101 protein-coding genes, 4 tRNA genes and 1 pseudogene (1 of these 106 only partly in view) are annotated in these 110,222 nt (G+C 73.0%); 58 read left to right on the top strand and 48 right to left on the bottom strand.

The features are described 5' to 3' along the window. Positions 1 to 121: 121 nt before the first annotated feature. Positions 122 to 1,453, bottom strand: a complete 1,332-nt coding sequence (locus tag ACIPAE_RS06365) for a nicotinate phosphoribosyltransferase (RefSeq protein ID WP_402443220.1) — start codon at positions 1,451 to 1,453, stop codon at positions 122 to 124. Positions 1,454 to 1,631: 178 nt separating this feature from the next. Between ACIPAE_RS06365 and clpS the strand changes: the two genes are divergently transcribed. The 8 genes from clpS (at position 1,632) to ACIPAE_RS06325 (ending at position 7,165) form a co-directional block, all read left to right on the top strand. Further along, positions 1,632 to 1,937, top strand: a complete 306-nt coding sequence (gene clpS, locus ACIPAE_RS06360; RefSeq protein ID WP_328464539.1) for an ATP-dependent Clp protease adapter ClpS — start codon at positions 1,632 to 1,634, stop codon at positions 1,935 to 1,937. Next, complete coding sequence (locus tag ACIPAE_RS06355) at positions 1,937 to 2,500, top strand: DUF2017 domain-containing protein (protein ID WP_329369101.1); 564 nt, start codon at positions 1,937 to 1,939, stop codon at positions 2,498 to 2,500. The genes clpS and ACIPAE_RS06355 overlap by 1 nt, the downstream gene beginning before the upstream one ends. A gap of 82 nt (positions 2,501 to 2,582) precedes the next feature. Then, complete coding sequence (locus tag ACIPAE_RS06350; protein WP_402443219.1) at positions 2,583 to 4,124, top strand: amino acid permease; 1,542 nt, start codon at positions 2,583 to 2,585, stop codon at positions 4,122 to 4,124. Positions 4,125 to 4,155: 31 nt separating this feature from the next. After that, on the top strand, positions 4,156 to 4,566 hold the full coding sequence (locus ACIPAE_RS06345) for a M67 family metallopeptidase (protein ID WP_328464535.1): 411 nt from the start codon (positions 4,156 to 4,158) through the stop codon (positions 4,564 to 4,566). An 85-nt stretch (positions 4,567 to 4,651) separates the two neighbouring features. Continuing rightward, the gene (locus tag ACIPAE_RS06340; protein ID WP_328464533.1) at positions 4,652 to 4,741 is read left to right on the top strand and encodes a putative leader peptide; all 90 of its coding nucleotides are present in this window, start codon (positions 4,652 to 4,654) and stop codon (positions 4,739 to 4,741) included. A 132-nt stretch (positions 4,742 to 4,873) separates the two neighbouring features. After that, positions 4,874 to 5,200 (top strand): MoaD/ThiS family protein, encoded by a 327-nt coding sequence (locus tag ACIPAE_RS06335; RefSeq protein ID WP_329369103.1) that lies wholly within the window; start codon positions 4,874 to 4,876, stop codon positions 5,198 to 5,200. After that, positions 5,200 to 6,150, top strand: a complete 951-nt coding sequence (locus ACIPAE_RS06330; RefSeq protein ID WP_328464529.1) for a cysteine synthase — start codon at positions 5,200 to 5,202, stop codon at positions 6,148 to 6,150. Before ACIPAE_RS06335 ends, ACIPAE_RS06330 begins: the two co-directional genes overlap by 1 nt. A 262-nt stretch (positions 6,151 to 6,412) precedes the next feature. Then, positions 6,413 to 7,165, top strand: a complete 753-nt coding sequence (locus ACIPAE_RS06325; protein WP_328464527.1) for an MBL fold metallo-hydrolase — start codon at positions 6,413 to 6,415, stop codon at positions 7,163 to 7,165. A gap of 8 nt (positions 7,166 to 7,173) precedes the next feature. On the opposite strand, the gene ACIPAE_RS06320 is transcribed toward ACIPAE_RS06325, so the two are convergent. Next, a complete protein-coding gene (locus tag ACIPAE_RS06320) occupies positions 7,174 to 8,448 on the bottom strand; it encodes a PTS transporter subunit EIIC (protein ID WP_329369106.1) in 1,275 nt (424 codons plus the stop codon). A 605-nt stretch (positions 8,449 to 9,053) separates the two neighbouring features. Between ACIPAE_RS06320 and ACIPAE_RS06315 the strand changes: the two genes are divergently transcribed. The 4 genes from ACIPAE_RS06315 to rdgB all read left to right on the top strand — a co-directional run bounded on the left by ACIPAE_RS06315 (position 9,054) and on the right by rdgB (position 11,437). Next, a complete protein-coding gene (locus ACIPAE_RS06315; protein WP_328464523.1) occupies positions 9,054 to 9,287 on the top strand; it encodes a PTS glucose/sucrose transporter subunit IIB in 234 nt (77 codons plus the stop codon). 44 nt (positions 9,288 to 9,331) lie between these two features. Continuing rightward, a complete protein-coding gene (gene rph, locus ACIPAE_RS06310; protein WP_328464521.1) occupies positions 9,332 to 10,066 on the top strand; it encodes a ribonuclease PH in 735 nt (244 codons plus the stop codon). Positions 10,067 to 10,254: 188 nt separating this feature from the next. Further along, positions 10,255 to 10,824 carry a hypothetical protein gene (locus ACIPAE_RS06305; RefSeq protein WP_402443214.1) on the top strand — a complete coding sequence of 190 codons (570 nt, stop codon included), beginning with the start codon at positions 10,255 to 10,257 and terminating at the stop codon, positions 10,822 to 10,824. A gap of 7 nt (positions 10,825 to 10,831) precedes the next feature. Then, positions 10,832 to 11,437, top strand: coding sequence for an RdgB/HAM1 family non-canonical purine NTP pyrophosphatase (rdgB, locus tag ACIPAE_RS06300; protein ID WP_329369110.1), 606 nt, complete (start codon positions 10,832 to 10,834; stop codon positions 11,435 to 11,437). Positions 11,438 to 11,485: 48 nt separating this feature from the next. Here rdgB and ACIPAE_RS06295 read toward each other — a convergent pair. From ACIPAE_RS06295 to bcp, 4 genes are all read right to left on the bottom strand, one after another. Next, positions 11,486 to 11,560, bottom strand: a tRNA-Leu gene (locus ACIPAE_RS06295). A 6-nt stretch (positions 11,561 to 11,566) separates the two neighbouring features. Continuing rightward, entirely contained in the window at positions 11,567 to 12,241 is a 675-nt protein-coding gene (locus ACIPAE_RS06290) for an HNH endonuclease (protein ID WP_402443211.1), read from the bottom strand. Further along, a complete protein-coding gene (locus tag ACIPAE_RS06285; protein WP_402443209.1) occupies positions 12,238 to 12,858 on the bottom strand; it encodes an HNH endonuclease in 621 nt (206 codons plus the stop codon). Before ACIPAE_RS06285 ends, ACIPAE_RS06290 begins: the two co-directional genes overlap by 4 nt. Before the next feature lie 66 nt (positions 12,859 to 12,924). Further along, the gene (gene bcp, locus ACIPAE_RS06280; RefSeq protein ID WP_402443207.1) at positions 12,925 to 13,416 is read right to left on the bottom strand and encodes a thioredoxin-dependent thiol peroxidase; all 492 of its coding nucleotides are present in this window, start codon (positions 13,414 to 13,416) and stop codon (positions 12,925 to 12,927) included. Between the two features lie 99 nt (positions 13,417 to 13,515). On the opposite strand from bcp, the gene ACIPAE_RS06275 reads away from it, so the two are divergent. Continuing rightward, entirely contained in the window at positions 13,516 to 13,842 is a 327-nt protein-coding gene (locus tag ACIPAE_RS06275) for a DUF3618 domain-containing protein (RefSeq protein ID WP_329369115.1), read from the top strand. Positions 13,843 to 13,891: 49 nt separating this feature from the next. Further along, positions 13,892 to 14,191, top strand: a complete 300-nt coding sequence (locus ACIPAE_RS06270; RefSeq protein WP_328474117.1) for a co-chaperone GroES — start codon at positions 13,892 to 13,894, stop codon at positions 14,189 to 14,191. Between the two features lie 102 nt (positions 14,192 to 14,293). On the opposite strand, the gene ACIPAE_RS06265 is transcribed toward ACIPAE_RS06270, so the two are convergent. After that, positions 14,294 to 16,684 (bottom strand): transglycosylase domain-containing protein, encoded by a 2,391-nt coding sequence (locus tag ACIPAE_RS06265; protein ID WP_366414284.1) that lies wholly within the window; start codon positions 16,682 to 16,684, stop codon positions 14,294 to 14,296. Positions 16,685 to 16,968: 284 nt separating this feature from the next. Between ACIPAE_RS06265 and ACIPAE_RS06260 the strand changes: the two genes are divergently transcribed. The 3 genes from ACIPAE_RS06260 to ACIPAE_RS06250 all read left to right on the top strand — a co-directional run bounded on the left by ACIPAE_RS06260 (position 16,969) and on the right by ACIPAE_RS06250 (position 19,826). Next, positions 16,969 to 17,772 carry an ABC-2 family transporter protein gene (locus ACIPAE_RS06260; protein ID WP_366414285.1) on the top strand — a complete coding sequence of 268 codons (804 nt, stop codon included), beginning with the start codon at positions 16,969 to 16,971 and terminating at the stop codon, positions 17,770 to 17,772. A gap of 184 nt (positions 17,773 to 17,956) precedes the next feature. Continuing rightward, positions 17,957 to 18,721, top strand: coding sequence for an ABC transporter permease (locus tag ACIPAE_RS06255; protein ID WP_329374271.1), 765 nt, complete (start codon positions 17,957 to 17,959; stop codon positions 18,719 to 18,721). Between the two features lie 10 nt (positions 18,722 to 18,731). Then, on the top strand, positions 18,732 to 19,826 hold the full coding sequence (locus ACIPAE_RS06250) for an ATP-binding cassette domain-containing protein (RefSeq protein ID WP_402443205.1): 1,095 nt from the start codon (positions 18,732 to 18,734) through the stop codon (positions 19,824 to 19,826). Positions 19,827 to 19,938: 112 nt separating this feature from the next. On the opposite strand, the gene ACIPAE_RS06245 is transcribed toward ACIPAE_RS06250, so the two are convergent. Further along, the gene (locus tag ACIPAE_RS06245) at positions 19,939 to 21,069 is read right to left on the bottom strand and encodes an aminotransferase class V-fold PLP-dependent enzyme (protein WP_402443203.1); all 1,131 of its coding nucleotides are present in this window, start codon (positions 21,067 to 21,069) and stop codon (positions 19,939 to 19,941) included. Between the two features lie 133 nt (positions 21,070 to 21,202). Here ACIPAE_RS06245 and ACIPAE_RS06240 point away from each other — a divergent pair, with 133 nt between their 5' ends. Then, on the top strand, positions 21,203 to 22,624 hold the full coding sequence (locus tag ACIPAE_RS06240) for a DUF445 domain-containing protein (RefSeq protein ID WP_402443201.1): 1,422 nt from the start codon (positions 21,203 to 21,205) through the stop codon (positions 22,622 to 22,624). 307 nt (positions 22,625 to 22,931) lie between these two features. Continuing rightward, complete coding sequence (locus tag ACIPAE_RS06235; protein ID WP_329369124.1) at positions 22,932 to 23,786, top strand: fumarylacetoacetate hydrolase family protein; 855 nt, start codon at positions 22,932 to 22,934, stop codon at positions 23,784 to 23,786. Positions 23,787 to 23,824: 38 nt separating this feature from the next. Here the strand turns inward: ACIPAE_RS06235 and ACIPAE_RS06230 are convergent, their stop codons facing one another. Further along, a complete protein-coding gene (locus tag ACIPAE_RS06230) occupies positions 23,825 to 24,904 on the bottom strand; it encodes a Gfo/Idh/MocA family oxidoreductase (protein WP_402443199.1) in 1,080 nt (359 codons plus the stop codon). Positions 24,905 to 25,073: 169 nt separating this feature from the next. Here ACIPAE_RS06230 and ACIPAE_RS06225 point away from each other — a divergent pair, with 169 nt between their 5' ends. From ACIPAE_RS06225 to ACIPAE_RS06175, 11 genes are all read left to right on the top strand, one after another. Next, complete coding sequence (locus ACIPAE_RS06225; RefSeq protein WP_329369128.1) at positions 25,074 to 25,823, top strand: GntR family transcriptional regulator; 750 nt, start codon at positions 25,074 to 25,076, stop codon at positions 25,821 to 25,823. A gap of 150 nt (positions 25,824 to 25,973) precedes the next feature. Next, positions 25,974 to 27,092, top strand: coding sequence for a TIGR03364 family FAD-dependent oxidoreductase (locus tag ACIPAE_RS06220; protein ID WP_329369130.1), 1,119 nt, complete (start codon positions 25,974 to 25,976; stop codon positions 27,090 to 27,092). Positions 27,093 to 27,160: 68 nt separating this feature from the next. After that, positions 27,161 to 27,808 carry a phosphonatase-like hydrolase gene (locus ACIPAE_RS06215; protein ID WP_402443331.1) on the top strand — a complete coding sequence of 216 codons (648 nt, stop codon included), beginning with the start codon at positions 27,161 to 27,163 and terminating at the stop codon, positions 27,806 to 27,808. A gap of 1 nt (position 27,809) precedes the next feature. Continuing rightward, positions 27,810 to 29,126 carry an ABC transporter ATP-binding protein gene (locus ACIPAE_RS06210; protein ID WP_402443196.1) on the top strand — a complete coding sequence of 439 codons (1,317 nt, stop codon included), beginning with the start codon at positions 27,810 to 27,812 and terminating at the stop codon, positions 29,124 to 29,126. Further along, a complete protein-coding gene (locus ACIPAE_RS06205; protein WP_329369137.1) occupies positions 29,113 to 30,027 on the top strand; it encodes a 2-aminoethylphosphonate ABC transporter permease subunit in 915 nt (304 codons plus the stop codon). Before ACIPAE_RS06210 ends, ACIPAE_RS06205 begins: the two co-directional genes overlap by 14 nt. Further along, positions 30,014 to 30,811 carry an ABC transporter permease subunit gene (locus tag ACIPAE_RS06200; protein WP_328464481.1) on the top strand — a complete coding sequence of 266 codons (798 nt, stop codon included), beginning with the start codon at positions 30,014 to 30,016 and terminating at the stop codon, positions 30,809 to 30,811. Before ACIPAE_RS06205 ends, ACIPAE_RS06200 begins: the two co-directional genes overlap by 14 nt. Before the next feature lie 73 nt (positions 30,812 to 30,884). After that, positions 30,885 to 31,976: a 2-aminoethylphosphonate ABC transporter substrate-binding protein gene (locus ACIPAE_RS06195; protein WP_329369139.1), complete on the top strand. Its 1,092-nt coding sequence runs from the start codon at positions 30,885 to 30,887 to the stop codon at positions 31,974 to 31,976. A gap of 89 nt (positions 31,977 to 32,065) precedes the next feature. Next, positions 32,066 to 32,845 carry an HAD-IIA family hydrolase gene (locus tag ACIPAE_RS06190; protein WP_329369140.1) on the top strand — a complete coding sequence of 260 codons (780 nt, stop codon included), beginning with the start codon at positions 32,066 to 32,068 and terminating at the stop codon, positions 32,843 to 32,845. Between the two features lie 222 nt (positions 32,846 to 33,067). Then, positions 33,068 to 33,745: a hypothetical protein gene (locus tag ACIPAE_RS06185; RefSeq protein WP_329369141.1), complete on the top strand. Its 678-nt coding sequence runs from the start codon at positions 33,068 to 33,070 to the stop codon at positions 33,743 to 33,745. 6 nt (positions 33,746 to 33,751) lie between these two features. Next, entirely contained in the window at positions 33,752 to 34,453 is a 702-nt protein-coding gene (locus ACIPAE_RS06180) for a class F sortase (protein ID WP_329369143.1), read from the top strand. A 168-nt stretch (positions 34,454 to 34,621) separates the two neighbouring features. Continuing rightward, the gene (locus ACIPAE_RS06175; protein ID WP_402443192.1) at positions 34,622 to 37,588 is read left to right on the top strand and encodes an FAD-binding and (Fe-S)-binding domain-containing protein; all 2,967 of its coding nucleotides are present in this window, start codon (positions 34,622 to 34,624) and stop codon (positions 37,586 to 37,588) included. A gap of 67 nt (positions 37,589 to 37,655) precedes the next feature. Here the strand turns inward: ACIPAE_RS06175 and ACIPAE_RS06170 are convergent, their stop codons facing one another. Further along, entirely contained in the window at positions 37,656 to 38,864 is a 1,209-nt protein-coding gene (locus tag ACIPAE_RS06170) for a PP2C family protein-serine/threonine phosphatase (protein WP_402443190.1), read from the bottom strand. Between the two features lie 341 nt (positions 38,865 to 39,205). Between ACIPAE_RS06170 and ACIPAE_RS06165 the strand changes: the two genes are divergently transcribed. Next, complete coding sequence (locus ACIPAE_RS06165) at positions 39,206 to 40,642, top strand: M1 family metallopeptidase (protein WP_402443188.1); 1,437 nt, start codon at positions 39,206 to 39,208, stop codon at positions 40,640 to 40,642. Positions 40,643 to 40,661: 19 nt separating this feature from the next. Next, positions 40,662 to 41,549, top strand: a complete 888-nt coding sequence (locus ACIPAE_RS06160; protein WP_402443187.1) for a pentapeptide repeat-containing protein — start codon at positions 40,662 to 40,664, stop codon at positions 41,547 to 41,549. A gap of 67 nt (positions 41,550 to 41,616) precedes the next feature. Here the strand turns inward: ACIPAE_RS06160 and ACIPAE_RS06155 are convergent. Together ACIPAE_RS06155 and ACIPAE_RS06150 are read right to left on the bottom strand one after the other, a co-directional pair. After that, positions 41,617 to 41,690, bottom strand: a tRNA-Lys gene (locus ACIPAE_RS06155). 45 nt (positions 41,691 to 41,735) lie between these two features. Next, the gene (locus tag ACIPAE_RS06150) at positions 41,736 to 42,494 is read right to left on the bottom strand and encodes an IclR family transcriptional regulator C-terminal domain-containing protein (RefSeq protein WP_328474113.1); all 759 of its coding nucleotides are present in this window, start codon (positions 42,492 to 42,494) and stop codon (positions 41,736 to 41,738) included. Positions 42,495 to 42,892: 398 nt separating this feature from the next. On the opposite strand from ACIPAE_RS06150, the gene ACIPAE_RS06145 reads away from it, so the two are divergent. Beyond that, positions 42,893 to 44,017 carry an LLM class flavin-dependent oxidoreductase gene (locus ACIPAE_RS06145; RefSeq protein WP_402443185.1) on the top strand — a complete coding sequence of 375 codons (1,125 nt, stop codon included), beginning with the start codon at positions 42,893 to 42,895 and terminating at the stop codon, positions 44,015 to 44,017. Between the two features lie 460 nt (positions 44,018 to 44,477). Further along, on the top strand, positions 44,478 to 46,331 hold the full coding sequence (locus ACIPAE_RS06140) for a glycosyl hydrolase family 18 protein (RefSeq protein ID WP_366410483.1): 1,854 nt from the start codon (positions 44,478 to 44,480) through the stop codon (positions 46,329 to 46,331). 114 nt (positions 46,332 to 46,445) lie between these two features. Here the strand turns inward: ACIPAE_RS06140 and ACIPAE_RS06135 are convergent, their stop codons facing one another. Continuing rightward, complete coding sequence (locus ACIPAE_RS06135; protein WP_329369157.1) at positions 46,446 to 47,339, bottom strand: hypothetical protein; 894 nt, start codon at positions 47,337 to 47,339, stop codon at positions 46,446 to 46,448. 157 nt (positions 47,340 to 47,496) lie between these two features. Between ACIPAE_RS06135 and ACIPAE_RS06130 the strand changes: the two genes are divergently transcribed. Continuing rightward, a complete protein-coding gene (locus tag ACIPAE_RS06130) occupies positions 47,497 to 47,697 on the top strand; it encodes a hypothetical protein (protein ID WP_366410484.1) in 201 nt (66 codons plus the stop codon). 143 nt (positions 47,698 to 47,840) lie between these two features. Here the strand turns inward: ACIPAE_RS06130 and ACIPAE_RS06125 are convergent. After that, positions 47,841 to 48,234, bottom strand: a pseudogene (locus ACIPAE_RS06125) (redoxin domain-containing protein); the annotation flags it as partial. 127 nt (positions 48,235 to 48,361) lie between these two features. Next, the gene (locus tag ACIPAE_RS06120) at positions 48,362 to 49,327 is read right to left on the bottom strand and encodes a helix-turn-helix transcriptional regulator (protein WP_402443182.1); all 966 of its coding nucleotides are present in this window, start codon (positions 49,325 to 49,327) and stop codon (positions 48,362 to 48,364) included. Between the two features lie 92 nt (positions 49,328 to 49,419). Here ACIPAE_RS06120 and ACIPAE_RS06115 point away from each other — a divergent pair, with 92 nt between their 5' ends. Continuing rightward, positions 49,420 to 49,785, top strand: a complete 366-nt coding sequence (locus ACIPAE_RS06115) for a VOC family protein (protein WP_402443181.1) — start codon at positions 49,420 to 49,422, stop codon at positions 49,783 to 49,785. A gap of 126 nt (positions 49,786 to 49,911) precedes the next feature. Here ACIPAE_RS06115 and ACIPAE_RS06110 read toward each other — a convergent pair whose 3' ends face one another. Next, positions 49,912 to 50,808, bottom strand: coding sequence for an oxidoreductase (locus ACIPAE_RS06110; protein ID WP_402443180.1), 897 nt, complete (start codon positions 50,806 to 50,808; stop codon positions 49,912 to 49,914). 161 nt (positions 50,809 to 50,969) lie between these two features. On the opposite strand from ACIPAE_RS06110, the gene ACIPAE_RS06105 reads away from it, so the two are divergent. Further along, entirely contained in the window at positions 50,970 to 51,395 is a 426-nt protein-coding gene (locus ACIPAE_RS06105) for a hypothetical protein (protein ID WP_329369165.1), read from the top strand. A 128-nt stretch (positions 51,396 to 51,523) separates the two neighbouring features. On the opposite strand, the gene ACIPAE_RS06100 is transcribed toward ACIPAE_RS06105, so the two are convergent. Then, complete coding sequence (locus ACIPAE_RS06100; protein WP_402443178.1) at positions 51,524 to 52,366, bottom strand: sulfite exporter TauE/SafE family protein; 843 nt, start codon at positions 52,364 to 52,366, stop codon at positions 51,524 to 51,526. Positions 52,367 to 52,468: 102 nt separating this feature from the next. Here ACIPAE_RS06100 and ACIPAE_RS06095 point away from each other — a divergent pair, with 102 nt between their 5' ends. Continuing rightward, on the top strand, positions 52,469 to 53,263 hold the full coding sequence (locus ACIPAE_RS06095; protein ID WP_402443176.1) for an AraC family transcriptional regulator: 795 nt from the start codon (positions 52,469 to 52,471) through the stop codon (positions 53,261 to 53,263). 140 nt (positions 53,264 to 53,403) lie between these two features. Here the strand turns inward: ACIPAE_RS06095 and ACIPAE_RS06090 are convergent, their stop codons facing one another. Continuing rightward, entirely contained in the window at positions 53,404 to 55,164 is a 1,761-nt protein-coding gene (locus ACIPAE_RS06090; protein WP_402443175.1) for a putative bifunctional diguanylate cyclase/phosphodiesterase, read from the bottom strand. Between the two features lie 605 nt (positions 55,165 to 55,769). Here ACIPAE_RS06090 and ACIPAE_RS06085 point away from each other — a divergent pair. Together ACIPAE_RS06085 and ACIPAE_RS06080 are read left to right on the top strand one after the other, a co-directional pair. Continuing rightward, the gene (locus ACIPAE_RS06085; RefSeq protein ID WP_402443173.1) at positions 55,770 to 57,026 is read left to right on the top strand and encodes a M6 family metalloprotease domain-containing protein; all 1,257 of its coding nucleotides are present in this window, start codon (positions 55,770 to 55,772) and stop codon (positions 57,024 to 57,026) included. 3 nt (positions 57,027 to 57,029) lie between these two features. After that, the gene (locus ACIPAE_RS06080) at positions 57,030 to 58,346 is read left to right on the top strand and encodes a M6 family metalloprotease domain-containing protein (protein ID WP_329369172.1); all 1,317 of its coding nucleotides are present in this window, start codon (positions 57,030 to 57,032) and stop codon (positions 58,344 to 58,346) included. A 68-nt stretch (positions 58,347 to 58,414) separates the two neighbouring features. On the opposite strand, the gene ACIPAE_RS06075 is transcribed toward ACIPAE_RS06080, so the two are convergent. The 5 genes from ACIPAE_RS06075 to ACIPAE_RS06055 all read right to left on the bottom strand — a co-directional run bounded on the left by ACIPAE_RS06075 (position 58,415) and on the right by ACIPAE_RS06055 (position 61,288). Continuing rightward, a complete protein-coding gene (locus ACIPAE_RS06075; protein ID WP_329369174.1) occupies positions 58,415 to 58,843 on the bottom strand; it encodes an OsmC family peroxiredoxin in 429 nt (142 codons plus the stop codon). A 209-nt stretch (positions 58,844 to 59,052) separates the two neighbouring features. Next, positions 59,053 to 59,126, bottom strand: a tRNA-Lys gene (locus ACIPAE_RS06070). Positions 59,127 to 59,182: 56 nt separating this feature from the next. Next, positions 59,183 to 59,764, bottom strand: a complete 582-nt coding sequence (locus ACIPAE_RS06065; protein ID WP_402443171.1) for a bifunctional DNA primase/polymerase — start codon at positions 59,762 to 59,764, stop codon at positions 59,183 to 59,185. Positions 59,765 to 59,956: 192 nt separating this feature from the next. Beyond that, the gene (locus tag ACIPAE_RS06060) at positions 59,957 to 60,319 is read right to left on the bottom strand and encodes a hypothetical protein (protein WP_329369177.1); all 363 of its coding nucleotides are present in this window, start codon (positions 60,317 to 60,319) and stop codon (positions 59,957 to 59,959) included. A gap of 81 nt (positions 60,320 to 60,400) precedes the next feature. Next, positions 60,401 to 61,288 (bottom strand): LysR family transcriptional regulator, encoded by an 888-nt coding sequence (locus ACIPAE_RS06055; protein ID WP_402443168.1) that lies wholly within the window; start codon positions 61,286 to 61,288, stop codon positions 60,401 to 60,403. A 158-nt stretch (positions 61,289 to 61,446) separates the two neighbouring features. Between ACIPAE_RS06055 and ACIPAE_RS06050 the strand changes: the two genes are divergently transcribed. Then, positions 61,447 to 62,532 (top strand): FAD-dependent monooxygenase, encoded by a 1,086-nt coding sequence (locus tag ACIPAE_RS06050; RefSeq protein WP_402443166.1) that lies wholly within the window; start codon positions 61,447 to 61,449, stop codon positions 62,530 to 62,532. 241 nt (positions 62,533 to 62,773) lie between these two features. Here the strand turns inward: ACIPAE_RS06050 and ACIPAE_RS06045 are convergent, their stop codons facing one another. The 4 genes from ACIPAE_RS06045 to ACIPAE_RS06030 form a co-directional block, all read right to left on the bottom strand. Further along, a complete protein-coding gene (locus ACIPAE_RS06045; RefSeq protein ID WP_402443329.1) occupies positions 62,774 to 64,156 on the bottom strand; it encodes an AAA domain-containing protein in 1,383 nt (460 codons plus the stop codon). 8 nt (positions 64,157 to 64,164) lie between these two features. Continuing rightward, positions 64,165 to 65,802: a hypothetical protein gene (locus ACIPAE_RS06040; RefSeq protein ID WP_402443164.1), complete on the bottom strand. Its 1,638-nt coding sequence runs from the start codon at positions 65,800 to 65,802 to the stop codon at positions 64,165 to 64,167. Continuing rightward, positions 65,799 to 67,046 carry a hypothetical protein gene (locus ACIPAE_RS06035; RefSeq protein WP_402443162.1) on the bottom strand — a complete coding sequence of 416 codons (1,248 nt, stop codon included), beginning with the start codon at positions 67,044 to 67,046 and terminating at the stop codon, positions 65,799 to 65,801. Before ACIPAE_RS06035 ends, ACIPAE_RS06040 begins: the two co-directional genes overlap by 4 nt. 68 nt (positions 67,047 to 67,114) lie before the next feature. Further along, positions 67,115 to 68,191, bottom strand: coding sequence for a phosphatase PAP2 family protein (locus ACIPAE_RS06030; RefSeq protein ID WP_402443160.1), 1,077 nt, complete (start codon positions 68,189 to 68,191; stop codon positions 67,115 to 67,117). A gap of 237 nt (positions 68,192 to 68,428) precedes the next feature. On the opposite strand from ACIPAE_RS06030, the gene ACIPAE_RS06025 reads away from it, so the two are divergent. The 7 genes from ACIPAE_RS06025 (at position 68,429) to ACIPAE_RS05995 (ending at position 74,226) form a co-directional block, all read left to right on the top strand. Beyond that, positions 68,429 to 69,118 carry a TetR/AcrR family transcriptional regulator gene (locus tag ACIPAE_RS06025; protein ID WP_402443158.1) on the top strand — a complete coding sequence of 230 codons (690 nt, stop codon included), beginning with the start codon at positions 68,429 to 68,431 and terminating at the stop codon, positions 69,116 to 69,118. A gap of 64 nt (positions 69,119 to 69,182) precedes the next feature. Then, the gene (locus ACIPAE_RS06020; RefSeq protein WP_329374281.1) at positions 69,183 to 69,773 is read left to right on the top strand and encodes a histidine phosphatase family protein; all 591 of its coding nucleotides are present in this window, start codon (positions 69,183 to 69,185) and stop codon (positions 69,771 to 69,773) included. Positions 69,774 to 70,009: 236 nt separating this feature from the next. Next, complete coding sequence (locus ACIPAE_RS06015; protein ID WP_402443156.1) at positions 70,010 to 70,462, top strand: hypothetical protein; 453 nt, start codon at positions 70,010 to 70,012, stop codon at positions 70,460 to 70,462. A 94-nt stretch (positions 70,463 to 70,556) separates the two neighbouring features. Then, the gene (locus ACIPAE_RS06010; protein ID WP_366410498.1) at positions 70,557 to 71,411 is read left to right on the top strand and encodes a fused MFS/spermidine synthase; all 855 of its coding nucleotides are present in this window, start codon (positions 70,557 to 70,559) and stop codon (positions 71,409 to 71,411) included. 32 nt (positions 71,412 to 71,443) lie between these two features. Beyond that, entirely contained in the window at positions 71,444 to 71,923 is a 480-nt protein-coding gene (locus tag ACIPAE_RS06005) for a hypothetical protein (protein WP_329369190.1), read from the top strand. 241 nt (positions 71,924 to 72,164) lie between these two features. Then, on the top strand, positions 72,165 to 72,857 hold the full coding sequence (locus ACIPAE_RS06000; protein ID WP_329369192.1) for a response regulator transcription factor: 693 nt from the start codon (positions 72,165 to 72,167) through the stop codon (positions 72,855 to 72,857). A gap of 25 nt (positions 72,858 to 72,882) precedes the next feature. Beyond that, a complete protein-coding gene (locus ACIPAE_RS05995; RefSeq protein ID WP_329369194.1) occupies positions 72,883 to 74,226 on the top strand; it encodes a HAMP domain-containing sensor histidine kinase in 1,344 nt (447 codons plus the stop codon). A gap of 511 nt (positions 74,227 to 74,737) precedes the next feature. On the opposite strand, the gene ACIPAE_RS05990 is transcribed toward ACIPAE_RS05995, so the two are convergent. Further along, entirely contained in the window at positions 74,738 to 75,463 is a 726-nt protein-coding gene (locus ACIPAE_RS05990) for a flavin reductase family protein (RefSeq protein WP_402443152.1), read from the bottom strand. Between the two features lie 65 nt (positions 75,464 to 75,528). On the opposite strand from ACIPAE_RS05990, the gene ACIPAE_RS05985 reads away from it, so the two are divergent. From ACIPAE_RS05985 to ACIPAE_RS05975, 3 genes are all read left to right on the top strand, one after another. Next, complete coding sequence (locus tag ACIPAE_RS05985; RefSeq protein WP_402443150.1) at positions 75,529 to 76,287, top strand: ArsR/SmtB family transcription factor; 759 nt, start codon at positions 75,529 to 75,531, stop codon at positions 76,285 to 76,287. Between the two features lie 184 nt (positions 76,288 to 76,471). After that, a complete protein-coding gene (locus tag ACIPAE_RS05980; protein ID WP_402443148.1) occupies positions 76,472 to 77,620 on the top strand; it encodes a nitrous oxide reductase family maturation protein NosD in 1,149 nt (382 codons plus the stop codon). A gap of 47 nt (positions 77,621 to 77,667) precedes the next feature. Further along, positions 77,668 to 78,774 carry a methyltransferase gene (locus ACIPAE_RS05975; RefSeq protein WP_402443146.1) on the top strand — a complete coding sequence of 369 codons (1,107 nt, stop codon included), beginning with the start codon at positions 77,668 to 77,670 and terminating at the stop codon, positions 78,772 to 78,774. 138 nt (positions 78,775 to 78,912) lie between these two features. Here the strand turns inward: ACIPAE_RS05975 and ACIPAE_RS05970 are convergent, their stop codons facing one another. From ACIPAE_RS05970 to ACIPAE_RS05940, 7 genes are all read right to left on the bottom strand, one after another. Next, the gene (locus ACIPAE_RS05970; protein ID WP_329369200.1) at positions 78,913 to 79,239 is read right to left on the bottom strand and encodes a TcmI family type II polyketide cyclase; all 327 of its coding nucleotides are present in this window, start codon (positions 79,237 to 79,239) and stop codon (positions 78,913 to 78,915) included. 6 nt (positions 79,240 to 79,245) lie between these two features. After that, entirely contained in the window at positions 79,246 to 79,752 is a 507-nt protein-coding gene (locus tag ACIPAE_RS05965) for an SRPBCC family protein (protein WP_328464411.1), read from the bottom strand. A gap of 29 nt (positions 79,753 to 79,781) precedes the next feature. After that, a complete protein-coding gene (locus tag ACIPAE_RS05960; RefSeq protein WP_328464409.1) occupies positions 79,782 to 80,066 on the bottom strand; it encodes an acyl carrier protein in 285 nt (94 codons plus the stop codon). 53 nt (positions 80,067 to 80,119) lie between these two features. Beyond that, positions 80,120 to 81,379, bottom strand: a complete 1,260-nt coding sequence (locus tag ACIPAE_RS05955) for a beta-ketoacyl synthase N-terminal-like domain-containing protein (RefSeq protein ID WP_402443143.1) — start codon at positions 81,377 to 81,379, stop codon at positions 80,120 to 80,122. Further along, complete coding sequence (locus ACIPAE_RS05950; RefSeq protein ID WP_329369205.1) at positions 81,376 to 82,659, bottom strand: beta-ketoacyl-[acyl-carrier-protein] synthase family protein; 1,284 nt, start codon at positions 82,657 to 82,659, stop codon at positions 81,376 to 81,378. Before ACIPAE_RS05950 ends, ACIPAE_RS05955 begins: the two co-directional genes overlap by 4 nt. After that, entirely contained in the window at positions 82,656 to 83,105 is a 450-nt protein-coding gene (locus ACIPAE_RS05945) for a cupin domain-containing protein (protein WP_328464403.1), read from the bottom strand. The genes ACIPAE_RS05950 and ACIPAE_RS05945 overlap by 4 nt, the downstream gene beginning before the upstream one ends. A 79-nt stretch (positions 83,106 to 83,184) precedes the next feature. Then, positions 83,185 to 84,345 carry a SchA/CurD-like domain-containing protein gene (locus ACIPAE_RS05940; RefSeq protein WP_402443140.1) on the bottom strand — a complete coding sequence of 387 codons (1,161 nt, stop codon included), beginning with the start codon at positions 84,343 to 84,345 and terminating at the stop codon, positions 83,185 to 83,187. 365 nt (positions 84,346 to 84,710) lie between these two features. Here ACIPAE_RS05940 and ACIPAE_RS05935 point away from each other — a divergent pair, with 365 nt between their 5' ends. Next, complete coding sequence (locus ACIPAE_RS05935) at positions 84,711 to 86,573, top strand: FAD-dependent oxidoreductase (protein ID WP_402443138.1); 1,863 nt, start codon at positions 84,711 to 84,713, stop codon at positions 86,571 to 86,573. Between the two features lie 143 nt (positions 86,574 to 86,716). Here ACIPAE_RS05935 and ACIPAE_RS05930 read toward each other — a convergent pair whose 3' ends face one another. Continuing rightward, positions 86,717 to 87,904: a multicopper oxidase domain-containing protein gene (locus tag ACIPAE_RS05930; RefSeq protein WP_366410506.1), complete on the bottom strand. Its 1,188-nt coding sequence runs from the start codon at positions 87,902 to 87,904 to the stop codon at positions 86,717 to 86,719. Between the two features lie 330 nt (positions 87,905 to 88,234). Between ACIPAE_RS05930 and ACIPAE_RS05925 the strand changes: the two genes are divergently transcribed. The 3 genes from ACIPAE_RS05925 to ACIPAE_RS05915 all read left to right on the top strand — a co-directional run bounded on the left by ACIPAE_RS05925 (position 88,235) and on the right by ACIPAE_RS05915 (position 91,196). Next, the gene (locus ACIPAE_RS05925; protein ID WP_329369211.1) at positions 88,235 to 88,633 is read left to right on the top strand and encodes a hypothetical protein; all 399 of its coding nucleotides are present in this window, start codon (positions 88,235 to 88,237) and stop codon (positions 88,631 to 88,633) included. Between the two features lie 227 nt (positions 88,634 to 88,860). Further along, positions 88,861 to 89,577, top strand: a complete 717-nt coding sequence (locus ACIPAE_RS05920) for a class F sortase (RefSeq protein ID WP_329369212.1) — start codon at positions 88,861 to 88,863, stop codon at positions 89,575 to 89,577. A 158-nt stretch (positions 89,578 to 89,735) separates the two neighbouring features. After that, positions 89,736 to 91,196, top strand: a complete 1,461-nt coding sequence (locus ACIPAE_RS05915) for a cellulose binding domain-containing protein (protein ID WP_402443135.1) — start codon at positions 89,736 to 89,738, stop codon at positions 91,194 to 91,196. Between the two features lie 118 nt (positions 91,197 to 91,314). Here the strand turns inward: ACIPAE_RS05915 and ACIPAE_RS05910 are convergent, their stop codons facing one another. From ACIPAE_RS05910 to ACIPAE_RS05895, 4 genes are all read right to left on the bottom strand, one after another. Further along, positions 91,315 to 92,787 (bottom strand): GH1 family beta-glucosidase, encoded by a 1,473-nt coding sequence (locus ACIPAE_RS05910; RefSeq protein WP_402443133.1) that lies wholly within the window; start codon positions 92,785 to 92,787, stop codon positions 91,315 to 91,317. A gap of 106 nt (positions 92,788 to 92,893) precedes the next feature. Beyond that, positions 92,894 to 93,814, bottom strand: a complete 921-nt coding sequence (locus ACIPAE_RS05905) for a carbohydrate ABC transporter permease (RefSeq protein WP_402443131.1) — start codon at positions 93,812 to 93,814, stop codon at positions 92,894 to 92,896. 2 nt (positions 93,815 to 93,816) lie between these two features. Next, positions 93,817 to 94,824: a sugar ABC transporter permease gene (locus ACIPAE_RS05900; RefSeq protein ID WP_329369219.1), complete on the bottom strand. Its 1,008-nt coding sequence runs from the start codon at positions 94,822 to 94,824 to the stop codon at positions 93,817 to 93,819. Positions 94,825 to 94,973: 149 nt separating this feature from the next. Beyond that, positions 94,974 to 96,308 (bottom strand): extracellular solute-binding protein, encoded by a 1,335-nt coding sequence (locus ACIPAE_RS05895; RefSeq protein WP_329369221.1) that lies wholly within the window; start codon positions 96,306 to 96,308, stop codon positions 94,974 to 94,976. Between the two features lie 364 nt (positions 96,309 to 96,672). On the opposite strand from ACIPAE_RS05895, the gene ACIPAE_RS05890 reads away from it, so the two are divergent. Together ACIPAE_RS05890 and ACIPAE_RS05885 are read left to right on the top strand one after the other, a co-directional pair. Beyond that, a complete protein-coding gene (locus tag ACIPAE_RS05890; protein ID WP_402443326.1) occupies positions 96,673 to 97,770 on the top strand; it encodes a LacI family DNA-binding transcriptional regulator in 1,098 nt (365 codons plus the stop codon). Positions 97,771 to 98,125: 355 nt separating this feature from the next. Then, positions 98,126 to 98,662, top strand: coding sequence for an alpha/beta hydrolase (locus ACIPAE_RS05885; protein ID WP_329369223.1), 537 nt, complete (start codon positions 98,126 to 98,128; stop codon positions 98,660 to 98,662). Positions 98,663 to 98,899: 237 nt separating this feature from the next. Here the strand turns inward: ACIPAE_RS05885 and ACIPAE_RS05880 are convergent, their stop codons facing one another. From ACIPAE_RS05880 to ACIPAE_RS05865, 4 genes are all read right to left on the bottom strand, one after another. Then, entirely contained in the window at positions 98,900 to 99,562 is a 663-nt protein-coding gene (locus tag ACIPAE_RS05880) for a tetratricopeptide repeat protein (protein ID WP_402443128.1), read from the bottom strand. A 363-nt stretch (positions 99,563 to 99,925) separates the two neighbouring features. Next, positions 99,926 to 100,291: a nuclear transport factor 2 family protein gene (locus ACIPAE_RS05875; protein WP_329369227.1), complete on the bottom strand. Its 366-nt coding sequence runs from the start codon at positions 100,289 to 100,291 to the stop codon at positions 99,926 to 99,928. A gap of 285 nt (positions 100,292 to 100,576) precedes the next feature. Further along, entirely contained in the window at positions 100,577 to 102,382 is a 1,806-nt protein-coding gene (locus ACIPAE_RS05870) for a discoidin domain-containing protein (RefSeq protein ID WP_402443126.1), read from the bottom strand. Positions 102,383 to 102,667: 285 nt separating this feature from the next. Beyond that, positions 102,668 to 104,182, bottom strand: coding sequence for a cellulose binding domain-containing protein (locus tag ACIPAE_RS05865; protein ID WP_402443125.1), 1,515 nt, complete (start codon positions 104,180 to 104,182; stop codon positions 102,668 to 102,670). Positions 104,183 to 104,653: 471 nt separating this feature from the next. Here ACIPAE_RS05865 and ACIPAE_RS05860 point away from each other — a divergent pair, with 471 nt between their 5' ends. Next, a complete protein-coding gene (locus tag ACIPAE_RS05860; RefSeq protein ID WP_402443123.1) occupies positions 104,654 to 107,578 on the top strand; it encodes a glycoside hydrolase family 48 protein in 2,925 nt (974 codons plus the stop codon). A 252-nt stretch (positions 107,579 to 107,830) separates the two neighbouring features. On the opposite strand, the gene ACIPAE_RS05855 is transcribed toward ACIPAE_RS05860, so the two are convergent. The 4 genes from ACIPAE_RS05855 to ACIPAE_RS05840 form a co-directional block, all read right to left on the bottom strand. Next, the gene (locus tag ACIPAE_RS05855) at positions 107,831 to 108,235 is read right to left on the bottom strand and encodes a RidA family protein (protein WP_366410514.1); all 405 of its coding nucleotides are present in this window, start codon (positions 108,233 to 108,235) and stop codon (positions 107,831 to 107,833) included. Positions 108,236 to 108,427: 192 nt separating this feature from the next. After that, a tRNA-His gene (locus tag ACIPAE_RS05850) sits at positions 108,428 to 108,500 on the bottom strand. Between the two features lie 77 nt (positions 108,501 to 108,577). Beyond that, a complete protein-coding gene (gene orn / locus ACIPAE_RS05845) occupies positions 108,578 to 109,195 on the bottom strand; it encodes an oligoribonuclease (protein ID WP_329369238.1) in 618 nt (205 codons plus the stop codon). A gap of 10 nt (positions 109,196 to 109,205) precedes the next feature. Further along, a protein-coding gene (locus ACIPAE_RS05840; protein WP_402443324.1) for a helix-turn-helix domain-containing protein crosses the window boundary here: on the bottom strand, positions 109,206 to 110,222 show its 3' portion. It continues 447 nt past the right edge of the window; the window shows 1,017 of its 1,464 coding nt (coding positions 448-1,464); its start codon lies off the right edge, out of view; the stop codon is at positions 109,206 to 109,208.

Below are 110,222 nucleotides of genomic sequence, written 5' to 3'. Positions count from 1 at the left end.
CAGGCCCGGGGCGCCTGTCCGGGAGTCGTTCACCCCCGCCGCGCCCCTGATCGGTGAACGTCTTCCGCGACGGCGCCCCTGCCCCGGCTCCGGGAGGGCCGGGGCGGGGACGGGCGGGGTCCTACCGGGTCTCCGTGGGGAGCACCGGCTCGCCACGCGAAAGCTGGGTCGCGGAGAGCGGCAGCCCGGCCCGCGCGGCGATGTGCCGGGTGCGGGCCGCGTCGAGCGGCTCGCGCCCCACCACCTTGCCGTTGCGCACCAGCGGGACCAGCAACTGCCGGTCCGCCAGCTCCGCGGGAACCGGCCCGCTGCCGATCACCTCGGCCTCGGCGACCCCGTCGGCGTCCAGCCGCCGGGCGGCCCACTTCCGGCCGCCGACGCTGGTCTTCCCGCCGAGCGCCTTCTTGGCGACCGGCGTGAGCGGCGCGTCGGCCCGGTCCGGCACCGACGCCCGGGCGACCAGCTTGTAGACCATGGCGCAGGTGGGCTGCCCGCTGCCGGTCACCAGCGACGTGCCGACCCCGTACGCGTCCACGGGGGCCGCGGCCAGCGATGCGATGGCGTACTCGTCGAGGTCGGAGGTGACCACGATCCGGGTGTCCTTCGCGCCGAGGTCGTCCAGTTGCTGCCGCACCCGGTGGGCGAGCAGCAGCAGGTCCCCGGAGTCGATCCGCACCGCGCCCAGCTCGGGCCCGGCCACCTCCACGGCGGTGCGCACCGCCTCGGTCAGGTCGTAGGTGTCGACCAGCAGCGTGGTGGAGCGGCCGAGGGATTCGACCTGGGCGGTGAAGGCGTCCCGCTCGGTGTCGTGCAGCAGCGTGAAGGCGTGCGCGCTGGTGCCGATGGTGGGCAGGCCGTAGCGGAAGCCCGCGGCGAGGTTGGAGGAGGAGCGGAAACCGCCGACGTAGGCGGCCCGCGAGGCGGCCACCGCGGCCAGCTCGTGGGTGCGCCGGGCGCCCATCTCCATCAGCGGCCGCCCGCCGGCCGCCACCGCCATCCGGGAGGCGGCCGCGGCGATCGCCGAGTCGTGGTTGAGGATCGACAGGATCACCGTCTCCAGCAGCACCGCCTCGGCGAAGCTGCCCTCCACCCGCAGGATCGGCGAGCCGGGGAAGTACACCTCGCCCTCGGGGTAGCCCCAGATGTCGCCGGTGAAGCGGTAGTCGGCCAGCCACTTCAGGGTCGCCGCGTCCACCACCTTCTCCCGTTCGAGGAACTCCAGCACGGGTGCGTCGAAGCGGAAGTTCTCCACCGCGTCCAGCACCCGGCCGGTGCCGGCCACGACGCCGTACCGCCGCCCCTCCGGCAGTCGCCGGGTGAACGCCTCGAAGACCGACCGGCGGTGCGCGGCGCCGCTGCTGAGGGCCGCCTGGAGCATGGTGAACTCGTACCGGTCGGTGAACAGCGCGGTGGACGGCACGTCCACCGGCAGTGCCAGGTCTGCTGTGCTCATGGCGACGATGCTACCCCGCATTTCGTCAAACTGACGAGATGTCGCGGGGTGTGTGCCCCCTCACACGCCCATTTGTGCGACGGCCCCACGGAGCGGCAGCATGGAACCTGTGAGTGCCCACCCGTCTCTGACCGTCCCTGCGAGGACGCTCCCCCAGCCTCCGGCCGGGGGGACCCCGATGTGCAGCGTCGCACCTGCCGAGATCGAGCGCACCGAGTCCAGCGAGGCCCCTTCGGTGGTCCCCGAGCCGGACGTGCCCTGGGTGACCCTCGTGCACAACGACCCCGTCAACCTCATGAGCTACGTGACGTATGTCTTCCAGACGTACTTCGGGTACTCGAAGGGCAAGGCCACCAAGCTGATGAAGGACGTCCACTACAAGGGCCGGGCCGTGGTCTCCAGCGGCACGCGCGAGGAGATGGAGCGGGACGTGCAGGCGATGCACGGCTACGGCCTGTGGGCGACGCTGTCGCAGGACCGCTGATGGCGCGCCGACGGGGCCGTGCCGGCTCCTTCGAGCCGGTCCGCGGCGGCGGCGCCACCATCACGCTGGACGAGGTGGAGATCTCGATCCTGCGCAGCCTCGCCGTCCAGCTGCTGGAACTGGTCGGGCCGGGCGACCAGCCGGCCGACGCCGACGACGACCCGCTCGCGCAGCTCTTCGCCGAGGGCCCCACCAAGCCGCCGGACGACCCGGCGCTGGCCCGGCTCTTCCCCGACGCCTACGAGGAGACCGAGGACGCCTCGGAGTTCCGCCGCTTCACCGAGAACGACCTGCGGGCCCGCAAGCGCGAGGACGCGCTGGCGATGATCCGCGTGCTCGACGCCGGCGGCCCGGTGCTCAAGCTCACCGAGGACCAGGCCCGGCAGTGGCTCGGCGCCCTCAACGACCTGCGGCTGACCATAGGGACCCGGCTCGGCGTCACCGAGGACGAGGCCGACGAGCTGTACCACCTGCCGGAGGGCGACCCCCGCAAGCCGCTGGTCATGGCGTACCTGTGGCTCGGCGGCCTGCAGGAGAGCCTGGTCGAGACGCTGCTGCGCTGACCCTTCGCCCTTTCCGGTGACGTGCGGACTAGCGGCGGTCCCACCCGCCGCGCGGACGCCGCCGCGGGGTACGTATCCGCCCATGGTGGACGAAACGCGCGTGCGGCCCGTGTCGGACGGCCCGGAGGGCGGGCCGGCGACCGGCGAGGAGGGCTACACCCGCGGGCTGGGCAGCCGGCAGATCCAGATGATCGCGATCGGCGGCGCCATCGGCACCGGCCTGTTCCTGGGCGCCGGCAGCGCGATCCACCGGGCCGGCCCCAGCCTGCTGCTGATGTACGCCGTCGCCGGCGCGGTCATCTTCTGCATCATGCGCGCGCTCGGCGAACTGCTCACCTACCGCCCGGTCTCCGGCTCCTTCGCCGACTACGCCCGGGAGTTCCTCGGCCCGTTCACCGGCTACGTCACCGGCTGGACGTACTGGCTGATGTGGGTGGTCACCGGCATGGCCGAGGTCACCGCCGCGGCCACCTACGTCAACTACTGGTGGCCGGGGGTGCCGCAGTGGACCGCCGCGCTGGTGTTCCTGCTGCTGCTGGCCACCGCCAACCTGGTGTCGGTGCGGCTCTTCGGCGAGATCGAGTTCTGGCTGTCGACGGTCAAGGTCACCGCGATCCTCGGGATGATCCTGATCGGCGTCGGCGTGCTCACCCTCGGGGTCTCCGCCGCCGGGCACACCGCGTCGGTCGGCCACCTGTGGCGGGACGGCGGCTTCTTCCCCAACGGGGTCGGCCACTCGCTGCTGACCTTGCAGATGGTGATGTTCGCCTACCTCGCGGTCGAGCTCGTCGGGGTCACCGCGGGCGAGGCCCGCGACCCGCGCAGGACCCTGCCCAAGGCGATCAACACGCTGCCGTGGCGGATCGTGCTGTTCTACGTCGGCGCGCTCACGGTGATCCTGTGCGTGGTGCCGTGGACGGAGTTCCAGCCGGGGGTCAGCCCGTTCGTGGCCGCCTTCGCGAAGATCGGCATCCCGTTCGGCGCCGGCGTGGTCAACTTCGTGGTGCTCACCGCCGCGCTGTCGTCCTGCAACTCCGGCATGTACTCCACCGGCCGCATGCTGCGCGACCTGGCCGCCAACGGGCAGGGCCCGCGCGCCTTCGACCGGCTCACCGCCCGCCGCACCCCGGCGCTCGGCACGCTCGCCTCGGTGGCCGTGATGGGCATCGGGGTGTGGATCAACTACGTTGACCCCGAAGGGGCGTTCACCTACATCACCGCGTTCGCCACGGTGGCCGCGGTGTGGACCTGGGCGGTGATCCTGGCCGCGCACATCCGCTACCGCGCCGCCGTACGCGCCGGGCAGGCCGCGCCCGCGTGGTTCACCGCCCCCGGGGGAGCGGCCGCCAGCTGGTGCGCGCTGGCCTTCCTCGCGCTGGTCATGGTGCTGATCGGCCTCGACTCCGACGCCCGGGTGTCGCTGTACGGGGTGCCGCTGTGGGCGGCGCTGCTCGGCGCCGGCTACCGGGTGCTCAAGCGGCGCGACCCGGCGGCGTTCGCCCGCCGCCCGCACCTGCCGCCGCCGGACCCGGCGGTGGACCCGGGAGCGGGCAGCGCGGAGGAGCCGGCGGCGGACCCGGCGGCGGGGGAGTCCGGCGGACTTCCGGGCACCCCGGCGGTGTAGCGGCCGGGCCGGCCCCTGTTACTTTTCCCGCATGCTCACCATCACCCAGGACCTGTACGACGCGATCGTGGCCCACGCCCGCGCCGACCACCCCGACGAGGCGTGCGGGATCGTGGCGGGGCCGGAGGGCAGCGGCCGCCCCGAGCGGTTCGTGCCGATGCTGAACGCGGCCCGCTCGCCGACGTTCTACGAGTTCGACTCCACCGACCTGCTCAGGCTCTACCGCGACATGGACGACCGCGACGAGGAGCCGGTGATCGTCTACCACTCGCACACCGCCACCGAGGCGTACCCCTCCCGTACCGACATCTCCTACGCCAACGAGCCCGGCGCGCACTACGTACTGGTCTCCACCGCGGAGGAGTTCCAGTTCCGCTCGTTCCGCATCGTGGACGGCCAGGTCACCGAAGAACCGGTCGAAGTAGTGCCTTCCACGTCGTGAGCTTCCGGATACTGGGACGGACCAGCCGGACGGGGCAAGGGAATCGATACGATGACCCCATGGTTCTCCTCGGTGTGAGCGACTCATGAGCGACACGGCGCCCGGCGCGCTGCTCGTGGCGCGGCTGCACGTCGACCTGTGCCGCCGTACCAGCGCGGCGTGTCCGCGCGCCTGAGCGCGCCCGCCGCCCGGGCGGCACACCGCTCGTCGCCGTCCGGCACCGCACCCGCACGGCCCGCACGGAACCACCCCGGCTCCAGACCGGCGCCACCCACCCAGCTTCGTCCGTACTCACAGGAGCGCAGTCATGGCCATCGAGGTCCGCATCCCGACCATCCTCCGCACGTACACCGACGGCCAGAAGGCCGTGCCGGGTGCCGGGACCACGCTCGACGAGCTGTTCACCGACCTCGACTCCCGCCACGCGGGTCTGCGCGACCGCGTCGTGGACGGCGGCGAGCTGCGCCGCTTCGTGAACGTGTACCTCAACGACGAGGACGTCCGCTTCCTCGACGGCATCGCCACCAAGGTCGCCGACGGCGACAGCGTGACGATCCTGCCCGCCGTCGCCGGCGGCTCGGGCGCCCCCGACCCGGCCGCGCGCACCGCGGCCGCGCCGGCCGGCCGACGCTGATGCGGTACGACAGCCCGCTGGCCGCGGTCGGCAACACTCCGCTGGTGCGCCTGCCCCGGCTGTCGCCGTCGGAGCAGGTGAGCGTCTGGGCGAAGCTGGAGGACCGCAACCCCACCGGCTCGGTCAAGGACCGCCCGGCGCTGCACATGATCGAGCGGGCCGAGGCGGAGGGCGTGCTCACCCCCGGCTGCACCATCCTGGAGCCGACCTCCGGCAACACCGGCATCTCGCTGGCGATGGCGGCCCGCCTCAAGGGCTACCGGATCGTCTGCGTGATGCCCGAGAACACCTCCTCCGAGCGGCGCGAGCTGCTGGCCATGTGGGGCGCGGAGATCATCTCCTCGCCCGCGGCCGGCGGCTCCAACACCGCGGTGCGGGTCGCGAAGGAGCTGGCCGCCGAGCACCCCGACTGGGTGATGCTCTACCAGTACGGAAACGCGGCGAACCCCGGCGCGCACTACGCCACCACCGGCCCGGAGATCCTCGCCGACCTGCCGACCATCACCCACTTCGTGGCGGGCTTGGGCACCACCGGCACCCTGATGGGCGTCGGCCGCTACCTGCGGGAGAAGGTGCCCGGCGTCGCCATCGTGGCCGCCGAGCCGCGCTACGACGACGTCGTCTACGGCCTGCGCAACCTCGACGAGGGCTTCGTGCCCGAGCTGTACGACGAGTCGGTGCTGACCACCCGCTTCTCGGTCGGCTCGCAGGACGCGGTCCGCCGCACCCGTGAACTCCTGTCCGAGGAGGGCATCTTCGCCGGGGTCTCCACCGGCGCGGCGCTGCACGCGGCACTCGGCGTGGCACGCAAGGCCGAGCAGGCCGGCGAGCGGGCGGACATCGTCTTCGTGGTCGCCGACGGCGGCTGGAAGTACCTGTCCACCGGCATCTACACCGCCGCCTCCACGGAAGAGGCCGTCGCCGCGCTGCACGGCCAGCTCTGGGCGTAGGCTCACAGGTGAGCGGGCCCGCGGCCGCCCGTCTTCCACCCGGGCCCTAGCACGGTGACCCGCTCCCCGCGGGGTACGCGGGGGCGGGTCGCGTTCGCAGCCGGGTTCGGGGTGACCCGGACTGGTGATTCCGCCCACAACCGGTGCCCGTAAGAGCGCGCTGCGCAGCCGCCCGCTTTACCCTTCCTAGAACGTGGCGGGAGTCCGCCACCTAGGAGCCGGATCGGGGCGATGCGCCGCGCCCTCGGAGGTGTACCCCGCGATGAACCTCACCGTCGTCGGCTGCTCGGGCTCGTTCCCGTCCGCGGACTCGGCCTGCTCGAGCTATCTGCTCGAAGCCGACGGCTTCCGGCTGCTGATCGACATGGGCAACGGCGCGCTGGGCGAACTCCAGCGCCACTGCGGCCTGTACGACCTGGACGCGGTGCTGCTGAGCCATCTGCACGCGGACCACTGCATCGACATGTGCGGCTACTTCGTGGCCCGTTACTACCGCCACGAGGGCGGCCCGGTCTCGGCGATCCCGGTCTACGGCCCGGCGGGCACCGAGCGCCGGCTGAGCATCGCCTACGGCGACGTGCCGGACGAGAAGTGCATGAGCGAGGTCTTCGACTTCCGCACGCTGCGGCCCGGCGCGTTCCGGCTCGGCCCGTTCGAGGTCACCACGGCCGCGGTCAGCCACCCGGTGGAGGCGTACGGCTTCCGGATCGAGGCCGACGGCCGGACGCTGGCGTACTCCGGTGACACCGGACCGTGCGAGGCGCTGCGCGGCCTGGCCGAGGGCGCGGACCTGTTCCTGTGCGAGGCGTCCTTCACCCACGGCAAGGAGGACATCCCCGACCTGCACCTCAACGGGCGCGAGGCGGGGCAGATCGCCGAGGGCGCGGGTGTGGACCGGCTGGTGCTCACCCACATCCCGCCGTGGACCAACCCGTCGGTGAACCTCCGGGACGCGCAGGCCGCCTTCGCCGGTCCGGTGGAACTGGCGAAGGCGGGCGCGGTCTACGAGATCTGACGGAGCGACTACTTCGTCAGATCCTCGACTTCCTCCACGGGTTCACGCCCCGGTGTCTTGAGGTCGAACTTCACGATCGCGAACCGGAAGACGGTGTAGTAGACCGCGGCGAAGACCAGGCCGATCGGGATGATGAGCCATGGCCGGGTGGCGTGGTTCCAGTTGAGCACGTAGTCGATGAAGCCGGCCGAGAAGTTGAAGCCGGCGTGCACGCCCAGGCCCCAGGTGACGGCCATCGACGCGGCGGTCAGCACGACGTGCACCGCGTACAGGATCGGCGCGATGAACATGAAGGAGAACTCGATCGGCTCGGTGACGCCGGTGACGAACGAGGTCAGGGCGAGCGAGACCATCATGCCGAGCACGGCCTTGCGGCGCTCGGGCCGCGCGGTGTGCGCCATGGCCAGCGCGGCGGCGGGCAGGCCGAACATCATGATCGGGAAGAAGCCGGACTGGAACATGCCCGCGGTGTGGTCGCCGGCCAGGAACCGGGTGATGTCGCCGTGCACGACGGTGCCGTCGGGCTTGGTGAAGTCGCCGAGCTGGAACCAGGCGACGGTGTTCACGAACTGGTGCATGCCGACCGGGATCAGCGCGCGGTTGACGCCGCCGAAGAGCGCCGCGCCGCCCGCGCCGAGACCGGTCATCCAGTCGCCGAAGTGCGTGATGCCGTTGCCGATCGGCTCCCAGACCAGGCCGAAGAAGACGCCGACGAGCAGGCCGACGAAGGCCATCAGGATCGGCACCAGCCGGCGGCCGTTGAAGAAGCCGAGCCAGTCCACCAGCTTGGTGCGGTGGTACCGCTGCCAGATCACCGCGGAGAGCAGCCCCATGATGATGCCGCCGAGCACGCCGGGGTCGTTGTAGACCGCGGCCACGTCCACGCCCTTGTTGGCGGTGGTGTTGATCACCGCGTCGTGCACCGGGAACGCCTGGAGCACCTTGCTGTAGACGAGGAAGCCGACGACCGCGGCGAGCGCCGTGGAGCCGTCCGACTTCTTGGCGAAGCCGATCGCCACGCCTATGCAGAACAGCAGCGGCAGCGCCCCGGTCAGCGCGCCGCCGGCGTTGCTGAAGACGGTGGCGACCTTGCCCCAGCCCAGGCCGTCCTTGCCGAAGACGTCGTCGGCGCCGAGCCGGACCATGATGCCCGCGGCGGGCAGCACCGCGATCGGGAGCTGGAGGCTGCGGCCGACCTTCTGCAGGCCCTGGAAAAGGCCGGAACCCCGCTTCTTCGCGGGGGCCGCGGGAGCCGCGGGGGCCGGAGCGGTGGCCGTACTCATCGAGAATCCTCCGTGGGGACAGGTCTATACCACTAAGTGGTGTAGACCTTTGTAACACGTGAGGCGGAGGGAGCGGAATCCTTGATTCCGTATGTGCTGCGCCACATCGGCCGGCCGGCCCGCCGCCGCCCGGCGCTGCCCGACGTCGTCCATCCGTCGCCGTCGGCGCGCTCTCCGCCCGCCCGGCTCCTCGGGCTCCCGACCGGGCGTTTCCGGGTCGAAAGGGGGAGCGGCAAAGCGGACGAGAACATAGTAGACCAGCGCGAAGCGGGCGCCGACGATCGGCGACGGGCGCGGCCGGGTGGCCGGGTCGTAGTCGGCGGCGTGAGCGATCGCTCCCGCGGCTCCCTTGCGGCGGCCCGATCGGGTCGGTCGCGTACAGTGGTCTAAACCACTGGTTGCGCTCCGGCGCGTTCCGTCGCCGCGGAGAGCGCCCCGCGGACGGGGTCGTCGGAGGCCGGAAGGGACGCTCCGGGCGGGCCTTCACCACCCGTGAAACAGGGCCAACCGTGGGTTAACGTGACATAACGGAAACATACCGACCCGCCGGCGGGTCCCGGTGGGCACGGGAAGCGCCCGGCGGGCCAGGACAACAGGAGAAGCAGATGGCCACCAAGGCAGAGAAGATCGTCGCCGGGCTCGGCGGAATCGACAACATCGAAGAGGTCGAGGGCTGCATCACCCGCCTGCGCACCGAAGTGGTCGACCCCACCCGCGTCGACGAAGCCGCGCTGAAGGCCGCCGGCGCACACGGCGTGGTCAAGATGGGCAACGCGATCCAGGTCGTCATCGGCACCGACGCGGACCCGATCGCCGGGGAGATCGACGACATGATGTAAGTGCGGGGACAGAGGCGGCCGCTCACCCGGATAGGCTCAACCGCATGTCACGATTCGACGGCCGCACCCCCGACCAGCTCCGCCCCGTCACCATCGAGCGGGGCTGGAGCAAACACGCCGAAGGGTCCGTCCTGGTCGCCTTCGGCGACACCCGAGTGCTCTGCACCGCCAGCGCCACCCAAGGCGTACCGCGCTGGCGCAAGGGCAGCGGCGAGGGCTGGGTCACCGCCGAGTACAGCATGCTGCCGCGCGCCACCAACACCCGCGGCGACCGCGAGTCCGTCCGCGGCAAGATCGGCGGCCGCACCCACGAGATCTCCCGGCTGATCGGCCGCTCACTGCGCGCCGTCATCGACTACAAGGCGCTCGGCGAGAACACCATCGTCCTCGACTGCGACGTCCTCCAGGCCGACGGCGGCACCCGCACCGCCGCGATCACCGGCGCCTACGTCGCGCTCGTCGACGCGGTCGCCTGGATGCAGGCCAACCACCTGGTACGGCTCAAGGCCAAGCCGATCACCGGCACCGTCGCCGCCGTCAGCGTCGGCATCGTTGACGGCGCCCCCGTCCTCGACCTCGCCTACGAGGAGGACGTCAAGGCGGAGACCGACATGAACGTCGTCTGCACCGGGGACGGCCGCTTCGTGGAGGTCCAGGGCACCGCGGAGGGCGCGCCCTTCGACCGGGCCGAACTCGACGCGCTGCTCGCACTCGCCACCGGCGGCTGCGCCGACCTCAGCAAGCTCCAGCAGGCGGCCCTGGCCACCGTGGCCGACTGACGGCTCCGGCCGGCGGCCCCGCACCGGGCGCGGAGAGCACCCCTCTCCGCGCCCCGCACCCCCTACCCACACCCCACCCCTATCTGCGCCCGCACCCCAGTTCGGGGGCAACCCTCCCTGCGCACGCCGCGTGTCTACAGATGCGCGTGGTACGCCGCCGCGCGCGGAGCCGGGGAGGGATCACCGCAATGAACCGCCGCCGCACCGCCGTTCGCACCGCCCCACGCACCGCCCGCTTCGTATCCGCGCACGTCATACGGGCCACCGCCCCCGTACGCGCCCACGCCATACGGGTCCTACGCGCCACCCGCGCCGAACGCCGTACAGGCGCCGCACCCGCCCACGGCAGGCGAACCGGCCGCTTCTTACGCACCCGCGCCGCCGTCCTGCCGCTCGCCGCCCTGCTCTTCGCCGCGACCCTCACCGCCTGCCACGGCGTCACCCGCGCACTGGACTGCGCCAAGACCGCCGCCACCGTCGCCGGCGACGTCCAGGACCTGCAGAGCAACGCCACCAACATCGGCCAGGTCTCCGACCCCAGCCGCCGCAAGGCCACCGTCAAGGCCCTCGACAAGGTGCAGACCGACCTCGACCGGATCGGCGACCGCCGCCACGACCCCGACGTCAGCCACGCCGTCTCCGACCTGTCCGCCTCGGTTCGCCGCGCCCGCACCAGCGCCGCCGACGGCCACAACCCCGACCTGCGCCCCGTCGGCAGCGCCGCCGGCCACCTCACCGCGGTCTGCGCCCAGGGATAATCGGTCCATGACCACCCGTCTCGTGCTCGCCACCCGCAACGCCCACAAGGTCACCGAACTCCGGGCCATCCTCACCGAGGCCGGCCTTGACAACGACCTGGTCGGCGCCGACGCCTACCCGGAGATCCCCGACGTCAAGGAGACCGGGGTCACCTTCGCCGAGAACGCGCTGCTCAAGGCACGCGCCCTCGCCGAGGCCACCGGGCTGCCCGCGGTCGCCGACGACTCGGGGCTGTGCGTGGACGTGCTCGGCGGCTCGCCCGGCATCTTCTCCGCCCGCTGGGCCGGCAAGCACGGCGACGACCTCGCCAACCTCGACCTGCTGCTCGCCCAGCTCGGCGACATCGAACACCCGCACCGCGCCGCCCACTTCGCCTGCGCCGCCGCCCTCGCGCTGCCCGACGGCACCACCCGCGTCGCCGAGGGCCGGCTGCGCGGCACCCTCCGGCACGCCCCGGCGGGCGCCGGTGGCTTCGGCTACGACCCGATCCTCCAGCCCGACGGCGAGGAGCGGACCTGTGCGGAGCTGAGTGCGGCGGAGAAGAACGCGATCAGCCATCGCGGCAAGGCGTTCCGGGCGCTGGTCCCGATGCTCACCGAACTCCTCGGCTGAGCCCGCCGAGAGCGCGGCATCCACGGATGGGATGCCGCGCCCGAGCGGTGGGCCCGGTGGGACTCGAACCCACGACACGCCGGACCTAAACCGGTGCCCTCTAGCCTGCTGGGGTACGGGCCCGCCGCGTTACTTTACTTCGTCGCGGGCGTCCCCCGCACGGCCGGACCGGCGCCCGAACGTAGCGGTCTGGCTGTGGCACGACGGGCACAGGTACCGCAGGTTCTCACGGCGGTCGTCCAGCGGGTCGCCGCTGATGTGGTCGATCTCCAGGACCAGGCGTCGGCCCTGCCACAGCTCACCGGTGCGGCACTCGGCGCAGACCCGCGGCACCCCGATGTCGTCCAACGCGCGCCTGAGCATCCTCGTCCCGGTGCGGCTCGCGCCTGCACGGCGCCGGACGAGTATCTGCTCGGCGGGCTTCCGGTTCGGTGACACGCTTCCCAGGAAGTGCTGCTGCCCGGTGAAGTGGGCGGTGTCGATACCGAGCGCGTCCAGACTTCTCCTCACCCGCCTGCGTCCCGTGGTGTCGCACCGTAGGCCCAGTGCTCTGAGCACGCCGCTGACGCTGCTGGACGCCGTGACGGCAGCCGTGAGCACCTCCCGCCCGATCAGCTCCTGGCCGTAGCCGCGTAGGTCGGTGAAGTGGGCGGTGTCGACGCCGCAGCGCGTCAGTCTCCGGCGCAGGCCGCTGCGCGAGACGGGATCGGAGGGCAGGCCGAGACGGTCCTGGAGTTGCGCGAGGCTGGTGCAGTCCACTGCTTCCCGCGCCAGTAGCTCGCGGTCGAACCGTGGCGCGCTCATCGGATGCCGCGGCTGCGGCCGCGGTACGTGTCGGTGACCGCATGGCAGTTCGGGCACAGGAAGCGCAGGTTCTCCCGGCGGTTGTCCCACCACTCTCCGCTGAGGTGGTCGACTTCGAGGGTGAGCGGCTTCCCGTTCCACTCCGTGCCGATGCCGCACATCGCGCAGGTCTGCGGCACGCCCGACCGCACCAGCGCGCCGCGCAGCCGGCGGCCGGGAACCCTGCCCCGGGACGGGTCGCCCAGCCGCAGCGGGCCCTCCCGCCGGGCACCCGGGGCGCGTTGGGGCGGCGGCGCGAAGTGCGAGGTGTCGATGCCGAGCGCGGTGATCCGGCGGCTGATGTGCGTCTGGTTGCCGCCGACCTGGCTGATACCGAGGTGGAAAACCACGCCCTTGACGCTTGTCGACGCCGCCACCGCGGCGCGCAGCCTGTCCTCGGTATGTCTGGTCCGCTGGGTGGCGAAGTGGGTGATGTCGATACCCGCCTCCGCCATCTTCAGCCGTAGATAGCGTCGGCTGCCCGGCGTCGGACGGCCTCCGCAGTGGCGGACCGCGTCGTCGATGTGCGCTTCGCGAGCCGCCTCCTCCAAGAGCTCGCGGGTGTACCTGACTGCCATGGCCGCCTCCGCAACCGTGCGCGTGTTCGTACTCTCGTACGGGTCAACGAAGGCGGTGGGTGGGGGTTACGTGGCGGGGGTGGGTGGGGGGCAGACCTTCAGGTCGCGGAGGAGTTTGGCGACGTGGCCGGTGGCCTTCACGTTGTAGAAGGCGTGCGCGACCTTGCCCTCCGGGTCGACCACGAGGGTGGAGCGGATGACGCCGGTGACGGTCTTGCCGTACATGGTCTTCTCGCCGAAGGCGCCGTACGCGGTGAGGACGCTGCGGTCGGGGTCGGCGAGCAGGGTGACCTTGAGGGACTCCTTGTCGCGGAACTTCGCGAGCTTCTCCGGCTTGTCGGGGGAGATGCCGAGGACGTCGTAGCCGGCGTCGGCGAACACCGCGAGGTTGTCGGTGAAGTCGCACGCCTGCTTGGTGCAGCCGGGGGTGAGGGCGGCGGGGTAGAAGTAGACGATCACGTTGCGGCCGAGGTGGTCGGCGAGCGAGACCGGGTTGCCGTCGGCGTCCGGCAGGGTGAACGCGGGGGCGGTGTCGCCGGGGGAGAGACGGTCGGACATGAAGGCTCCTGGGGCAAACGGGGGTGCCGACGAGGCGCGGGCCGCGTCGTACTGACAGACTGTCCGAACGCTACCTAATCAGGCGATGGAGGCAGTGCGGTGTCGGAAGGTGCCAGGACGGCCGCTGAGATCGAGGCGGATATCGCCCGCAGGCGGCAGGACCTCGCGGTGACGCTTGACGAGATCGCGGTCCGGGTCCACCCGGTCACGATCATGCGGGACACCAAGGCGAAGGCGGTGTCCGCGCTGGACAACACGGTCGGGCAGGCCTATGTCGCGGCCAACCGCGCGGTCAGCCGGGCGCGGGCGCAGTTCGTCGACGAGGACGGCGCGCCGCGGATGGAGCGGATCGTGCCGGTCGCGGTGGCCGGGGCGGCGGTCGCGGCCGCGGTGGTCGGTCTCACCGTGTGGCGCCGTCGCCGGTAGGTTCGTCGGCGTGAGTTCGAAGAGTGCACACGACAAGCTGCCCATCCGCATGCTGCACGACCGCGTTCTGGTGCGGCAGGACAGCGGTGAGGGCGAGCGCCGCAGTGGCGGCGGCATCCTGATCCCGGCGACCGCGGCCGTCGGGAAGCGGCTGGCCTGGGCCGAGGTGGTCGCGGTCGGCCAGCACGTGCGGAGCGTCGAGGTCGGCGACCGGGTGCTGTTCGACCCGGAGGACCGGGCTGAGGTGGAGGTGCAGGGCGTGGCGTACGTCCTGATGCGCGAGCGCGACCTGCACGCCGTGGCCGCCGAACGCCTCCAGGGCGACGACTCGACCGGCCTGTATCTGTAGGACCCCCCGCCCTGTCCGCCCCCGGCCGCTGCCGGCCGGGGGCGTTGCCTTGCGTGCCGGTCAGGCCGGTCAGCCGCTCTGCCGGTCAGGCGGGTCTGCTGGTCAGGCGGGTCTGCCGGTCTGGCTGGTCAGGCTGGTCTGGCTGTTCGAGCCGTCCTGGGAGCCGTCCCCGTCCTGCGGGGCGAGCGTGTCGGTGGGGCCGCCGCCGGGCGGCTGCACCGGGCCGGTGGGCACGGAACTGGTCGGCGGGGTGCTCGGTGTGCCGGGCGGCGTGGTTCCGGTGGTCGGCGGGGTGCTCGGTGTGCCGGGCGGGGTCGTTCCGGTGGTCGGCGGCGGGGTGTCGGTGGCGGGCGGTGTGGTGGAGCCGCTGTCCGGCGTGGTGGGCTGGTCGTTCTGCGGCGCGACCGTCTCGCTGCCTTTCTGGAGGTCGAGGTGGAAGTCGGTGACCGGCTGGTTCTTCAGGGCGGCGGCGGTGTAGTCGGCCCAGACGGCGCCGGGCGGGCCGCCGCCGTTGATCCGGCCGGTGTTCATGGAGCCGGTCAGCTCCTCCTGGGCGCCGTTGGTCGGGTTCATCCCGAACAGGGCGACGACGGTGGCGAGTTTGGGCGTGTATCCGGCGAACCAGGCGGCCTTGTCGTTCTCGGCGGTGCCGGTCTTCGCGGCTGACGGCCATCCGGAGTTCCGGGCGGCCGAGGCGGTGCCGGTGGGGCTGTCGACCACGCTCTTGAGCATCGCGGTGGTGGTGTCGGCGGCGCTGCGCGGCACGGACTGCACCGGCTTGCGGTCGGGCAGGTTCAGGGCGTTGCCGTCCTTGGTGACCTTCGCCACGATCGAGTACGGGATCTCCACGCCGTGGTTGGCGAGGGTCGCGTACGCCTGCGCCATGTCCAGCGGGCTGGCGCTGTTGGGGTTGGCCTGGCTGCTGCCGAAGGCGCCCAATGCCATGGCCGGGGTCTGCGGGATGTCGACGGCGTCGGGGATGCCGAGGTCGTGTGCGGTGTCGATGACCTTCTTGGTGCCGACGTCCTGTGCCATCTGCGCGAAGACGGCGTTGACCGACTGGTCCATCGCGCGGGTGACGGTGATGTTGCCGTAGTCGACGCCGTCCTCGTTGTTCGGGTGGTAGCCGACCGGGCCGTTCGGGCCCTGCACCTGGCGGCCGCTGTCGCCGTTGTAGACGGTGGTGGGGGTGATCGTCCGGCCGTCCTGGGTGGTGGACTGGTTCTGCAGCGCGGCGGTGAAGATCACCGGTTTGAAGGTGGAGCCGGGCTGGTAGGTCCGGTTGGTGGCGCTGCTGACGTACTGCTTGGTGTAGTCGATGCCGCCGTAGAGCGCGACGACGTTCCCGGTGGAGGGGTCGATGGAGACGCCGCCGGCTCGGACGTACTTGTCCTGCTTGGTGTGGCCGAGCTTGTCGTAGACGTCGTCCTGGGCCGCCTTGACGAAGGCGTCCTCCTTGGGTTTCTGGATGGTGGTGACGATGCGGTAGCCGCCGTGGCTGAGCGCGTCGGCGTCCACGATGTGGTGGTCGGTGAGGTACTGGTTGACGGCCTCGATGATGTAGCCGCGCTGTCCGGCCTTGCTCGCGATGGGCTTGGGTTTGCCGATCGTCGGGAAGGTGACGGCGGCGCGCTGGGTCGGGGTGAGCCAGTGCTCCTTGACCATGCCGTCCAGGACGTAGTTCCAGCGGGCCTTGGCGGCGGGGGCGTTCTCGGGGTGCGCGGACAGGTCGTACTCGCTGGGTGCGTTGAGCAGTGTGGCGAGGTAGGCGGCCTGGCCGGTGGTGAGGTCGGCGGCGTTCTCGCTGAAGTACGCCTGGGAGGCGGCCTCGATGCCGTACGCGTTGCGGCCGTAGTAGCTGGTGTTGAGGTAGCCCTCGAGGATCTGGTCCTTCGTCTCGTTGCGGTCGAGCTTGATCGAGATGAAGAACTCCTTCACCTTGCGGGAGGCGGTCTGGCTCTGGGTGAGGTAGTAGTTCTTGACGTACTGCTGGGTGATGGTGGAGCCGGACTGCTTGCCCTTGCCGGTGGCGGTGTTCCAGGCGGCGCGCACCATGGACTTCGGGCTGACCGCGGACTCGTGGTAGAAGTTGCGGTCCTCCGCGGCGAGGGTGGCGTAGCGGGCGGTCGTGGCGACCTGGTCGAGCGGGATGCTCTGCCGGTTGACGGCGCCGTCGCGGGAGATCTCGGTCTTGCCGTCGGAGTAGAGGTAGACGTTGTTCTGCGCTATGGCGGCGGCGTTCGCGTCGGGGATGGACACCAGGGCGTAGCCGACGAAGAACGCGCCGACCAGGAGCAGCAGCAGGGCGAAGGACCCGCCCAGGACCATCCGCCAGGTCGGCAGCAGCCGGCGCAGGCCGGTGCGGCGCGGGCGGCCGGACGAGGACTGGCGGGGTGCCCACCCTTCCTGCCGCAGTCCCTGCGGTCCCGACGGCGAACCGTTTCCGTGGCCGTCGCTGCTCCGGTCCGTACTCGGGTTCGGATCGTCACTCATGTCTGTAAGGACTCCTCGGCCGCCGTCAGGGTTGGCCTGCGGCGGTACATCATGGACCAACCGTTACGTACGCGCCCGTACACCCACGTAGTCCTCCGACTCCCACACTGTCGCATCATCCGCCCGGTGCCGACCGGCATCGGGTATCCGTGACAGGGCTGTGACGGGCCGTCCGGCGCAGCTCGCCCACCCGTTCGGCCCAGGAAAACCGTTGGCAGCGCTGGCCGGCCGAACGCTAGGGTCGGCGGTTTGTGTGCCAGGCCACGTGAGGGGGTTCACAGTCGATGGGCGGTTTCTACGTGGCGGTGGTCACGCGGGGCTTCCGCCGCTACTCCACGTACCGCGTCGCCACCGTCGCCGGTGTCTTCACCAACTGCGTCTTCGGGCTGATCATCAGCTACAGCTACCTGGCCCTGTGGGACCAGCGCCCGCATCTGGGCGGCTACAGCGAGGGCCAGGCGCTGACGTACGTGTGGCTGGGGCAGGCGCTGCTGTCGCCGATGGCGCTGATGGGCGGCGGGTGCGAGGACGAGTTGATGGAGCGGATCAGATCCGGGGACATCGCGGTGGACCTGTACCGGCCGGCTGACCTCCAGGGGTGGTGGCTGGCGCAGGACCTGGGGCGGATGGCGTTCCAGCTGCTGGGGCGCGGGGTGCTGCCGGTCCTGTGCGGCGCGCTCGTCTTCGACGTGGCGCTGCCGTCCACGCCCGTGACCTGGCTGCTGTTCGCGGTGTCGGTGGGGCTGGGCGGGCTGGTGAGTTTCGCGCTGCGCTTCCTGGTCGGGCTGAGCGCGTTCTGGCTGCTGGACGGCAGCGGGGTGAGCCAGGCCACGATGCTGACCGGGCTGTTCTTCTCGGGGATGCTGCTGCCGCTGACGGTCTTCCCGGGTGCGCTGGGCGAGCTGGCGCGGGCGCTGCCGTGGGCGTCGATGCTCCAGGTGCCCGCGGACGTGCTGCTGGGGCGGCACCAGGGCACCGGGGCGGTGCTGGCGCTGTGCGGGCAGGCCGGCTGGGCGGTGGCGCTGCTCGGCGCCGGGCGGCTGCTGCAGACGGCCGCGGCGCGCCGGGTGGTGGTCCAGGGTGGCTGAGACGGAGCTGCCGCGGCAGCCCGGCGGGTACGGCGGCGGCCGTGCTCCCGGCCCTGGTCCCGGCCGTGGTCTCGACCGCGGTTTCGGCCACGGCGGGGAGCCGTACGGCTCCGGGCGGTACGGCCTTCGGCGGTCGGCGTGGCAGGCCCGCGAGGCGGTGCGCGCGTACGGCCTGATCGTGGGGATGTGGGTGCGCTCCACCATGGCGTACCGCACGTCCTTCTTCCTGACCGCGCTCGGCAACTTCGTCGCGACCGGGCTGGACTTCGCCACGATCGTGATGATGTTCTCGCACATCCACCGGCTCGGCGGCTTCTCGCTGCCGGAGGTGGCGTTCCTCTACGGCGCGTGCAGCACCTCCTTCGGCATCGCCGACCTGGTGATGGGCTCCATGGAGCGGCTCGGCCGCCGGGTGCGCGACGGCACCCTGGACACGCTGCTGCTGCGCCCGGTCCCGGTGATCGCGCAGGTCGCCGCGGACCGCTTCGCGCTGCGCCGGGTCGGCCGGCTCACCCAGGGTGTGCTGGTCCTCGGCTGGGCGCTGCTGCGGGTGGACGTGCACTGGACGGTGGTGAACGTGCTGATGGTGCCGATGATGCTGCTGTCGGGCGGGGTGATCTTCAGCGCGGTGTACGTGGCCGGCGGGGCGTTCCAGTTCTGGGCGCAGGACGCCTCGGAGGTGCAGAACTCCGTGACCTACGGCGGCAACACGATGCTGCAGTACCCGCCGGGGATCTTCGCCCGGGACCTGGTGCGGGGCGTCACCTTCGTGGTGCCGCTCGCCTTCGTCAACTGGCTGCCCGCGCTGTACGTGCTGGGCGAGCCCGATCCGCTCGGCCTGCCCGGCTGGCTGGACTTCGCCTCCCCGGCTGTCGCCGTGGTCTGCTGCGCGCTCGCGGCCACGGCCTGGCGGGTGGGCCTTCGTACGTATCGCAGCACAGGGAGTTGAGGGAGCCGACATGGTGAGCGACACCGAGGGGCCGGTCGAGCGGGGCCCGGCCGTCGAGCAGGGCCCGCGCGTCGGGGGCGAACCGGCTGTCGAGGGCGAACCGCGGGTCGGGGGTGAACCGGTGGGCGGCCCTGGCGCGGGGTCGGCTGTCGCCGATCCGATCATCGAGCTGGACGGGGTGGAGAAGGTCTTCGACGTACGCCGCAAGGCCGGGCTGCTGCGGCGCGAGCGGCACCAGGTGCGGGCGGTCGACGGGATCACCTTCAGCGTGCCGCGCGGCGAGATCGTCGGCTACATCGGGCCGAACGGCGCGGGCAAGTCCACCACGATCAAGATGCTCACCGGCATCCTCAACCCCAGCGCGGGGCGGGTCCGGGTCGACGGGATCGACCCGGCCCGGGACCGGACCCGGCTGGCCCGGCGGATCGGCGTGGTCTTCGGGCAGCGCACCACGCTGTGGTGGGACCTGCCGCTGCGCGACTCCTACGAGCTGGTCCGGCGGATGTACCGGATTCCGGCCGCCGCCTACGCCCGCAACCTGGGTGCCTGCGTGGAACTCCTCGACCTCGGGCCGCTGCTGGACGCGCCGGTACGGCAGCTCTCGCTCGGGCAGCGGATGCGCGGGGACATCGCGGCGGCGCTGCTGCACGACCCCGAGGTGCTCTACCTCGACGAGCCGACCATCGGTCTCGACGTGGTCAGCAAGAGCCGGGTGCGGGACTTCCTGCGCGACTTCAACGCCGAGCGCGGCACCACGATCCTGCTCACCACGCACGACCTCACGGACATCGAGAGCCTGTGCCGCCGGGTGATGGTGATCGACCACGGCAAGGTGATGTACGACGGCGGGCTCGGGGGGCTGCACGCGGTGGGGGAGAGCGAGCGGACGCTGGTCGCGGACTTCGCCCGCGAGCTTCCTCCGGTGGAGTTGGCGGGGGCGCGGCTGGTGTCCGCCGACGGGCCGAGGCAGTCCTTCGCGTTTCCCGCGGGGGCGAGCGCGGCACCGCTCGTCGCCGAACTGGCGACTCGGCATCCCCTGGTGGACCTGTCCATCCGCGAGCCGGACATCGAGGACGTCATCGCGCGGATGTACGGGCGCGCCTGACCCCCCGGGGTGCCAGGTGCTGTCGGGTGAGGGACCACCTGCCGGTGGGGGGTGCGCGCACGTCCTCGCGTCCCTTGGCAGGTGACCCTCCGTCCCGACGGAACGCGCCACCCTAGAGGGTCGTCAGCGCCGCGTGGACGTGGTCGGCGGCCGCGGGGGTGGTGGAACCGTGGGCCGACAGCCGGACGGAGTCGGGGCGGACGGTGGGCGTGACCCCGTGGGCGTGGAGGGCGGCGGCGACGTCGGCGGCGGGGGTGCGGGGCATGCGGAAGGAGAGGATGCCGCCGCGTTCGGCGGGCGCCTCGGGGGAGAGCAGGTGGCCGCCGCAGCGGCGTACCACCTCGATCAGTTCGTCGAGCCGCGCGGAGACGTGGGCCTCGATCGCGGGCACGCCGACCTTCTCCACGAGGTTCAGGGCGGCTTCGAGGCCCGCGGCGGCGACCGGGCTGAGGTTGGTGACGCTCCAGCGCTGGGCGCCGTCGGCGGGCGGGTGCCCGCGGTCGTCGAAGAGGGCGGCGTCCTGGACGCCGGTCCACCCGGTGAGGGTGGGTTCGAGGCGTTCCAGGGCGCGGTCGGAGAGGGTCGCGAACCCGGTGGACCAGCTCGCGCGCAGCCACTTCTGCCCGCCGGTGACCACGACGTCGGCCGCCTGCCAGGGCAGGTCGGCGACGCCGAACCCCTGGATGGCGTCCACGATCAGCAGCCGGTCGGGGCCGATCACCTCGCGCAGGGCGGCGAGGTCGGCGCGGTATCCGGTACGGAAGTCCACCGCGCTGACCGACAGCGCGACCACGTCGTCGGAGAGCGCGACCCGTACCGCGTCCGGGGTGACCCGCCCGTCCGGGGCGGCGGCCAGCCAGTGCGGCACGGCCCGGCCGAGCCCGGCCGACCGGCGCCAGGGGTAGTGGTTGGCCGGGAAGTCGCCGGCGGGCACCAGCACGGCGCCGCCGGGCAGGCCGAACGCGGCGTGGAACATGCCGGTGGAGGCGTTCGGCAGGAGGACCGTGTGCGCCGGGTCGGTGCCGGCCAGCCGCGCGGCGGCTTCCCTGGCCCGTTGCTCCGCCAGCATGAGGTCGTTCACGGTGTGCCGGTCGGCGCGGGCGGACCGGTTCAGCGCGTCGGAGGTGGCGGCGAGCACCTGGCGGGACGGGGGGCCGTAGCGTGCGAAGTCGAGATAGCCCGCGGGCTCCTCGAAGTGCTCGGCGTATCCGGGCAGCCCTCCGCCGGTGCGCTGCGGTGTCATCGGGGTGTTCTCCTGGGGTCTGCGGAACGGTTCTGGGGGTCTTCGCACGGGCGCGGGGGCCCGCGGGAGGCGCCGGGAACCTGTCGTACGTTCCCAGACTGGCAGTGGCGGTGAGAATACCCGGGTGGAGCCGATGGACACGGGGCGAGTGGACGGCGCGGGCAGCGCGGACGACGCGGGCGACGCGGAGGGCGCGGGCGCGGCGGCGCGGTCGCGCGCGGATACGGGGCCCGGGCTGGGTGGTCCGGGCGCTCCGGGTGCGCCGGGTGGGCCGGGTGCGCCGGGTGGGCCGGGTGCGCCGGGTGCCGACCCGGACGAGGCGCGGCGGGCCGGCGTACGCCGGATGAAGCTGATCGCGACCGGCTTCCTGCTGGTCGCGACCGTGGTGTACGGCCTGGCGAAGTGGGCCGGATCACAGGGCGCGGGCGGCTGGGCCGGTTATGTGGCGGCGGCGGCCGAGGCGGGCATGGTGGGTGCGCTCGCCGACTGGTTCGCGGTCACCGCGCTCTTCCGCCGCCCGCTGGGCCTGCCGATCCCGCACACCGCGATCATCCCGACGAAGAAGGACGCGCTGGGTGCGAGCCTCGGCGACTTCGTGGGCGAGAACTTCCTCTCCTCCGACGTCGTACGGACCCGGCTGCGCGCGGTCGGCATCGGGTCGCGGCTGGGCGGGTGGCTGTCCGAGCCGGCCAACGCGGACAAGGTGACCGATCAGGCGGCGGCCGCGCTGCGCGGCGCCCTGCGGGTGCTGCGCGACTCCGACGTGCAGGCGGTCGTCGGTGAGGCGATCACCCGGCGGGCCGAGGCCCACGAGATCGGGCCGGGGCTCGGCAAGCTGCTGGAGCGGGTGGTCGCCGACGGCGGCCACAAGCGGCTGGTGGACCTGGTGTGCGTACGCGCCCACGACTGGCTGGTGGAGCACGGCGACTCCGTGATGGTGGCGGTGCAGGGCGGGGCGCCCGGCTGGACGCCGCGGTTCGTGGACCGCAGGATCGGCGAGCGCGTCTACAAGGAGTTGCTGAGGTTCGTCACCGAGATGCGGGACTCGCCGGGGCACCCGGCGCGTGGTGCGGTGGACCGGTTCCTCGGGGATTTCGCGGGCGAGTTGCAGTCCGACCCGGACACCCGGGCGCGGGTGGAGCGGCTGAAGAGGGATCTGCTGGCGCGCAGCGAGGTGCAGGACCTCATCGCCAGTGCGTGGGGTGCGGTGCGGGCGATGGTGGTGGCCGCGGCGGACGACGAGCACAGCGAGTTGCGGCGGCGCGCGCGGACGTCCCTGCTGGCGCTCGGTGCGCGGTTGAGCAGCGACGCGCGGCTCCAGGCCAAGGTCGACGGGTGGCTGGAGGACGCGGCGACCTATCTCGTGACGACCTATCGCGACGAGATCACCTCGCTCATCAGTGAGACCGTCGCGGGGTGGGACGCGGAGCAGACCTCCCGCAAGATCGAGGCCCACGTCGGGCGTGACCTCCAGTTCATCCGGATCAACGGGACGGTGGTGGGCGCGATGGCCGGGCTGCTCATCTACGCGATCTCCCGCGTGGCGGGTGGCTGAACCCCCCTGGGGTGCCTGGTGCTGTCGGTCCAGGGACCACCTGCCGGCGCGGGGTTCTCGCTGGGGGTACCCCCTCCGGGGGAGTTCCCCGCGCCCCTGAGTGACTGCGGCTCCTTCCGCGGAAAGGGGGCCGACCTCAACGGCGCCCGGCCGAAGGCGGCTTCGGGGGGACGTTGACGGGTCGGGCGGTTCGCAGGGAGGATCGGGGGAGACATCCGATGACCTGGTGAGGGCAGGGTGGCCCGTCCCCCGCCGGAGGCGCCCCCCAGGGGGTCGGTGGACCCTGAACCACGTATGGAGTGCACCTGTGAAGCTGTTGCGTGTCGGACCCGTCGGGGCGGAACGCCCGGCCCTGCTGGACCGCGAAGGCGTCCCGCGGGACCTCAGCGGGATCGTCTCCGAGATCGACGGGGCGCTGCTCGCGGACCCGGCCGCGCTCGCGCGGATCGCCGCGGCGGAGGCCGAGGGCACGCTGCCCGCGCTGGACCCCGCGGAACGGGTCGGCCCGCCGCTGGCCGGCATCGGCAAGATCGTCTGCATCGGGCTGAACTACCACGACCACGCCGAGGAGACCGGCGCCCAACCGCCCGCCGAGCCCGTGGTGTTCATGAAGGCACCGGACACCGTGGTCGGCCCCGACGACACCGTGCTGGTGCCGCGGGGCAGCGAGAAGACCGACTGGGAGGTGGAGTTGGCGGTCGTCATCGGGCGCGAACTGCGGTACGCCGCCTCGCACGAGGAGGCGATGGCGGCCGTCGCCGGGTACGCGGTGGCGCACGACGTGTCCGAGCGGGCCTTCCAGATCGAGCGCGGCGGGCAGTGGGACAAGGGCAAGAACTGCGAGACGTTCAACCCGCTCGGCCCCTGGCTGGTCACCGCGGACGAGGTGCCGGACCCGCAGGCGCTGCCGCTGAAGCTGTGGGTGAACGGCGAGTTGAAGCAGGACGGCTCGACCGCGAGCCAGATCTTCCCGGTGGCCGAAGTGGTGCGCTACCTCAGCCAGTTCATGACCCTGTACCCGGGTGACGTGATCAACACCGGTACCCCCGCGGGCGTGGCGCTCGGGCAGCCCGAGCCCAAGCCGTACCTCAGGCCCGGTGACGTGGTCGAGCTCAGCATCGACGGACTCGGCCGCCAGCGCCAGGAGTTCAAGGGCGCCTGACCCCTCCGGGGTGGCCCGGAAGGGACCACCCCGGCGGGTCAGAGCCGTACGGTCTCCCCGGTGGCCGCGGAGCGGTGGGCCGCTTCGATGACGTCCAGGGTCGCGGCGGCGTCGTGTGCCGTCACCGGGGCGGCCGCACCGGTGCGGAGCGCGGCCGCCACGGCCGCGTAGTACGCGGGGTAGTCGCCCGGGAGGGTGGGCACCGGGGCCGTGGTGCCGTCCGAACCGGCCGAGCCCTCCGTGCCGGCGGTGCCCCGGTCGGCGGGCGGTGCCTCGCCCCACGGGGTGCCGTCGCCCGGGCGGCGGCCGGCGCGGAGGGCCGCCTCCTGCGGGTCCAGCCCGTGCACGACATACCCCGCGGTGCTGCCGAGCACGCGGAAGCGCGGCCCGAGCAGCGGCGTGACGGCGCTCATCCACAGGTGGGAGCGCACCCCGGAGGCGTGGGTGAGCGCGATGAAGGCGTCGTCGTCGGCGCTCGCACCCGGGCGTACCGCGGCGGTCTCGGCGTAGACCAGCGCGGCCGGGCCGAAGAGCGCGAGCGCCTGGTCGACGAGATGCGCGCCGAGATCGTAGAGCAGACCTCCGATGTCCGCCGGGTCGCCCGACTCCCGCCAGCCGCCCTTGAGCTGGGGGCGCCACCGTTCGAACCGGGACTCGAAGCGGCGCACCTCGCCGAGCGCGCCGCGCTCGATCAGATCGCGCACCGTGCGGAAGTCGCCGTCCCAGCGGCGGTTCTGGAAGACGCCGAGCAGCAGGCCGCGGGCCTCGGCGAGCGCGGCGAGGGTACGGGCCTCGGCGGCGGTGGCGGCCAGCGGCTTGTCCACGACCACCGGCAGCCCGGCCTCCAACGCCTCGGTGGCCAGCGGCACATGGGTGCGGTTGGGGGAGGCGAGCACCACCAGGTCGAGTTCCCCGGCCCGCGCCCACAACTCCTCGGCACGGTCGGCGAAGCGTACGCCCGGGTGTTCGGCGGCGGCCTGCGCCCGGCGTTCCGGGCTGCTCGTGACGATCGTGTCCAGGACGAGGCCGGGGGTCGCGGCGATCAGCGGGGCGTGGAAGAACGAGCCGGCCGGACCGTATCCGACCAGGCCGACCCGCAGCGGTGGGGGAGTGCTCATGCCGTCACTCTCGCACGACCCCCGGCGCGGCCCTCCGGCCGGCCGCGGCGGGGCGGGCACCCGGCCCGGGTGGGCACCCGTACGCCCGTACGCCCGTACGCAGGCGGTATGCCGGGGACGGGCCCGGGGGCCGGCCGGGCGTGGCCGACGGATCTGGGAGGATCGTGGGATGAGTGATGCGGCTGATTCCCGGGCCCCGATCCGCGCGGGCATCCCGGAGCACGGCCGGGTGCCGAAGTACTTCGCGGTGAAGACCCGGCTGGAGGGCATGCTCGACGACCTCGGGGAAGGCGGGCTGCTGCCGACCGAGCGGGAGTTGGCGGCGGACTTCGCGGTGGCGCGGGAGACCGTACGGCAGGCGCTGCGCGAACTGCTCATCCAGGGCCGGGTCCGCCGCAAGGGCCGCGGCACCGTGGTGGCCGGGCCCAAGCTGGTCCAGCCGCTGTCCACGGCGAGCTACACCGAGGGCGTACGGCGGCAGGGCCGCGTCCCCGGGCGCAATCTGATCGGCCTGGAACAGCTGGAGGCCGACCCCACGCTCGCCGCCGAGCTGCGGATCGGGACGGGGGACCCGGTCTGGCACATGGAGCGGGTGCTGCTCGCGGACGAGGAGCGGGTCGGACTGGAGAGCACGTACCTGTCCGTCGCGCGACTTCCCCATCTCGCACGGGACTTCGCGCCCGACACCTCCTTCTACGCGTTCCTGAGCGAGCGGATGGGGCTGGCGCCGACGGTGGTGGACGAGCGGATCGAGACGGTGCTGGCGACGCCGCGGGAGGCGTTGCTCATCGGCACGCCGCCGGCTTTGCCGATGCTGCTGCTGCACCGGTCGAGCAAGGACGCGTCCGGGGTGCCCCTGGAGCGGGTGCGGTCCCTGTATCGGGGGGATCGGTTCAGCTTCACCGTCCACCTGGACTAGGGAGACGTCAGGGGGCGCCCCTGAAACGGTGCGGCCGCCCTCCTGATATCACGGAACGGTAACGGGTCTAGGCCAAGTTTGGAGCCTTGTTCACCGGGGCGACCGTATCCCGTTGTGTCGCGGACATCTGCGGTCGCGAACGTCGGGGTCGTGAGAGTCACTGTCGTAGGAGCCGGGGTGCTGGGCACCATGCACGCCTGGCATGCAATCGAACGCGGCCACGAGGTCGTCCACCTGGAGCGGGAGCGCGAGGCGCGCGGCGCCTCCGTCCGCAACTTCGGCCTGGTGTGGGTCGGGGGCAGAGCGGTCGGCGCGGAGCTGGAGACGGCGCTGCGCGCCCGGGAGCTGTGGGAGGAGATCGGCGCGAAGGTGCCGGGCGCCGGCTTCCGGGCGAACGGCTCGCTGACGGTGGTGCGCACGCCCGCCGAGCAGGCGGTCGCCGAGGACGTGCTGGGCCGGCCCGACGCCGCCGAGCGCGGCTACAAGTGGCTGTCGCCGGCCGAGGTCCGCGCGTACAACCCGGCGCTGGGCGGCGACTTCCTCGGCGCGCTGCTGTGCGAGAAGGACGCCGCGGTCGAGCCGCGCACCACGCTGCCCGCGCTGCGCGCCCACCTGGCCGCGACCGGCCGCTACACGTTCGTACCCGGCCGGGAGGTCCGCGACGTGGCGACGGGCTCGGTCCGGGACGACCACGGCACGGTGTACCGCTCGGACAGCGTGGTGCTGGCGACCGGCGCCTGGCTGGGCGGCCTGGTCAGGGAACTGGCCCCGGAGCTGCCGGTGCGCCGGGTCCGGCTGCAGATGGCGCAGACCGCGCCGCTGGGCGAGGCGCTCACCACGTCGGTCGCCGACGGCGACAGCTTCCGCTACTACCCCGCCTACGCCGGCGCCGCCCTGGAGGCGCTGCGCTCCGGCGAGCCGCAGCCGCCGGTCGCGGCCGAGCACCGGATGCAGCTGCTGATGGTCCAGCGGCTCGACGGCGGCCTGACCATCGGCGACACCCACGAGTACGACGAGGCGTTCGCCTTCGACGTGACCGAGGACCCCTACGAGCACCTGCGCGAGCGGGCCGCCGCCCTGCTCGGCCGCCCGCTGCCGCCCATCCGGCGCCGCTGGGCCGGGGTGTACGCGCAGACCGTCGACACCGCCGAGGTCGTCCACCGCGAGCAGGTGCTCGACGGGGTGTGGCTGGTCACCGGGCCCGGCGGACGCGGCATGACCTGCTCGCCCGCGATCGGCGAGACCACTGCGAACCGAATCGGCTGGTGAACACCGTGACCTCCACCCCCACCTCGACCCCGTCCCCTTCCCCCGCGCCCACGCTGGTCGTGCTCGACATGGCCGGCACCACCGTCGCCGACGGCGGGCTGGTGGAGTCGGCCTTCTCCCGGGCCGCGCAGGAGCTGGGCGTCGAGCCCGGCAGCGCCGACCACGCCGAGAAGCTCGACTACGTCCGCGCCACCATGGGCGAGTCGAAGATCACCGTCTTCCGCGCCCTGTTCAGCACGGAGGAGACCGCCCAGCGCGGCAACTCCGCCTTCGAACGCGCCTACGCCGAGCTGGTCGACGGCGGGCAGTGCAAGCCGCTGCCCGGCGCCGAGGAGGCGATCCGCGAACTGCGCGCGCAGGGCCGCAAGGTCGTCCTGACCACCGGGTTCGCCCGCACCACCCAGGACGCCATCCTCGACGCCCTGGGCTGGCAGGACATCGCCGACCTCACCCTGTGCCCGGCCGACGCCGGCCGCGGCCGCCCGCACCCGGACATGGTGCTCACCGCGCTGCTGCGCACCGGCACCGAGTCCGTGCGGCACGTCGCGGTGGCCGGTGACACGGCGTACGACATGCTCAGCGGCGTACGGGCCGGCGCGGCGGTCGTGGCCGGGGTCACCAGCGGCGCGCACGACGAGCCCCGGCTGCGGGCGGCGGGCGCCACCCACGTGCTCGGGTCGGTCGCCGAACTCCCGGCGCTGCTCGGGGGGTCGTGACATGACCCGCACGAGCACCGCCACCTCCTCCGCCCGGGGCGCGGCCACCGGCCCCGGCACCCTCAAGGGGGCCGCGGGTCCGGCCCGCGCCGCCGGCCCCGCCTCCGGCATCCGCTTCGACCACGTCAGCGTCACGTACGGCGCCACCACCGTCCTGGACGCGCTGGACCTGACCGTCGAACCCGGCGAGGTGATGGCCCTGCTCGGCCCGTCCGGCTCCGGCAAGACCACCGCGCTGCGGGCGGTCGCCGGGTTCGTCCACCCCTCCGCCGGGCGGGTGCTGATCGGCGGCCGGGACGTCACCGGCCTGCCCCCGTACAAGCGCGGCATCGGCATGGTGGTGCAGCAGTACGCGCTCTTCCCGCACCTGCGGGTCGAGCAGAACGTCGCGTTCGGGCTGAAGGCGAACCGTACGCCGCGCGCCGAGGTGGGCCCGCGGGTCGCGGCCGCGCTGGAGATGACCGGCATGGCCGGGTACGCGCGCCGCTACCCGCGCGAGCTGTCCGGCGGGCAGCAGCAGCGGGTCGCGATCGCCCGCGCGCTGGCCATCCGGCCGGGCGTGCTGCTGCTGGACGAGCCGCTGTCGGCGCTCGACGCCCAGTTGCGCTCGGGCATGCTCGCCGAACTCGCCCGGCTGCACCGCGAACTGCCCGACGTGTCGATCCTCTACGTCACCCACGACCAGATCGAGGCGCTCACCCTGGCCGACCGGATCGCCGTCCTGGACCGGGCCAGGCTGCAGGACTGCGGCACGCCGCACGAGCTGTACCGCACCCCGCGCACCGCCTTCACCGCGAGCTTCGTCGGCAGCGCCAACCTGCTGCGGGTGCGGGCCGAGGGCGACGGCGTGTTCCGGCTCGGTACGGCCGCGCTGCGCGTCGAGGTGCCGGCACCGGCTCCGGCCGCCGGCGCGGAGGCGACGGTGTGCCTGCGCCCGCACGTGCTGCGGCAGACGCCGCTCGCCGCCGAGCCGGGCACGGAGGAGGTCAACGTGCTGCGCGGCACCGTCACCGCCGTGCAGTGGCGCGGCCACACCCACCGGCTGCTGGTCGACGCGTACGGGAGCGAACTGCGCGCCGACGTCGGCGACCTGCGGCAGCCGCCGGGGGTCGGCGAACCGGTCGCGCTCACCTTCGACGCGCAGGACGCGGTGCTGCTGCCCGGCGGCCTGGCCGCGGACGGCACGGACCGAGCCCCCGAACCCGCCCCCGGGCGCGACGGCGGCCCCGGGAACGGCGGTCCCGCGGGCGGCGGCTCCGCGAGCGACGGCTCCGCGAACGGCGGCGACGGGGGAGGTGCCGGCGATGGCGTCGGCTAGCGCGGGCTCGACCGCGGTCGGCCCGCGGGTGGACGGCGACAGCAGGCCCAGGCGCCCGCGCGCCGTACCGGCCTGGCTGTGGGCGGTGCCCCCGGTCGCCGGACTCGGCCTGGTCTTCCTCTATCCGCTGGTCCTGGTGGTCAAGCAGTCCTTCTCGCCCGACGCGGGCGGGCACTCCACCAAGCCCTGGTCGCAGGTGTTCCAGGAGCAGTCCTTCCGCAAGGCGCTGTGGAACACCGTGTGGATCGCGGCCGGTTCCACCGCGGGCTGCCTGGTCCTCGGCTTCCTGCTCGCCCTGGTGATCGCCTTCGTGCCGTTCCCCGGCGGGAAGGTGCTCAGCCGGTTCATCGACATCTTCCTCGCCTTCCCGTCCTTCCTGATCACCCTCGCGCTGCTGTTCATCTACGGCACGGTCGGCATGGCCAACGGGCTGTGGACGGACGCGACCGGGGCGGCCGCCGGACCGGTCGACTTCCTGCACACCCCCTGGGGCGTGCTGCTCGCCGAGGTCACCTACTTCACGCCGTTCGTGATGCGGCCGCTGCTCGCGGCGTTCTCGCAGGTCGACACGGCCCAGCTGGAGGCCGCCTCGTCGCTGGGCGCGCGGGCGCCGCGGATCGTCCGGCAGGTGATCCTGCCCGAGGCGCTGCCGTCGCTGGCCGCAGGCGGCGGACTCGTCCTGGTGCTGTGCCTCAACGAGTTCGGGATCGTGCTGTTCACCGGCGCGAAGAACACCACGACGCTGCCGATGCTCGTCTACAGCAAGGCGATCCTCGACGGGGACTACCCGGGGGCGTGCGTCGTCGCGGTGGTCTCGGTGGTGCTGTCGGTCTCCTTGTACGGGCTCTACCGGGTCCTGGTGGCCCGCACCACGGGAGGTGCACGCCGTGCTGGTGCATAGCAGGCCGGGCCGGATCGCGTCCTGGGTGGTCTTCTTCGCGCTGTTCCTGCCGGTGTTCGCGCTGCCCTTCCTGGTCGTCCTGATGGCGTCGTTCGCGACGAACTGGAGCGGGGCCTTCCCCTCGCACGCCACGTTCGCGCACTACCGGGACATCGGGAGCGGCGACTCGCTGCACGCGCTCACCACGAGCCTGCTCACCGCGCTGTGCGCGAGTCTGCTCGCGCTCCTGGTCGGCGGGTGGGCGGCGCTGGCCGCGGAACGCCTGCGCGGGGGCGCCCGCAAGCTGCTCGACGGGCTGTTCGTGCTGCCGGTGGCGGTGCCGTCGGTGGTGGTCGGGCTGTCGCTGCTGGTCGCCTTCTCCAAGCCGCCGTTCCTGCTCAACGGCACCGCGAAGATCGTCATCCTCGCGCACACCGTGCTGGTCACCGCGTTCGCGTACCAGTCCGTCAGCGCGGCGCTGGCGCGGCTGGACCCGGCGTACGAGCAGAGCGCGGCGAGCCTCGGGGCGCGGCCGTCGTACGTGCTGTGGCGGGTCCGCATCCCCCTGCTGCTCCCGTCGCTCACGGCCGCCGCGGGGCTGTGCTTCGCGCTGTCCATGGGGGAGCTCTCGGCCACGATGATGCTCTACCCGCCGGACTGGATGCCGTTGCCCGTACAGATCTACGGCGCCACGAACCGGGGCTCGCTCTTCGAAGGAGCGGCGCTGGCGGTGGTGCTCATGGTCAGCACGCTCGTCGTGCTCCTGGTGATGGGCCGGATACGGACCCGGGCCGCCTTCCGCTGACCCGCCCCACCTCCTGCCTCGCCCCTTGCCCCACCTCACAACAACGTTCATGACTCAAGGAGTTAGATCTGCCATGCGCAAGCGCAACAGCAGCAGCCGTCTGCTCAGCCCGATCGCCGCCGTGAGCGGGGTCGCCGTGATGGGCCTCGTCCTGGCCGGCTGCGGGGGTTCGTCGTCGGCGGACAGCGGCAAGCCGTCGACGACGGTGACGGTGTACAGCGCGGACGGGCTGCACACGGACACCGGGGACGGGTTCTACAACAAGGTCTTCAAGGACTTCACCGCGAAGACCGGGATCAAGGTCAAGTACGTGGAGGGCGGCTCCGGCGAGGTCGTGCAGCGGCTGGTGCGGGAGAAGTCGAACACGCAGGCCGACGTGGTGGTGACGCTTCCCCCGTTCATCCAGCAGGCGCAGGAGAAGGGGCTGCTGACGTCGTACAAGCCCGCGGGCGTGGACAAGGTGGCCGCGGCGGACAAGGACGCGGACGGCTCGTGGGAGTCGATCGTCAACAACTACCTGTGCTTCATCTACAACACCAAGGAACTCGCGCAGCCGCCGAAGACGTGGGACGACCTGCTGGACGGGAAGTTCAAGGGCAAGCTGCAGTACTCGACGCCGGGCGTCGCCGGTGACGGCACCGCCGTGGTGATCAAGGCGATGCACGACCTGGGCGGCAAGGACGCGGCGATGGCGTACCTGAAGAAGCTCCAGGCGAACAACGTGGGCCCGTCGGCGTCGACCGGCCAGCTCGCCCCGAAGGTCGACAAGGGCGAACTGCTCGTGGCCAACGGCGACGTGCAGATGAACTACGCCGACAAGGCGTCCATGCCGAACCAGGGCATCTTCTTCCCGGCGGCGAACGCGACCGGCAAGCCGACCACGTTCGCGCTGCCGTACGCGGCGGGTCTGGTGAAGAACGCCCCGCACGAGGACGCCGGCAAGAAGCTGCTGGACTACTTCCTCAGCCCGGCCGTGCAGCAGGAGGTCTCCTCGGTGGGCGGCGGCTTCGCCGCCCGCACCGACGTGACCGCGACCGACGCCAACGCGGCCGCCCTGAAGCAGATCATGGCGGGCGTGGACGTCTTCACGCCGGACTGGAAGGACATCAACGACAACCTCGACTCGTACGTCGAGGCGTGGAGGTCCGCCACCGGCAGCAGCTGATACCGCGGGCTGGACGGCCGGGGCGGGTGCGACCCGCCCCGGCTACGCTTGGTACATCTCAGGCGGTACCCAGGACAGGAGAGCGAGCCGTGTCGACACGCAAGCCGATCGAGTCGTGGCTGACCGACATGGACGGGGTGCTGATCCACGAAGGCACCCCGATTCCGGGCGCGGACGCGTTCCTCAAGGGGCTCAGGGCGTCGGGCAAGCCGTTCCTGGTGCTGACCAACAACTCCATCTACACCCCGCGCGATCTGCACGCGCGGCTGACCCGGATGGGTCTTGACGTGCCGGTGGGCAACATCTGGACCTCGGCGCTGGCCACCGCGAAGTTCCTCGACGACCAGCGGCCGGGCGGCACCGCGTACGTCATCGGCGAGGCGGGCCTGACCACCGCGCTGCACGACGTCGGCTACGTCCTGACCGACCACGCCCCGGACTACGTGGTGCTCGGCGAGACCCGCACCTACAGCTTCGAGGCGCTGACGAAGGCGATCCGGCTGATCAACGGCGGCGCCCGCTTCATCTGCACCAACCCCGACCAGACCGGCCCCTCGCCGGAGGGCGTGCTGCCGGCCGCGGGCTCGGTGGCGGCGCTGATCACGAAGGCGACCGGCAAGGACCCGTACTTCGTCGGCAAGCCGAACCCGCTGATGATGCGGGCCGGGCTGAACGTCATCGGCGCGCACTCCGAGAGCAGCGCGATGATCGGCGACCGGATGGACACCGACGTGCTGGCCGGGCTGGAGTCCGGCATGGAGACGTTCCTGGTGCTCACCGGGCTGACCACCCGCCCGGACATCGACCGCTACCCCTTCCGCCCGTCCCGGGTGGTCGACTCGATCGCGGACCTCGTCGACGAGATCTGACCCCCGGCACTGGCCCCCCGGCACCGGCACCCCCCGGCACCGGCACCCTTTACGGCGGTCGGCCCGCACCCGTGAGCCGGACGCGCCGTTTTTACTCTCCGTAGACGAATAGTCACCCCAATGGACCACTGAGCCGCCGCTCGGAGTGCGGGCGGCGCCGGGCGGCGGAATCTTCGTAAGCACCGGGCGCGGGTCCCCGCTCCCGGCTGAGCGGAGGTCCTCATGTTTGGTCTGAAACTGCCCGCCATCGCTGCTGCCGGCGCCGTCGCCGTGCTCGCCGTGGGCGGCGTCTCCGGACTGCCGAAGCCGGCCGTCGCCGACGACGGCGGGGGAGGGTCGGGCAGCTCCTCGTCCAGCAGCTCGTCCAGTTCGTCGAGCTCGTCGAGCAGCTCGTCGTCCGGCGCGGGCAGCATGGACGTCTCGCCGCGGACCGTCGCCCCCGGCGGCGTGGTCTCCCTGCACCTTGCGACCTCCTGCAAGGCCGGGAAGAGCGCGACGGCCAGCGCCGACGTGTTCGTGGACACCGTGACCCTGGCCCCGGCCAGCGGCGGCCGGGGCATGGAGGGTGACGCGTTCATCAGGTCCGACGCCGTGCAGGGCTCGTACGCGATCGCGGTGCGCTGCCAGGACGGCACCAGCTCCGCCAGCGCGTCCATCACGGTCAGCACCAGCAGCAGCGTCACGCCGGTCAACCCGATCCACCCGGTCAACCCGGTGCCGGCCGGCGGTGGCGGCGCGGCCCGGCAGCTCGCCGCCCGCAGCGGTGGCGCCGAGCAGCTCGCCGCCGGTCCGGCGGCGGCCGGTGGCAGCACCGCTCCGCTGCTGGTCACCGGTGGTGTCGCGGCGGCCGGCCTGGCCGGTCTCGCGCTCTACCGGCGCCGCAGCGCGGCCCGCGGCTGACCCGGCATGCCCGAAGGGGAGGACGCGGAAGCGGTGCGGGCCGACACCCGGGCCAGGCCCGACAGCAAGACGTGGACGGCCCTGGCGGTCGGACTGCTCCTGCTGGCGGCCTGGCTGGTCGGCCACGGCTCCGGCGGCGGTACCGCAGCCGCCGGGGCCGTCCGCGCGCAGGCCGCGGCGGCGAACGACCACCCGCCGCACCTGTACGCGGCCCATGTCCCGCTGCCCGCGTCCGACCCGGTCCGGCTCGACATCGGCTCGATCGGGCTGCACGCCGACCTGGTCGGGCGCGGGCTGACCGACGGCACGATCGACCCGCCGCCGTACTCGACCCCGAAGGTGGCCGGCTGGTACACCGGCGGCCCGACCCCGGGGACGGCCGGCGCGGCGCTGATCGTCGGGCACGTGGACACCGAGACCGGCCCGGCGGTCTTCTTCCCGCTGAGCACGGTCAAGCCCGGCGCGCTGGTCGCGGTGACCCGGGCGGACCACTCGGTCGCGGACTTCTCGGTGGAGGCGGTGGAGGTGGTCCCGAAGGACCACTTCGACGCGACCCGGGTCTACGGCTCCGACGCCGCGGACCGCCCCGAGCTGCGGCTGATCACCTGTGGCGGCGACTTCGACAGCGCCCGGCAGGCGTACTCGGCGAACGTCGTGGTCTACGCCTCCCTGACCGGCTCGCGCGCGGCGCCCGGCAGCGGGGCTTAGGGTGCGGACAGGTGCAAGGATGCCCATCGAGGTGGGCGCGTACGGGGACGGAACGCCCGGCGGGGTTCCGTACCGGACGGCCGGCGGGACGACGGACGGAACGGCGTACGGAGTGGCCGGCGGAACGGTGTGCGAAGCGGTGTGACGATCCCCTTATCGGAGGTCCGGATGCCCAAGCGTGACCCGCGGGGGGACAGGTGGCGGCCCCTGCCCGCCGCGGATGTGCGTCCGGCGCCGGACCGGGTCGAGGAGGCCCGCGCGGCCGGCACCCCGCACGGGCTGCGCACCGACCTCGAAGCGCTGATCGGCCCGGGCAAGGTGCTCGGCGGCATCTCCGACCTGGTGCGCTACGCCTCCGACGCGAGCCCGTACCGCTTCGTGCCGCAGGTCGTGGTGGTCCCCGACAGCGTGCAGGACGTCGTCAAGCTGATGGGTTACGCCCGCGGGCAGCGCCGCAACCTGGTCTTCCGGGCGGCCGGCACCAGCCTGAACGGGCAGGCGCAGGGCGAGGACATCCTGGTGGACGTGCGGCGCCACTTCAGCGGGGTCGAGGTCGAGGCCGACGGCGCCCGCGCCCGGGTGCTGCCCGGGACCGTACTGGCCCGGGTGAACGCCGCGCTGGCCCGGCACCGGCGGGTGCTGGGGCCCGACCCGGCCAGCGCGGGCGCCGCCACGATCGGCGGGGTGCTGGCGAACAACGCCTCGGGGATGGCCGCCGGCACCAGCCGCGACTCCTACCGCACGGTCGTGTCGCTCACCGCGGTGCTGCCCTCCGGGACCGTGGTGGACACCGGCGACCCCGAGGCCGATGCGGCGCTGGCCGCCGCCGAGCCCGAGCTGCACCAGGGCCTGCTGGACCTGAAGGACGAGATCGAGGGCGACCCGGGGCTGACCGCCCGTATCCGCGCCAAGCACGCGATCAAGAACACCAGCGGCTACCGGCTGGACGCCTTCCTCGACGCCGAGACCCCGGTGCAGATCCTGCGCGGGCTGATGGTCGGCTCGCAGGGCACCCTCGGCTTCGTCGCCGAGGCGGTCTACGAGACGCTGCCGGTCCGGGCCGCGGCCACCGCCGGGCTGCTCTTCTTCCCCACGCTCGACGCCGCCGCGGCCGCGGTGCCGCTCTTCGCGCAGGCCGGCGCGGAGGCCGTCGAGCTGATGGACGGCCATGTGCTGCGGGCGTCCGTCGGCGTGGCCGGGGTGCCGGCCGACTGGGAGGGACTGCCCGCGGAGTGCGCCGCGCTGCTGGTGGAGTTCCAGGCCGCCGACGAGACAGAGCTTGCCGCGTACGAGCGGGCCGCGCGCCGGGTCTGCGACGACCTCGGGCTGGTCGCGCCGGTGCCCTCGGCCGGCAACGACTTCAGCCGCGACCCCGAGACGATCGGGCGGCTGTGGCGGGTCCGCAAGGCGTTCGTGGCCGCGGTCGGCGGTCGCCGTCCGCCCGGCACCACCCTGATCACCGAGGACTTCGCGGTGCCGCCGGCCCGGCTGGCCGAGGCGTGCGCGGAGTTGCTGGCGCTCCAGGAGCGGCACGGCTTCGACGCGGCGGTGGCCGGCCACGCCGCCCACGGCAACCTGCACTTCCTGCTCGCCTTCGACGCGGCCGACCCGGCCGACGTGGAGCGGTACGCCGCCTTCATGGACGACTTCTGCCACACCGTCACCGAGCGGTTCGACGGATCGCTCAAGGCCGAACACGGCACCGGGCGCAACCTTGCTCCGTTCCTGGAGCTGGAGTGGGGCTCGCGCGCCACCGCCCTGATGTGGCGGGTCAAGGCGCTCCTGGACCCCGACGGCATCCTCGCCCCCCGCGTCGTCCTCGACCAGGACCCGCGCGGCCACCTGCGCGGCCTCAAGACGCTGCCCGCCACCGAGGCCGCCGCCGACCCCTGCATCGAGTGCGGCTTCTGCGAACCGGTCTGCCCCAGCCGGGACGTGACCACCACCCCCCGGCAACGGATCGTGCTGCGCCGCGAGATGTTCCGGCAGCCCGCCGGCTCGCCGGTGCTCCGCGAACTCCTCGACGCCTACGGCCACGACGCCGTCGACACCTGCGCCGGCGACTCGCTGTGCGCGGCCGCCTGCCCGGTCGGCATCGACACCGGCGCGCTGATGAGGGACTTCCGCCGGGCCGGGCACACCCGCGCCGAGCAGCGCGCCGCCGCCTCGCTCGCCACCCACTGGCCCACCGTGGAACGGGCCGTCCGCGCGGGCCTCGGCGCGGCCGGCGCCGTCCGCGACCGGGCCGGCGACCGCCCGCTCACCTCCGCGAGCGGGCTCGCCCGCCGGGCGCTGCGGCCCGAACTCGTCCCCGAATGGCTGCCGGAGACCCCTGGGGCCGCGCCGCACCTGCCGCGGACGCAGCGGCAGGGCGCCGCTGCGGTCTACTTCCCCTCGTGCGTCAACCGGATCTTCGGCCCGCCGCGCGGCAGCGGCCGCGGCTGGGTGGTGCAGGCGCTGGTCACCCTCGCCGAGCGGGCCGGGCAGCCGCTGTGGATTCCGCCCGACGCGACCCGCGCCTGCTGCGCCACCATCTGGCACTCCAAGGGGTACGACGCGGGCAACGCGGTCATGGCGAACCGGGTCGTGGAGCACGCCTGGGCGTGGACCGGCGGCGGGCGGCTGCCCGTGGTCGTGGACGCCCAGTCCTGCGCGCTCGGGCTCTCCCGCGAGGTCGTGCCCTACCTCACCGACGCCAACCGCGAACTGCACGGGGAGCTGACCGTCGTCGACGCGGTGGCCTGGGCGGCCGGCCAGCTCCTGCCCAAGCTCTCGGTCACCCGGCCGATCGGGTCCGTGGTCCTGCACCCCACCTGCGCGGCGGTCCACCTCGGTGACGCCGCCGACACCGGCGACGGCGTGACCGCGCTTGAGGCTGTCGCCCGGGCCTGCGCGCAGGACGTCGTCGTCCCCGACGACGCGGGGTGCTGCGGCTTCGCCGGGGACCGGGGCATGCTCCACGAATCGCTCACCGCCGCAGCGACCCGCCCCGAGGCGGAAGAGGTCGCCGCCCGCGCCTTCGACGCCCACCTCTCGGCGAACCGGATGTGCGAACTGGCCATGGAGCACGCCACGGGTGAGCCGTACGAGTCGGTGCTCCTCGCCCTGGAGCGGGTGACCCGCAGGGGGCCCTGACCCCCGGGGTGCGTTCCGCCGGTGGAGGGACCACCCGTTGGTGGTGGGCTGAGCGGGGCGGGGGGCCCTAGATGAGGGGCGGGTCCGGGGGGTGGGTGGGGAGGGGGCGGGGGATGGGGGAGAGGAGCAGGAGGACGACGTCGTCGGCGAGGGAACCGCCGGCGTGCTGCAACAGATCCGCGTAGACGCGCTCGACGGCGCCGTCGAGGTCGTGGCCGCAGCCGGCGACGAGGGGGCCGACCCGCTCCGAGAGCGGGTAGAAGGAGTTGTCGTGGGGGCTGCGCGCCTCGATCACACCGTCGGTGCACAGCACGAGGATGTCCCCGGGCAGGAGCGGCACCCGCCAGGGCGCGGGGCCCCGCGCGGCGCGGGCCGAGGCGTCGGAAGGCCCGGACCCGGGCGCGGACACCCGCGTGGGCGACGACGTCGAGACCATGTCCGCGAGCCCCAGCGGCACCCAGGGATCGACCGGCTCCAGCGTCTCCACGGAGCCGTCGCGCGAGACCCGCAGCGGTGCCACATGGCCGTAGTGCAGCAACTCGACGCTGTCCGGCTTGTCGAACTGCGCGAAGAGCGCGGTGATGAAGTCCCCGGTGTCCACGTGCCGCGCCACGCTCGTGTCGACCCGCGCGGCGACCGTGTCGAGCCCGCCCTCGTCGTACGCCGCCTCGCGGAACGCGCCGAGCACCACCGCCGAGGTCTGCACGGCGGCCAGCCCCTTGCCGCGGACGTCGCCGATGAGCGCGCGCACGCCGTGCGGGGTGTCCAGGACGGCGTAGAGGTCGCCGCCGATCTGGGCGGCATCGGCCGCGGAGACGTACCGCACCGCGAGCCGCAGCGTGCCGACGCGGGGCGCGGGCGGGTGCATCAGGGCGTGTTGGGCGGCCTCGGCGACGGAGGTGATCGCCGTGAACGCCTTCGCGCCGGTCTCCCGGCGCCAGGCGATGTAGATGCTGAAGAGGCTGACCAGGCAGTACGCGAAGAGCTGGCCGAACAGGACGTCGTGGTTCGGGATGTCGGTCACGCCGTCGTACGGCGACAGGGCGCCCTGGACGGCGACACCGAGCAGGCTGATGAACAGCGTGCGCTGCCAGCTGACGGTGATCGCGGCGAGCGGGGGCGCCGCCACGATGCCGGGGGTCAGAAAGTGGTCCTGGCCGGCGAGCAGGTCGGCGATGACCACGATGGCGAGCGCCGCCAGCGGCAGGGACAGGCCCATGCGGGAGAGGTAGTCGCTCTCCAGCCGCTGTACGGCTCGAACCCAGGCGTTCTTCACATGGTGTACCTATCTGGCCTTCCCGGCCGCGTCAGCCGCGCGCCTCCCACGCCACGGAACAACCGCCGGTCGGGACCGGCACCGCCATGACCAGGAACGCTCCGAACAGTTCCAACGTTCCCAGCTTCACCTGTGCGTGCAACCTGATGGCGAGCGCTACCCCAGCCGACCCGGCCCGCAAACATCCCGGCGGCAGGAAATCGCGCGCAGTGTTGCGCCGGGTGAAAGTTGTGCGACGGCAGGGGGAACAGGGGTGGCAGAGGCGCCGGTCTCTTCCTAGGGTCTGCATGTACCTGCCACCGTGGCCGGGTACGTCCTGACCCCGCGCTGGAGGAACCCCTGTGCGTTTCCGACTGATCGCGTCCACCGCCGTCGCCACCGCCTTCGGACTGCTGGCGATCCCGGCATCCGCGGCGAGCGCCGGCCCGGGCGCCCCGGGCATCGGCGACCCGTACTACCCGACGTACGGCAACGGCGGCTACGACGTCTCGCATTACGCGCTCGACCTCAGTTACCAGCCCACCACCGACACGCTCTCCGGCACCACCGTCGTCACCGCGACCGCCACCCAGGGGCTGACCAGCTTCGACCTGGACTTCGCGCTGGACGTCAGCAAGGTCACCGTCAACGGCCGGCCGGCCCGCTTCGCCTCCAGCGGCGAGCAGGAGTTGGTGGTCACCCCGGACCGGACCATCGCCAAGGGCCACCGCCTCACCGTCGCCGTCACCTACTCGGGGGTGCCCTCGAAGGTCCAGCGCTACGGCTTCACCTCCTGGATGCGCACCCCGGACGGCGGGGTCGCCGCCAACGAGCCGGAATCCGCGTGGTGGTGGTTCCCCAGCAACGACCACCCGGCCGACAAGGCCACCTACGACGTGAACGTCCGGGTGCCCAAGGGCGACCAGGCGATCAGCAACGGCGTGCTGGTCTCGCAGCACACCAGCGGCGGCTGGACCGGCTTCCACTGGGTGGAGGACAAGCCGCAGGCCACCTACCTCGCCACCCTCGCGGTCGGGCACTTCGACATCACCCACTCCCGCACCGGCACCGGCGTGCCCGTGGTCAACGCCTACAGCCCCGACCTGGACCCGGCCACCGCCGCCAACGCCAAGGCCAGCGTCGAGCGCACCGGCGAGATCGTCGACTTCCTCAGCGGCTACTTCGGGCCGTACCCGTTCGACTCGGCCGGCGGCTACGTCCCCGACGTCACCGCCGGCTTCGCGCTGGAGACGCAGACCCGGGTCTTCTACAGCCCGAAGTTCTTCACCAAGGGCCCGGACACCTCGGTGGTCGCGCACGAGCTGGCCCACCAGTGGTACGGCGACAGCGTCTCGCTGGAGCGCTGGTCCGACATCTGGCTCAACGAGGGCTTCGCCGGCTACGCCGAGTGGCTGTGGGCCGAGCACGAGCACACCGGCACCCCGCAGGAACTCGCCCAGCAGGTCTACGACGCCCACCCGGCCGACGACGCGTTCTGGACCGTCAAGCCCGGCGACCCGGGCGCCGCGAACCAGTTCGACGACGCCGTCTACGACCGCGGCGCCGTCGCGATCCAGGCGCTGCGCGACACCATCGGCGACACCGCGTTCCTGAAGCTGCTCAAGGCGTGGCCGAGCCAGCACCGCTACGGCAACGGCACCATCGCCGAGTTCGAGTCGCTCGCCGAGCACCTGTCCGGCAAGGACCTGAGCGCCTTCTTCACCACCTGGCTCTACACCGCGGCCAAGCCCGCGGTCTTCCCGGCCGCGCCCGCCGCGAGCCGGTCCGCCGCGAACTGACCCGGCGCCGTACGGCACCATGGACCGCGGGCGGGGCCGGACCCCGCCCGCGGAACGGCCGTACGGAAGGAGCGCGGTGAGCGCAGGGGATGCCCGGTCGGGACAGTTGCCGCAGCTGCGGGCGGACTGCGGGAACTGCTTCGGCCTGTGCTGCGTGGCCCTCGCCTTCACCCGCTCCGCGGACTTCGCGGCCGACAAGCGCTCCGGCGAGCCGTGCGGCAACCTCACCGACGGCCACCGCTGCGGCATCCACACCCGGTTGCGGGCCGACGGCTACCGCGGCTGCACGGTCTACGACTGCTTCGGCGCCGGCCAGCAGGTGTCCCAGGTCACCTTCGGCGGCCGGGACTGGCGCGGTGCCCCCGACGGCGGCCGGGCGATGTTCGACGCGCTGCCCCGGATGCGCCAGCTGCACGAACTGCTCGCCTACCTCACCGAGGTCCGCGCCCGGCCGGCCGCCGCCGCGCTGCACCCGGCCGCCGACCGCGAACTGGCCCGGGTACGGGCGCTGACCGGCCTCGACCCGGACCGGCTGGCCGCGCTCGACCTCGACGCCGAGCGCGCCGCGGTCAACCCGCTGCTGCTGCGGGGGAGCGAGCTGGTCAGGGCGCAGGCGCCCGGCCGCCGCCGCGCCGACCGGCGCGGCGCGGACCTCGTCGGCGCCCGGCTGCGCGGCGCGGACCTGCGGGGCACCGATTTCCGCGGTGCCTGCCTGATCGCGGCCGACCTGCGCGGGGCGGACCTGCGGCTGGCCGACCTGATCGGCGCGGACCTGCGGGACGCGGACCTGCGCGGCGCGGATCTGACCGGGGCGCTCTTCCTCACCCGGTCCCAGGTGAACGCGGCGCGCGGCGACGCCCGTACCCGTATCGGGCCGGCGCTGGACCGGCCGGCGCACTGGAGCTGAGGGCCGCGCGGGCATGGAAAAGGCCATGGAAAAGGCCCCCCGCTCGCGCGAGGGGCCTCACCTCAGGTGCGCCGCCAGGGACTCGAACCCCGGACCCGCTGATTAAGAGTCAGCTGCTCTAACCAACTGAGCTAGCGGCGCCTGCTGACATGGAGATCGTACCGCATGGCGGGGCCGCGAAGAAAATCAGATGCTCATGCTCAGCAGCACCGGAGCGGCCCGCTCGTGCAGGGTGTCCACGGCCGGGCGCAGCCGGTGCGCCTGGGTGTACGGCATGGACAGCGCGAGGCAGGCGACGGTGTTGCCGATGGTGACCGGGATGGCCGCGCAGACGGTGCCGACCGCGTACTCCTGCAGGTCGAGGGTGGGGACGCTGGCGGGCTGCCGCTCCAGTTTGGTGAGCAGCACCCGGTCGTCGATCACGGTGCGGGAGGTGAGCCGGGCCGGACGGTGCCGGGACAGGTGCTCGCGGCGGCCGTTGTGGTCGAGCTGGGCGAGCAGGCACTTGCCGACCGCGCTGGCGTGTGCGGCGGAGCGGAAGTCGACCCACTCGTTGACCTTCGGCGCCTTCGGGCCGTCGGCGAAGTCGATGATCCGCACCTCGCCGTCGTCGTACCGGCTGAAGTAGACGGCGGCGTCGACCTCGTCGCGCAGCTTGATCAGGATCTCCTTGAGCTTCTCGGCGAGCGCCATGTCGCGGTTGGCGGCGCCGAGCAGGACCAGGGACTCGCCGACCACGTAGCCGCCGCCCGGCAGGAATCCGAGGTAGCGTTCGCGACGCAGCATGGAGAGCAACTGGCTGAGGTAGCTCAGCGGCACGCCGATCTCGCGGGCGAGCTGTTCGGCGCTGACGCCGTCGCGATGCGTGTTCACGGACTCCAGCACGCGCAGTGCGTACTGGACCGCGTACACCCCCGGTCCAACCTGTCGGTGCTCCAGCGCCACGGTGACCCCCTGCAAGGTAAGACCGTCTGCGTGCCTGGCCCCACCGCTGGTCGTGGGTCAGTGTCAAGGCCTGACCCGCGGTAGGACCGATACTCCACGATAGCGCCAATAGGCTTTCCGGCAGAGGTGGTTGAGAGTCGGTTGAAGGTTGTTCCGACCGCTCACAGCCGTATATGCAGGAAGAGGGCACGCTGGCATATGACATGGTCATTGCCCTCTTCGGGGTGATCTGCAATTGCTGTTCCGGCGGGGTGTGCCGGAAGCACGTGGGGGTGGGAATAAGGCGGTCGCGCGCTCCGGTTGCACCCAACGGACGCGCTGCGCCCGCACAGCACCTCGCCCCGGCGGGCCGGACCCGTCCGAGGGCACCACGATCGACGACCAAGGAGGCGCCCACCGTGGCCGACGCAAGCCTGCCCGACCCGGGACACGGCATCCGGGGGACGGTCCGCGGAAGCGCACCGGTGCCCCTGTCCGTACTGGATCTGGCCACCGTCGGCAGCGGCTTCACCGCCACCGACGCGCTGCGCACCAGCGTGGAGATCGCCCGGGTCGCCGAGACCCGTGGATACCACCGGATGTGGGTCGCCGAGCACCACTCGATGCCCGGCGTGGCCAGCTCCTCGCCCGCGGTGATCCTCGCCCACCTCGCCGCCCACACCGGCACCCTGCGGCTCGGCTCGGGCGGGGTCATGCTGCCCAATCACGCGCCCTTGGTGATCGCCGAGCAGTTCGGCACCCTGGAGGCGCTCGCGCCCGGCCGGATCGACCTGGGCCTGGGCCGCGCCCCCGGCACCGACGGCGCCACCGCCGCCGCGCTGCGCCGCACCGAGACCCTGCACGAGGGCGCCGACGACTTCCCGCGCCAGCTCGCCGAGCTGACCCGGTTCCTGGACGACGAGTTCCCCGACGGCCACCGCTACGCGCGTATCCACGCCATCCCCGGCCCGGTGCAGGGCAGTTCGCCCGGCGGGGTGCAGTCCCCGGCCCGGCCGAGCGTGTGGCTGCTGGGGTCCTCCGGCTTCAGCGCGCAGCTGGCCGGAGCGCTCGGGCTGCCGTTCTCCTTCGCGCACCACTTCTCGGCCGCCAACACGCTGCCCGCGCTGGCGCTGTACCGCGAGTCGTTCCGCCCCTCCGCCGTCCTGGACCGCCCCTACGCCTCGATCGGCGTGGCCGCGCTGGCCGCCGAGGACCCGGAGGCGGCCCGCCGGCAGGTGCTCACCGGCGCGCTGAGCATGCTGCGGCTGCGCACCGGCCGCCCCGGTCTGGTGCCGACCCCCGACGAGGCGGCGGCGTACCAGTTCAGCGCGATCGAGCGGGACTTCGTCGACTCCTGGCTGGGCAACGTGATCTACGGCGACCCGGCGGCGGTCCGCACCGGCCTCGACGAGCTGGTGGAGCGTACCGGCGCCGACGAGCTGGTGATCACCGCCAACGCGCACACGCCGTCCGCCCGGCTGCGTTCGTACGAACTGATCGCGGACGCGTACGACTTCCCGAAGGACGTCGCCGCGACCTCCTGAGCGCGCGCCGGCCCGCCGGCCCCGCTTGGGCGCACGGGCGGAACAGGCGAGCGGAACAGACGAACTGAACGGACGAGCGGAACGGACGAGCGGAACGGACGAGCCGTCGTCGGTCGAGAGGCCGGCGGCGGCTCCTTCGCGTGTCCGCGCCGTGTCCGCGCCGTGTCCGCGCCGGTTAAAGGCCGGTTACCGGCGGGTCGGTGGTCCGGCGCCGCGGGTGGGCGACGGCGCCGGCTTAAGCACGACTTAAAGGCGCTTGTCATCGCGGCCCGCGGGCGGCCGCGCCCGGGGTGCCGAGCGGGCCGCCGCACCCCGTCGCCACCAGATTGGTCTAGTCCAAGTCTGGTTCAGACCATTGACGTGCACTTGACCAAGGGTTAACCATGCTCGTCGCCCCCTGTTGTTCCTCCTTCTCCCCCCGGAGGTCCTTGTGCAGTCAAGGTCAAGGAAGAGAGTGTTCGTGGCCGCCGCCACGAGCGCCGCCGTCGGACTGGGCTTGTTCACCGCCCTGGTCGGCGGCCTCGGCACCGCGCAGGCGGACTCCGCCACCACGGCCGCGAAGCCCGCGGCCGCCGCAAAGCCCGCGGCCGCCGCCGCGAGCAGCGGCGGGGCCAAGATCGCCTACTACGACCAGTGGAGCGTCTACGGCAACGCCTTCTACCCCAAGAACCTCGACACCGAGGGCCTGGCCGGCAAGCTCGACGTCCTCAACTACTCGTTCGAGAACATCGACCCGACCAACCTCACCTGCTTCGAGGCGACCAAGGCGTCGGACTCCACCAACGAGCAGGACCCGAACGCCGGTGACGGCGCGGGCGACGCCTTCGCCGACTACCAGAAGTCGTTCGGTTCGGACATCAGCGTCAACGGCACCGCCGACGTCTACAACCAGCCGATCGTGGGCAACTTCAACCAGCTCAAGGAGCTGAAGGCGAAGTACCCGAACCTCAAGATCCTGGTCTCGCTGGGCGGTTGGACGTACTCCAAGTACTTCTCCGACGCCGCGGCGACCGACGCCAGCCGCAAGAAGCTGGTCAGCTCCTGCATCAACATGTTCATCAAGGGCAACCTGCCCGAGCAGGGCGGCTACGGCGGCGACGGCAGCGCGGCCGGCATCTTCGACGGCTTCGACATCGACTGGGAGTACCCCGGCTCGCCGGGCGGCCACGTCGGCAACCACTACAGCGCCGACGACAAGGCCAACTACACCAAGCTGCTCGCCGAGTTCCGCACCGAACTGGACGCGTACGGCTCGGCCAACGGCGGCAAGCACCTGCTGCTCACCGCGGCCCTGCCGTCCGGCCAGGACAAGATCGCGAACATCGAGACCGACAAGATCGGGCAGTACCTCGACTACGCGAACGTCATGACGTACGACATGCACGGCGGGTTCGAGGCCACCGGCCCGACCAACGAGCAGGACCCGCTCTACCAGTCGTCGAGCGACCCCTCCGCGGTGATCCCGCCGGGCAACGAGAAGTACAGCACCGACAACGCGATCAAGGCGTGGACCCAGGGCGACCCGGCCTACGGCATCCCGGGCGGCATGCCGGCGAGCAAGGTCACCATGGGCTATCCGCTCTACTACCGCGGCTGGGACGGCGTGGCGGCGGGCAGCAACCACGGGCTCTACCAGCCCGCGAGCGGCCCCTCCGCGGCGCGCGGGATCAGCGCGACCGCCGGGATCGCGTACTACAAGGAGCTGACCGGGGTCGTCGACAACCCGGCCGACACCTACTACGACGCGCAGTCGCAGTCGGCCTACTTCTACAACGGCTCCACCTTCTGGACCGGGCTCAGCGACCAGTCGATCACGGCCAAGGCGAACTACGCGCACTGCAACGGGCTCGGCGGGTCGATGATGTACTCGCTGCTCGACCTGGACGCCTCGGCGACGCTCTTCAACAAGATCGTCACCGCGACCAACGGGTCGGCCTCGGACTGCTCCGGCACGGGTACCACCAGCGGGGGCACCTCCACGGGCACCTCGTCGGGCACCTCGTCGGGTAGCACCGACGGCGGCACCTCCTCCGGCACCACGGCGGGGACGACGGACGGCGGCACGTCGACCGGCACCTCGACGGGTACGTCCACCGGCACGTCCACCGGCACCTCGACGGGCACGTCGAGCGGCACCACCGGTGGCAGCGGCGGCAGTTGCACGCTCGCGTCCTGGAGTTCCAGCGCGGTCTACACCGGCGGCGACCAGGTCTCCTGGAACGGCCACAACTGGCAGGCCAAGTGGTGGACCACCAACGAGGAGCCAGGCACCACCGGCGAATGGGGCGTCTGGAGCGACCTCGGCGCCTGCTGATCGTTCCTCTCACCGGCGGGCGTCCTCACGCGCCCGCCCCACCGGGGCCCGCGTCCTTACTCCCCCCGAGGACGCGGGCCCCACCCATGTGCCGGTTCCGCCGTTCTGCCGTGCTCAGTGCGGGCGTCGGCCGAACCGCGCCGCCACGGACTGCTCCAGGGTGAGGCCGTCGGCGTCGTCGTCCGGCTCCAGGAACGCGTGGATCACCGCCAGCGCGACCGTGCCCATCAGGGAACCGCGGCGGTCGTGGTCGACGACACCGGAGGCGGGGTCGCCGATGGCCCTGAGCGTCATCCCGTCGGTCGCCGCGGACAGCGCGTTCGCCAGGTCGTCGAGGGTGAGCCCCCTGCGCAGCCGTAAGTGCCGCTCGCGGAGCACCGTCTCGTACAGCTTCTTCCACGAGCCGAGGTAGTCCTCGTAGACGGTGGAGATGATCCGGGTCACCTCCTCGTCCCCCTCGGCGGCCGTCATGAGCGCCAGGCCGAGCCGGACGGAGGGCAGCCGGACCCCCTCGGCGGTGTGCTGGTAGGCGATGTCGTGCACGGCCCGTACGAAGTCCGGTCCGTGCACCAGCCGTCTGATGTGGGCGACCCGCCGCTCCCGGAACTCCGGCCGGTAGTTCTCCCGCCACACCGCGAAGGTGATCAGGTCGGTGACGAAGTCCGAGTGCGGGCTCCAGCGGTCGCGCAGCATCGACACCCCGTTGCCGTACCGCGTGAAGGGCTGCGGCCCGGCGGCGAACTCCTCGGCGACCCTCCGCTGCGAGAGGGAACCCAGCAGCAGGCGCTCGCTGTTGACGCGGCTGCGGCCGCCCGGGCCGAGGTGCGCCACGAGCAGCCGCATGCCGGCCGCCAGGAGCGCGGCGGTGACCCGGTCGTTCGCGAGCCGGTCACGCCCCCAGCGGGTACGGCGGTTGAGGTTGCGCAGCACCCCGGACAGGTCCTGGTCGTACGGGAAGGGCAGGCCCCGCTTCCCCCGAGGGCCCCGCGGCTCGTCCATGTCGTCCATGCCCGGGATGCTGCCCGCTCCCTCGCGCCGCCACCAGGGGCGCAGGTGCGCGGAGTTCGGCCCGGGCGGCCGACTCCACGCGACCGCGGGGAAGCGGCCGCGCCGCCGGTCGCGCTAGACCGGAGGTCCGCCGTCAGTTCCGGACAGGGGATCGAAGATGCTCACACCCGCCATGGGAGCCGCCGCATGGGTTCTGGCCGGCGCCGCCGTCAGCGGCGCCGCGGTCAGACTCCTCCTCGGGCTGCTCGCCGCGCACGCCGCCCGCACGGCACTCAGGCCCGCCGCCCCCTCCGAATCCGCCCACCGTCTCGCGGTACTGCGCGCCCTCCTCGACGAACTGCGCTCCCACCGCCGCTGATGACTCCGCCGGTGCCGAGCGACCCGTCGACCGGCGCGTTTCCGCCGGACCGCGTCCCGCCGGACCGTGTCCCGGGCCGGTGCCACCACGACCACCGGACGCGAGCGGCCCGCGGGCGATGCACGGACATGACCTGCGCGCTCTCAACGGGGGCCGGGAAGTCGCCGGCCGGCGGCTGCGACCTCGTCGAGGAGAGCGAGGGCGTCGCCGACCGAGCCGGCCGGGTCCGGGACGGGGCAGAGCACGCCGCGTACGGTGCGTTCGGCGTCGATCAGCAGGGTCAGGCGCTTGAGGCGGTCGAGTCCGGACGCACGGGAAGGTGGGCAGCCGCAGTGCGGCGGTCAGCCGCAGGTCGGCGTCCGACAGCAGGGGGAACGTGATGCCCGCGTGTTCGGCGAGCGTGGCGAGTTGGTCCGGACGTTGGGTGCTGACGCCGTACACGCGGGCGCCGCGCTCCTCGAACTCCGGCAGCCGGTCGCGGTAAGTGCACGACTCGAGGGTGCAGCCCGCGGCGCCGGGAGCGGGTGCCGCGTCGGGGCCCGCGGGCGCCCGGTCGGATGGCCCCTGCCTGAGAGTCGCAGCCAGGGCCTCCGTGAGAAGCCCGAAGGCGCCACGCGGCATCGCCCTTGCTCGCCGAGCCGGTGTGATCGGTAGTCGTGACGGGTCAGGACGTCGGTGAGGGCGCGTAGTGGTGGGCAAGACCAGTGGCGAGGTCGTGAAGGTGGGCCCTGGCTTCGGTGGGGCCGTGCACGGTGATGGCGCTCCCGAACGGCAGTAGTGCCCGCACGTCCTCCAGATGCGGGAAGCGGATCGTCACCTTGTGGCCGGTGGCGGATTCTTCATGGTCGTCCCGGACGAGTCGTCGGCCGAAGATCCGTTGCGCTCGCTCGATCTGGGTCCGGTCGATGGTGGCGCTGACCTCCATCGCGTGCTGGTGTTCCCACTGATCAACGAGCGCTGCGGCGACGGTGGCCAGGGTCTGGTTCTCGCGGATCTGTCGTGGCCGGTCGACTTCCTTCCACGTCGTGATCCGGTCGAGTCGGTACATCCGTGGCACTCGGGCGCAGTCGGCGACGAGGTACCAGCTGCCGGCCTTGGCGAGCAGCCCGTAGGGGTCCACGACCAGGTCGCGGGGGCATGACTCGCGTGGGCTGTCGTACTCGATCCGTATTCGGCGACCGCGCCGCACCGGGCCGATCAGCGAAGCCGGGGTCGGGCCGGAAGTACGGGTTCGGAGCCAGGGACGGCTGTCCACGTGCACCACGTCGGTGAGCGGTAGGAGCCCATCGACTCGACGTGGGTGTGCGGCGGCGATCTTGGAGAGCGCGCGCCGGCTCTCGACCGATGCGTCGAGCTCCGCACGTTGCCTCTCGTCCAGCCCGGTGAGCGACAGATGATCACGCTCGCCGGGTGTGAGCCGCGTGAGGTCGAGCCCGGACCCGGGCAGCATGGTCACGCCTCCGAGGCGGCCCCGTTGCGCGGTCACCGGCAGGCCGGCGTCGCGGAGCCAGTTCAGGTCCCGGGTGACGGTGCGAAGGGACACCCCCAGTGCCGAGGCGAGTTCCTGTGTGGTCACGGCATTCCTCGATGCCAGGAGCAGCATCAGGGAGAAGAAGCGGTCCGGGGTCACCCACCGAGTTTTTCAGGAATCGCGACATGATGCGGCGCATATCCCGGTCAGGCTGGCGGATGCGTACCCACGACCTGCGAGAAGGAAGAACCATGACCACATCCGTCGTGTCCGTCGTCTACGTGAACGACGCTCCCGCGGCAGCGCGTTTCTACGGAGAACTCCTCGGCATGAGCCCGTCGTTCGAGGCTCCGGGATACATCACCTTCGACCTTGGGCCAGGCGCTGACCTCGCCGTGTGGTCCGGCCGTTTCGAGGACCTGTCAGCGGACGTCCCGCGTACCAGTGAGGTGTGTCTGGCCGTCGACAGCGGGCCCGACGAGGTCAACGCGATCTTCGAGCAGTGGCGGTCCCAGGGCGTCACGATCCTGCAGGAGCCGCATGATGCGGGGTTCGGGCTGACCTTCCTCGCAGCCGATCCCGACGGGAACCGTATCCGCGTCGCACCGAGGGACTGACAGGCCGCGACGCGGCGGGCGCGCACGAGAGGTGTCGCGCCTGCCGTCGTCCGACTTCCAGACGACGACGCGTGCCCCACGCGCATGCGCCCCTGAGCGTCGAGGGCCGTAGGCGGCTCCCTGGCTTCACAGGCGGGCCAGGTCGGTGGGGGACAGGCGCAGGGCGGCGGCGGCGACGTTCTCGGTCAGGTGGGCGGGGTTGCCGGTGCCCGGGATGGCGAGGACGTGCGGGGCGCGGTGGAGGGTCCAGGCGAGGCGGATCTGCGCGGGGGTCGCGCCGTGCGCGCGGGCGACGGCGAGGAGTTCGTCGTCGTACGCGCCGCCACCCGTGGCCGCGGGTGCTTCCCGCCGCTCCCCGGAGATCGCGAAGAACGGCACGAACGCGATGCCCTGCTCGCCGCAGCGGTCCAACAGGCCGTTGTCGTCGGCGCGTTGGTGGTCGAGCCCGTACCGGTTCTGCACGCAGACCACCGGCGCGATCGCCTGGGCCTCGGCGAGGTGCTCGGGTCGGACGCTGGAGACGCCCAGGTGGCGGATGAGGCCCGCGTCGCGCAACTCGGCCAGGGCGCCGAAGTGTTCGGCGATCGACTCCTCGCCCATCCGGCGCAGGTTCACCACGTCGAGGTGGTCGCGGCCGAGCTGGCGCAGGTTCTCCTCGACCTGCCCGCGCAGCTCCCCGGGCGTGGCCGCCGGCAGCCACTCGCCCGAAGGACCGCGCCCGGGCCCGACCTTGGTGACGATGACCAGGTCGTCGGGGTACGGGGCCAGCGCCCGGTTGATCAGCTCGTTGGCGGAGCGCAGCGGCGAGAAGTAGAACGCCGCCGTGTCGATGTGGTTCACCCCGAGGTCGACCGCGCGGCGCAGCACCCTGACCGCCACATCGCGGTCGATCGGGGCGCCGGCGCCGTTCCCGGCCATGCCGTTGCCCGTCAGCCGCATCGCGCCGAAGCCGAGGCGGTTGACCTCCCGGTCGCCGAGCTTCCAGCTGCCGGCCGCCGCCGCGCTGGTCGTCCCCGCCGTCATATGCGCCGTCATATGCCCTCTCCCCACGCTCACCGAGCCGCCCCCGTGCGGCCGGCGTTGCAGTATGCGGCCCCACTCGCGGCGTCCGAAAGGCACCCGGGGCGCGGGGAAACTCACACGGCGTACCGGAACGCCCGCGCCGCCGTGATCGTTCTTCCTGCGTGAAGCGCTACCTGATCCAGGGCCGGGAGGGACTGGACGTCGTCCGCTTCGGGCAGGACCGGGCGGACGCCGTCGCCCGGCTCGGCGGCGACCCCGCGGTCTTCCGCCGCCCCGACGGCCCGGAGGACTACTTCTACCTCTGGGGTCTGACCCTCTCCTACGACGACCGGCAGCGGGTGCGCTTCATCTCCGTCGAGCTGGGCCCCGAAGTCCTCTACCGCGGTGTCCGGTTGCTCGGTCCCTCCTACGAGGACGTGCACCGGGACCTGACCGCGCTCGGCCTGCGCGGCGACGAGTCCGAGGCCGGGATCGCCTTCAACGCCCTCGGCTTCGCGGTCCTCGGCGCACCCGACGACCCCGAGGTCCACACCTGGGGCGTCGAGGTCTTCCCCCCGGGCACCGAGATCGACCTCGCGGACTACTGAGCCCCGCCCGCCTCGCCTCCCCGTCACCGCCGTCACGCGGCTCGACCTGGGCCCGGCCGCGGACCGGCGCCGCGGACCGGCGGCGGTGGAGAGCGGGTAGGGCGGGTAGGACGGGTGCATCCTCCGCGTCACACCCCCATCGCCACCATCACGATCAGGACGACCAGCAGCAGCGCCACGTACGCGGCCGAGTGCACCCGGTCCGGGACGCGGCCGGCGACCCGCCGCACCACCGCGATGGTGGGCAGGGACCCGGCGAGCAGGGCGGTGCCCGCCGCGAGGTCGACGTAGCCGAGCCGGCCCGCGCCGGCGGACGCGGCCGGGCCGGACGTGGAGGTGAGCACGGGCGCGAGCGCGTAGACGAGGGTGCCGGTCAGGGCGACGGGCACGCTGAGCGGGTTGGCCATGGCGGTCGCCTCTGCCATCGGCAGGCCCCGGCGCCGCAGCAGCGGGACCGTCATGACGCTGCCGCCCACCCCCAGGCCCGCGGCCACCAGCCCGATCCCGATGCCGCCGAAGGTGGTGGTGCCGCGGTCCAGCGGCTTCGGCCGTCCCCGGGGTGCCACCGAGAGGAAGCCCTTCCGCAGCAGGCTGTCGGCGATCGTCACCAGGAGGTAGCCGGCGAAGAGCAGCCGCAGCGCGGTGCCGCCGATCAGCGTGGCGGCCAGCGACCCCGCGGCGGCGCCGACCGCGATGAACGCCGCCAGCGGCCAGAGGTACTCGGCGCGCAGCCGCTCCTGCCGCCACTGCGCGAGCGCCGCGACCGAGGCGTTGACGACCATGACCGCCGCCGAGGTCGCCACGGCGACGTGCATGGCGTCCTGCGTCCCCGGCCGCGCGGTGACGGTCAGGACGCCGTAGACGACCGGGACCGTGATGAACCCGCCGCCGAAGCCGAAGAGCACCGTCGTGACGCCGGTCAGGCAGCCGAAGAGGACCAGGGTGAGGAAGGAGGTCAGGGAGGGAAGCACGCATACGACGCTAGGGATCACCCGAGGTGGCGGGCAATCGATGGATTGCCATCTTCCTACGCGCAGCAGACAGCGCCGGCGCTTCCGCGTAGCCTCGTGCGCATGCGCAATGTCCCGCTCGCGGAGGTGGACACCCTCGATCGCGCGGTGCTGGCGATCGGCACCGACTACCCGCACGACCACCTGCTCGGCTGGCACGAGCACCGCCGCGCCCAGGTCCTGTACGCGGCGACCGGCGTGATGCGGGTCGAGGCCGAGGACGGCAACTGGACGGTGCCCACCGCCCGCGCCGTGCTGATCCCGCCGATGACCAGGCACCAGGTCGAGATGACGGGCGTCAGCACCCGCAGCCTCTACATCGAACCGGCCGCGGTGCCCTGGTTCCCCGCGCGCTGCCGGGCCGTGGACGTCTCCGCCCTGCTGCGGGCGCTCCTGCTCGCGGCCGTCGACATGGAGCCGCGGTACCCCGAGCACAGCCGGGACGAGGCCGTGGTCGCCCTCATCCTGCACGAGCTGAAGGACCTCTCCCCGCTGCCCCTGGACGTGCCGCTGCCCGCCGACCCCCGGCTGCGCGGCCTGTGCGAGGCGTTCCTGCGGCAGCCGGACATCCACGACCCGCCCGCCCGCTGGTGCGCCCGGCTCAACGTCAGCGAACGCACGCTGGCCCGCCTCTTCCGCCGCGGCACCGGCCTGAGCTTCTCGCAGTGGCGGCAACGCGCCTGCATCCTGCACTCGTTGCCGCACCTCGCCGCGGGCACCCCCGTCACGCGCGTCGCCGCCCTGCTGGGTTACGACAACCCCGCCGCGTACACCGCCGCGTTCGGCAAGCTTCTCGGCCGCCCGCCGACCGCGTACGCGAACCCGCACTCCGCGCAGGCGAACCCGCGGACGTCGTAGGCGAACCCACCTCCCGCGCAGGCGAACCCACCTCCCGCGCAGGCGAACCCACCTCCCGCGCAGGCGAATCCACCCTCCGCGCACGCGAACCCGCCTGCCGGGTCGGCGAATCCGGCTACCGCGTACGCCAACGACCTTGTTCAGCCCAGCAGTTGGGAGATGGACGCGGCGGCCACCGGGCGGGAGTAGTGCCAGCCCTGCCCCGTGTCGCAGCCGATCCGCCGCAGCCGCTCGGCCTGGTCCGCGTTCTCGACGCACTCCGCGGTGACCGTGAGCCCGAGCCGGTGGGCGAGGTCGACCAGCGCCTCGACGATGGTCTCGTCGGCGGGGTTGGGGTGTTCCGCGGACCGGAAACCCTGCACGAAGGAGCCGTCGAGCTTGAGGGTGGAGACGGGCAGCCGGCTCATGTAGGCGAGGTTGGAGTAGCCGGTGCCGAAGTCGTCGATGGCGATGCGCACCCCCATCTCGTGGAGCGCGTGCAGGGCCTGGAGGGGCCGGCCGGCGCTGCCCATGACCGCGGACTCGGTGAGTTCCAGCTGGAGCAGGCGGGCCGGCAGCCCGGTCTCGTGCAGGATCGCGGCGACGTCGGCGACCAGGTCGGAGTCCCAGACCTGGCGGACCGCGACATTGACGCTGACCACCAGGGGCGTGCCGGGCCGCTCCCGCTGCCAGGCGCGGGCCTGGCGGCAGGACTCGGCGAGCACCCAGCGGCCGAGCTGCACGATCGAGCCGTCCTCCTCCGCCAGCCCGATGAAGCGGTTGGGCGCGAGCCGCCCGAAGTGCGGGTGCTCCCAGCGGACCAGCGCCTCCACGCCGCGCACCTCGCCGGTGTCCAGGGCGACCAGCGGCTGGTAGTCGAGCACGAACTCGCCCCGCTCGACGGCCTGCCGCAGCGTGCTGGACAGCGACTGGCGGGTCATCCGGTGCTCGTTGCGCTCCGGGTCGAAGAGCGTCCAGCGGCCCTTGCCGTCGTCCTTCGCCCAGTACAGCGTGGTGTCGGCGGCCTGCATCAGCCCGGTGGGGGTGGTGCCCTGGGCCTCCCGCTCGACCACGCCGATGCTCGCGGAGACCGCCAGCCGGTGCCCGGAGACGTCGAACGGCCGCTGGAACGCGTCGAGTACGGCCTCGGCGAGCGCGGTCGCCTGCCCGGTGCCGGTGGAGTCCCGGAGCAGCAGCGCGAACTCGTCGCCGCCCAGCCGGGCCGCGAGGTGGCCGCCGGGCCCGGCGCAGGCCAGCAGCCGGTCGGCCACCGCGGCGAGCAGCTCGTCGCCGACGCGGTGCCCGAGCGTGTCGTTGACCGCCTTGAAGCCGTCCAGGTCGAGGTAGCACAGTCCGATCCGGCCGGTGCCGCGCTCCGGGGCCCGCGCGAAGGCGTCCGCCAGCCGTTCGAAGAACAGCGCCCGGTTGGGCAGCCGCGTCACCGGGTCGTGCATCCGCAGATGCCGCAACTGCCGCCGCAGCGACTCGCGTTCGCTGACGTCCTCGACGGTCAGCAGCAGCGCGCGGCTGTCGGTGCGGGCCAGGGACAGCTCGGCGCGCAGGTCGGTGCCGTCGGCCCGGGTGAGCCTGCGGGTGCAGCGCAGCCGGCGCCGGCTGCCGGTGAGGACGTCGTCGAAGGCGGTGCCGGCGTGCGGGTCGCCGGTGAGGCCGAGCAGCACGCGCGCGTCCGCCGACACCATCCGCTCCAGCGGTACGCCCAGCAGCCGGCCCAGCGCGGCGTTCGCCGCGAGCACGCCGCCGTCGGGGCCCAGCAGAGCCATCGCCGACCGGGCCACCGCGAAGGCGGCGCGGTAGTCGGTCGGCTCCGCGGCGTACGAGGACCGGCGCAGCCGATCACTGCGCGTGATCGTGGCTGCTGTGCTGTCGGGCTCGACGCCGGGGCCGCCCGCGGGTCCGCCCATGGACTGCTCCCTGTTCGCACTTCCGTCACTCGCGATCATATGGGCTGGCGGAGTTGGTGATCCAGCGCCGCTCTGGTGATTTCCCGCACGGATGCCCCCCAGGCGACCGTTTCTGCGCGTGCGGGTCGAGCACGTGAACGCTCTCCGCACATCATGACGCAGCGTAGTCACCCGGAGGAGTGGTGTCGCGGCCGGCGCAGGCGCTCACCCCCGTCCGATCGGCCGCGCCGGTCGTACGTTTTCGCGCCCCGCGCCCCCGCGGCCACTCTCGCGCTCCGGGCCCTGCCGCGCACGCGCTCCACCGCCCGCCGCTGACGCGCTCCGGGCCCCGTTGCCCGCGTGTTCCGGCCCCCGCCGCCCGCACGTTCCGGGCCCGCGCCACCCGGGCGGTCGTACGGCCCCTCGGCTGCGCCGCCGCGCCACTCCGGCGGCAACCCGCACGGAGCATCCGAAACCGACAAACCGCCACAATTCATAGCAATGTGGGGAAGGTCCCGGACCGAATCCCGAACCTCCCGGAGGTCCTTGTGCGGCGGTCAGACCTCGCGTCAGACAACCCGGGGGACGGCGCCCCCGGAACGGGCGCCGTCCCCCGGTCGCCGGGCGTGCCGTCCGGCGCGCGGCGCCGGGTCCTGCGGGCGTTCGCCGCCGCCGTCGCCGGCTTCTCCGCGCTCGTCGCGTGGACCTTGATGACCGGTCCGGCCGCCGGCGCCACCGAGAGCAGCGCGTGCCTGCTGCCGCGCACCGCCGTGCACCACTCCGAGGGGGTCGACGGCTGGGACGGCGACTACGCCCGCCCGGCCGGCGACGTCAAGGCGCTGATGGTCTTCCTGTCCTTTCCCGGCACCGACCCGCAGCTGACCCCCGCGCAGGTCGCCGCCGACCACTACCCGGCCACCGGCCGGTTCTGGGCCAACGCCTCCTACGGCCAGTTCCGGCTGCACCTGCACGCCGAGACCCGCTGGCTGCGGATGCCCCACCCGGCGACGGACTACCTGATCAGCCGGAACTGGGACGCGGCCGACCGCGACGCCTACCTGCGCGACGCGATCGCCACCGCCGACCCGTCGGTGGACTTCGCCGGCTACGACGTGATCTACCTCGTCGCCGACCCGGACGCGCCCGGCGTCGACTCCGACGCCACCAAGGTGGTGAACCTCGCCACCCCGATCAGCGTCGACGGCAACCCGGTCCGCCGGATGGTGACCGTCTTCGAGCACCACCCGCCGGACCGCAACGTGCTCGCCCACGAGACCGGCCACATCTTCGACCTGCCCGACCTGTACTACCAGCCGCCGCCCGGCAGCAACGCCGACTGGGACACCCACGTCGGCGACTGGGACCTGATGGGCAGCCAGTTCGGGCTGGCCCCCGACCCCTTCGCCTGGCACAAGTGGCGGTTGGGCTGGCTCGGACCGGACCAGGTCGGCTGCATCGTCGGCATCGGCACCACCTACCACGACCTCAGCCCCGACGAGACGCCCGGCGGCACCAAGCTCCTGGTGGTGCGCACCGGCGAGGACACCGCGCTGGCGATGGAGGCCCGCACCCGTACCGGCAACGACCGCGCCTCCTGCAGCGAGGGCGTCCTGCTCTACGACGTGCGCTCCGACCGCGAGTCCGGCGACGGGCCGATCGACGTGATCGACGGCCATCCGGGGCACTCCGCGTGCCCGGCCACCTCCGTCTACCCGCCGCTGGCCGACGCGCCGCTGGGCGTCGGCGAGTCGTACACGGTGCCCGGCGGCAGCACCCAGGTCACCGTCCTCGGCCGGCAGACCGACGGCACCTGGTCGGTCCGGGTCACCGAGGCCGCCACCCAGGCCACCAACCAGCCGTCCGGCGTCGGCACGGTGGACTGACCGATGGCCGGCCGCTTCCGTTCCGGCGCCCGGGACCGCTCCCGCCCCCGCGCCCGCTCCGGCACGCAGACCAGGACCGGCGCCCGCTCACGCCCCGGCATACGCGCCGCCGCCCTCGCCGCCTGCGGCCTGCTCGCGGTCGGGTCCACGGTGATCGCCGAGCCCCGGCTGGTCGGCTCCAACGCCGCGCCGCCGCCCGCCAGCCGCCCCTGCGCGCTGCGCGCCAAGCCCGGCGTCGCCATGTCGGAGGGCTTCCCGCCGCACCCGTACCACGGCACCGACGAGGAGTTCGCCCCCTCCACCGGCAAGGTCCGCGCGCTCACCCTGCTGATCGACTTCCCCGACGCCAAGGCCCCCTACAGCGCCCGCGAGCGGTACTCCGAGTTCTTCCCGGCGGTCAAGCAGTGGTACGCCACCGCCTCCTACGGCCGGCTCGACTACCGGTCGACCCCGGTGCTGCGCTGGATACGCATGCCGCGGCCCTTCTCCGCGTACGGGATCGGCCGCGGCTACGGCTGGGACGCGCACACCGAGATGATGCGGGACCTGATCAAGGCCGCCGGCACGAGCGTGGACTTCCGCGGCTACGACATCGTCAACATCCTCGTCACCCCCAACGCCGGGCCACCGGCCGACCAGGCGGTGCTCTCCGTGACCTGGACCGGCGCCTCGGCCGCCACCACCGACGACGGCACCCACCTGGACAAGGTCTCGCTGATCTACGGCCACGACCAGTCCGGCTTCCGCGTCCTGGCGCACGAGAACGGCCACGCGCTCGGCCTGCCCGACCTCTACTCCGCCGACGACTTCCCGCGCACCGACCGCCTCGCCGGCCAGTGGGACACCATGTCGCTGGACTGGGGGCTGCAGGGCGACCTGCTCGCCTGGCACAAGTGGAAGCTCGGCTGGATCGACGACCGGCAGATCGACTGCGTCACCACCGCCGGCACCCGGACGTACAAGCTGCGGCCGATCGAGGTGCCCGGCGGCGGCAAGGCGGTGGTCATACCGTTCGGCGACACCACGGCGTACGTCCTGGAGCTGCGCGAGCCGCTGGGCAACGACAAGGACGCCTGCCGCAAGGGGATACTCGCCTACCGGGTGCGCACCGACGTCGACTCCGGGAAGGGCCCGGTCACCGTCGAGGACGCCCATCCGCTCACCGGCGCCTGCGACTTCAGCAGCGCGTCGTTCAACTCCCTCAACGACGCGCCCTTCACCCCCGGCGAGGGGTGGACCGACACGGCGGACGGCTTCGACTTCAAGGTGCTCTCACCGGACGCGGCGGGCGACTGGCGGGTGCGGGTCACCCGCCGCTGAACCGGGCCGATCGGCGGACCGGCCGACCGCGGGAAAGCGGGGCCGGCCGAGGCCGATCGGGAGGGCGATCAGGAGAGCAGTTCGGCCTCAAGGGTGATGTTCACGCCCGCCAGTGCCTTGCTGACCGGGCAGTTCGCCTTCGCGTCCTGCGCGGCGGCCTCGAACGCCTCGGCGGTCAGGCCCGGCACGCGCGCCGTCACCGCGAGGGTGATCCCGGTGATGCCCTCACCCGGCTGGAACGTGACGTTCGCCACGGTCTGGACGGTCTCGGGCGGGGTGCCCGCGCCCGCCAGGCCGTGCGAGAGCGCCATGGAGTAGCAGGAGGAGTGGGCGGCGGCGATCAGCTCCTCGGGGCTGGTCTTGCCGTTCGCCGCCTCGGCGCGCGACGGCCACGACACCTCGTACGTGCCCACGCCAGAGGTGTCCAGCGAGACCGTCCCGGCGCCGCCCATCAGCGGGCCCTTCCACTGGGTCGTCGCGGTACGAGTGGTTGCCATGGTGAAGCCTCCAAGAGTACGAACCGGCAGGCGGCTCGCGCCGCCGTAGGAACGCTACCTCGCGGCGGGGCGGGCGCGGGCGAAGGCACCGGTGCGCACGAGGAGTTCGCGCGGCGTTCGGGTACCCGGTACGGCGAGAGGTCCGGATTCCCGGGTTCCCGGGCACGACGAAGGCCCTCCGCTTCCGCGGAGGGCCTTCGTCTCTCAGGTGCGCCGCCAGGGACTCGAACCCCGGACCCGCTGATTAAGAGTCAGCTGCTCTAACCAACTGAGCTAGCGGCGCCTGCTGACGTCGTAGACATTAGCACCCGCTCCAGCAGGGTGTGAAATCGATGGACGTCAGCTCGTCGCGGGTGTGCTGACCAGCGGCGGAGCCGGCGGCACCGGCCGTGGCCGGTCCTGCCGGACCGCCCTGACGCAGGCCCACAGCAGCACGTCCGCGCGGGGCAGCCAGGGCTTGCGGGTGTCCGGCGCGACCACCCAGCGGGAGCGGCCGGTCTCGGGGCGCGGACCGCTCCCGCCGGCGGGCGCGCAGTCGTAGAGCGGCGGCACCGTCACCGCGTCGCCGCGGCCGTGGCAGAGCAGCGGCGGCACCCGGCGGCCCCACTCCTCCCACTCCAGCAGCGCGGGCAGCCGGTGGGCGGTGCCGGGCGCGGCCAGCACCAGCACCCGGCCGCGGTGCACGGCGGCGGGGCCGCTGCCGGGGCCCGCCGACCATAACTGCTCCAGCACCCGCCGCCCGAAGAGCAACGGCAGGTTGACCACGTCGAAGGCGGTGCCGCACGGCAGTACGCTCGGCGCGGCCGGGCGGGCCGCCCACAGCGCCTGGACGCTGCGCGGGAAGGCACTGGCGGAGGCGAGCCACTCGGCGCCCGCCGAGGTGACGTACGCGGTGTGGTGCTGACGCTGGATCTCGTCCATGGAAACTACATCTACCGACTGCATGCTTGCCCCCCGGGAGAATCCGGCGAAAGCGGGACAGGGGCGGCGCGGGGGAGTACCTTGCCCCGTCGGGGAAGCGGTCGGGGGAACGGCCGGGGGCGCGGTCGGCGCCAGTTTCGGGGAAGCGGTCGAACGGCCGGGGGTGCGGTCGGCGGCACGGCCGGGGTGCGGCTACGGGGTGGCGCCGCCGCTCTTGATCAGGCCCTCGCCGTACTCGACCATCTTCTTCGCGTAGTCCTCGGTCCATCCGGCCCGCTCGGCGAGCTTCGCGAACGTCAGCCGGTCGAAGCGGCGCGGGTCCGCGAGTTGGGCCGCCGCCATCGCCTGGAAGTCCGTGGCGCGGTCGGCCGCCGCGCGGAACGCCACCGCCAGTTCGGTGGCCCGCTCCAGCAACTCCCGCGGGTCGTCCATCGACTCGAGGTCGAAGAACCGGTCCGCCCCCTCCTCCGGTGCCGCCCCCGGTTCGAACAGCAGCGGAACGGGCCGTTTCGGCCGCTCGCCGCCCGGCCGGCCCGCCTGTGGCGGCTGGCTCATCCCTACCTCCCAAGCTCGGCAACCCTTCCATTGTCCCGCACCCACCCTCCGCCTCTCCGGGCCGCCGGCGCCGGGAAGGCGTCAGGGGGCGGGGGTGAGGGTGGTCGTGATGAGGCCGCGGAGCCAGTGGTGGGCGGCGTCGCGGTCGTGGCGGGCGTGCCAGGCGAGGACGGCGGGGACCGGCGGGGTGGGGCCGGGGAGGGGGTAGGCGCGCAGGTGGGCGGGGAGGACGTGGCCGGTGAGCGTCTCGGGGGCGACGGTGAGCAGGGGGTGGGCGGCGACGGCGCCGAGCGCCAGCGCGAGGGTGGGCACGGTGAACGCGACGTGCCGGCGCCGGTGCTGGGTGTCGAGGAGGTCGTCGATGCGGTCCCGGGTGCGGCCCCGGCGGGAGACGACGACGTGCGCGAGGGACGCGAACCCGTCCCAGGTGGTGGGGTCGTGCGGCAGGTCGTGGCGGCCGACGGCGGCGAGGCGGTCGCTGAACAGCGTGGTGGAGCGGGTGTCCGCGTGGTCGGGCGCGGTGTCGCCGATCTGGATGTCGACACGGCCCCGCCGCAGCTCGTCGGCGGTGGTGGCGCCCTCCGCGAGCAGGCGCAGGCAGACGCCGGGAGCCGTGTCGGCGAGTGCCGCGGCCAGGCGCGGCAGGAGGGCGCCGGCGACCACGTCGTTGCACTGGAGGGTGAAGGTGCGCTCCAGCGTGGCGGGGTCCACCTGGGCGCTCGGGGTGAGGACGCTCTGGGCGCGCGTGACGAGCCGGTGGACCTCCTCGCGGACCTCCTCGGCGTACGGGGTGGGCAGCATCTGCCGGCCGGAGCGGACCAGGATCTCGTCCCCGGTCGCCTGCCTGATCCGGCTGAGCGTGCGGCTCATGGCGGGCTGCGAGAGGTGCAGCCGGTCGGCGGCGCCGCTCACGCTGCTCTCGTCGAGCAGGGCGTCCAGGGCGGTGAGCAGGTTCAAGTCCACATGCATGGAGGTAATGCTAGCTATCCGAAGTATGCATTTGAAGTTATATGAGTGCGCTTGTTGACTGGCATCAGTGCTGCTCCGGGCGCGGGGGCCTTCGGGCACCCCCGGCTCGTCGGAGCACTTCGGGCGCGTAGGGCACGTCGGGAAACAAGGAGGCAGCGATGCGTACAGTGATCGCCGGAGGCGGCCTGGTCGGGCTCACCGCAGCGGCATCCCTTCAGTCGATCGGCCACGAGGTCACGGTGCTGGAGCAGGCGCCGGAGGTGCGGGCCGCGGGCGCGGGGATCGGCCTGTGGCCCAACGCGCTGCGCGAGTTCGACCGGATCGGCGTCGGCGCCCGGCTGCGCGAGATGGGCGCCTGGATCGACACCTGGTTCTTCGACCCGGCCGGCCGCCCGCAGCGCGCCGCCGGCTACGACGCCGACGACCACCGCTTCCTGCTCGTGCCCCGACCCGGCCTGAACCGGCTGCTCGCCGACCGGGTCGGCCGGGACCGTATCCGCCTTGGCGCCCGGGCCACCGGCTACACGGAGACGGACACCGAGGTCGTCGTCCACGTCGACGGCGGTGCGGACGTACGGGCCGACCTGCTGATCGGCGCCGACGGCGTCCACTCCCGTATCCGTGCCGTCCTGGTGCCGGGCAGCCAGGCCGTCGCGCACGAAGGGCACTTCGCCTGGCGCGCGGTGGTCCCCGCGGGGCGGGAACGTCCCGAGGGCAGCGTGCTCACCATCGGGCGGGAGCGCGCCCGCGGCGGATACGCGCCGGTCGCCCCGGGGCAGACCATGTGGATGGTCAACCAGTTCGAGGCCGGCCCGCTGACCGGCACCAAGCGGGAGCGCGCGCTGGCGCGGGCCGCGCACCTCGCCGAGGCGGGCTGGCACGAGGACCTGCTGGAGATGATCGCCGCGACCCCGGAAGAGGCCATCCTGGAGAACCAGATCACCCTGGTGCCCCCGCTGCCGCGCTGGACGAGCCCGCGGGTCGCGCTGATCGGTGACGCCGCCCACGGCCTCTCCCCCCACATCGCCGCCGGCGGCACCCTCGGCGTCGAAGACGTCGGCGTGCTCCGTGCCCGCCTCTCCGACAGCCCCGACACCGCGACCGCCCTCACCCGCTACGAACAGCAGCGTGCCGCCCGCTTCGACCAGGTCCGCGAGCACTCCGCCGCGGTCGAAATCGCCTCAGACGCCGCCGAGTTCGCCGAACGCTACGCCGCGTTCAGCCACTGGATGCTCACCACCTGACCGCCGGCGGGTGGTCGGGAATCCCCGCCGCTGGGGCAGGGCGCGCGGGTCGGGCGGGCCACAACCTTGGCTGGTCGCGCGGTTCCCCCCGCCCCTTGGGGGATGCGGTCCTTCCGCGGAGGAGCCGCACGTACCCAGGGGCGCTGGGGGCACCTCCCGGCGATGCCGGGGGGCACCAGCCGTGTACCGGCAGGTGGTCCCCCCGACCGGCAGAACGCACCACCCCGGAGGGCCCAGCTCGCTACGACCGCCAGAGCGTGCGGTGCTCGGCGAGGTGGGCCAGGACCGAGTGGTTGGCCTCCCAGCCGTCGGGGAACTTGACGGTGACGCCGAGCCGGACCGGCTCGGAGGAGGGGTGCTCGTCGAGCAGGTCGGCCACCCCGGCCCGGCAGACGACGATGCAGGCGTGCCGATGCCGGGACGCCAGCACGCACAACCGCCCGGTTTCGAGGTGGAACGCGGTGGCGTCGGGACGCCCGGACAGCGGGTGCAGGACGACCGTGACGTCGAACTCCCGCCCCTGGAGCCGGTTGGCGGTGTCCACCGCGACCCCGGAGACCCCGAGGGCCGTGAGCGCGGCGCGCACCGCGGCGGCCTGGTCGCGGTGGGCGGTGCCGACCGCGATCCGCTCGGCGGTGAGCGGCGCGGGGTCCGGGTCGGGCGCGGAGTACGTGAGCCCGCCGCGGTCGAGCAGGCGGCGGACGAGCAGCGCGACCGCCCGTACGGCCTCGGGGTCGGTCCGCGGGGTGTGCCGGGCGGGCAGCTCCAGCAGACCCCAGCCGCTCTCCGCGGCCTCGTCCAGGGTGCGGTCGAGCCCGCCGCCGTCGCCGCGCACGCCGAAGCCGAGCCGCCGGTCGCCGGGCCCGGTGCCGCTGCGGAACGGCGTGTACGGATAGAACGCCCGCGACACCAGCGGAGCGGCGGACGCGGGCAGCCGCCAGGACACCGGCAACCGGTGCTGCGGCAGGCCGGGGTTGTGCGCGAGCAGCGTCACCACCGCGCTCGCCGACGGGTCCCAGCTCAGCCCGGCCCACTGCTCCGCGCCCACCACGCTGAACGGGTCGAGCTGGCCCGGATCACCCACGAACAGGGCGCGTTCGAAGAGCCCGGCGACCTGGAGCAGCGCGTCCGACCGCATCTGGTACGCCTCGTCCACGATGGCGTGCCGCCACGGCTCGACGTCCTTGACGTACGCCCACTTGGCCGCGGTCGCGATCACCACCGCGCGGTCCCGCAACTCGGCGACGGAGGTGGACTTCGCCAGGGACGGGTGGCGGTCGAGCGCGGGGTCGGGCGGCGAGTCGGTGCCGTGCAGCCGGCCCACCGGCAGGTCGGGGTCGGCCGTGGCCAGCCGGTCGGCGAGGTCGTCGACCTGGGCGTTGGTCTGCGCCACGATCATCAACGACTCGCCCGCCGCGGCCAGTTCGCGCGCCGCGCGCACCACGAGCGTGGACTTGCCCGCACCCGGTGGCGAGTCCACGACGACTCCCCGCGCGGTGCCGTGCAGGGTGCTCGCGAGGATCGCCGAGGTCGCCTCGGCGGCGGCCCGGCCCGGGTCGAACGGCTCGTCCGCGCCCTGCGGGCCGTACGCCCCGCCGGCGGCGGCCGTGCCGGGGCTTCGCACGGGCTGGGTCACAGGTAGTCCTCCGCGGTCACGGGGTCGGGGGCGGTCGGGGCGGGCTCCGAGCCGGGCGGGCCGCCGTGCGTCCACGGGGTCTGCTCCGCGTCGGGGAGGGCCGGGCCGCTTCTCGGGTCGTGCTCGAACAGCGTGAAGGTGACCGTGTCGCCGGGGGCCGGCACCGAGCCTTCCCGCGGGGTGCGGCCACTGCCCATGCCGCCGGTCAGCTTCACCCGCACGCTCCACGCGGGGCCGTCCGCGGCAGCGCCGTCGGGGGTGCCGGCGGTGCCACTGAGGTCGTGGGTGCCGTGGGTGCCGTCGGTGTCCGGGTCCCCCGCCGTACGCACCTCCAGCGCCGTACGCACCTCGATCAGTTCCGCCCCCTGCGCCGACTTCGCGTCCGGAAGCGCGCGGTACGCCTTCGCGCCCGGCTCGGCCTGCGGCAGGTCGTCGGTGGCGATCGTGAGGAGGGGCCGGGGCATGGGGCGGCGGCCCTCGGACCAGGTCATCTCGACCTCGACGACCGTGCCGGTGAACGCCTCGCCGGACAGCCGTCGCGCCGCCATGGCGAGGGGGTCGTCCAGCGCTTCCTGGGCGGCGAGCCGGGCCTGCGCGGTCTCCCGCCCGGCGAGCTTCTGGGCCGCGGCGATCGCGTCGTCCCGCTTCGGCTGCGGCGGCTCTCCCGCGCCGACCCGGTCGCGGTGCCCGGTGAACGACCAGCGGTCCCGCTTCCACCGCTCCTCGACGTGGGCGCCCTCGGGCAGGGCCCGCAGCAGGTCGAGTCCGCGCCACATGTCGTCCCAGGTGGGGCGGAGCTGGGAGGCGACCAGATCCCGTATCCCCGCTTCGGCGGCGGCCCGCTCGGGCGCGGTGCGGGCCTTGTCGTAACGGGCCTGGGCGGGGGCGAGGACGCGGTTGTCGAAGACCGGGTCGGTGGCCGGGCCGGCCGGGGGGCTGAGCAGCAGGCCGTCGGGGGCGCGGCCGGTCTGGGCGCGGGCGGCGGCGGTGGGCCCGTCGAGGCCGGGCGGCGGGTCGATCCAGCCGAGCAGGGCGCCCAGGTGCTGGTCCTCCATGGCGCTCTGGCCGGTGGCCCAGTGCCGGGTGAGCAGGTCGGTCATGGCGAGCAGCAGGCCGCTGCCGGGGGTGCGAGCACGCTCGGCGTAGTGGGTGAGCCAGCGGCCCAGCAGCGGCACGGGGACCGGCACCGGGTGGGGGGCGTCCGGGTCCTCGACGGTGCGCAGGAAGCGGGTGGAGCGGCCGACCAGCCGGACGTACTCCAGGGCGGCGCCGTTGGGCACGACGACCTGGAGGGCGTCCGCGCACAGCTCGGTCTCCTCGCGGTTGCGGGTGGCCGGCTCGACCTCCACCTCGTCGCAGTAGCGGTCCAGCGCGAGGAGCAGTTCCCGGGCGAGCCCGGCGAAGAAGCCGAACCGCAGCTCGCGGTCGAGCGGTTGCGGCACCACCAGCAGCTCGGGCGCGTCCCGGTCGGTGCCGATCATCGCGCCCAGCGGCGCGCCCGCCTCGCCCGCGGTGGTCAGCGGCACCAGCACCAGCGGCCGGTCGGAGAGGTGGCAGTGGCGTACGGTCGCCGCCGGGACGGCCCGCCGGGCGGAGACCGCCTCGGCGCGGGCGAGGGTGTGCAGCACGCTCACGCCGGGCCTCCCGGCACACGCCCCGCGCCGGCGGCAGGCTGCTCGGCGGTGGTGGCGGCCGGCGCGCGTGGCGCGGGCGGTCGGGCCGGGGCCCGGGCCGGGACCTGAGCGGCGGTGGGGGCGGTGGCGTCGTCGCCGGCCGGGCCGGGCGCGGCCTCCGCCGCGGCGGACATCGCCTCCTCGCGCAGCGCGGCGGCCCGGCGCAGGGCCGCGACCGCCGGGTCCCGCGGGTCGCCCGCGCGGCCGTGCGCGGCGGCGAGCACCGCCTCGACGGTGGTGAGGTCGCCGAGCTCGCCGCGCAGCGAACGGCCCAGGGCCTCGACCCTGCCCGCCGCGCGGGACCGGTCCCGGCAGTGGAAGGCCAGCTCGCAGGTGGACAGGCACTCGGGGGCGTACGCGGCGGGGACGGTGTCCACGGCGGCGGCCAGCTCGGCCCGCGGCCGGGTCGGGGTGCGGCCGTCGGGCGTGTACGACAGGTCGAAGGTGGTGCCCTCCGGCAGCAGGTCGGTGATGTCCGAGATCCGGGTGAGCCGGGTGAGCTGGCGGCGGGTGACGGCGAGCTGCTTGCGGATGTCGACCCGGTCGGCGGTGGGCAGGTTGGAGAAGTCCTTGGGGCAGACCAGCAGGATGTCGGCGCGGGTCCGGCCCGGGTCGACGGCGTCCAACGCGAGTACGTAGACCGCCGACTGCCGGGCCGCCGCGCCGACTTTCATCGCGTCGGCGCCGCCGTCCAGGATCGGGAAGGACTTGATCTCGACCACGGTCCAGGTGCCGTCGGGCGCGATCACCACCGCGTCGGGTTCGAGGTGGACCGTGGACCCCGCGACGTCCAGGGCGAGCAGCGGGTGGTCGAGCAGGGTCCACTCGCCCGGTACGGCCTCGGCCAGCGCCATCCGGGTCCTGGCCACCCGCCCCTCGGGTCCGGGAGCCGACAGGTCGGGCAGCGACGCCTTGCCCTCGGAGCCGAGCAGCCGCAGCAGTTCGGCGCAGCCGTCGGCCTTGACCCGCGCCTCGAAGGCGTGGCCGCGGGAGAAGGCGAACCGGGACTGGCCGAACCGGGCGGGGGAGCCGAGCGCTTCGGCGACCGCGCCCTTGTCCACCCCGGCGGCGTCCATCACCGCGCGGCGCTTGCAGCCGGGGTTGGCGGCGAGCGCGGCCAGCGCCCGCGCGTCCATCGGGCGGGATGCGGTGGTGGGGCCGCGCAGGACGGCCAGCCGCTCCCGCAGGGAGTGCGTAGTGCTCACCCGGGAGAGTGTGGCATCCGGCAGTGACAACCGGGCCCAGGCGGCCCGGAACGCACCCTCCGGGCGGGTCAGTTGCGCGCGGCCGGTTCGCCGTCGGGCAGGGGCGCGGTGCCGCTGCTGTCGTCGGGAGCCGGGGTCGGGCGCGGCACGGACGGCGCGGCGGCGGGGTCCGCGCTCTCCGTCGCCGGTTCGCCGCCCGAGGGGGCGGCGGATGCCGTTCCCGTGATGCTCGTCGCATCCCGCGGGGCGCCGCCGGAAGCGGTCGATCCGGCCGGCGCGGCCACGGCAGCCGCCGTACCCGCGAGAGCACCCGTGGCCGTATCCGCGCTCGCGTCGGCGGCGTCCTCGCCCCGGGCCGCGGCCGGCCGCCCGAAGCCGTACCGCGTGTACAGCGCGTCCACCATCCGCAGCGCCGGCTTGGCCAGCAGGAAGCCGATGCCCATCACCAGCACGCCCGCGGCGGCGTCCAGCAGGTAGTGGTTGGCGGTGCCCATCACCACGAACGCGGTCATCAGCGGGTAGATCACGCCGAGGGTGCGCACCGTCCAGTGCCGCCCGTAGCGGAAGAGCATGATCCCGCACCACAGCGACCAGCCGACGTGCAGGCTCGGCATCGCCGCGTACTGGTTGGTGAGGTCGCCCATGCCCCGCGGCGCGCTCGCCTCGCTGCCCCACCAGCCGTAGGAGCCGTACTGCGCCATGGTGTCGATGAAGCCGTGGTGGCCGGTGAGCAGCCGGGGCGGCGCGGTGGGCATCAGGGTGAAGCCGATCAGCCCGATCAGGGTGGACAGCATCAGCCAGGTGCGGGCCATCCGGTAGTGGGTGGGCCGGCGGCGCCACAGCCAGACCAGGACCGTCGGGGTGACGATGTAGTGCAGCGACGCGTACGCGAAGTCGGCCGGCACGCCGAGGAAGGCGTGGTCGGTGAAGAGCCGGTTGAACCAGCGCTCCGGGTCGATGTGCACGATCTGCTCGAAGTGCAGGATGTCGGCGCCGTGCTGCACGGCGCTGCTCACGTCGCCCCGCACCAGCAGCCGCGCTCCGGAGTAGAGCGCGTAGACCACGGCGATGAGCGGAAGTTCGGTCCACCAGCGCAGCCTGCCGCGGTAGGCAGCGGCGCGCGGCGCAGTGGCGGTGATCGTCATCCGGACGTCTCTCCAGGTTCTCCGTTGGCCGCGGGTCCGGCGGTCTGGTCGGTGGCGTAGGCTCAACCGTACGCCGTACGTTACGTGCGGCGCACATCGCCCCCGAAGTTTCGCAGATACCCCGAGTTCGTACGGTGTTCAGCCCGGTTGTGCAGGGTAAGGACACCGCGAAGGACGCCCCGGTTCCGCTCCCGGGTTGCCTGCCGCGAGGTACGAAGGACGAGAACAGAGATCCCGATGTCGGTATCCCCGTCGGCCCAGCCGCTCCGCTCCCCGCGGCGCCGCGCACCCCGTAACACGCTCAACCCGGATCGTATCCTTGATGCCGCCATCGCTCTGCTCGATCGGGACGGCGCCGAGGCTTTCACCATGCGCGCGCTCGCCGAGCAGTTGGGCGTCGCCACGATGGCCGTCTACTCGCACTTCCGCGGCAAGGACGAGATCAGCGACGCCGTCGCCCAGCGCCTGCTGGACACCGTGGAGCTGCCGAGCGCCTGCGGCGCCCACCCGGACCGCGAGCTGCGCGAGGTCTGCCTCGGCGTCTACCGGCTCTTCACCGAGCACCCCTCCGCGCTCCAGCTCCTCACCACCCGCTCCACCCGGGGCGACGACGCGATCGCCGTGATCGACCGGATGCTCGCGCTGCTGCGCGCGTCGGGGCTGTCCCCGCAGGCCGCGGTGCGCGCGCATGTGGCGCTGATGCAGTACACCGTGGGCTCCGCGCTGTGGAGCACCCGGCGCGCCCGGGTGCTGTGCGAGAAGGGAGCCCGCGAGCGGGTCCGGGCCAAGCTGGACGCGCTCCCGGCCGAGCGCTACCCGGCGCTGGCCTCGCTGGTCCCCGAGCTGCTGTGCGCGCAGGAGGACGCCGGGGCGCAGTACGAATGGGGGCTCGACCAGCTGCTGCGAGGGCTGCTCGCCGAGGTCTGACGGCGGTGGGCGATGATGGAGGCGTTTCGGCCCGGTCCGCGAAAGGTCCTTCGGTATGGCAGTGGTGGCGCCGCGTATTCTCCTGGTCCGGCACGGGCAGACGGAGTGGTCCCGCACCGGGCGGCACACCGGCCGCACCGACATCCCGCTCACCGAGGAGGGCCGGCGCACCGCGCTGCTGCTCGGTGAACGCCTCGCCCGCGCCCCCTGGAACGGCCTGCCCGACGCCGAGGTGCGCACCTCGCCGCTGCTGCGCGCCGCCGGCACCGCCGACCTCGCCGGGTTCGGCCGGGCCAAGGAGTGGGACGCCCTGCTCGAATGGGACTACGGGCAGTACGAAGGGCTGACGCCCGCGCAGCTCCAGGAGTTGCGGCCCGGCTTCCACATCTGGCGGGACGGGGTGCCCGGCGGGGAGAGCCTGGCCGCGGTCGCCGAACGCGCGGACGAGGTGATCGGGTGGGCCCGGTCCGCGCCGCGTGACGTGCTGGTCTTCGCGCACGGCCACTTCCTGCGCGTCCTGGGCGCGCGGTGGCTCGGCTTCGACCCGGCCTTCGCGGCCGCGCTGCGTCTCGACCCGGCCTCGCTGTCGGTCCTCGGCTGGGCCTACGGCGCGCCGGCGATCGAGCGCTGGAACGATTCGGCGCACCTCGAGTAGCCCGCGGGCGGCGGCTCCCTGGTGACCTCCCCGGTCGCCTCGGCGGTGACGTTCCTCTGCGGCCTCGGCGGCTCCCCGGTGGCCCTCGCCCGCAGGCCCCCGGCACCCCCGAACAGGGGGGCGGCGTGGGGATTCGCCAGGCAACGCCACCCCTGGCGACGGCCCCCCGGTACCACGGATGCCGTTGTACGAAGTGGGAGCCGATCACGTCGGCTCCCCCTTGGAGGGAGGTTGCCGTGGAGAAGAGCAGTACTTCGGGCCACAGCCCCGAACCGAGCGTGCCCCCGGCGCGGGAGGTGGTGACCGTGCCGTCCAGGCAGGGTCTGGAGGCCGTGGACCTGCTCCGGTTGAGCACGGGCGTGGGGCCGGTGTTCCACGACCGCGTCGGGGACAGCCTGGCGTTCCTGGTCCCGCTGGGCACCGCGGACCGCTGGGACCTGCCCGGCAGCCAGTGTCACCGTACGGGCGGCGACCTGACCCCCTGCGGCAGCGGCTGGGTGGTCCCGCCGCACACCGACCGGGCGGTGACGGACCCGGCGGTGCTGCGGGAGGCGCTGGGCGTGGCCGCACGGACCATCGAGCTGGTCGACGGGTTCGCACAGCAGCCGCAGCACCAGCCGCAGCAGCACCAGCCGCAGCAGCACCAGCCGCCGGCGTCGTCGTCGTCAGGTGGCGTGACGCCGGCGTGAGGTCGGCCGCGTCCTGAGCGCGGGATACGGCGCCGAGACCGTGGCCGGGTGGACCGCGAACGTCGACGGCGGTGTCGTCGTCGATAATCGGACCATGGCACGTCATCGGCGCGGTACCGAGGAGCCCCGCACCACACCCGTGGGCGGGGGCCTCGCCGAGCTGCGCCCGGACCGCGAGCGGCCGCGGGCGTGGACCCTGCTGGTGGGCGGCGCCCCGCACTCCCATGTGGACCTCGCCGACCCGGCCCACCTCGACTTCGCCTACCAGCGCAGGCTCGGCCATGTCATCGACCTCGCCGCGCCCCCCGGCCGCCCGCTGCGGGTGGTGCACCTCGGCGGCGGCGCGCTCACCCTCGCCCGCTACACCGCGCACACCCGGCCGCGGTCGACCCAGCAGGTCGTCGAGCTCGACACCGCGCTCACCGAGCTGGTCCGGGCCGAACTCCCCTGGGACCGCGCCTGGCGGATCAAGGTACGCGGCGGCGACGCGCGGGAGGGCCTGGCGAAGGTCCCCGACGGCTGGGCCGACCTGCTGATCGCCGACGTCTTCGCGGCCGCCCGCACCCCCGCGCACCTCACCAGCGCCGAGTTCCTCGCCGACGTCCGCCGCGCCCTCGACCCCCAGGGCCTCTACGCCGCCAACCTCACCGACGGCGGCGCACTCGCCTTCCTGCGCGGCCAAGTCGCCACCGCACAGGCCGCGTTCGCCGAGACCGCGCTCGCCGCCGACCCGGCGGTGCTGCGCGGCAAGCGCTTCGGCAACGCGATCCTCCTCGCCGCCGACCGCCCTCTGCCCGTCGCCGAACTCACCCGCCGCGTCGCCACCGACCCCCACCCCGGCCGCGTCGAACATGGCCGCGCCCTCGCCGACTTCACCGCCGGCGCCCCCGTCGTCACCGACACCACGGCCACCGCCTCCCCGCCGCCCCCCGCCCACGTCTTCGACTGACCCGCCCGGCCCGTCCAGGGCAGGATGGGGGCGTGCGCAGAGGAGCACTGCACGTCGGCGTCTGGGCAGTGGCTACCGCGGTGGCGGTCGCCATGTCCTGGTTCGGCGTGCGCTCGGTGCTCCGCGGCACCGCCTACGACCCCCCGCGCACCCTCCCGATCCCCGCGGCGAGCAGCGGCCCCCCACCCGGCATCTCCAGCGCCGTCCACCGCCCCAAACCCTCACCCCACCCCACCACTTCACGACCCCCCGCCTCCCCCCACCCCACCGGCGACCCCGCCGACGTCCACAGCTACACCGTCGCCGGCGGCCAGGTCGTCCTCGACCTCGGCCCCACCTCCGCCTCCCTCGTCTCCGCAACCCCCGACCCCAACTGGCAGATGCAGCTCTGGACCACCCAACCCGGCTGGCTCCGCGTCACCTTCACCTCCCCCTCCACCTCCACCGCCTCCACCCTCCTCTGCACCTGGAACGGCCACCCCCCAACCGTCCAGACCTACAAAGACGGCTGACAATTCCAGCCCGACCACAACCCAGCCCGAGCAAACCCAGCCCGAGCAAACCCAGCCCGACCAAACCCAGCCCGACCAAAGAACCGGCCCGAGCAAAACCCAGCCCGCGCGGCGTTTGAGCGCAAAAGTGACGCGCCCACGTCCACCACCCCAAGCCCGCGCGGCGTTTGAGCGCAGACAAGCTCCCCCGGGCGAGCAACCCCGGCTCTTCCCGCGGAGCGAATTCGCTAGGTTCGGCTCCATGGCAACAGTCCTCGTCGTCGAAGACGACCAGTTCGTGCGGTCCGCCCTCATCCGGCATCTCGGCGACGCCGGGCACACCGTGCGCAGCGTCGGCACCGCGCTGGAGGCGCTGCGCGAGGTGGCGCAGGTCGGCTTCGACGTGGTGATCCTCGATCTGGGGCTGCCGGACCTGGACGGCTCCGAGGCGCTGAAGATGCTGCGCGGGCTGAGCGACGTACCGGTGATCGTGGCGACCGCGCGGGACGACGAGGCCGAGATCGTACGGCTGTTGAACGCCGGTGCCGACGACTACCTGGTGAAGCCGTTCTCCGTGGAGCACCTGTCGGCGCGGCTGGCGGCGGTGCTGCGGCGGGCGCGCGGCGGGGCGGCGGGGGAGCCGGCCGGCGGCGGGCGGATCAGGGTCGGCGGCCTCGAGATCGACGTACGGCGCCGGCTGGCGTTGCTGGACGGTGGCCGACTCGACCTCACCCGGCGGGAGTTCGACCTGCTGGCGTTCCTGGCGGCCCGCCCGGGCGTGGTGGTGCCGCGCCGCGAGCTGCTCGCGGAGGTGTGGCGGCAGTCGTACGGCGACGACCAGACCATCGACGTGCACCTGTCGTGGCTGCGCCGCAAGCTCGGCGAGACCGCGGCCCGGCCGCGCTACCTGCACACGCTGCGCGGGGTCGGCGTCAAGCTGGAGCCGCCGGCGTGACCGGCATACGGAGGGCGGCCCGGCGATGAGATGGGCGCTGATACGGGTGTCGGTGGCGGTCACCGCGATGGTGGTGCTCGCCTTCGCGGTGCCGCTCGGCCTGGTGGTCAGGGAACTGGCCAGGGACCGCGCGCTGACCAACGCCGAACGGCAGGCCGCCGCCGTGGCGCCGGCGCTGGCCATCACCACCGACCGCACCGAACTCGCCCGGGCCGTCGCCACCGCCCAGGCCGGCGGCGAGAACCGGATCGCGCTGCGCATCCCCGCCACCGCGCACTCGGCGGCGGTCGACCTCGGCCGGCACCGCGCCCCGCGGGCCGCGTTCGACGACGCGTCGGCGCACGGCGAGGCCGCGACCGTACGGGTGGCCGGTGGATACGCCCTGCTGCGGCCGACCGCGGTCGGGACCGGCACGATCGCGGTCGTCGAGGTGTTCGTGCCCGAGGCCGACGTCACCCGGGGAGTGGCCACGGCGTGGCTGGTGCTCGGCGCCGTCGGGCTGGGCCTGATCGCGGGTTCCGTGGTGGTCGCGGACCGGCTCGGCAGCCGTACGATCCGGCCCGCGGTACGGCTGGCGGGCGCCGCGCGCCGGCTCGGCGAGGGGGACCTCGCGGTCCGGGTGCCCGAGGCGGGGCCGGACGAACTGCGGTCGGCCGCAGCCGCGTTCAACGCGATGGCCGACCAGGTCGTCCAACTCCTCGCCAACGAGCGGGAACTCGCCGCCGACCTCTCGCACCGGCTGCGTACCCCGCTGACCGTACTGCGGCTCAACACCGCCTCCCTCGGGGAGAGTCCGGCCGCCGAGCACACCCGCGCGGCCGTCGCCCAACTCGAACGCGAGGTGGACCAGATCATCCGTTCCGCGCGCGAGCAGCGGTCCGGCCCGGCGGTGCCCGCGGGATGCGACGCGGCCGAGGTGGTGCGCGAGCGGATGGCGTTCTGGTCCGCGCTCGCGGAGGACGAGAACCGCGAGGTGCGCACGGCCGGCGCCGACCGGCCGGTACGGGTGCCGGTCGCCCGGGCGGACCTCGCCGCCGCGCTCGACGCGATGCTCGGCAACGTCTTCCGGCACACCCCGGAGGGGACGGCCTTCGCCGTGGACGTGCACGAGTTCGACGGCGCGGTGATCCTGCTCGTCTCCGACGCCGGCCCCGGCGTCGCCGACCCCGCCGCCGCGCTCCGGCGCGGCCACGGCGACGGCGGTCCCGGGTCCACCGGACTCGGGCTCGACATCGTGCGCCGGGTCGCCGAGTCCACCGGAGGGGACCTGGCCATCGGCCGCAGCGTCCTCGGCGGCACCGAACTCCGTATCCGCCTCACCCGCACCCTCCCCACCCCCGCCCCTCGCCCCACCCACCGCCGCGGCTAGGTCGTCTTTGGGAAGCCTCCTGACTTCGGCGGGGGAGGTGCCCCCATCCCGTGGCGCTTGGCCCGCACGCTCTCCCCCTGCCTTCGGCGGGTGGGGGTGCCTCCGGCGAAGCCAGGGGGAGTGCCCCCGGCGTTGTCGGGCTGGTCCGAGCAGGCCCACCACGAGGGCAACCCTCCGCCGTGCGATCTGGTGGCACCTCCCACGCCGAAGGCTGTGGGGGAGCACCGGACGCCACGGGCCCCGCCCTTCGGGCGGACGGCGCTACGTCCACAGCACGGCCTGGGGTCTGTCGGGTGGATCTCCGCGGTGTCGCGGCGTCCGGCACGCGCATCCGCCGCGTTCTCGTCGGTTGCCGGCTCCCCCACGGCCTGGGGCGTGAGGGCGCCCCACCGCGTCGACTCCCTCTTCCGCCTTGCAGCTTGGGGGCGGGGGCCACCGGACGCCGCTCCTTCACCCACGGAGATCCACCCGGCAGGCACCAGCCGTGTTGACCCGGGGAGGCGGGTGCGGCTCAGCCGCCGGCAGGCGACCGCGGGGTTTCGGAGCGGTAGGTGTGGCCGAGTTCCGGGCCGAGCCCGAAGTAGTGGCGGAAGTTGTAGACGAGAGGGCTCCAGGCGGCCGGATCGACATGGTGGGTACCGGGCACGACGATCCGGGGATCGGCGTGCACCCGGAGGACCGCTGCTTCCACGATGACGAAGTCACCGGAGACGTCCGCCCGCACCCGTTCGGCGCGGGCCTCGAACTGGAGCGGGCAGGTCGCGACGCGAGGCGGCCGGACCAGGTCGGAGGGTTCGCCGCGCAGCCCGGCCGCGCCGAACTTGTCCGGCTCGAACCGGCAGCCCGCGGCCTTGCCCTCGGGCACCGGATTCCGCCCGGTCAGCGGCGCCAGCCGCTCCACCGCGGGCCACTGCGCGGGCGCGGGCAGGCTGATCACCAGTTCGGGCCGGACCGCGAGGTTGCGCGCGGTCTGCCCCTCCCCGCCGAGGCCGAGCACGATCGTCCGGCCGAGCGCCCACGCCGAGGACATCGGAGCGAGGTTGAACGAGCCGTCCGCGTTCTCGGTGCTGAGGAGCACCACCGGCGTGCCGAAGTACAGCACGCTGGGCTCGATGACCTGGTGCGACGGTGCCTGTCCCTGTCCCTGTGCCTGTCCCTGTGCCTGTGCCGATACCGGGGCGGGTGCCGTCGGTGGTGCGGTCGCCCCGGGCCCGGCACTCGTGGATGCGCTGTTCATGGCCCGGACCCTACGAACCGGACGCTTCGGCGGCCGCCGAAGCGTCCGGCGCGACAATGGACCGTATGCACACGCACGGCGCACGCGACGCGGGCCCGGACCTCGCCCGCGTGGCCGGGCTGATCGCCGACGGCACCCGGGCGGGCTTCTGCCTGGCGCTGCTCGACGGCCGGGCCTGGACGGCGAGCGAACTGGCCCGCCACATGGGCGTCGCCGCCTCGACCGCGACCGGGCACCTCAACGCGCTGGTGGCGGGTGGCCTGCTCGCGGAGGCGCGGCAAGGGCGCCATCGGTACGTACGGTTGGCGGGCCCGCAGGTGGCCGAGCTGATCGAGGGCCTCGCGGCGCTCGCCCCGGCCCGCACCCCGCCGCCCCCGCCACCGTCGCTGTCGGCGTCCGGCCGCCGCCAGGCCCTTGCCCACGCCCGCACCTGCTACGACCACCTCGCCGGGACCCTCGGCGTCGCGATCACCGACGCGATGGCCGCGCGCGGCCTGTTGAGCGACGCCCACGGCCTCGGGCTGACCGCTGAGGGGGCCGCCTGGCTCACCGGCCTGGGCATCGCCGTGCCCGCGGGCAGCCGCCGGCCCGCGGTGCGCTCGTGCCTGGACTGGACCGAGCGCCGTCCGCACCTCGCGGGCAGCGTCGGCGCCGCGCTGTGCCGGCACGCCTTCGACGCGGGGTGGATCACCCGGATCGGCACCACCCGCGCGGTGGCGGTCACCCCGGCGGGCCGGCACGCCCTGCACGACCTGCTCGGCCTGCCCGCCGACGTCCTCCCGGCACCCGGCCGCACCGCCGGGACGCCGGCCGCCCGCGGCTAGCTTCACCTCGTACGGCGGACCGCCGCCGGAGTGCGTATCACCCCAGTGACTTGTGTGAGTGGCGGTGCGGGTGGGGCGTCCATAGCGTCGAGTCGGCGGCCCGAGCCGCCGTTTTTACGTCGATGCCCCTGCGCGGGGCCGAACGGAAGCGGGTCGGGCGATGGGTCGGGCGATGGTGAAGCGCGTGGTAGCGGGGACGTCGGTGGCAGCAGCGGCGGTGGCGGCGGTGGGAGCCGGGGGAGCACCCGCACAGGCGGCCTCCGTGCGGGTGGTGCACCCGGGGGAGTCGATCCAGGCGGCGGTGGACGCGGCCGCGCCGGGCGACACCGTACTGGTGCTGCCGGGCACGTACCGGGGCAGCGTGCAGATCAGCAAGCCGCGGGTGACGCTGCGCGGCACCGGCGCGGGCATCACCGTACTGGCCCCGGCCACGACGGCGTCCGACCCGCAGAGCACGACCGGTCCGGCGAACCCCGCGACGAATCCTGCGACGAATCCCGCGACCAACCCCGCGACGAACCCCGACACCGGGAACGCGACAAGCACCAGCACCAGCGCCGTCGCCTGTGCCGCGGCCGGTGACGGCCTGTGCGTCACGGGCGCGGACGGCGTGCGCGTCGAGTCCCTGACGGTCACCGGCTTCGCGAAGTACGGCATCTGGGCCACCTCCGCCGACCGCCTCACCGTCGACCACGTGCGGGCCGACGCCAACGGCCAGTACGGCATCGGCCAGGAGAAGTCGATCCGTTCGCGGTTCACCTCCAACGAGGCGAGCGGCAACGGCGAGGCGGGCCTGTTCGTGGCGAACGCCGTCTCCGAGGAGGGCGGCGCCACCGACACGCAGGGCACCGAGATCCGCGGGAACGCCCTCACCGGCAACCACATGGGCCTGGTCGTCCGCCGGCTGCGCCGCGTCACGGTCGACGCCAACACGATCTCCGGCAACTGCGCCGGCGTCTTCCTCGTCGGCGACGAGAACACCCCGCGCGCGGGCGAGATGACGGTCACCGGCAACTCGGTCGACGCGAACAACGCCTACTGCGCGGCCACCGCCCGCCTGCCCTACGTCCAGGGCTCCGGCATCGTGCTGACCGGCGTGGAGAACACCCTGGTGAGCGGCAACGAGGTCACCGGCAACGTCGGCGCCTCCCCGCTGTCCGGCGGCGTCGTGCTCTTCCCGAGCTTCACCGGCAAGCCCGACTCCGGCAACACCGTGCGGAACAACACGCTGCTGCACAACGGCCCGGCCGACCTCGCCGACCGTGACCACGGCACCGGCAACACCTTCACCGCGAACGAATGCCAGGTCTCCCTGCCCGCGGGCCACTGCTGACCTGCGGTGCCCGAAACCGCCATGACGCCATGAGAAAGGGCGGCACCATGACGACCACCCCGGACACCGAGGCCCAACGGGGGGCCCAGCCGCCCCCGTCCGACCCCGCCGCGGCCGAAGGCTCGGCCGGAAACCCCGGAGCCGCCGCGGGAGCCGCCTCGATGCGGCTGCGCGAGATCGTCTTCGGCGCCGCCTGCGCCGCGTCCGTACGCGCCGCCGCCCGGCTGGGACTTCCCGACGCCCTCGGTGAATCCCCGCGCACCGCGGAGGAGTTGGCCGCCGACCTCGACGTGCGGCCGGAGCCGCTGCGCCGGCTGCTGCGCGCGCTCGCCTGCTACGGGGTCTTCACCGAGGAGGCGGACGGCCGCTTCACGCACACCGAGATGTCACGGCTGCTGTGCGAGGACGCGCCCGGCAGCCTGCACCACATCGCGCTGTGGTGCACCGAGCCGTGGACCTGGGACGCCTGGCCGCGCCTGGACGAGGCGGTCAGGTCCGGCCGCGACGTCTTCGCCGACCTCTACGGCAAGAGCTTCTTCGAGTACCTGCACGCCGACGCGGCCGACTCCGCCCGCGTCTTCGACCGCGCGATGACCTCCTCCAGCCGGCAGGCGGCCCGCGACCTCGCCGCGTATGTCGACCTGACCGGCGTCCGCAGCGTCGCCGACATCGGCGGCGGCCAGGGGCTCGCGCTCGCCGGGCTGCTGGAGAAGGAACCCGGCCTGCACGGAACCCTGCTGGACCTGCCCGACGTCGTCGCCCACGCCGACCCGCGGCTGCGGGACGGCGGGGCGCTCGCCGGCCGGGTCCGGCTCGTGCCCGGCGACTGCCGCACCGAGATCCCGGTCCGGGCCGACCTCTACGTGCTGAAGAACATCCTCGAATGGGACGACGCCAGCACCCGTGCCACCCTGCGCAACGTCGTGGCCGCCGCGGAGCCCGGCGCCCGGGTCCTGGTGATCGAGAACCTCGTCGACGACAGCCCCTCCATGCGGTTCACCACCGCGATGGACCTGCTGCTCCTGCTCAACGTCGGCGGCGCGAAGCACTCCCGGGCGAGCATGACCGCGCTCATGGCCGAGGCCGGGCTCCCCGTGAGTGCGGTACGACCGGTCAACCCCCACCTGTTCGCGTTCGAGTCCCGGGTGAACTGACCCTCCGGGGCGGGTGGTCCTGTCGGTTCCAGGACCACCCCCCGGTGGAGGGCCGGGGTACCTCCCAGGCGGAGTTCCGGGAGAGCGCGGCTCCCCGCGCCCCTGGTCTCAGGGGCGCGGGGAGACCTGGCGGAACGGCTAGTCGCGTTCCCAGCGGTAGAACTCCTGGGCCATCGCGTCCTTCGGCTCGCGCCAGTTGACCGGGTCGTACGCCGACACGTAGGGCGCGAGGGCCTCGCTGATGCGGCGGAACTCGGGGTGCCCGGTGTGCTTGGCGACCTCGGGTCCCGGCGGCCGGTCGGCCTCGATCAGGTGCAGGTAGAGGTCGTCGTGGAACCGGAAGAGGCTGCGCCCGGTGACGCCGATCAGCCCGGGCAGTTCACCGCGGTCCGACGCGGCGAACTCCTCGGCGATGGCGGCCGCGGCGTCCGGCTTCATCCGGGCCACGATCAGGCTGCGGTGCATGCGCGCTCACGCCCCCTCGGCGGTGCGGGGCGGCATCGCGGACAGCCCGCGCTCGGCGGCCTGCTTCTCGACGCGCTCGCGGATGCGCTCCATCTGGACCACGGAGTTGCGGTTGATCCGGTCGGTCATGGCCGCGTCGTCCACGGGCGCGGTCGGCTTCATCGCGAAGTCCTGCACCCACCGCATGGAGGTGCCGCCGGGCACCTCGGCGTACTCCCAGTGGATGTCCATGTGCGCGAACGGGCCGGTCTCCACCCGCCGGGCGCGCACGGTCAGGTTGCGGCGGTCGGTCACCCGCTCGGAGACCCAGCTCCACACGGTGCCGTTCTCGTCGGGGTGCATGGTGAGCCGGAAGGTGACCTTGTCGCCCTCGCGCGCCATGATCTCGACGGCGGCGTACTCGCTGAACAGCTGCGGCCAGCTCTCCAGGTCGTTGGTGAGGTCCCAGGTGAGGTCCACCGGGGCGGCGATGATGATCTCGTTCTCGGTGTGCCCTGCGGTCGATGCTGCCATGAGCTGAACTCCTTCTCGTCGGGTACGGGTCAGGCCGCGGCGGCGTTGAGCTGGGAGTTGACGCTCGCCAGGAACTCGTGCGGGGTCTTGCAGGTCTCCGCGTCGTCGCCGATCTTGCGGCTGTAGCGCTTCTCCAGCTCGGCCACGATGCCCAGCAGGCCCAGCGAGTCGAGGTTGAACTCCTCGAACGTCGTCGCCGGGCTGGACGCCATCGCCGACGGGTCCACCGACAGCCCGGCCCGGTTCTTCATCAGGTCGGACAGCTCGTCGAAGGTGACGGGGCCGTCCGCGGTCGTGTTCGTCGGGTCGTTCATGGGTCCTTCTCCTTCGGTGGGGGGAACTTCGGTGGGGAACTTCGGGGGGAACCTCAGTGGGGGGAAAGGGGGGACTCGGGCGCGCGCAGCACCAGCGCCGCGTTGCAGCCCATCAGCCCGCGGCTGAGCACCAGCGCGGTGCGCAGCGGCGTGATGCGGGCCTCGCCGGTGACCACGTCGAGGTCGTGCCGGACCTCGGTCACGTTCGGGGTGGGCGGCACCACGCCGTGTTCGAGGGCGAGCACGGCCGCGGCGGCGTCCAGCGCCGAGGCGGCCGCGTAGGCGCGGCCGAAGCCGGTCTTGGGGGCGGTGACGGGGACGGTCGCGGCGCGCGGCCCGAGCGCGTCGGCGATGGCGAGGGCCTCGGCCTGGTCGGCCTCGGGCACGCCGAGCGCGTCGGCGAAGACCACGTCCACCTCCTCGGGCGCGCAGCCGGCCTCCGCCAGCGCGCCCCGCGCCGCCCGCGCCAGGCCCTCCCGGGAGTGCCGCCAGCCGCCGGTGCCGGTGAAGGTGGCCGCGTGCCCGGCGACCACCGCCCGTACCCGCGCGCCGCGCCGCCGGGCCGCGGACTCCTCCTCGACCACGAACATCGCGCCGCCCTCGGCGGGGGAGTAGCCGCAGGCGTCGTCGGTGAACGGCAGGTAGGCGTGCCGCGGGTCGGTGGCCAGGCTCAGCTCGTCGTAGCCGAGCTGGCACACCACGGAGTACGGCGCGAGCGGGGCCTCGGTGGCGCCGACCACCATCGCGTCGGTACCGCGCCGGATGGCCCGGCCGGCGTGCGCGAACACGTCCAGGCCGCCGGCCTCGTCGTCGGCGAGCACCCCGCACGGGCCCCGGAAGCCGCCGCGGATCGAGACCTGGCCGGTGCTGGCCGCGTAGAACCAGGCGATGGACTGGTACGGGCCGACGAACTGCGGCCCGCTGCCCCACAGTTGCTGCAACTCGCGCTGGCCGAACTCGCCGCCGCCCGAGCCGGCCGCGGTGACCACGCCGATCGCGAACGGCGAGTCCGGGTCCGCCGCCAAGTGGGCTTCGGACAGCGCGAGTTCCGCGGCCGCCATGGCGAAGTGGCTGAACCGGTCGGTCTGTACGAGGAAGCGGTCCTCGACCAGCCCGGCCGGGTCGAAGCCGTCCTCGACCTGGCCCGCGACCTTCAGCGGCAGCCGCTCGCAGCCCTCCCGGCGGACCGGGCCGAGCACCGAACCGCCCAGCTGCACCGCCTTCCAGAACGCCTCGGTGCCCACGCCGTTCGGCGCGACGACGCCGATCCCGGTGACCACGGTCTGCCCGCGGCCGCTGTCGGTCCCGCTCATGACGTGCTCCTCTCGGCGTGCGCGAGCACCACCGCGGACTGGAAGCCGCCGAAGCCGCTGCCGACCGAAAGCACGGACCGCAGCCGGACCGGCCGCGCGGTGCGCGGCACGTAGTCCAGGTCGCAATCCGGGTCCGGGGTCTCGTAGTTGGCGGTCGGCGGCACCACGTCGTGGGTCAACGCCAGTGCGCACGCGGCGAGTTCGATCGCGCCGATCGCGCCGAGCGAGTGCCCGACCATCGACTTGATCGAACTCATCGGCACCGTGCGCGCGTGCTCGCCGAGCGAGCGCTTGACCGCCGCCGTCTCGTGCCGGTCGTTCTGCTTGGTGCCGGAGCCGTGCGCGTTGACGTAGTCCACGCCGGTCCGGTCGATCCGCGCGTCGGCCAGTGCCTGGTCGATCGCCTCGGACATCTCCCGGCCCTCGGTGGTCAGTCCGGTCATGTGGTAGGCGTTCCCGAAGGTCGCGAAGCCGCGCAGCTCGCAGAGGATGCGGGCGCCGCGCCGCCGGGCGTGCTCCCACTCCTCCAGCAGCAGCACCGCCGAGCCCTCGCCGAGCACGAAGCCGTCCCGGTCCGCGTCGAACGGGCGCGAGGCGTGCGCCGGGTCGTCGTTGCGGGTCGAGGTGGCCTTGATCGCGTCGAAGCAGGCGACCGTGATCGGCGAGATCGGCGAGTCCGCCGCCCCGGCCACGATGATGTCGGCCTTGCCCTCCTGCACGGCGTGGAAGGCGTGGCCGACCGCGTCGAGACCCGAGGTGCAGCCGGTGGAGACCGTCTGCACCGGGCCGTGCGCGCCGATGTCCTCGGCCACCTCCGAGGCGAGCGCGCTGGGTTGGAACGCCCGGTGCAGATGGGCGCCCGCCTCCTGCGGCGACACGTCCCAACGGCTCCCCGACGCACTGACCTTGACGTAGTCGCGCTCCAGCCGGGTGGTGCCGCCGACGGCCGAGCCCAGGCACACCCCGACCCGCCACGGGTCCTGCGCGGCGAGGTCGAGACCGCTGTCCCGGATCGCCTCGCGCGCCGCGGTCAGCGCGAACTGGGCGTACCGGTCGGCGCGTTCGGCCAGCTCGGCGCCGAGCCCTGCCCTCTTCGGGTCGAAGTCGCACTCCGCGGCGATCCGGGAGCGGAAGCCGGCCGGGTCGAAGAGGCTGATGCCGCGGGTGGCCGTACGACCGGAGGTCAGCAGGTCCCAGAAGGCCGGTACCCCGATGCCGCCGGGGGCGACCACCCCGAGGCCGGTGACCGCGACCCGGCGGTCCCCGCCAGGGCGGTTCACGCCCGCGCCTTGGTCGGGTCGGGAGGCGCCGAGGCAGCCTCGCCGGCCACCTCCGCCACGCCCTCGGTCTCCTCGGTGTCCACGTGGCCCAGCTCCGGGCGGGGCGCGAGCGGGCCCAGGTGGAAGACCATCCGCGCCTCGCTGTCACCCACGTTCCGGAACCGGTGCCGCATGTCCACCGGGATCATCAGGCCCTGCTCCGGCCGCAGCGGGTGGCTCACGCCGTCCAGGTCCACCTCCAGCTCCCCGCTCAGCACGTAGACGAACTCCTCGGAGTACGGGTGGTAGTGCTCGCCGATCCGCTCGCCCGGCTGCACGATCGCCACGCCCATGAAGCCGCTGGTCGCGCCGACCGACGCGGGCGTCAGCAGGGCCCTCAGGTCGCCGCCGCGCCGGCGGTTCGGGCTGGTGTCGTCCAGGTGCACGAGGCGCACTTCGTTCGTCATTGCGGCTCCTTCGGGGCGGGGTGTCCTGCGGGTGTGGGCGGGGATGTGGGTGGCGGGCCGGTGTCGCGGGGCTGCCGGGTCACCGCGAGGCGCGGTCCGTGACGGGGGTCATGGGGTGGCCGCCGTGGCCGAGCCCGGTGGGGTCGGCGGGCTCGCCCGGCACGAGGAGTTCGCGCAGCACGTCGGTCGGGCCGTCCGAGGGGACCGGCGCGGCCGGGCCGTCGGAGGGGAGCCCGCGGACGTCGATGACGCGGACCACCGTGTCGTCGCGCTGGAAGACCGTGGAGGCGGCCAGCGGGTGCGTCGGGTCGGTGGCGGCCGCGGCGTCGAGGGTGCCGAGCAGCCGGGCCGCGTCGGCGCCGCGGCCGGGCCGTACCGGGTAGAGGAACGCCTGCCGGGTCAGCGGCTCGCCGGCGCCGAGGGCGGGGGCCGGGTCCGTCTCGTGGCCGACCGCGGGCAGGGCCGCCCGGGCGAAGAAGGCCCGCGCCGAGGCGGCGGCGGTGAGGTCGCGGTCCTCTTCCAGGTAAGGGTTGATCGCCTCCTCGACGGCCCTTACCTCCGGCTGCGCCGCCACGTGCCGCAGCGCGTTGCCGAGGTCTCCCGCCACCTCGACCGCCCGGACCACTCGGTTGCCGTACATGAAGAGCGACGTGCGCAGCAGCCGTGTGGTGTCGTCCACCTGGGCCCGCGGCGCGCGGTAGTCGGACAGCAGCTTCGCCACCGCTTCCTCGCTGCCCGGCTTCACCGTGAAGGTGATCGCGTGCCGCACCACCCCGCCCGAGCACAGCGGCGGCGCGGGCACCGGGTCGAGCCCGGCGGCGGGCGCCGCGGGCGGCTTCGCCGCGGCCCGGGCGGTCCGCGCGCCCTGTGCGCCCGGCGCGCCCTGCTCCGGTGTCTCGCGCGCCACCAGGAACCGCAGCGACCTGGTGTCCCGCACGCACCCGTGCAGCGGCTCGACCATCGCGCGGTGCGCGGCGCTCTCCACCCACTCCAGGAACGGCTCGCTGCCCTCCCACTCGCTGGTGATCAGCCACTGCGAGGAGTTCCCGAGCGACTGGCACAGCTGGTCGCTGATGTGTCCGGGCACGGCCGCCACCTGGTGGCGTATCTGCTCGTACGCCTCCAGGAAGCGCTGCTGCCTGCCGTCGAGCACGTCCAGCAGCAGTACGACGCGCAGCCGGGCGGTGCCGGGTACGGCGGAGGAGGAGGGCGGGGCGAGCCGGTCGTCCAGAGTCGTCATGGAAGATCGTTCCTCTCGGGTGGGGCGGGGTGCGGACGGCCGCGGGCCGAGCCGCGTGGTGGGGAGCCCCGTGGTGGTGCCGTTGCCGGGGCGCGGCCGGAGGGCCCTGAGCCGCGGGGCCGCCGCCGGGCGGTGATGCCTTCCGCATATGCGTCAGGCCGTATGCGCGCGGCGGGACCGCCTGTTTCCGATGCTCAGCCCCGGGCGGGAATCGTGCGCGGCACGTGAGGCGGCCGAGTGAAGCACCGCCCGACCCGGCCCGCGGAACGCCTCGGCAGGGAAAGGAGCTACCGCCGGGAAGCATCCGCGCGGCGGGCCCGGGCCCCACTGCCGTGCGCACCCCCACTCCCACTCCGGAGAACCCCATGACGAACGCCCCGCACCCCGCGCCGCCGCCCGGCTCCCCGCAGCCCGGCCCAGCCGCCCCCGCCACCTCGGCCACCTCGGCCACCTCGGCCACCTCGGCCGGCTCGGCCGGCGCCGACGGGCACACCGACGACCGGGTGCCCGTCCTGATCGTGGGCGGCTCCCTCGTCGGCCTGTCCGCGTCGCTCTTCCTCGGCCGCCTCGGCGTGCCGCACCTGCTGGTCGAGCGGCATGCCCGCACCTCGCACCACCCGCGCGGGCGCGGCAACAACGTCCGCACCATGGAACTGATGCGCGTCGCGGGCGTCGAGGACCGTATCCGCGCCGCCGCGTCCGTGCTCGCCGAGAACCACGGCATCCTCCAGGCCGACACCCTCACCGGCTCCGAGCAGGAGTGGCTGTTCCGCACGATCGACCCCGGCGGCGGGCTCTCCCGGATCAGCCCGTCCGGCTGGTGCCTGTGCAGCCAGAACGACCTGGAGCCCGTGCTGCTGGCGGCCGCCCGCGAGGCGGGCGGCGACATCCGCTTCGGCACCGAACTGGTGTCGTTCGCGCAGGACGCGGACGGCGTCACCGCCGAGATCGCCGACCGCGCCTCCGGCCGGGTCCGCACCGTGCGCGCCGACTACCTGATCGCCGCGGACGGCCCGCGCAGCCCCGTCCGCGAGCGCCTGGCCATCCCCATGACCGGGCCCGGCGACCTCTTCCACAACGTCAGCGTCACCTTCCGCGCCAAGCGGCTGGCCGACGCGGTCGGCGACCGCCGCTTCATCGTCTGCTACCTCACCAACCCCGAAAGCCCCGGCGCGCTGCTGCCCGTCGACAACGCCCAGGACTGGGTCTTCCACGCGCCCTGGCGCCCCGGCGACGGCGAGCGCCTGGAGGACTTCACCGACGAGCGGTGCACCCACCTCATCCGCACCGCGGTCGGCGTGCCCGACCTGGAGGTCGAGATCACCGGGAAGGCGCCCTGGCACGCGGCGGAACGTGTCGCCGAGCGGTACGGGCGCGGCCGCGTCCTGCTCGCCGGGGACTCCGCGCACGAGATGTCGCCCACCGGGGCGTTCGGCTCCAACACCGGTATCCAGGACGCGCACAACCTCGCGTGGAAGATCGCCGCCGTCCTCGAAGGATGGGCCGGGCCCGGCCTGGTGGACAGCTACGACGCCGAGCGGCGCCCGGTCGCGCTGGCCACCGCCGCTCGGGCGTCGGCCCGTTCCGCCGAGCACAGCCACCCCGGATACGAAGCGGCGCCGGTCATGGCCGGGCCGCGGGCCGGCCTGCTTCCGGCCGTCCTCGGCTACCGCTACCCGCTCGGCGCGGTGCTCGGCGCCGATCCCCAGGAGGCCGCCGTTCCGGACGACTTCAGCCCGCGGGCGGTGCCCGGCGGGCGCGCGCCCCACCTGTGGGTGCGCCGCGGCGGCGAGCGGATCTCCACGCTCGACCTCTACGAGCGCACGCCGGTCCTCCTCACCGGGCCGGCCGGCGGCGCCTGGCACGATGTCGCGCGGCTCGCCGCGGAACGGACCGGGGTGCCCCTCGCGTGCTACCGGTTCGGCCAGGAGCTGGAGGCCGACCCGGACGGCCCGGGCGCCTCGGGCGGACCTGCGGGCCCGGGCGGACCTGCGGGCCCGGGCCGACCTGCGGGCTCGGGCGGACCTGCGCCGAGCGGGCCGCCCGGGGGAGCCCCCGGCGGCGCACCGGCCGGGCCGCCCGACTTCTGCGGGTTGCACGGCATCGGGGAGGAGGGTGCCGTGCTGGTGCGGCCCGACGGGTTCGTGGCCTGGCGCTGCGAGGGTGCCCGCCCCGACCCGGAGGGGGTGCTCCGCGCGGCCCTGGACGAGGTGTTCTGCCGGGGCTGACCCGCCAGGGTGCCCCCGCCCGCGGTGCGCGGGACCTCGGGGGCCGCGCGGAATCTCGGGGGCCTCGCGGGGCCTCGCGGGACCGGCCCACCCCCGGCAGGTGGGCCCGGAACCGGCAGCGCCGGGCGGCCCGGGGGGTCCCGTCACCGCGTGACGCGGTACCTCCCGGCCATCCCGTGCATCATGTGGGCGGCCACGTGGCAGTGGTAGAGCCAGTCACCCGGGTTGTCCTCGCGGTACTCGACGGTGAGGGTCGTGGCCGGCCCGAGCACCTGCGCGTCGGTCCAGCCGGACGGGCCGGGCCAGCGGTGGCCGTGGATGTGGAAGACGTGGAAGGAGTTGCCGAGCGTGGCGACCCGCCACCGCACCCGGTCGCCGCTGCGCGCGCTGAACGTGGGGGCGTTGTCGACGAACGCCCCTCCGTTGCAGAGCGAGAGGTCCTGCTTGAGCGGGGACGCGTCGGGCGCGGCGAGGTCGTGGAAGAAGAGCACGAACTCCCGGTCCACCTCGGGGGTCCGGGCGTCGGTGACCGCGATCATCCCGAAGAGCCCCAGCTCCGCGCCGATCTCCATGACCGGTCCGCCGCCGACGAGCGCGCGCGAGTCCATCGAGCCGGGCGCGGGCGACGGGGATTGATCGGCGGTGCCGCCCGACCCGGTGGCGGGGCGCGGCGGGATCTGCGGCGCCGCGTGGTCGTGGTACGGCCAACTCCCCACGGAGCTGGGCACGCAGGTCCACGTGTAGGTGTAAGTGCCCTGGTAGGGAACGGCGGTTCCCTCCGCGTCGGGCGTATCTGCCATCCAGGCACCGTCACTTGACGGGCTGTACCGCACGCCGTGCGGGTGCATGGTGTGCGGCCACTTGTAGTGCGCGTCGTTGTTGCGGAAGTGCACCTTGATGACGTCGCCGACCTCGGCGCGCAGCACGGGACCGGGGATGCCGCTGTTCGCGCCGATGCCGTGCGGGCCGAATTCGGCGGGCAGCGGCTGCTCCCAGTTCGGGGTGTAGGCGCGGTAGCCGATCGCCTGATACGTCGTCTGGTCGGCGGTGAAGGTCATGCCGGTCATGCCGTCGCGCCCGTTCGGCACGGCGTTGTGCGCGAAGGAGTCGGCCTGGACCCAGTACTCGCGGACGCGCCCGCCGGCGGTGGCCCGGAAGGCTTCCGCGGCGAAGGGGTCGGCGCCGGTCCCGCTTCCGGTGGCGGCCTCGGCGGGTGTGGCGGGCGCGGCGGCCATCGCCAGCGCGGCGGCCGCACCGCCGCCGGTCAGCGCACGCAGCAGGTTGCGGCGGCCGCCGTCTCGGCGCGGTTCACGTACCGGCTCCGGTGACATGGACGTCCTCTCGCTCGGGGGTGGTGGTCGGGTGTCCGGCGTTCCTGAAGGGCACTCAGGAGGGCCGCCGGGCGCGGCCTGCGGGCTCGCCGCCGCGTTCCCACTGTGCGGGGTGCCGGTGGCGGCGCCTGTGCGCCCCGCCCCGGGAGGGTGACCGAAACAGGCAGGTGGCGGTGCCGGCCACCCGAAGAGCGGACGCGTTCACCCTCGTGCGGCTCTCTCCGGTGGCGGTCCCGCCAGGGCTGGCTGACGGTGAGCTTGCCGTCACTGCGCTTGTCGGGCTGACACGTTGTCAGCCGGCGCACGTCGTCGGCGGAAGGAATCGTCCCCATGCGTACTGCCCGCACCCTCGTGGCCGGAGCCGCACTCACCGCCTGCCTCGCCCTCGCCGCTCCGGCCGCTCACGCCGCGGGTGCCGTCAACATCTACGACCCGAGCGGTCAGGGCTCGTCGTCGTCCTCTTCCTCCTCTTCCTCCTCCGCGTCGGATTCCGGTAAGTACTCGCACTCGTCCGACAGCGACGGTTCGCAGGACTGGACCGGCCAGGGCTCGGACGGCGGCCAGTGGCACAAGCCGCACGGCGGCATGCACACCGGTGGTGGCGGCATGTCGCTGGCCGGCGGCAGCAGCCTGGCGGCCGGTTCGGTGCTGCTGCTCGGCGGCCTGGGCGCCGGCGCGTACGTCCTGCGCCGCCGTCGCGGTACGGCCGGGGCCGGCGCCCTCGCCTGACCCGTCCCACCGTCCGGCCCTCGCCGGCCGGACCGCAGTGGCCACCGCCGCGGTACGGCGGTGGCCACTGCCCGGAGCCTCGTCCCGGGAGGCCCCTTCTCCGGCGGCCGGGTGCGTGCCGTCCTGCAACGCGCCCGGCCGCCCGCCCGTTGCCGTTCGCCCGGTTGGCGGTCAGTGGCCGGCCCCGGCCCCTCGTATCTCGCAGGTCGTCAGAAAGGCAGCACCGTATGAGCACGCAGCCGCCGCAGCGCGACCCCAGGACGGCGGACGCGCCGCCGCCGGCGCGGGACAGCGGCACCCGGGTCCTGCGCTGGGCCGTCGCCGCGACCCTGGTCGGCGCGTTCCTGGTCTTCCGCTCCTTCGACTCCTCCGGCGCGGACACCGCCGTCGGGGCGCCGACGCCGCCCGCGGCCAGTGCCGCCTCGGCGCCGTCGGCCGATCCGGTGGTGACGATGGAGCCGACCGCCGCACCGTCGCTGCCGCGCGCCACGCCGACGAAGATCTCCATCCCGAGCATCGGGGTGAACGCGCCCTTCACCATGCTGTCGATGGACGCCACCGGAGTGCTCCAGCCGCCGCCCGACACCGACCGCAACCTCGCCGGCTGGTACCAGGGCGGCGCCAGCCCCGGTGAACGCGGCAACGCGATCGTGGCCGGCCATGTGGACACCACGAGCGGCCCGGCGGTCTTCTACCTGCTCTCCTACCTCAAGAAGGGCGACCCGATCGACATCACCCGCGCCGACGGCACCGTCGCCACCTTCACCGTCGACGAGGTCGACACCTTCGCCAAGGGGGACTTCCCCGACCAGCGGGTCTACGGCGACACCCCCGACGCGCAACTGCGGATCATCACCTGCGGCGGCGTGTTCGACCACAAGAAGCGCGACTACGAGTCCAACGTGGTCGTCTTCGCGCACCTGACCTCGTCGGGGAACGCGTGATCGCGCAGGGCTCCGGCGCCGATCGTTAAGCCGCCCCTTCCGCTTCCTTAAGCCCGTCCTAAGAACCCGATCAACCGCCCTGAACTGGGCTTTTGTCCGATCCGTGCCCGCTAGCGTGCTGCCCGCCCCCACCTCCGAGTACAACAAGGCAGGCAGCCATGGCAGCCACCACCCACCGCCGGCGTCCCGGCCGCAGGACGCAGGTGCTCTGCGGGATCACCGCGGCGGCGGCCGCCGCCGGCGGCGCGTTCGCCTTCGCCGGCTCCGCGAGCGCCGCCACGGTCGCGGCGGCGTACCGCACGACCAGCGACTGGACCACCGGCTACACCGGGCAGTACGAGATCAGCAACGCGAGCGACAGCCCGCTGGACGGCTGGACGCTCTCCTTCCGCCTGCCGGCCGGCAGCACCATCGGCTCGCTGTGGAACGGCGCGTACACCGTGTCCGGGCAGACGGTGACGGTCACCCCGGACAGCTGGAACCGCACGCTCGCCCCCGGCGCGACGGCGGACATCGGCTTCACCGCGAACGTGCCCGGCGGCACCGGACCCGCCGCCGCGCCGGCCGGCTGCACGATCAACGGCGCGAAGTGCTCGGTCGACGACGACCCGACCACCGCGCCGACCGGCCGCCCCACCGAGACCGCCACGCCCACCGCGGCCCCGACCGCGAGCCCGACCGCGACCGCGACCCCGACCGCGGGCACCGGTGCCGGCTCGGCGGCCTCCGGCGGGTTCGCCCCCTACGTCGACACCTCGCTCTATCCCGCGTACGACCTGACGGGGGCGATGAAGGCCGACGGGGTGAAGCAGTTCAACCTCGCCTTCGTCGTCTCCGGCGGCGGCTGCACCCCGAAGTGGGGTGGCGTCACCGACCTCGACAGCGACGCGGTGGCCGCCCAGATCGGCGCCGTGCGCGCGGCGGGCGGCGACGTACGCGTCTCCTTCGGCGGCGCCAACGGCACCGAACTGGCCTCCGCGTGCTCCTCGGTGAGCGACCTCGCGGCCGCGTACGGCAAGGTCGTCGACGCGTACCGGCTCACCAAGGTCGACTTCGACGTGGAGGGCGGCGCGCTGGCCGACACCGCGGCCGACACCCGCAGGGCGCAGGCGATCGCGCAGCTCCAGGCGAGCCACAGCGGCCTGGAGGTGTCCTACACGCTGCCCGCGATGCCGAGCGGGCTCACCCAGGACGGCATCGACCTGCTGGCGAACGCCAAGAGCAACGGCGTCGCGGTGCACGCGGTCAACATCATGGCGATGGACTACGGCGCCTCCTACAGCGGCGACATGGGGCAGTACGCCGTCGATGCCGCCACCGCCACGCAGGCCCAGGTCAAGAGCGTGCTCGGGCTCTCCGACACCGCCGCCTGGCACGCCGTCGCCGTCACGCCGATGATCGGCGTCAACGACGTGAGCAGCGAGACCTTCACCCTCGCGGACGCGAGCACGCTCGCCGACTTCGCCACGTCCAAGGGCCTGGCCTGGCTGTCGATGTGGTCCGCGACGCGCGACAAGCAGTGCCCCGGCGGCGCCCAGAGCTACGCCGACGCCACCTGCAGCTCCGTCACCCAGTCCGACGGCGCGTTCGCGCGGGCCCTGGGCGGCGCCACCGGCTGACCCCCCCGGACATCCCGCTCCGGCCGCTCTCCTGTCCCACCCCCACGGGGCAGGACGGCGGCGGGCTCCGGTCGTCGCGCACCCTCGTTCGCGGCGACCGGAGCCCTTCTTCGTCCCCTCAGGACCTCCCGGCCTCCTCCGGGGAGTCCGGAAGGACGTTGGCGCGCGCCACCTCGGCGTACCAGTGGGCGCTCTGCTTGGGGATTCGGCGCTGGGTGCCGAAGTCGACGTACACCGCGCCGAAGCGCTTGCTGTAGCCGTAGGACCACTCGAAGTTGTCCAGCAGCGACCACAGGAAGTAGCCCCGGACGTCGGCGCCGTCGGTCAGCGCGCGGTGCACCGCGGAGAGGTGGCCGCGCAGGTACGCGATCCGCTGCGGGTCATTGATGGCGCCCTCGGGCGAGATGTAGTCGTCGAAGGCGGCACCGTTCTCGGTGACCATCATCGGCAGGTCGGGGTGCTCGTGGTGGACGCGCATCAGCAGGTCGTACAGGCCGCTCGCGTCGACTGCCCACCGCATCGCGGTGGTCTCGCCGGGCGGCTGGTGGAAGGCGACGTGCTCGGAGCCGGGCCAGGGCGAGTAGTCGCTCGCGCCGTGGCCGTCGTTGCGCGGCAGGTCGGGGTTCTCCCGGCCGTCGGAGACCAGCGTCGGCGTGTAGTAGTTGATGCCGAGCAGGTCGATCGGGCGGGAGATCTCCGCCAGGTCGCCCGGCTTGACCAGCGTGTCCCAGTCGACCAGATGGCCGGTGTCGGTGAGCAGGTCCTCCGGGTAGCCGTCGCCGAGGATCGGGCCGAGGAAGACCCGGTTGCCGACCGCGTCGATCCGGCGGGCGGCGTCCAGGTCGGCGGCCGACTGGCTGTACGCGCGCACCTGGTGCAGGTTGAGGGTGATCGAGGTCTGCGCGGTAGCGGGGAGAACGGAACGCAGAACCCCGATCGCCCGGCCATGGGCGAGGTTGAGGTGGTGCACGGCCTTCAGCGCCGACTCCGGCTCGGTGCGGCCGGGAGCGTGCACCCCCGAGCCGTAGCCGAGATACGCCGAGCACCACGGCTCGTTGAGCGTGGTCCAGTACGGCACCCGGTCGCCGAGCGCCTGCGCCATGATCGCCGCGTACTCCGCGAACCGCTCGGGCGTCTCCCGCGCCGTCCAGCCGCCGATGTCCTCCAACTCCTGCGGCAGGTCCCAGTGGTAGAGCGTGGCGACCGGGGTGATGCCCTTGTCGAGCAGCTCGTCGACCAGCCGGCGGTAGAAGTCCAGGCCGCGCTGGACCGCGGGGCCGCGGCCGGTGGGCTGCACCCGCGACCAGGAGATCGAGAAGCGGTAGGCGCCGAGGTTGAGGTCCCGCATCAGCGCGACGTCGTCACGGAACCGGTGGTAGTGGTCGGCCGCGATGTCCCCCGTGTCCCCGTTGAGGACCCGGCCGGGGGTGTGGCTGAAGGTGTCCCAGATCGACGGGGTACGGCCGTCCTCGGCCGCGGCGCCCTCGATCTGGTAGGCGGCGGTGGCCGCCCCCCAGACGAAACCGGGGGGGAACCGGAGCGAGGCCGGGTTCGCCGAGAGTTCGGGACTCTCTGAACGGACAGCAGTCATAACGGGGGACTCCAGGGGAATCAGGGGTCGTCGGGGGAGGGTGGGGGGTGCCGAGGGCGGGCCGCGGAGGTGAGGGTGCGGGCAGGGAAGGGGGAGCGGGGCGGCGTCAGTTCTTGACCGCGCCGGCGGTGATCCCGCCGACGATCTGCCGGCCGAGGACCGCGAAGACCAGCAGCAGCGGCAGCGTCGCGACCAGCGCCCCGCACACCACCACGGCCTGGTTGATCGTGTGGTCGCCGGAACCGAGCCCCTGCAGGGCGACCTGCACGGTCGGGTTCTGCTGGTTCAGCGCGATGAACGGCCAGAAGAAGTCGTTCCAGGACTGGACGAAGACGAGCATCCCGAGCACGGCCATCCCCGGCCGGGCGATCGGGAACACCACGTGCCAGATGATCCGCAGGCTGTGCGCCCCGTCCACCCGCGCCGCCTCGACCAGTTCGACCGGCAGCGCCTCGGAGAGGAACTGCCGCATGAAGAACACGCCGAACGCGGCCACCAGCGACGGCAGGATCACCGACTGGATGTGCCCGACCCAACCCACCTTCGTGATGATCTGGTAGAGCGGGATCACGGTGAGCTGCGGCGGGATGGTCATCGTCGCCACCACAAGGGTCAGCAGCGCGTTGCGGCCGCGGAACTCCAGCTTGGCGAAGGCGAATCCGGCCAGGGTCGCGAACAGCACGGTGCTCACGGCCACGCAACCCGCCACGATGGTGGAGTTGATCAGGGCCTTGGTCATGTCGACCTGGTTCCACACGATCTTCAGGTTGTCGACGAGATGGCTGCCGGGCAGCAACGGCGTCGGCGGGGTGATCACTTCGGTGCCGGTGCGCGAGGCCGCCACCACCGTCCAGTACAGCGGGAACAGCGAGACCAACGTGGCCAGGATCAGCAGGACATACGCGATCGGGCCGGCCTTCTGCTGCCCGCCGGCGCTTCCCGAACGCCGCCAGCGGCGGGTGGTTCGCGGGCTGGTGGTGGAGTGCCGGGGCCCGGCTGACGGGATCGGCTGGGTGAGTTGTGCCATCGTCAGCTCCCAAGCTTCCGGCGGTTGCTGCGTATGACGAGGAGCTGGAACGCGCCGATGAGCAGCAGGATCAGCAGCATCACCCAGGCCACGGCGGACGCCTGACCCAGCTCGCCGACCTGCCAGCCCTTGTCGTACATGTACAGGCTGAGGGTCTGGTACTGGTGGTCGGAGCCGCCGGAGACGCCCACGTTGCCGCCGAACATCAGCGGCTCACCGAAGAGCTGGGTGGCGCCGATGGTGGAGACGATGATCGTGAAGAAGATCGTCGGCCGGATCGACGGGATGGTCACGCTGATGAACTGCCGCCAGCGCGAGGCACCGTCGAGTGCGGCCGCCTCGTACAGGTCGGCGGGCACGGCCTGCATCGCGGCCAGGTAGATCAGCGCGTTGTACCCGGTCCAGCGCCACGTCACGATCGAGGAGATCGCGATCTGCGCGGGCCACTTGGACGACGCCCACTGCACGTCCCCGATCCCGACGTGGTCGAGGACCTGGTTGATCATCCCGTAGTCGGGGTTGAAGAGCTGGATGAAGACCAGGGTGGCCGCCGCGATCGAGGTCGCGTACGGCGCCAGGATCGCGACCCGGAAGAACCCGCGCGCCCGCATCTGGTAGTTGAGCAGGTGGGCCAGGCCGAGCGCCATCATCAGCTGCGGCACCGTGGAGATCACCCCGAGGGTGAAGGTGTTGCGCAGCGCGGTCCAGAAGAAGCTGTTGTCCCACAGCGCGGTGTAGTTGCGCAGGCCCACCCAGTTGGCGTGCGTGCCGAGTTCCACCTGGTGGAAGGAGAGCCAGCCGGTGTAGATCAGCGGGAAGAGGCCGAACGCGGCGAAGCAGAGGAAGAAGGGGGCGATGTACGCGTACGGCGACGCCTTGGTGTCCAGCCGGTACGCCTTGGCGCGCCAGCCGCCGGGCGGGCCGTTGTCACCGCTCTTGCGGTTCGTGCTGGGGTCGGTCCGGGACGACCGGGGGCTGCCGTCGGACGTCGCCCTGACGGAGGTGGCCACGAGTGGCGTCCTTCCGGTAGGGGATCAGCGGGTGTCGACGGATGTCGACGGGGGAGCGGGCGGAGCGGGAGCGGGAAGAAGGGGGAGCGGGGGCCGGACGCGGGCCGCCCGGCAGGTGGGAGTCACTGCCGGGCGGCCCCGAACTCCGGTCAGCTCGTGGTGACCTGGTCCTTCACCGTGGCCTGGACCTTCTTCCAGGCCGCGTCCTTGGACGTGTGGCGCTGCTCCATGTCGAGCAGGCCGTTCTTCGTGATGATGTCCTTCACGGTGCCGTCGTTCGGACCGATCGGGGCCGGCTGGATGTTGTGCGCGGTGTCCGAGAAGATCTTGCCGACCGGGGTGCCCGGGAAGTACGGGTTGGTGGTGTTCGCCACCGCCGGGTCGTCAAGACCGGCCTTCGTCGACGGGATGTTGCCGAACTTCTGGAAGACCTTGACCTGCTGCGCCGGGGCGGTCAGCCACTGGGCCAGCGCCTCGGCCTCGGCCAGGTGCTTGCCCGACTTCGGGACGCCGAGGAACGAACCGCCCCAGTTGCCGGCCTGCGGCGGCTGGGCGATGTCCCAGTTGCCCTTGTTGGCGGGACCGGAGTTCGAGGCGACCTGGCCGATCATCCAGCTCGGGCAGGCCACGGTGGCGAACTTGTTGGTCTTGAACGCGGAGGTCCAGGTGGTGTCGAACTGCTGGAGCTTGGCGGTCAGCCCGTCCTGCACCGCTTCGGCGGACAGGTTCCAGGCGGTCTGCACACCGGGGCTGGAGGCGTAGACCAGCTTGCCGCTCTGGTCGGAGTACTGCGTGGTCTGGCTGGACAGCACCGCGTTGAACAGGCCACCGGCGGAGTCGGTGAAGGCCACGCCCTTGGGGGCCTTCGCCTGGAACTTCTTGCCGGCGTCCACGAACTTCTGCCAGTCGCCCGCCCACAGCGCGGCGACCTCGTTCCGGTCGGTCGGCAGCCCGGCCGCCTTGAACATGTCCTTGCGGTAGCAGATCGCGGTCGGGCCGACGTCGGTGCCGACACCGATGATCTTGCCGTCGGAGGTGGTGGCCTCCTTCTCCTTGTAGTCCAGCCAGTCACCGGCGTTGAAGCCCTTGACCGACTTGAAGTCCACGAACTTGTTCGCGTACTGCGGCTGGGTCGCGTTCGCCACGAAGCCGATCTCGATCGCCTGGATGTCGTCGAGGCCGCTGGTCTGGTTGAGGTGCAGCTTCAGGGAGTTCCAGTACACGCCGCTGTCGGAGACGTTGTCTTCCTTGACGGTGATGTTCGGGTGCAGCTTGTGGTACTCGGCGAAGAGCTTCGCGCCCGTCTTGTCGTCGTAGCCGAACGCGCCGTAGTCACCGATGCGCAGGGTGATCTTCTCGTTGGACGAGCTCCCCTTGCTGTCGTCCTTGCTGTTGCTGCTGCAGCCGGTGATCAGGGTCGCGCAGGCTGCGAGACCCGCGACCGCGATGACGGCGGCCTTGCGGGTTCTGCCGGAAGTGCGCATTCCACTCTCCTTGTCAGGGTGGGTCGTGCGGTGCGGTGGTGCGGGTGATGCGGTGGAGCTTGTCCCCGGGTGATCTTCGATCGTCGAGCGCAATGTGTGGGAGCGCTGTGTGGGAGCGCTCCCACTAGGCTTGCCGGAACACTCACGCCTGGGAGGGGTCAGTGTCAAGATGTGAAGTCGATTTCGTTGCCGGAACGTGTCCGGGGCGGACGGATGGTCACTTCTTGAACGGATGGCCTCGCGCGGGCATCGCCGGAGGCCGGCGTGGGTGCTTGTAACGTGGGAGCGCTCTCACGAGCTGCGCCTCAGCGGATGGACCTCGCGCTAAGGTGGCGCGCAATGAGTACAGGAGGCTCCAGTGGCCATGAACGGGCGGCACAGCGGACGGCCCACCCTTGAGGAGGTCGCCGTGCGCGCGGGGGTGGGGCGCGGCACGGTCTCCCGGGTGATCAACGGGTCACCGCGGGTCAGTGAGCGGGCGAAGGCGGCGGTGGAGGCGGCGATCGCCGAGCTCGGTTACGTGCCGAACCGGGCGGCCCGGGCGCTGGCCGGAAACCGTACGGACGCGATCGCGCTGGTCATTCCCGAGCCGGAGACGCGGTTGTTCGCGGAGCCGTACTTCTCGGACATCATCCGGGGGATCGGGGCGGAACTGGCCGACACGGACATGCAGTTGCTGCTGACGTTGATTCGGACGCCGAAGGAGCGGGCGCGCTTCGCGCAGTATCTGGCGGCGCATCGGGTGGACGGGGTGCTGCTGGTGTCCGTGCACGAGGATGATCCGCTGCCGGATCTGCTGGAACAGCTCGACATGCCCGCGGTGCTCAACGGGCGGCGGTCGGATCTGGAGTCGGTGTCGTATGTGGACGCCGACAATGTGGGTGGGGCGCGGGCGGCTGTCGCGCATCTCATCGAGCGGGGGCGGCGGCGGGTCGCGACGATCACCGGGCCGCTGGACATGTATGTGGCGCGGTCGCGGTTGGACGGGTATCGGCAGGCGGTGGCCGAGGCGGGGTTGGGGGGCGGGGGCGGGGCTTCTTCGCCTGGGTTTTCCGGGCCGTTCGGATCGTCCGGGTCGTCCGGGTCTTCCGGGGGCTCCTCCGAGGAACTCATCGCCGCCGGGGACTTCACCGAGGAAGGTGGGCGGCGGGCCATGCGGGAGTTGCTGGCGCGGCGGCCTGATGTGGACGGGGTGTTCGCGGCGTCGGATGTGATGGCGGCCGGGGCGCGGGCGGTGCTGCGGGAGGAGGGGCGGAGGGTGCCGGATGATGTGGCGCTGGTGGGGTTCGAGGATTCGGCTATCGCGCGGCATATGGACCCGGCGTTGACGTCGGTGCGGCAGCCGACGGAGGAGATGGGGCGGACGATGGCGCGGGTGCTGCTGGAGGAGATCGCGGAGCGGGAGTCGGTGCGGCGGCATGTGGTGCTCGCGACGGAATTGGTGCGGCGCGAGTCCGTGTGAGGGGTGGGTGCGGGTGCAGGTGCGGGTAGCGGCGCCGCTGCGGGGGCGCCGTTGTCCGTAACGGGGGTGCTGCGGTGGGTGGTTGCGGTCGCGGGGGCGCCGGCGGCGGGGTTCGAGACTGCATATTTACGGCGCCTGCGGGTCATTTCGTAGCGCTGCCCTCTTCCGCGCGCCACAAATATACGAACGTCTCGAACCCCGCCACCTTCGCCCCCGCTCCGGTCCGGGTGTGCGGGGCGCCGGGGTTGGTGCGCGCTCGGCTTGAGGGCGCGCCGGATTGGGGGATGAGGGCGCCGTTCTGGTCGTGGGCGCCGGTACGGTGGGCTGACGTGTGAGGCGAGGAGGGAGCGGGGGCATGGCGCGGAATGCGGTGGTGTTTCACGGGACCGGGGCGAACCCGGGGGTGGCCTGGTATCCGTGGCTGGGGCGGCGGTTGGCGGAGCGGGGGTACTCCGTGGAGGTTCCGCACTATCCGGAGCTGAATGTGGAGCCGATCGGGACGTTTCTGCCGAAGGTGCTGGCCGAGCAGCGGTTCGATGAGGAGACGGTGCTGGTAGGGCACTCCGGTGGTGCCGCGCTGCTGCTGGCGGTGCTGGAGCACATCGAGGTGGAGGTGGCGCAGGCGGTGCTCGTGGCGGGGTACGCCACGCGGCCGAACGAGTCGGAGGAGCCGGTGCTCCAGGACGCGTACGACTGGGCGGCGATCAGGTCGCATGTTCGGGACTTGTACTTCATCAACTCCCGCGTGGACCCGTACGGTTGCGACGACCGTCAGGGCCGCGCGATGTTCGAGCGGCTGGGCGGCACCCAGATCGTGCGCGATGACGGGCACTTCGGGGACTACGACCAGCCTTACGAGACCTTCGAGTTGCTGGATCGGTTGATTGGGTGAGGGGTGTCGGCTTCTCCCCGGTGGGGGTGATTGTGGTGTGGGCTCCTAATCGGTTGGGGTGTTTGTGGTGAGTGGGTGGCTGCTCGGTGGGGGCGCTTGGCCGTCTGGTGGTGGGTGGGCTTCTCCTCGGTGGGGGGTGATTGTGGTGTGGGCTCCTAATCGGTTGGGGTGATTGTGGTGGGTGGGTGGCTGCTCGGTGGGGGGGTGTTTGTGGTGGGGCGGTGGTACGGGGTTTCGCTACATGCGGGTGCGCGCGTCGGCTATCCACTGGAGAACGCCGGCCGCGGCGCACTGCGTGGCCGTTGTGTGGGCCTGGTCCAGTAGACGTTGTGCCGAGTCGTGGTCGCCGCAGGAGTGCCAGAGGAACTCGGCGAGGGCGAGTTGGGCCGCGGCTGCGGCGGCGGGGAGGCCCAGGTCCTCGCGTAGTCGGACTGACTGTTCGAAGCGTGCGCGGGCCTCGTCCAGGTGGCCGGCTGCCTCCGCTGCGAACCCCAGGTGGCGTGTGGCGTATGACTGGGTGAGTCGGTCGCCGGTCGACTCGGCCAGGTCGTAGGACCGTTGGAAGCACGGCACCGCCTCGCCGTATGCCTCCCGGACCACTTGGTGCCAGGCGCCGAGCCAGAAGAGGGCCTCGCCTTCGCCGCGGATGTCGCCGAGCGCGCGGTAGAGGGTCACCGCCTGCTGGAACAGCTCTCCTTCTTGCCCTTCGACCACCTCCTTTCGGTCTGTCAGATAGCGTGCGTGCAGGGTTTTGCCGCGGGCGAGCGCCAGGTCCGCCGCCAGTCCGTCGAGCACCCGCTCGGCCCGCGCGGGTGCTGTCCGGTCGCCACCGAACGTCGCTGCTTCGTACAACTGCTCGACGTGGCGGAGTCGTTCCCGATCGCTGATGAGATCACCCATACGGCCCAGCGTAGTGACGGCGAGGAACCGGAGTCGGGTGCCGGACCGTCGTAGTTCGCACACGGTCACGCGTTGTCCGCGCGTGGCCCGGCTCCCGGGAGGCACCCATGGACGGCGGCGGCGGGCACGGCGACTCCGGGCACAGCGACTTCGGGCACAGCGGGCATCACGGTGGGCATCACGGCCACCACGTTCACCACAGCGGGTATGACGGGGACCCTGGCGTGGGGGGTTCGGCCGGCCAGGGTCCCGTTCGCGGGACCGGGGGGAAGGAGGGCGGTGCTGCGGTCTTCGCTGTCGCGGTGGCCGTCGTGGTGGTCGCGTTCCTGATCTATCTGGGTACCCGCTGAGGTCGGACGCGGGTCAGGCGCCGGCCGGGACCTTGTCGAGGAAGCCGTGGACGCTGTGGATCAGGCCGTCCGTGCCGACCGACACCACGTCGAAGCCGACCACCAGCGACTCGCCGCCCGCGGGGCCCAACTCCCAGGTGAAGCGGGCGATGTTGTGGTGGGCGTCGACCGGGCCGAGGGTGAAGACCAGGCCCGCGAACTGGGCCTGGGCCCCGGCGACCACCTCGCCGAAGGCGGCCCGGCCCGTGACGTCCGCGAGCGGGTCGGTGTAGCTGCCGTTCTCGGCGAACACCTCGGCGATCTTCCAGGTGCGCAGGGCCGGGTCCGCCTCGTTCCAGATGCCGATGTACTGCTCGACCAGGTGCTGGATGTCGCTCATGGCGTTCTCCCATGTGTCGTGACCGGCACCGGTGTGCCGTGTCGTCGCTGGTCACGACGGTACGGAGCGGGAGCGGGCGGCGAATCTGTCACGTATAGGTAGTCGGGTTGGGCCGGACGCGGAAGCACCGCCGGGGGCGAGCCGGGGCACACGCGGATTCGTGTGCCCGGCCCGCCCCCGGCGGCTCCTGTGGGGGGATCTGCGGGAAACGGTTCTCGGGGGGAGCGCGGTCCGCACGGCGTGGGGAAGATGTGGGGGGCCGTGCGGACCGCGCCGGTCGCGGGGCTAGAAGCCGACCGCGACCTCCATCCACTGCGGGTTCTGCATCGAGGCGTACGCCGCCTGCCCGGCCACGTCGTCGTACGGGAAGCCGTAGGCCAGCCCGTTGATGGCGTGGTCGTGCCAGAACTTGGCGTACCAGTTGGCCGGGTCGCCCGAGTAGAACTTCGTCGGGTCCTGCTGCTGGTCGGCCGGGAGGGTGGCGGTGTGCCGGTTGAGCGCGGCGCACATGCTCGGGTCGCCGGCCAGCGAGCCCGCGCAGCCGAAGATGTCCGAGGTCGCCGCGTTCACGCCGACCGACTGGGCGTAGGAGGTGAAGTAGTTCTCGTTGGCGCCGCCGGCCCGGAAGCTCGGGTCACTGCCCGGGGCGATGATCCGGTACGGCGCCTGGGTCTGCGCCAGCACCTTGAACTGCTGCGGCACGGCGTCCTGGAACTCCTGGAAGACCTGGTCGCGGCTGGTGGTGAAGAGGTCCTGGTTGTCGCCGAGTTGGATGTCCTGACCGGTGTGCGAGTGCAGCCGGATGGCCAGCGGCAGCGCCCAGGCGTCCACCCGGGTGGTGTTGCCGTTGAAGACGTCCGGGCCGATCGTGAACTCGATGAAGTCGTTGTACTGGCTGTTCGGCGAGCCGACGTAGAAGTACATCCGTCCCGAGGAGTTGGCCGGCATGTCGAAGTACGGCTGCTCGGCGATCGAGTGCTCCTGGCCGTCGAAGCTCCAGTAGACCTGGCTGTCGGGATACGCACCGTTGGTCCGGTTGAGTATCGCGACCTCCATCACGTTGTTCGCGGCCGGGATCTGGCTGGTGTCGCCCCAGAAGGAGTCGTCACCGCCGGTGGGCGGAGGGCTGGTGGGGGGTGTGGTGGTGCCCGCGGCCAGGTGCACCGAGAACTCCCACAGCGACACGCCGTACGCCGTGGCCCGCGCGGTGGTGTAGACGCGGACGTAGCGGCCGGTGCCGGTGACGTCGATGTTCTGGATGCCGCCGGTGCCGGTCGTGGTGGAGTACACCGTGGTCCAGTTGGTGGCGTCGTCCGAGACCTGGATCTGGTACGCGGTGGCGTACGCGGTCTCCCAGTTGAGGCCGACGCTGCAGAGCGGCACCGAGGCGCCGAGGTCCACCCGCAGCCACTGCGGGTCGCTGAACGCGCTGGACCAGCGGGTGCCGGTGTCGCCGTCGACCGCGGCGGAGGCCGGGGAGGCCGCGTTCTCGGTGGAGGACGCCGCGGCCGTCCTGCCCTGCGCCGCGTTGTCGGTGGCGCACGCGGTCGGGGTGACGCCGCCGCCGCCGTAGACCTGGAACTCCCAGAGCGAGTAGCCGTACGGGGTGGCGCGCTGGCTGCCGTACATGCGGACATAGCGGCCGGAACCGTTTACGGACAGGGTCTGGTTGCCGCCGGTCCCGGTGGTGGTGGAGTAGACGTCGGTCCAGTCGGTGCCGTTGACCGAGGTCTGGATCTTGAACGCCTTCGCGTACGCCGTCTCCCAGTTGAGGGTCACCTGGCTGATCGACTGGTTGCTGCCCAGGTCGACGCGGAGCCACTGGGGATCGGCCGCGGCGCTGGACCAGCGGGTGCCGGTGTCGCCGTCGACGGCGGCGGAGGCCGGGGTGCCCGCGTTCTCGACCGACGAGGCGGTGGCGGGTCGCCCCTGCGACAGGAGGGCGCCGGCCGCGCGGGCCGGCGACTGCGAGGTGACGACGAGGGCGAGGCCCGCCGTCAGCGCGAGCAGGAGGGCAAGGATGAGATACGGCCGGGATCTGTCGTGCCGTCCGGGCCGTGGCCGCACCAACAGCGAAGTGCTGCCTGACATTTGGTATCTCCTCAACCGGGTGGGGGTCCGTGATGGAGGCCAGGGGGACGCGTGTGAGAGAGCGCTCTCTGGCGAGGTGATGTTTACAAGGCCCGTACATCGGCGTCAATAAGTTGTTCAATACTGGCCTGTTGAGCACTGTCGCCGTTTCGAGTCCCGAACGGACAACCCGCTGCTCACGCGGGAATCGCCGGACAACCCGGACATGCGTGAAGGGGGCGGCCCCGTACACGCCATCCGTGTACGGGACCGCCCTGTCCGGGGGCGCCGGGAGACCGGCCGAACTCAGCCCAGCGCGGCCAGATGGTCCTTGAGGCCCTGCCCGTAGGCGGTGGGCGTTCCGTCGTAAGAGGAGATCAGCGACGGGCCGGAGGAGCAGTCCCAGGTGTTCCAGGTCCAGCCCAGGTAGGACAGGTGGTGCGCGTCCAGCCAGTTCATGAAGGTGTCGGTGAAGGCGTGGGCGCAGGTGTTCTCACCGATCTCGCCCGCCACCAGCGGCACCTGGGCGGCGACCGGGGCGATCTGCGAGTCCCAGCAGGACTGGTTGGCGCACGAGTTGAAGTTGTAGACGTGCAGGGAGGCGGCGAGGTTGCCGGTCGGGTCGGTCGGCTCGTGGGCCAGCCAGCCGGTCTCGTCGTTGGAGTACGCCAGGCCGCCGAGCATGATCACGTTCTGCGCGCCGGTGCCGCGTACCGCGTCGACCAGGTCCTGCATGCCGGCCACCTGGTAGCCGATGCCCGGGCAGGTGCCGCCGTCCCGCCAGCAGGTCCACGCCTGCTCCGAGGTGGAGGTGGCGCGGTCCGGGTAGGGCTCGTTGAACAGGTCGAAGACGACCGAGGTGTCGGACTTGAAGGTGTCCGCGACGCTCTGCCAGAACGGGATGGCGTACTGCGCGTCCGGCATCGGTTTCTGGCAGGTGGCGTTGACGTCCGAGCAGCCCGCCGAGTTGCCGGTGTACAGGCCGTGCGTCCAGTGCAGGTCGAGGATGGGCGTGATGCCGTGCGCGACCAGCCGGTTCACCCAGTCGGTGATCGCCGCGATGTAGGCGGCGCCGCCGTCTTCCGCCGGCACGTACGAAAGTCCCTCCCAGCAGTCCTCGTTGAGCGGGACGCGGACCGCGTTGACGCCCTTCCAGCTGGTGATCGCGTCGATCGCCGTGTCGTCGACCGGGCCGTCGAAGATGCCGTTGCCCTGCGCGCAGGCGAACTCGGTGCCGGAGCGGTTCACGCCGTGCAGCACCACCTGCTTCCCGGTGGAGTCCACCAACTCGTTGCCGGAGACGTGCAGTTTCGGCGGGGCCGGGTCGCCGCCGCCGTCGCCCGGCGGGGTGGTCGGGGGCGTGGTGGGCGGAGTGGTCGGGGGAGCGGTGCCGTCGTCCTCGTTGCAGGTGGTGCCGTTGAGCGTGAACGCGGTCGGGCTCGGGTTGCCGCCGGACCAGTCGCCGAGGAACCCGGCGCTGATGCTGCCGCCGCTGGGGATCACGCCGTTGTACGACTCGGACGCCACGCTCACGGTGCTGCCGGCCTGCGACCAGGTGCCGTTCCAGCCCTGGGTGACGTGCTGGCCGCTGGGGAAGTCGAAGGTGAGCCGCCAACTGGTGGTGGCGGCGGAGTTGTTGGTGATCACGACGTCGCCCTGGAAGCCGGCGTCCCACTGGTTGGTCACCGAGTAGGCCACCGTGCAGGCCGGGGTGGCGCCGGCCGCGGCGCCGGCGCCGAGCGCGGGCAGCAGCGCGGCGGCGGCCGCCGCCGTGGTGACGGCGGCGACGGAGAGCGCCGCGGTACGTGTTGGTCGTCGCATGTGCGACTCCTGGGAGTGTGGGGGGTGGTGGGGGGATGGTGCGAGATGCCGGACGTGCGAGGTGCCGGACGTGCCGATGTGCTGTGGGGGTGGGCGTGGGGCCCGGGGCGGGCGCGGACGAGGCGGCCCGCGCCGGGCGGGCCCGGCGGTGCGGGCCGCCTCGTGGCCCGGGTGGTGCGCAAACGGGGATGGAACATGGACGCGCTCCCACTGGTCCGCCGGAGACCCTAGCGGGTCACCGTCCGTCCCGGTAGGGGTGAAGTAAAGGCCGGGTCGGTTTCCGGTCGGCTCGACCGTGATGAAGTGGGCGGTTTTCAGGAGCAATTGACGGGTGATACGGCATGGGCATGACGTTACGATCGGCCTCTTGACAGCGCTTCGTGGCACCCCGATGGTGGGAGCGCTCCCACTGGTTCAGTTGCACTTCCCCCCACGTTCCCCCCACAACGAACCGCGAGGAGGACCTCTCGCATGCCCAGAGGAAAACCTTTCAGAAAGCGGCTGAGAAGGCTGGTGACGGCCTTCACGGCCGCGCTCGCCGTGCCGCTCGCCATGACGGTGGCGGGCGGTACGGCCGCGCACGCGGCGGACATCCGGTGCGCCGTCGACTACACGACCAACGACTGGGGCGGCGGCTTCACCGCCAACGCCGAGATCACCGACCTCGGCGACGCCCCGATCGACGGCTGGACGCTGACCTACGCGTACTCCGGTGACCAGACGCTGCAGAGCGGCTGGAACGGCGACTGGTCGCAGGCCGGCAAGACCGTGACTGTCAAGTCGCTGGACTGGAACAAGACAATCGCGGCCGGCGGCAGCGTCACCGCGAGTGCCAATTTCACCTACACGGGCAGCAACGCGGCACCCACCGCGTTCGCCGTCAACGGCACGGCCTGCGGCGGCGCGCACCAGCCGCCGCTGCCGGTGCTGACCAGCCCCGCGGCCGGCGCCACGTACAACGCGGGCGCCGACATCCCGCTGGCGGCCACCGCCGTGGCCGCGGACGGCGCGACGATCACCAAGGTCGAGTTCTACAGCGACGACGTGCTGCTGGGGACCGACACCACCGCGCCCTACACCACGGACTGGTCGTCGGTTCCGGCCGGGGACTACTCGGTGTACGCCAAGGCGTACGACAGTCTCGGCGCGAGCGCCGAGTCCACGCCGGTGGGCCTGCACGTGGTGGCCGGGCCGTCGATCGTGGCCACCCCGGCGCAGGTCTCCGTCCAGCAGGGCGGCACCGGCGGCTTCGCGGTGAAGCTGTCCAGCGCTCCGACCTCCGATGTCACGGTGGCGGTGGCGCGTTCCGCGGGCAACACCGGGCTGAGCGTCACGTCCGGCGCGAGCCTGACCTTCACCCCGTCGAACTGGAGCACCGCGCAGCAGGTCACCCTCGCGGCCGACAGCGGCGGCACCGGCGCGGCGACCTTCACCGCGACGGCCGACGGCTATCTCAAGGCGAGCGTGACCGCCACGGAGATCGGCGCCACCAGCGACTACGACGCGCGCTTCCTGTCGCTGTACGGCAAGATCACCGACCCGGCCTCCGGCTACTTCTCACCCGAGGGGATTCCGTACCACTCGGTGGAGACGCTGATCGTGGAGGCCCCGGACTACGGCCACGAGACGACCTCCGAGGCGTACTCGTACATGATCTGGCTGCAGGCGATGTACGGCCAGGTCACCCAGGACTGGAGCAAGTTCAACGCGGCCTGGGCGACCATGGAGAAGTACATGATCCCCACCCACGCCGACCAGCCCACGAACAGCTACTACAACGCGAGTTCACCGGCGACCTACGCGCCGGAGCACGACCTGCCCTCGGAGTACCCGTCGCAGCTCGACGGCAGCGTGCCGGTCGGTCAGGACCCGATCGCGGGTGAGCTGAAGTCGGCGTACGGCACCGACGACATCTACGGCATGCACTGGCTGGAGGACGTCGACAACGTCTACGGCTACGGTGACACGCCCGGTGGCGGCTGCGAGCTGGGCCCGACGGCGAAGGGGCCGTCGTACATCAACACCTTCCAGCGCGGCTCGCAGGAGTCGGTCTGGGAGACCGTGCCCCAGCCGACCTGCGACGACTTCAAGTACGGCGGCAAGAACGGATATCTGGACCTGTTCACCGGCGACTCCAACTACGCCACGCAGTGGAAGTACACGGACGCGCCGGACGCCGACGCGCGGGCGATCCAGGCCGCCTACTGGGCGGACACCTGGGCGCAGGAGCAGGGCAAGGAGGCCGACGTGAAGGCCACCGTCGCGAAGGCCGGCGAGATGGGCGACTACCTGCGCTACTCGTTCTTCGACAAGTACTTCAAGAAGATCGGCGGTTGCACGAGCCCCACCTCGTGCCCGGCCGGCACCGGCAAGGACAGCGAGCACTACCTGCTGTCCTGGTACTACGCCTGGGGCGGCTCGACCGGCTCCGGCGGCGGCTGGGCCTGGCGGATCGGCGACGGCGCCTCGCACTTCGGCTACCAGAACCCGCTGGCGGCCTACGCGTTGACCACCGACGCCAACATGGCGCCCAAGTCGGCCACCGGCAAGCAGGACTGGACCACCAGCCTGGGCCGGCAGCTGGATTTCTACCAGTGGCTCCAGTCCGACGAGGGAGCCATCGCCGGTGGCGCCACGAACAGTTGGGACGGCGCCTACGCCCAGCCCCCGGCCGGCACGCCCACCTTCTACGGGATGGCGTACGACTGGGAGCCCGTCTACCACGACCCGCCGTCGAACCAGTGGTTCGGCATGCAGGCGTGGTCGATGGAGCGGGTCGCGGAGTACTACCAGCAGACCGGTGACGCGAAGGCCAAGGCGATCCTGGCCAAGTGGGTGAGCTGGGCGATGTCCGAGACCACGGTGAACGCGGACGGCACCTTCCAGATCCCGTCCGACCTCGCGTGGTCCGGCGCACCGGACACCTGGAACCCGGCCAGTCCGGGCGCCAACTCCGGCCTGCACGTGACGGTCACGTCCTACGGCGACGACCTGGGCGTCACGGCGGCCTACGCCAAGACGCTCGCCTACTACGCCGCCAAGTCCGGTGACACCGCGGCCCAGGCGGAGTCGAAGGCCCTGCTCGACGGCATGTGGGACCACTACCAGGACCCGCTGGGCATCGCGGCCCCGGAGACCCGCGCGGACTACTCGCGGTTCTCCGACCCGGTGTACGTGCCGTCCGGCTGGACCGGGACGATGCCGAACGGCGACAAGATCGACTCCAGCTCCACCTTCCTGGAGCTGCGGTCCTTCTACAAGGACGACCCGAACTGGTCGAAGGTCGCGGACTACCTGAACGGCGGGGCCGTGCCGACCTTCACCTACCACCGGTTCTGGGCGGAGGCGGACATCGCGATGGCGATGGGCACGTACGCCCTGCTCTTCGAGGAATAGCGCCACCAGGCCCCCGGAGGCGGGGGCGGCGGGAGATGACCCGGGCGGCCTGACCGCTCCCGGCCCGCCGCCGCCCGTCCCCGGCCCGGGCGCCGGGGCCCGCCCCTCGCCGAGAGTGCGGGGGCGGGCCGCCGGCGCCGTATCGCGCGCCCGTGCCGGTGTGCTGCGGCTCGGCGCCTGGGTACCGGGGCCCGTGTCCGTGTGCCGGGTGCCGGGGGCTGCGTGCCGGGGGCCGGTCTCGGGTGCCGCGCCCTACGCCTTCGCGCCGTCGACCACGGCCATCGCCTCGATCTCCACCCGGAACGCCGGATGGACCAGGGCCGAGACCTGGACCAGCGAACTGGCGGGCAGCCGGGCCGGGTCGAAGTGCTCGTCCCGCACCCGGCGGAAGGCGGGCAGGTCGGAGCCGATGTCGGTGAGGAAGACGGTGATCTTCACGACGTCCGCGAGGTCCGCGCCCGCGGCGTCCAGGACGGTCGCCAGGTTCGCGAACACCTGCCGGACCTGCGCCTCGGTGTCGCCCTCGCCGACCAGCGTCCCGTCCGCGTCCACGGGCACCTGCCCCGAGACGACGACGGTCGTGCCGGTGAAGGCGACCGCGTGGCTGTATCCGTTGACGGGCGCGCTGCCCTCGGGCCGTTCGTATCGAGTGATCACGCGATCATCATGCCGCTTCCCGTCCGTGCGCGGTGAGGGTGCCCAGCTGGCCCGCCGGCCCGCCGGCCTGGTGACGTGGTGGCGCGGTGACGTGGCGGCCTGGCTGCCCGGTGACACGGTTGACGCGGTGGCCCGGGCAGACGAAAGCGGCCGCTGTTCTGCCGGAGCAGATCAGCGGCCGCCTCGCGTGAGGGTGAGTGACGGGACTCGAACCCGCGACATCCTGGACCACAACCAGGTGCTCTACCATCTGAGCTACACCCACCATGAGCGGCGCTTTTCCCTACCGGGGTGGCGCCGCCTGGAAAAGTGTACAGGGTGGGGAGGGGTGGTCGCGCCCGCTTATCCGGCGGGGTGCGGAGCCGGCGGAAGGACGTGCTTGGCGGCGATCGCGCGGGCGGTGTCCGTGTCGGGGCCGGGGGCGGGCACGAAGACGGCCTCGCGGTAGTAGCGCAGCTCGGCGATGGACTCGCGGATGTCGGCGAGCGCGCGGTGGTTGCCGTTCTTCTCGGGGCTGTTGAAGTACGCCCGCGGGTACCAGCGGCGGGCCAGTTCCTTCACCGAGGAGACGTCCACGATGCGGTAGTGCAGGTGCTGCTCCAGCGTCGGCATGTCCCGGGCGAGGAAGCCGCGGTCGGTGGAGACGGAGTTGCCGCACAGCGGGGCCTTGCGCGGCTCGGCGACATGCTCGCGGATGTAGTCCAGGACGGCCTTCTCCGCCTCGGCCATGCCGACCCCGTCGGGCAGTTCCTCCAGCAGTCCGGAGGTGGTGTGCATCTGCCGGACGATCTCCGGCATGGTCTCCAGCGCCTCGGCGGGCGGGCGGATCACGATGTCCACCCCCTCGCCGAGGACGTTGAGCTCGGAGTCGGTGACGAGCGCGGCCACCTCGATCAGCGCGTCATGCGCCAGCGAGAGGCCGGTCATCTCACAGTCGATCCACACCATCCGGTCGTTCATGTGTCTCACCCTACGGGCGATCACGCGGTCCCGGGAGGGCGGCTCCCAGCCCGCGCCCGGCACGCAGCCGCCCGCGGGCCGGCCCGTCGGCCGGATCGGGCCGCCCGGACTGCTCCGGGACCCGTGCGGACGTGGTGTACGCGTCCGGGTCGCCCTTGGCCGGAGCGGCCAGCACCTGCGAGCCGCCACCAGGACCGGCGCCGGGACTGCCACCGGCGCCGGCTCCGGCTCCGGCCCCCGCTCCGGTCGCGGAGCCGTGCCCGCCGCCGTGCCCGCTCCCACTCCCGTGGGCGTTCCCGTTCCCGTGGCCGTGACCGTGTGCGGCCCCGGCCCCGGCCGCGGACCCGCCGCCCGGACCGCCCCTGCGCGCAGGTGGCACCTCGGGAGGCGGCACGGCGCGGTCGCTGTCGTCCTGCGGCCTGCGGGCCCGGTACGCGGCGCGGTACGACGCGGGGGACGAGCCGAGCTGCCGCCGGAAGTGCCCGCGCAGCGCCACCGGCGAGCGGAAGCCGCACCGCCCGGCCACCTCGTCGACCGAGTAGTCCGATGTCTCCAGCAGCCGCTGCGCCTGGAGCACCCGCTGCGTGATCAGCCACTGCAACGGCGCGCTGCCGGTCAGCGACCGGAACCGGCGGTCGAAGGTGCGCCGGCTCATGTACGCGCGCGCGGCCAGCGCCTCGACGTCGAACTGCTCGTGAAGATGCTCCAGCGCCCACGCGACGACCTCGGCCAGCGGGTCCGCGCCGATCTCCTCTGGTAAAGACCGGTCCATGTGCCGCTGCCCGGTCTGCCAGTCCGCCCGGCGCGGCGGCACGACCAGCCGGCGGGCGAGCGCGGCGGCCGCGTCCGTGCCGTGGTCGGTGCGCACCACGTGCAGGCACAGGTCGATGCCGGCCGCGGTCCCGGCGGAGGTGAGCACGTCGCCGTCGTCCACGAACAGCTCGCGCGGGTCCACGTGCACCGACGGATAGCGCTTGGCCAGCGTCGGCGCGTACATCCAGTGCGTGGTGGCCGGGCGGCCGTCCAG

Origin of the sequence: Streptomyces sp. NPDC087270, assembly GCF_044744625.1 — a bacterium.
Classification (GTDB): domain Bacteria; phylum Actinomycetota; class Actinomycetes; order Streptomycetales; family Streptomycetaceae; genus Actinacidiphila.
Note: the sequence above shows the minus strand (reverse complement) of the source record. Positions and strands in the feature narration are given on the sequence as shown.

What these genes read in the sequence shown, in the direction of transcription:
- ACIPAE_RS06365 (WP_402443220.1), bottom strand. Translation starts at nt 1,453, where the DNA reads ATGAGCACAGCAGACCTGGCACTGCCGGTGGACGTGCCGTCCACCGCG.
- clpS (WP_328464539.1), top strand. Translation starts at nt 1,632, where the DNA reads ATGTGCAGCGTCGCACCTGCCGAGATCGAGCGCACCGAGTCCAGCGAG.
- ACIPAE_RS06355 (WP_329369101.1), top strand. Translation starts at nt 1,937, where the DNA reads ATGGCGCGCCGACGGGGCCGTGCCGGCTCCTTCGAGCCGGTCCGCGGC.
- ACIPAE_RS06350 (WP_402443219.1), top strand. Translation starts at nt 2,583, where the DNA reads ATGGTGGACGAAACGCGCGTGCGGCCCGTGTCGGACGGCCCGGAGGGC.
- ACIPAE_RS06345 (WP_328464535.1), top strand. Translation starts at nt 4,156, where the DNA reads ATGCTCACCATCACCCAGGACCTGTACGACGCGATCGTGGCCCACGCC.
- ACIPAE_RS06340 (WP_328464533.1), top strand. Translation starts at nt 4,652, where the DNA reads ATGAGCGACACGGCGCCCGGCGCGCTGCTCGTGGCGCGGCTGCACGTC.
- ACIPAE_RS06335 (WP_329369103.1), top strand. Translation starts at nt 4,874, where the DNA reads ATGGCCATCGAGGTCCGCATCCCGACCATCCTCCGCACGTACACCGAC.
- ACIPAE_RS06330 (WP_328464529.1), top strand. Translation starts at nt 5,200, where the DNA reads ATGCGGTACGACAGCCCGCTGGCCGCGGTCGGCAACACTCCGCTGGTG.
- ACIPAE_RS06325 (WP_328464527.1), top strand. Translation starts at nt 6,413, where the DNA reads ATGAACCTCACCGTCGTCGGCTGCTCGGGCTCGTTCCCGTCCGCGGAC.
- ACIPAE_RS06320 (WP_329369106.1), bottom strand. Translation starts at nt 8,448, where the DNA reads ATGAGTACGGCCACCGCTCCGGCCCCCGCGGCTCCCGCGGCCCCCGCG.
- ACIPAE_RS06315 (WP_328464523.1), top strand. Translation starts at nt 9,054, where the DNA reads ATGGCCACCAAGGCAGAGAAGATCGTCGCCGGGCTCGGCGGAATCGAC.
- rph (WP_328464521.1), top strand. Translation starts at nt 9,332, where the DNA reads ATGTCACGATTCGACGGCCGCACCCCCGACCAGCTCCGCCCCGTCACC.
- ACIPAE_RS06305 (WP_402443214.1), top strand. Translation starts at nt 10,255, where the DNA reads ATGAACCGCCGCCGCACCGCCGTTCGCACCGCCCCACGCACCGCCCGC.
- rdgB (WP_329369110.1), top strand. Translation starts at nt 10,832, where the DNA reads ATGACCACCCGTCTCGTGCTCGCCACCCGCAACGCCCACAAGGTCACC.
- ACIPAE_RS06290 (WP_402443211.1), bottom strand. Translation starts at nt 12,241, where the DNA reads ATGAGCGCGCCACGGTTCGACCGCGAGCTACTGGCGCGGGAAGCAGTG.
- ACIPAE_RS06285 (WP_402443209.1), bottom strand. Translation starts at nt 12,858, where the DNA reads ATGGCAGTCAGGTACACCCGCGAGCTCTTGGAGGAGGCGGCTCGCGAA.
- bcp (WP_402443207.1), bottom strand. Translation starts at nt 13,416, where the DNA reads ATGTCCGACCGTCTCTCCCCCGGCGACACCGCCCCCGCGTTCACCCTG.
- ACIPAE_RS06270 (WP_328474117.1), top strand. Translation starts at nt 13,892, where the DNA reads ATGCTGCACGACCGCGTTCTGGTGCGGCAGGACAGCGGTGAGGGCGAG.
- ACIPAE_RS06265 (WP_366414284.1), bottom strand. Translation starts at nt 16,684, where the DNA reads ATGAGTGACGATCCGAACCCGAGTACGGACCGGAGCAGCGACGGCCAC.
- ACIPAE_RS06260 (WP_366414285.1), top strand. Translation starts at nt 16,969, where the DNA reads ATGGGCGGTTTCTACGTGGCGGTGGTCACGCGGGGCTTCCGCCGCTAC.
- ACIPAE_RS06255 (WP_329374271.1), top strand. Translation starts at nt 17,957, where the DNA reads ATGTGGGTGCGCTCCACCATGGCGTACCGCACGTCCTTCTTCCTGACC.
- ACIPAE_RS06250 (WP_402443205.1), top strand. Translation starts at nt 18,732, where the DNA reads ATGGTGAGCGACACCGAGGGGCCGGTCGAGCGGGGCCCGGCCGTCGAG.
- ACIPAE_RS06245 (WP_402443203.1), bottom strand. Translation starts at nt 21,069, where the DNA reads ATGACACCGCAGCGCACCGGCGGAGGGCTGCCCGGATACGCCGAGCAC.
- ACIPAE_RS06240 (WP_402443201.1), top strand. Translation starts at nt 21,203, where the DNA reads ATGGACACGGGGCGAGTGGACGGCGCGGGCAGCGCGGACGACGCGGGC.
- ACIPAE_RS06230 (WP_402443199.1), bottom strand. Translation starts at nt 24,904, where the DNA reads ATGAGCACTCCCCCACCGCTGCGGGTCGGCCTGGTCGGATACGGTCCG.
- ACIPAE_RS06225 (WP_329369128.1), top strand. Translation starts at nt 25,074, where the DNA reads ATGAGTGATGCGGCTGATTCCCGGGCCCCGATCCGCGCGGGCATCCCG.
- ACIPAE_RS06215 (WP_402443331.1), top strand. Translation starts at nt 27,161, where the DNA reads ATGGCCGGCACCACCGTCGCCGACGGCGGGCTGGTGGAGTCGGCCTTC.
- ACIPAE_RS06210 (WP_402443196.1), top strand. Translation starts at nt 27,810, where the DNA reads ATGACCCGCACGAGCACCGCCACCTCCTCCGCCCGGGGCGCGGCCACC.
- ACIPAE_RS06205 (WP_329369137.1), top strand. Translation starts at nt 29,113, where the DNA reads ATGGCGTCGGCTAGCGCGGGCTCGACCGCGGTCGGCCCGCGGGTGGAC.
- ACIPAE_RS06195 (WP_329369139.1), top strand. Translation starts at nt 30,885, where the DNA reads ATGCGCAAGCGCAACAGCAGCAGCCGTCTGCTCAGCCCGATCGCCGCC.
- ACIPAE_RS06185 (WP_329369141.1), top strand. Translation starts at nt 33,068, where the DNA reads ATGTTTGGTCTGAAACTGCCCGCCATCGCTGCTGCCGGCGCCGTCGCC.
- ACIPAE_RS06180 (WP_329369143.1), top strand. Translation starts at nt 33,752, where the DNA reads ATGCCCGAAGGGGAGGACGCGGAAGCGGTGCGGGCCGACACCCGGGCC.
- ACIPAE_RS06175 (WP_402443192.1), top strand. Translation starts at nt 34,622, where the DNA reads ATGCCCAAGCGTGACCCGCGGGGGGACAGGTGGCGGCCCCTGCCCGCC.
- ACIPAE_RS06160 (WP_402443187.1), top strand. Translation starts at nt 40,662, where the DNA reads ATGGACCGCGGGCGGGGCCGGACCCCGCCCGCGGAACGGCCGTACGGA.
- ACIPAE_RS06135 (WP_329369157.1), bottom strand. Translation starts at nt 47,339, where the DNA reads ATGGACGACATGGACGAGCCGCGGGGCCCTCGGGGGAAGCGGGGCCTG.
- ACIPAE_RS06130 (WP_366410484.1), top strand. Translation starts at nt 47,497, where the DNA reads ATGCTCACACCCGCCATGGGAGCCGCCGCATGGGTTCTGGCCGGCGCC.
- ACIPAE_RS06115 (WP_402443181.1), top strand. Translation starts at nt 49,420, where the DNA reads ATGACCACATCCGTCGTGTCCGTCGTCTACGTGAACGACGCTCCCGCG.
- ACIPAE_RS06110 (WP_402443180.1), bottom strand. Translation starts at nt 50,808, where the DNA reads ATGACGGCGGGGACGACCAGCGCGGCGGCGGCCGGCAGCTGGAAGCTC.
- ACIPAE_RS06095 (WP_402443176.1), top strand. Translation starts at nt 52,469, where the DNA reads ATGCGCAATGTCCCGCTCGCGGAGGTGGACACCCTCGATCGCGCGGTG.
- ACIPAE_RS06090 (WP_402443175.1), bottom strand. Translation starts at nt 55,164, where the DNA reads ATGGGCGGACCCGCGGGCGGCCCCGGCGTCGAGCCCGACAGCACAGCA.
- ACIPAE_RS06080 (WP_329369172.1), top strand. Translation starts at nt 57,030, where the DNA reads ATGGCCGGCCGCTTCCGTTCCGGCGCCCGGGACCGCTCCCGCCCCCGC.
- ACIPAE_RS06075 (WP_329369174.1), bottom strand. Translation starts at nt 58,843, where the DNA reads ATGGCAACCACTCGTACCGCGACGACCCAGTGGAAGGGCCCGCTGATG.
- ACIPAE_RS06065 (WP_402443171.1), bottom strand. Translation starts at nt 59,764, where the DNA reads ATGGACGAGATCCAGCGTCAGCACCACACCGCGTACGTCACCTCGGCG.
- ACIPAE_RS06060 (WP_329369177.1), bottom strand. Translation starts at nt 60,319, where the DNA reads ATGAGCCAGCCGCCACAGGCGGGCCGGCCGGGCGGCGAGCGGCCGAAA.
- ACIPAE_RS06055 (WP_402443168.1), bottom strand. Translation starts at nt 61,288, where the DNA reads ATGCATGTGGACTTGAACCTGCTCACCGCCCTGGACGCCCTGCTCGAC.
- ACIPAE_RS06050 (WP_402443166.1), top strand. Translation starts at nt 61,447, where the DNA reads ATGCGTACAGTGATCGCCGGAGGCGGCCTGGTCGGGCTCACCGCAGCG.
- ACIPAE_RS06030 (WP_402443160.1), bottom strand. Translation starts at nt 68,191, where the DNA reads ATGACGATCACCGCCACTGCGCCGCGCGCCGCTGCCTACCGCGGCAGG.
- ACIPAE_RS06025 (WP_402443158.1), top strand. Translation starts at nt 68,429, where the DNA reads ATGTCGGTATCCCCGTCGGCCCAGCCGCTCCGCTCCCCGCGGCGCCGC.
- ACIPAE_RS06010 (WP_366410498.1), top strand. Translation starts at nt 70,557, where the DNA reads ATGGCACGTCATCGGCGCGGTACCGAGGAGCCCCGCACCACACCCGTG.
- ACIPAE_RS06000 (WP_329369192.1), top strand. Translation starts at nt 72,165, where the DNA reads ATGGCAACAGTCCTCGTCGTCGAAGACGACCAGTTCGTGCGGTCCGCC.
- ACIPAE_RS05995 (WP_329369194.1), top strand. Translation starts at nt 72,883, where the DNA reads ATGAGATGGGCGCTGATACGGGTGTCGGTGGCGGTCACCGCGATGGTG.
- ACIPAE_RS05990 (WP_402443152.1), bottom strand. Translation starts at nt 75,463, where the DNA reads ATGAACAGCGCATCCACGAGTGCCGGGCCCGGGGCGACCGCACCACCG.
- ACIPAE_RS05985 (WP_402443150.1), top strand. Translation starts at nt 75,529, where the DNA reads ATGCACACGCACGGCGCACGCGACGCGGGCCCGGACCTCGCCCGCGTG.
- ACIPAE_RS05975 (WP_402443146.1), top strand. Translation starts at nt 77,668, where the DNA reads ATGACGACCACCCCGGACACCGAGGCCCAACGGGGGGCCCAGCCGCCC.
- ACIPAE_RS05970 (WP_329369200.1), bottom strand. Translation starts at nt 79,239, where the DNA reads ATGCACCGCAGCCTGATCGTGGCCCGGATGAAGCCGGACGCCGCGGCC.
- ACIPAE_RS05965 (WP_328464411.1), bottom strand. Translation starts at nt 79,752, where the DNA reads ATGGCAGCATCGACCGCAGGGCACACCGAGAACGAGATCATCATCGCC.
- ACIPAE_RS05960 (WP_328464409.1), bottom strand. Translation starts at nt 80,066, where the DNA reads ATGAACGACCCGACGAACACGACCGCGGACGGCCCCGTCACCTTCGAC.
- ACIPAE_RS05955 (WP_402443143.1), bottom strand. Translation starts at nt 81,379, where the DNA reads ATGAGCGGGACCGACAGCGGCCGCGGGCAGACCGTGGTCACCGGGATC.
- ACIPAE_RS05945 (WP_328464403.1), bottom strand. Translation starts at nt 83,105, where the DNA reads ATGACGAACGAAGTGCGCCTCGTGCACCTGGACGACACCAGCCCGAAC.
- ACIPAE_RS05940 (WP_402443140.1), bottom strand. Translation starts at nt 84,345, where the DNA reads ATGACGACTCTGGACGACCGGCTCGCCCCGCCCTCCTCCTCCGCCGTA.
- ACIPAE_RS05935 (WP_402443138.1), top strand. Translation starts at nt 84,711, where the DNA reads ATGACGAACGCCCCGCACCCCGCGCCGCCGCCCGGCTCCCCGCAGCCC.
- ACIPAE_RS05930 (WP_366410506.1), bottom strand. Translation starts at nt 87,904, where the DNA reads ATGTCACCGGAGCCGGTACGTGAACCGCGCCGAGACGGCGGCCGCCGC.
- ACIPAE_RS05925 (WP_329369211.1), top strand. Translation starts at nt 88,235, where the DNA reads ATGCGTACTGCCCGCACCCTCGTGGCCGGAGCCGCACTCACCGCCTGC.
- ACIPAE_RS05920 (WP_329369212.1), top strand. Translation starts at nt 88,861, where the DNA reads ATGAGCACGCAGCCGCCGCAGCGCGACCCCAGGACGGCGGACGCGCCG.
- ACIPAE_RS05915 (WP_402443135.1), top strand. Translation starts at nt 89,736, where the DNA reads ATGGCAGCCACCACCCACCGCCGGCGTCCCGGCCGCAGGACGCAGGTG.
- ACIPAE_RS05910 (WP_402443133.1), bottom strand. Translation starts at nt 92,787, where the DNA reads ATGACTGCTGTCCGTTCAGAGAGTCCCGAACTCTCGGCGAACCCGGCC.
- ACIPAE_RS05905 (WP_402443131.1), bottom strand. Translation starts at nt 93,814, where the DNA reads ATGGCACAACTCACCCAGCCGATCCCGTCAGCCGGGCCCCGGCACTCC.
- ACIPAE_RS05895 (WP_329369221.1), bottom strand. Translation starts at nt 96,308, where the DNA reads ATGCGCACTTCCGGCAGAACCCGCAAGGCCGCCGTCATCGCGGTCGCG.
- ACIPAE_RS05890 (WP_402443326.1), top strand. Translation starts at nt 96,673, where the DNA reads ATGAACGGGCGGCACAGCGGACGGCCCACCCTTGAGGAGGTCGCCGTG.
- ACIPAE_RS05885 (WP_329369223.1), top strand. Translation starts at nt 98,126, where the DNA reads ATGGCGCGGAATGCGGTGGTGTTTCACGGGACCGGGGCGAACCCGGGG.
- ACIPAE_RS05880 (WP_402443128.1), bottom strand. Translation starts at nt 99,562, where the DNA reads ATGGGTGATCTCATCAGCGATCGGGAACGACTCCGCCACGTCGAGCAG.
- ACIPAE_RS05875 (WP_329369227.1), bottom strand. Translation starts at nt 100,291, where the DNA reads ATGAGCGACATCCAGCACCTGGTCGAGCAGTACATCGGCATCTGGAAC.
- ACIPAE_RS05870 (WP_402443126.1), bottom strand. Translation starts at nt 102,382, where the DNA reads ATGTCAGGCAGCACTTCGCTGTTGGTGCGGCCACGGCCCGGACGGCAC.
- ACIPAE_RS05865 (WP_402443125.1), bottom strand. Translation starts at nt 104,182, where the DNA reads ATGCGACGACCAACACGTACCGCGGCGCTCTCCGTCGCCGCCGTCACC.
- ACIPAE_RS05860 (WP_402443123.1), top strand. Translation starts at nt 104,654, where the DNA reads ATGCCCAGAGGAAAACCTTTCAGAAAGCGGCTGAGAAGGCTGGTGACG.
- orn (WP_329369238.1), bottom strand. Translation starts at nt 109,195, where the DNA reads ATGAACGACCGGATGGTGTGGATCGACTGTGAGATGACCGGCCTCTCG.